Here is a 115,343-nt window from a genome sequence, read left to right on the forward strand (position 1 = left end):
GTACCACATAAATAGACAAAAATACAGATAGGATATTAACACGTAGGCATGATAAAACACTTTATTAAATAGCTGTCACATTATCGTGAATCAATAAGCGATTGGCCATTAACCAAATGAGATATCATGATTAACATTATTCTAGTTGACGACCACCATATTGTAAGACAAGGCATTAGGACCTTATTGGAAATTGAATCGGATATTACCGTTGTTGGCGAAACGGATCAACAAGAAGAGCTGCTTTTCCTCCTCGACGAGCGACAAACGGTGGATGCGATCGTTATGGATATCAATATGCCGGATACCGATGGTATAACCTTAACTAAGCATATTAAAAATCTTTATCCAGGTATTCATATCATCGTTCTCTCAATGATGGATCATGAAAAATATGTTTCCCAAGCCTTTGAGGCTGGTGCAACAGCATATTTGATCAAAAACGTAAGCCGTGATGAACTCTTGTTCGCGATTCGGTTTGCCGCCCAGGGTGAACCCTATATTTGCGCGGAAATTAGTTTTAAACTTTTGCGACAAGCTATGAAAGTAGTCCCTTCATCAGCCAGTGCAAATGCTACTGATTTACAAATAAATAACCGTGAAATGGAAGTTTTGGCCCTCACAGCTGATGGATTTACGAATCAGGAAATCGCAGAACGCTTGTTTACAAGTAAACGGACAGTAGAAGGATACCGCCAAAGTCTTATTGAAAAAACAGGTGTAAGAAATACTGCTGCATTAATAAAGTACGCTTATCAGAATGGTATCCTGAAATAATGTATATTACCGTATTTACCGAAGCTAATTTTGGGTATTTATACGTAATTGATGTTTCCTTTAATCACGACCTTTGTTGGCAGTCAGATTGCATAACTGCGACGTGAATTGCGCAGAAAAGTTTAGTGGTTAATTATCTAATTCTCAATTATGAAAACCAAGTTAGCGATTGCGGACAATAATCCTATACGTCGAGATGGTATCCGAGCTATATTACAACAGGACAATATAGATGTCAATTACACCAATAACTGTCTAGAAACCTTAAAAGAGCATCTAACGGATGTCGACGTACTGATTTGGGGTAATGATCTTAACTATTCTATCGACAAGGAATTGATAGCTAAGTTGAAAGGATCCGGTAATTTAAAGATTATAATTTTAGACAACGACCATGGTTTACAGCCTGCGATCCGAGCAATGCATGCGGGGGCGCACGCCTACATTACGCAATCGGTTCAAAAAGAAGAACTTTTATTTGCAATCCGCTATGTTTTGCAAGGTAAAAAATACGTTGATCCAAGCCTAACGGTACGACTTTTTAATAAACTAAGCGACTTTGAAGATCATATTAGTACGCTGAACACCGATCTCGCGCTATCTGACAAAGAAAAGGAGGTGCTTGATTTAATGGTATGCGGCTACGCCAATAAAGAAATTGCTTACCGTTTATTTACCACAAAACGCAACATCGAAGATTTACGTCAAAACCTCATCACAAAAACTGGGGCGAAAGACAATTTAAGTCTGATATTTTATCGTCTGCATAAAGAGTTCATACAAAATTAGATTTAGCGATTTTATCGTTGGTTTGCACTCTTTAGTACCTGCCCGGAACCGTTCGAAAGAAGTATCTGCTTTGACCGAACGGTTTCTTACAATATCAGTGTACCCTTAACAAAGTAATGGTTCTGAAAACCGGCATGTGTACTGCGATAGTGATAGATTAGGTAGAAAAAATTAATCGGACTTGATTTTAAGTCCGATTAAATATACGTAAACCATTAATAAAGTAAATTGGTCGTTCTTCTCGGAATATATTGCTGTAATATTTTACTGTAAATATTGGCATTACTACTCTTATCCATCATAAAGCCCAATTTATCCATGATCTGAATAACCTGGTCATTTATAGAATTAAGTAAAATCTTTACTTCATTGACTCCATAAAAGTATTTAGCCATCTCTAACATCTGATTGAAGGCCTCCACCATTAAACCCTTGTTTCTATATTCCGGAAGTAAGGTTCCACCCACATACATATCTTTCCTGTTCTTTCCTCCTTTGTAAATCATACAAGACCCGATAATTTTATCAGGTGCTGATTTCAAACGAATGGTATACACACACTTTGCTAGCCATAACAAGCGCTTTGTAAATTCTTCCGGCGATTCATCATTTTCGTATAAATCTTGATAGTAAGTACCATACTGCTGCGGGAAAGAATGTAAATGGCAAAACTCACGTGCCTCGCTTAGGGATAGTTTTCTTAAAACTATACCCGTTTTTTCATAGTTTTTCATTAGATAAAAAGAATATATATATGTACTGTAAATAATTTCCCGAAACATGGAAGCCCTTGATGAATAGGAGCTTTCTTGGTACCTATTAATTTTCAATATTTATGCCAAAAAGAAGGAAAAGCTAGATAAAAATCAAAAAATATATTTTTTAGGAAAATAAATTTCATAATAGGGTAAATACGTCTTCTTCAAAAATAAGATGCTAATTCTTAGTGAGAATAACGTTTTCCTTCTCCAATAATATGATAATTATCTAAAACAGCACGGTAACTTGGATAATTGTGGTCAATTTTGCTGATTGGCTTCTTTCCAACCTTTTGCAAAAATTTTTTTAAATGAGGACAGTGCTTACTATTCAAGTTTGTAGGATCAATATCATCGTCCACCGCAACAGCCGTCTCCAAATCGTAACAAACTAAATAATACATGGCTTTTGTTTTTTATTTTATAACAGTTTAAACGCTTTTTTGTTTTTAAGTAAAAATTCTAGTTATGCGAAATTTAACATACGTTGTTTATATTCTACTGTTTACTATCCTGAGCACTATTGTTTTATATTTTGGACGCAGCTTTCTCGTACCCATAGCATTGGCAGCCATTATGGCCACCTTGTTCATTGAAGTTAGCAATTGGTTGAACAACGTGGGCTGAAGCGTACCATAGCATCATCGGCCGCAGTAGACCTGATCGTGCAATTCGTTCAGACCATATATTGGAGTTTTAATAGTAAGCCGTCAAGTGAATATTAATCCACTCCTTATGATCGTAGGCTTAGTGGCAGGTGAAGCCGTGTAGGAACCGCCGGTATGATTTTGGCCATCCCTCTACTATGTGTCATGAAGATTATCTGCGGCCAAATACCAGGCTTAGAGTCTTATGGTTTTTTAATCGGAACACAAGTAAAATAAAAGAGAAAGTTTCGGATAAGCAAAAAAAGTATAAGCTAAGCCCAACCTATTCCAAACATCGTTTGCTGAAACAAGAGACTGTTAAAATATTTTCTACGATTATAAATGATATAAATTATGATGTTTTTAAGTTCGAACGCCCTACGCCTTCTTCGTTTACTAAGAAGGTGGTCAGTTGGATCCATAGGTAAGTTTGCAGAGGAAATGCAATTGGACCCTGAAAGCGTTCTCAAGGCAACCTACATACTGGAGCAAAACGGCTACATTCTTACAGTAGACATCGCTGATGATTGTCCCTATCCAAATAAAATGCTCGAGATAAATGCGCTGGGACTTAGTTTTCTGGAAGGGCTTGACGGTAGAGTGGATAACACACAAGACAAAACCTAGCGCTTTTTTAGCCTTGGGACAACGAATTTTCCGAAATCACGGATAAATTCTTCTTGATAGATGTTGACATTATGAAGAATAAGATGTTCGAAGCCAAGAGACAAGTCTTGCTCCAACCACTGTAGCTGATCCTGCCAATTACTGGATACTCTTATTTTTTGGGTATATCCTCAAAGCTAACGGATGATCCAAGCGCATCGAATTCTTCTATCGTGGCTATATCACTTAGAAGTATTGGATCTAGTAAATTATTCCTCCATTGTTCGTACGCATTTACAAGGGCCAGTTCCTCTGATGTTGCATACGACAATTGCACTTTTAAAAACATAGGTTTCCCTTCTCCGCCATTTTTCCTGAATGCAGTCACTACCTCCTTCAATTCGTTATACGGCCTGCTAATTGTAATCAAACCATCTGCCCACTTACCTACCCAACCCGCCGTCTCCACACTTACAGCAGCGCCGAAAATTGGAATGGGTTTGTTGGGTCGCGTGTTAAGTTTGGCCCTGTCTACACGCACATGACCCTCGTAGCTTACTTCCTTGCCTCCCAATAAAGCGCGAATAATGGTCGCGCATTCTCTCAAACGTTCATTTCTGAATTTTTTATCGGGCCAGTTGTCTCCTGTGATGTGTTCGTTGATATTTTCGCCGCTACCCAAAGATACCCATAACCGATCTGGAAACATATATCCAAGCGTCGCAATAGCCTGGGCAATTATAGCAGGGTGATAACGCTGCCCAGGGGCGCATACAAAACCAAAAGGAAGCCTGGTAGATTGCATGGCAGCGCCTAGCCAAGTGAAAGCATAGCCGCTGTGTTGTTGGGTTATGCTCCAAGAATGAAAATGATCAGAGCAATGTATAGCCGTAAAGCCGCACTGTTCCGCTAGTATAGCCCAACCTAATAGGTCTGTTGGGCTAAATTGTTCATGAGATGCATGATAAGCGATAGTTTGCATTTTCGTTTGTTTACGTCATACCATATTTTAGGTTGCCGGTGCTAAAAAGTCACAAACCTCTGTGCATTGTGTGAAATATCATATTTCACGTTAGTGCTTCCTATAAAAGTAGTATACGATACCGATAGCTAACAAAAAGATAATTCCAAATAAAATAGGTGCAAACATAGCGTCTTGCGTTAAATAATAAATCTATTAAATTCATTGCGTGGCAGCCGGTAATCTTTATTTAATCTACCCGAAGCGTCATGAATCATACATCGAATATATCCCTGCCCCTTTACGTTTCCTTTGGACGTTTTGCGTTCCAAAAAGACCTGTATTGGATCGCTGGACTCGTCAGTTTTAAAACTTAGTTCGTATTGATTGCAAGAACACGCTATGAGCGACATGCAATCGTATTTTTTACGTAAGATTTTTAATATAGGTTCTTTCAATCCCATGACATCCTTATTTACCACCTATATAAGCAACTATTGAACCTATAAACATACACAAGTATACTTCATGCAAAAATCCTTAGCTCAAGCAATGCGGTGCCGTTGAAGGCAATATTGGCAACATTTTATTAGTGTCCTAAAAAGTGCATAGTGCTGTACCCATTCGACGAGAAGATATAACAATAACTCAATTTTAAAGAACAAATAACTAAATGAAAAAGGGTTCTTGAGCACAAAATTGAGGGCGTAGAGAAGTGGCACTGTATATGGAATCCGATTCTTATTTAACCCTATAAATGAAAGATATGTATACCTTAGGAATTAACGCAGCTTTTCATGACTCCGCAGCTTGTTTAATCGAAAATGGACACCTAATTGCAGCCGCCGAAGATGAACGATTCACGCAAATCAAACATGGTAAACGCCCCATTCCATTTTCGACCTATGAACTACCTTATCATGCAATTGATTTTTGTCTAAAGCAAGCAGGAATCACCTTGTCTGCGGTTGATCACATCGCTTATTCGTTTGATCCCTTTTTATTGGTTAACCCTGGGGATGAGAAGAGGCCATGGGCAGATATTCCTTTTGTTAGAAATACAGAACACGATAAAGATTCCGAGCCGTGGCGAAATCTTTTTCTTTCCTCTATCATTAATGCTCCACGACAATTGGTTGATGGTTACCCACACCATCTGCAATCCTCCTTTTTAAATGCAAGGACAAACGATTGGATCTGGCATTTTACGGATCATCATCTGTCCCATGCAGCCAGTGCATTTTTTCCTTCTCCTTTTGAGGCAGCAGCCGTGCTCGTTATGGACGGTCGGGGTGAAACAGCATCAAGTTCTTATTACGTTGGAAACCAAAATGGCTTGGAGTTGATACAACAAGTACAGCTGCCCCATTCCCTAGGCCTGTTGTATGAAGATATCACAGCGCATCTCGGATTTCTACGATCATCTGACGAATATAAAGTAATGGCTTTAGCTTCATATGGTGAGCCTGTTTTTGTTGATGAATTTAGAGAGATTGTGCGCTTAACAGGAAGCGGACAATATGAAATAAGCGATCTGCGACTTTCTGAGAGATTTGGCCCACAGCGCTTAAGAAACGCTCCCTTTACCGCACACCATTTTAACATTGCACGTTCGCTTCAGTATGTTTTAGAAGAGCGTATATTGGAGTTGTTGAATTGGTTTTATGAGGTGACGCGGGAAGAAAATCTTTGTCTCGCCGGCGGTGTATTTCTCAATTGTGTTTTAAATGCCCGTATCAGGGATAAAAGTCCATTCAAGAATGTGTGGGTGCAGCCTGCTGCCGGTGATTCCGGTACAGCTTTAGGGGCTGCTATATTAAAAGATCGGGAAGAACGTAGAGAAAGTAAAAAGACTTCGATCATGCAGGACGTATATTTAGGCCCCTCTTACTCCGATAGTGACATACAACGTATTTTGGAACGAAATAAAATTCCTTATATCAAAATGCATGACATAGTGGAAGAGACCGCAACGTTACTTGCTCAAGATAAAATTATCGGATGGTTTCAGGGTGCGATGGAATATGGCCCAAGAGCCTTAGGAAGTCGTTCTATCTTGGCTTCGCCGTTAAGTCCTGAAATGCAAGCCAAATTAAATGAGGTAAAGGATCGCGAAGACTTTCGACCCGTCGCACCTGTTGTAACGGAAGAGGACGCCGAAAATTGGTTTGTGGGAGCAAAACAGTCACCGTTTATGCTGTTCATCTATGATGTGATTCCCGATAAAGCGACGCAAATACCAGCCGTAAAGCACGTCGATGGTACTGCGCGTATTCAAACGGTTAATGAAAAACAAAATCCACTTTATTACCGACTTATCAAGGCGTTCGAACGGAAAACAGGAGTGCCTGTACTCGTAAATACCTCTTTTAACACATTGGGAAAGCCAATTGTATGCACACCAAGAGATGCTATTGAATGCTTTTGGACATCCCCCTTCGATGCGCTTATCATAGGATCCTTTCTAATTCAGAAGGATTATGTCAATGTTCCTGAAAGAATGGTCTTGGACGAAAATCTTGTTAGTTTTTAGGGTGCCGTATGGATATGTTTAGGATAACTGTAGTAATTCCGACTTACCAAAGAACGATGTTATTGTCACGATGTCTAGACGCTTTGACTAAACAAACACTTAATCAGCGTTTATATGACATTATTGTGGTGGGTGATGGTTATGACAAAGAAACGGAAGAGCTGGTAGCTACGTTTAATACCGCTTTTGAAAATCGTATAACTTATCTTTATACTGAATGCAAAAAAGGACCGGCTGCAGCCCGAAACCTAGGATGGTTATACGCTGATGGACACCTGGTTGCGTTCACTGATGATGATTGTATTCCCGATGAACTTTGGCTTCAGGAAATTTTTGACGCCTATAACGGTGAGGAGAAAATCGTATATACAGGATCAGTATATGTACCAACCCCCGAGAGCCCGACAGATTTTGAAAGGAATACGGCACAATTGGAGGTTGCAGAGTTTATCACGGCTAATTGTATTTGTACGAAACAAGCGCTATACCATGTCGGAGGTTTTGACGAACGATTTAAAATGGCATGGAGAGAAGACAGCGACTTGCATTTTAAGCTTCTCCGTGCAAAAATCCCAATAATAAAACTTAACAAAGCCGTTGTTATTCATCCAGCTAGAAAGGCCAAATGGGGAATTAGCATAAAAGAACAAAAGAAAGGCATATATAATGCGTTATTGGCAAAGAAATTTCCAAGTCTCTATCAAGCCCGAATCGGCCATCCAACAAATGCTTTATATTACAGTCTTTTATTGCTATTGATTTCCATGGTTCTCTTATGGCATGTGAACCTGAAGTGGGCCTTTTTTGCCAGTCTAAGTTTTTGGTTGTTTCTTACCGCTAAATTTATTTTAATACGTCTGAGAGGAACCAGTAAATCACCCTCTCATATTGCAGAAATGGTTTTTACTTCAATACTAATACCGTACTTATCTATTTTTTGGCAGCTGTATGGTTCTATTAAATACCGAACCGTTTATAATATTAAGATCGGAAAATGAAATCAATCGCAATTTTCAGAGCCTTACAATTAGGAGATTTTTTATGTGCGATACCGGCAATACGCTCATTAAGACAAGCGTATCCGAATGCGCGTATTGCTTGGATAGGACTGCCGGGTACACAACATCTGCAACATCGTTTTGCCAATTATATTGATGAATTCATTCCCTTCCCCGGCTATCCGGGGCTGCCTGAGCAGCCCATTGAACCGAAAAAGATTTTGGCCTTTCTACAAGATATGCAGAGGCGTAAATTTGATTTGGTAATACAAATGCAGGGAAATGGCACCTATGTTAATGCACTCGTTTCATTATTTGATGCAAATAAATTGGCTGGCTTTTTCAAGGATTCACTCTTTCGACCAAACAATGAACATTTTGTTCCCTATCCTGAACACTTGCATGAGATTGAACGGCACTTATATTTGATGCATCATCTCGGCATACCTGATGCAGGTAAACAACTCGAATTTCCGCTTCTAAAAGACGATCGTCATATCTGCGAAAAATTCCATTTAACGCCGGGGAATTTCGTTTGTATACATCCTGGGTCACGTGGCGAATCTCGTAGATGGAATCCAAAGTACTTTGCGCAAATAGCCAACCGTTGTTTAGAAGCGGGTTATGATGTCGCTATTACGGGGACAAAAGAGGAAGAAACGATTGCCAACGAACTATCAGCACATATGAACCGCCCGCCATTATTTCTTGTCGGTCAAACAGATTTAGATGAGATCGCCCTTTTACTTAAACAAGCGAGGGGATTATTATCCAACTGCACAGGGGTAGCCCATATAGCCTATGCACTGCAGGTGCCTGCAGTGGTCGTTAGTATGGATGGTGAACCTCATCGGTGGGGCCCCTAACTCCTACAAGGCAGCAAATAATAGATTGTCAAAGAAAGCCAAATGTCGAAAAGGTGCTTCAACATTTCAACAATACAGTGTTGTGTAATATATAAAATCACCACATAGACAATACCGCTTGCATGATATCATTCACCGATGGTAAAGGCAAGTAGTCAGCGTAATATTTTCGATCAACATAGCGAATAACTTCATTTTTGCTTTTGATCTGTTCATCAATACTATATTCAACACGCGTGCATTACCCATCCAAGGATGGTGTTGTGGATTTGTTTGAGCATAAAGTACAACTAGAGGAGTCTCAACGGCCGTCGCTAAATGGACGGTAGCTGTATTGACAGATATGACAAGTTTGGACATTTGGAGAAGTGCTGCAAACTCATCTATACGGAAAAGGCCTCCGGTTGAAAAAGAGTTATCTTTCACACGATCTTTCAAGCGGTTTGTTATTGAACTTTCACTATCCGAGCCGGAAAACACAATCTGTGTATCTAATAGCTTTAACATTTCTTTAGCGAGCTCTTCCCATTTTTCTTCGGGAAACTGCCTTTTTTCTTCACTCACACCTGGATGTAGTACAATGAAAGGTTTCGATAGATTTATTCCCAAAGCTTCGAGTTTGATTCTTACGCTTGAAATGGCATTTTCCTTAATCGCTACTGTTATTTTTTTCTCCTTTGCTACAGCCCCAACACGCTCAACTAAGTCGAGATCACGTTCGACCTGAGGTTTAATAAGTTCGTAGGGTTCCTTCTCAGGAATCCAATCATTTAAAAGCTCATAAGGATTTTCTCGACAATATGCTAGACGTCTCGGAATTCCCGCCATCCATGCTAACATTGCTGCGGGTAACGGACTTTGACTGTAAACGGTAAAAATCACGCAAGCATCAAACGATGCCACTTTCAATTGTGAAACTAGTTTTTCCACTATATGAGTTGCATGATTGGCTTTTAACTTAACCCAGGGCAAATCGACTGCAATGGTTTCATCAACCATAGGCAACAGTGAAACGACTTCTGATGTATCTGTTGATGTTAACAATGTAATCCTACAATTAAAGCTATCTTTAAGCGCTCGGATTGCAGGAGACGACATGAGTACGTCTCCTGTATTATCTGCTCGAATCACGAGTATATTTTTACAGCCATGCCATGTAGTCATTTAAGCTTTCATTTTGGTGACTTGGTTTGGCGATGAATTTTCCTGGATACGTCTAATTATGTTGGTAGTTGACTTTCCATGCGTAAAAGGTAAGAGCACCAATTTGGCACCAACTTCATTTATAGCTTGCAATTCGGGCATTTGTTTGTTTCTATAGTCCTCTCCCTTCACCACTATATCGGGTTTCAATGCCCGTATTAAATTTGCTGGGTTATCTTCATCATTTTCATTACCAAAACTTATGATATAATCAATTGATGAGAATGCCGCTAAAACATGCATTCGATCTTTCAGTATATTAATCGGTCTGCTTTTTCCTTTTAAACGGCGCACGCTTTCATCGGAATTTACACCAACAATTAGTACATCGCCCATTTTTCTTGCTTCCTGTAGGTAGTGTGTGTGCCCGCAATGCATGATGTCAAAGCAGCCATTCGTGAAAATAATTCGCTTATTTTTTGCTTTAAGTTGATCTGTAAGGCTAGTCAATAACGACGTAGAAGTTAAAATTTTTGTCTTATTCACTATTTTATCAACAATATCTATTGCATGACAAACGGAGGTTCCCGACTTTTCAATTACACAATGTGAAGCGATGGCTGCAATTTGGGCGGCTTCTATCTTCTCGGCATTGGAAACAAGTGCCAAAGTTGCTGTAGCCAGGTAGGTGTCTCCTGCCCCACAGACATTTGGATTATAAACGGGATCGACCGGTAGATGTAAGGATTTTTGCCCTCTTTCGATCCAAACTGCACCATCCGAATCCAAGGTAAGAGCAACATATTTAGCCCTCGTTTTTTCGATGAGTTGCTTGGAAATTTGGTCTACCTGCGCAATCCTATCAGGCATAGTTTCTATATTAAGTAAATTAAGGGCCTGTTTATAATTTGGCTTCACCACAGTCGGCCTCAATGCGCTAAAAGAAAACAATCGCTTGGAATCGATCGCTATGAACCTTGGGTAACGCGTCTGTAGCTGAATCAATGCAGCGATTACGCGTGCACTGATTACGCCCTTTTCATAATCGGCAATTATTACAGCATCGCAAGCTTGATATGCATCCGCTAAGAGGTCAATCAGAAGCGATTCTGAAGATTCACTCAGGGAACAGTGATCACCTTCATCGAAACGAACAATCGTATGTTGATCTGCAAGAACACGTGTTTTCACTTCCGTTCTTCTTTTATTATCATGCACCAAATATTGTTCTTGAATTTTATGCCGCTTTAATAAAGGCTTTACAGACGATTCATAAAGGTCTTCTCCAATGACACTGCAAAGGAGCGTCGTAGCTCCTAGCGCCTGAAGATTTGCAGCTACATTTCCGGCCCCACCCAAGCATAGCATCTTTTTTTGTACATCCACTACAGGAACCGGAGCTTCAGGAGAGATCCTGCTAGTCGTTCCGTTTATGAAAACGTCTAAAATAAAATCGCCAATAACGAGTACTTTCTTCTCTTTAAACTGATGGACTAAATCTATTAATCTTTGGCTCATGATCTACTGTACTTAAATGAGTTATAATTTTATTAGCAGCTTCTAAAAAATCAGATGCAACGTAGTATGGTCTCCTATAATAACCATCAACCATCCATTCTGTCTCATTGCCGTTATCTATAAGTATGGTTTTACATCCTGCACGATTTCCTGCTTCAACATCATTCAAGATATCACCTATCATCCAAGATTGACTTAGTGAAATGTGATGGTCTTCGGCAGCCCGCTCCAGCAATCCAGGCTGGGGTTTTCTGCAGTTGCATGCATAGGAAAAACGAGAGACAATACCGTCAGGATGATGAGGACAGAAATAAAACCCTTCAAAAGGTGGTAATCCTTCTTCAATAAACAGTCGGGCCAATGCTTTTTTTACCTCAAAAATCTCATCCTCCGTGAAATAACCTTTTGCGATGCCTGACTGATTCGTTATGATGATAAAGACAAAACCGTTAGCTGCTAATTCCTTTAAACCTCTGACAACCCCTTTTTCAAAGGTAATTCTATTTGGGTCGGCGTTATAAGGAATGTCTGGTATGATCGTTCCGTCTTTATCTAAGAACACTGCCTTTCTATTAACTTGCATGATGTTGTTTTGTCAGATAATATGCGTTAGTGTTTAAAACCGCGTATCCTAAGCGTTCATCCCGGTTTTTCATTAATCGCTTAGTAGTTGCCCTTAATTCACCGGTCTCGCGGACCAATCCCTCCGACGAAAACATACGTTGTTCAATCAACGTGCAGATCGAATGGATGACATGTAATTGTATTTCTTGAATGCGTTGTGTACTATCGGAAGGGACAATGATATTAACATCTCCGAAACGATAGGCTTCTCCTCCTTTCTTCCCCAGTAAATTAATACAGATCATTCCCAGTTTCTTAGCCTTTTTTATTGCGTGCAATATGTTTTCTGAGTTACCGCTTGTGCTAATTGTAAACAAGATATCGCCCTTAGTACCAAGGGCCTCGACTTGTCTTGCGAATACTTCTTCGAAACAAAAATCGTTTGCCCATGCCGTTAATGTAGACGTATCGGCAGTAAGCGCGATGGCTGGAAGAGCTGGCCTTCGCTCAATGTCGAAACGACCTACAAGCTCTGCAGCGAAATGTTGACTCTCCGCCGCACTTCCTCCGTTGCCACATATTAGCATCTTCTTGCCCTTTGAAAAGCCTTTGCAGATAACACTACCAGCTTCCAGGATAGCAGGCGAAAGTAGAGCGGCTGAGAACTGAAATGTGGAAGCCGCTTCTTCAAAAGCATGTGCTATAAGTTGCGACTCATCTCTATAAACAATAAAATCCGGATCAATAAGCGACTCATATATCATCATGATCGCATTACTGACGTTCTGCCAGGTGAAAAGATGATTTACTCTATCGATACCCTGTAATCCCATTAAGCCACCCTCCGATTTCAAAAGCCTTTGCATCTTGTTAGCCAATTCAACAGGTTTTTTAGGCGGTACTAAATAACCGGTTACTCCATCTACAACGCTATATTTAATGCCTCCTACGTTTGAACCGATTACAGGTGTCCCACAGGCCATTGCTTCCAAAGGTGTAATTCCAAAGGGCTCGTACCACGGAGTGGAAACAAAAACATCTGCTGCACTGTAATAATATTTCAATTCTTCTCGCTTCTTTGGTCCAATAAACTCGACGTATGAGGAAACACCTTCCTCTTCTACGATTTTCTGAAGGCGCTTCAATTCAGCACTGGCCATAAATTGTTCAGCGTTTCCTTCTCCTCCTACAACCAGAAGTCTTACTTTAAAATCCCCTTTCAAGTATTTTAGCGCATGGATTACGTTATCCACTCCTTTTCTCGGAACCATGCGTCCTAATTGTAAAATAATTTTTTCATCATTCTGAAGTCCTAAAAGCATACGTGCGTACATTTTATCGATAGGATAAAATTCCGTGGGATTAAAACCACAAGGGACAACGGCTATTCGTTTCGCATTAGCGTTGTACATGCTAATTAAATCTTGTTTATCTTGTGGACATTCAGCAATAATGCAATCGGCTTCTCTCGCGATATTTTCTTCAATAGTCACTCGTTCTTGAGGAAATTTATCATCTTCCTGTAAATGTAATCGCCGAACTTTACCCAGGGCGTGGAACGTCACAACCAATGGAATACGATATCTCAATTTTAGGGATAGACCAACCCATGCCGACATCCAAAAGTTGGCGTGTATCAAAGCATAATCTATTCCTTCTGATTCAATAAAGGTGATCATGTCGTCCTTAAAGGCCTCCATGAAGTCAAATAATTGTTCTTTTGGTATGCTTTGCTGTGGCCCTGCATTGACATGGATAACTCTTACATCCGGAAACAGTCGCACTATTCGAGGTAGTCTATCGCAATCACTTCGTGTAAAAATGTCAATAGCATAGCCGTCTTTGGCGAGCTGTCTGGCGAGCTCCGTAACATACACATTCTGTCCTCCACTGTCTATTCCGCCTAACATGGCAAGGGGTGAGGCATGTTCGCTTATAAATGCAATTCTCTTCTTCATAATTATTCTGGATAATATGCTATTGAAATTCCCTGTAATCAGCATCTTTATTTTGCTTACGTAGTACAATTGATTAAAACATTGTACCGTGGCAGACGCCATGCTGCTTGACGAAGAGATAGCAATCAATACTTATAATTAAATTTTTCTAACCTTCGTTTCTTATAAAGAAACAAGACATATACCTAAAAAAAGAATAGAATTTGTTTTACGTAGGGTAAAAAAGAAAAAGCTCTGTAGTTGTTAGATTAGCAGAACATTAGAAATAAGGACGATTTTATAATGAGATCGGTATACAAAACCGGTCTGGTTTTCAAGCTGTCCTAAAAAGTAAATAAGCCTGTTTGCAAAAGCAGATATCTTCTTGACAACCAACTGCTAATGTGCTGACAGGGGTAAACAGCCCTTGGCTTAGCATAAAGGAATAATCATTGCTTAACAAAATAAAATTCCATAAAATGCTTTTTATTAAACTCATATTATCCGGATTGAGCGCAACCATACTGATGGTACTCGTACAAAAACTATACGTTACGGTTAGCCAAAGGGGAATTACGCTAACCGAATTATTTAGTTATTTACTAATTGAAACGCGTAAGGAGGAAACGAGGCCCACGGGAATGTCCAATCGTTTATACATAGGCTTTATTGTGTGTTATTTGTTGGGGGTCTTTTTCGTTGGCGTTTATTATCTGTTATGGCGCCTTGGCGTAGGAAGATCTGATGTAATAACGGCGCTTCTATTTGGAGCCGCCCATGGATTAGCGAGTATTTTGCTCGTTAGAATTACCTTAAAGAAACACTTAATCTCTCTTGGTATAAATGCTCATTTCTACCTAGGTTTATTTTTTGCACATATCATGTTTTCATTAACTGCGATCGTGACATTCAATTTAGTTACGCAAATTATGCGCGTAGGCGAAATACAACCTTAATAACGGAGGCTTGCAACGAGCAATTTTGCGTCGGGCATTTCTTCTTCGGATAACACATATATATTTCCACCGTTCTGAATAGTATGAATGATCGCTTGATTAACAAGACACTCATCACCATATTCTTTTTCGGTATGGAGCGTTACTTGATTACGATCCTTGTCAAATTTTCCCCATGCATGACTTCGTTCTTTGACAAAAAGGTTTTCTACTTGTCCGAAAAAACTGGCTGTAATGACTTTCGAAAAGTCGTCGCAGCTGGTCCCTCCTCCAAGATTGTTATAATAGTTTGCTAACGCGCTTCTGACCGGTTTCTGCAAAAAAGGGATCATCATATTTCTCGATTTTTCAAAAATGATGTGGGTGTCTACCCGCTCGTAATTACCGGCTAAATATTCAGGTACAATATTTCCATACCGACTGATCTGTCTATATTTCGCTGCCATATATGCTACCCCGGCTAATAGTAAAGGCGCTTTCTCATTTCCCAATTTTTCCTTCCATAATGTTTGATCGACCTCTTTTAAATAAGCTGCCACATATTCTTCTTCATCTGCGAGTCCAGCGTCATGCCCATGAGCACTACCTATGCCGGTTGCTGGGCTCCCTCCTGCTCTGAACAACCTCTGGCCACTTTTCTCTTCAAAATGGATGACATCATCCATACCTCTTGGTAAACCCTCAATGCTCAGTTCTTCAATAGAAAAGGCAGTCCCTCTATAAAAAGCCGTTGCGTTTTTACTAATGGCTAGTACATAGAAATGTATATCATTATTAAGTAGCGGGAAAATAGGTGTGAGATAAAAGGTGTTATTAACATAGACTTCCTCTTTTATTGATATGGGTAGTTTTTTGACCAAAAAAGAGTCTGCTGTGATGAATAGCGCCAAACCATAATCCAGTTTATACCAAAATTCCTTATCATCTAACAATTCATAGCTTGGCTTAAGCAATTGTTGTATGTCTGCTTTGTCTCCGCCTGAATCAAGAACCTGCTTTTCCACATTCTTCAATATATTCTTATATAATAACCGGTCTTGTTTTTCGTTCACTTCAAAACCGGAACGGTGGGTTGGCATGTAGATGGTGATACAGCGATCGCTTTTTACATTTGCCAACCCTAGAAATTGCTCTCTCGATATGGTGTCCATAATCATTGTCTTTTTAATGGGTTTGAATATTTAGCTAGTTAATTAAGCTTGCTGCTTAGTTTCTTCGCAATTTGAAGGTGATTTCTTATAATGGGTATGTTTTTGTTAGCAAATGATTGTATATGTACATCCTTAGCATGCGCTCCAGCTTGGTCAAATAAGGTTAACGACGTTGTATGGTCTTCGATCATTTGTTGTAAAAAAGCACTTTCAAATTCTTTCCCCGACTTACTTCTTAGGCGATTAAGCTTGTCTGTGTGTGCGTCATCTAAACTTTCTGGGATTTGCACTCGTCTCTCTGCTACAATATCCTTCATGTCTTTAGTCAACTGTTGATGTTGTGTAATCAACAGTTTAGCATAACTTTGGATGGCTGTATCCCTAGACTTCTCGCTCGCCAACTTGCCCGCTTCGATCTCTCCCATTCCAGACCTTATAACTGCATTCACAAAGGCTTTATCTTCAGACTCCAAAATTCCCGAGTCAGCTTCCATTTTGTTGGTAATAGAATCCTCCATGCTCAAAGGTCTATTTCTGTATTTGTTTCGTTCTTGTTCGTTACAGCTTAATATAAAGAATAACGAACCTATCGCAATTGCCACTTTGAACATCATAAAAACTTTTTATTATAATGAAACAATTAATATACCCATTTCATTTGCTGGTGTTAAAAGGCTTTTAAAATAAAAATGCCGGTGTTTTCGTCGTCTTGACATAATAACTAATCCACTTTTCTATACAACACATAAAACCATACCAATCATTTCGGTCGGTCCATAATTTGCATAAAACCTGTTTTCTCGCCGCGGCGCTTACCTTTTAAGGTTGACCATAGCAGTCCATTTTCTTATTTCTTGGTTATCGCCGTACTTAATTCGTTTGTATTCGAAAACTTTCAATTCCTATTCTATGTTCTTAAGAAGAATCCCACAGAATAAGGTGTTCTGTATACAGATCATAAAAAAGATTTATATGTCAACTAATAATTTTTTTGAAAAATTCTCCGATAAAATAACCGGCTGGACAGGGAGTTCTACTGCCTTCGGAATAGCCTTTGGAATTGTCATCGGTTGGGGGCTCTCCGGGCCGATTTTTAAATATTCTGACACTTGGCAGCTGGTAATTAACACAGGAACTACAATTGTTACGTTTTTGATGGTGTTTTTGATTCAAAAGTCACAAAACAAAGACTCAAAGGCAATCCAGCTAAAGTTAAATGAACTTGTTGCCGCGAATAAAAAAGCGAGTAACCGTATGGTGGACGTTGAAGATTTTACAGAGGAAGAGCTAGATATGCTCCATAAATTTTACGAAAAGCTGGCGGATAAGGCCAAACAGGAATCAGATATTCATCAATCACATTCTATAGGAGATGACAAGGAATCAATAAGTCGAAAAAAAAAGGAGCAGACGAATAGCTCATCTCAACCCGGCCATTTATCCCTGTTCTATATAAAGACAAATGGGGTTTATTAAGGCTATTATTTATTGCTTATCTTACTTTATGTTTTTATTTCAAGGTAGCTGTTTTGCTTTCGTTAAATGTGTTTCTAAACATTTTAAAAGTGTATTAAATTTTACATATTACTGGTACGATTCGGGCAATATGCCTCTTAAACAAAATCCCTGGAGTCACTCGATAGAAAGACGTAACGGCATGGATTTCGCTTGAATATACATATGGAAAATCTCGAAGCGAAAACACCACTGTTGAATGACCTAATACAGCTTAATAATGACCGAATAGCTGGATACGAAAATGCTATTCAGGAATTAGATGATAATGATACTGATTTAAAATCAGAATTTCACAATTTTATAACGCAAAGCTATCAATTCCTTACCGAATTAAAGGATGAGCTCGAGCGAACCGGTGGAAAGGCAAACGATAGGGCGACCGTTGAAGGCGAGTTTTTTCGAAGTTGGATGGATATGAAGGCTTTGTTCAGCGAAGACAAGAGACGAGCAATTCTTAAAAGTTGCATAGAAGGCGAAAATATAATTTACGAAGCCTATGATTATGCAGAAAAATTGGAAGAACTCCCTTCTGATGCGCGCTTTCTTCTTTCACAACACAAACAACAATTAAAATTGGCAAGTAATAAGGTGATGACGCTCTACGAAGCTGAAAATAGAGCGTAACTAACATGTTAAAAAAAAATAAAAAACAATTTAAAAATCAACATGTTAAATCATAACACAGTACATTTACCTTATTACTTAAGCTATGAACGCGAATATCAAATTAAGAATTCAGAATCCGCTATTAAAAACCGGCTTACAAGCCATGTTAAAGGAAGAGAAGAATTTATTGTTGTTGAGAGATGAGTCTTACGACGAACTGGCAGATGTTTGTTTGTTTGAACTGAATAATGAAGACGATATTCGGTATTTGAAAAAGATGGAATCCCTATCATTGAGGTCCCGAATGCTTGCCATCTTGTCGTCTAGCGATTTATCCCTGGTTACGCAATCGCTCGAACAACAAATAGCCGGTGTAATTATGGATAACGCTTCGGAAGAAGAGCTGTTATTCGCTATCGAATACATAATCAAGGGAAACAAATATGTAGCACCCAGTATATCCTTGCAGTTTATTCAGAAACTTGGTAGCTTGGGTTCATCAACGCTTTTTTCATCCAAAATGGAATTGCTTAATCAAAAAGAGCGAGACGTATTGGAGTTAATTATGAGCGGTCATGCCAACAGGGAAATAGCCTATCAGCTATTTACCACCAAAAGGAAGATCGAGGAAATACGAAAATCTATCATGAAAAAAATAGGTGTAGACAACAATTTAAGCTTGACGGCTTTTTATCTTAATCAAGAGCTGTATCATAAGGATCATTTAGGCACAACATAAATGTATTCACAAGACAGATTACGACATAGTAATCCGTCTCTCAATCGAGTAACAAAATCTTCCGAAATACATACGTCATTCGTTAATGATATCGTATGTATTGTCTGATATGCCGTATAAGAATCGACTCGGTTTTGTAAATACAGCGTCCCAAGAAGAAACATAAGCTGGCATCGTGATAAACAAATTTTCCTTGGCTCTGCTACAAGCGACGTAAAATAAACGTCGCTCCTCCTCTATTTCTTCTAAAGATGCCATTGATCTTACCGAAGGCAAGATACCATCAAGGGCAAACGGAACAAAAACGGTATGCCATTCCAAACCTTTAGCAGAATGTATCGTTGAAATCGTAAGAGGTTTTTCGTCACTTTCATCAAAGGGTATAGTCTTATCCTGATATCGGTTGGATGGAGGCTCTAACGTAAAATCAGCTAAAAATTTCTCTAAATCTTCGTATTTAGCTGCAATCTCTGCAAATATCTCAAGATCAATTTCTCTGGCGTCAAAATCGTCTTCCAATTGTTTTAATAGCGGTTTATAAAATTCATAGATCGGAGGAATTAAATCGACGGGTGCAGAACCTAATTGCTGCATTCGATTAAATAGATCTAAAAGTTCTTTTAAATGTTCTCCATGCTTTTTCCCTTCAAACAAATTAGTTTCAATTCGACCGTGTTGCTCATGTATTTTAACAATAATTTCTTTTGCGCGTACGTCTCCAATGCCTTCGAGCAACTTTAGAATACGATGCCAGGCCACGGCGTCCATCGGATTCATCATAATTTTTAGGAAGGACACCATGTCCTTGACATGTCTTCTTTCACCGAATTTTATTCCTCCTACTACAATGAATGGAATATTCCTCTTCATCAATTCTGCTTGTACAAAATTGGATTGCCATGACGCTCTGCTTAGTATAGCGAAATCAGAATATTCTAAATCATTTTCCTTCAGTGTCATGACGGTGTCCACAATATAAGCCGCTTCTTCGGTCGTATCGACTAACCGATTTATGCGAGGCTTTCGTCCCTTATGTAATCGAGAAAATAATTCTTTTTTAAAACCGATCCGAGCACTTTCTATCAGCTTGTTTGTAAAATCCAAAATGCGTTGTGTACTCCGATAGTTCTCCTCAATTTTTACTACCCCACAATTTTCAAAATGTTGTGGGAAACGAAGAATATTCTCGAAGTTAGCTCCACGGAATGAATAGATACTTTGTGCATCGTCACCGACAACCGTTATGTTTCCTTTTTGTGATAACAATTCCACGATCTCGCGTTGAATATTGTTTGTATCTTGATACTCATCTACTAAAATGTAAGCTACTTTCGCCTGTAGTACTTGTCTGAAATGCGTATTAGTTTTTAGTTTATCACGTAATATATCAATCAAGTCATCGTAATCCATTAAGTTCGACCGCTGCTTGTATGCAGCGAGCAAAGTATAAATTCGCTGAAAGTCTTTTACAAATCGCTCATATTCGGGAAAATATTCGGCAATAACATTCTCAATACCCAATTCATGATTCTTTGCTTTAGAGAAGATACTCTGAATCGTACTTGATTTAGGAAAATGCTTACTGCCTTTTTTTGGCGTTAAGTTTAATTCGGTTTTTAGAAGGCTGATGATATCGACCACATCCTCGCCATCAATGATGGTAAAGTTTGGTGGAAGGCCGACTAAAGCATGGTACTTTCGCAATGCATAATTAGCAAAAGAGTGAAAAGTTCCACCTAGTACATTCGTAATAGACTTGGCATGCAGCAACTTTTGTACCCGGTTAAGCATTTCATTAGCCGATTTCCTCGTAAAAGTGAGCAGCAAAATCTCGTTTGGTTCAAATCCCTTTTCAATTAGATAGCTTACTTTATAAGTAATAACACGCGTCTTACCCGTACCGGCTCCTGCAATAACCAATAAGGGCTTATCTAGGGTACATACTGCAGCTAACTGCTGTGGATTTAGCTCTTTTTTATAGTTGATTTTAAGATTGGAAAGATCATAAATACGGTAAATATCAACAAGCTTCTCATCAATATGCTTTGCAGCATCCATTAATGTCCGTAGATACGTAGGGATTTGCGTATCAAAATTCTCAACTCGTAGGGGTTTACTTAATAGGTCTTTGAGCCCTTCTTTTTTTTGCTTGGAGTAGCTTACTATGTTTGTATCAAACAGCAAACCATCCAACAAACGGTCCAAATCTACCGACTGTCCTTCCCTATCGTCCCGCTTATTTTTATCGTCATTGGTCGGATCCATATCAAAAGCTATTACTAATGAATTAAAGAATCAAAATTACACTAATTTTTTTAGCATTCCAACATATGCTTATAGATTACATAGGTTTATCCCGCTCCGTGTAGCTGTAGATACGTTTTAGGGGTTTTACCTGTTACCGATTTAAAAATTTCGTGAAATGAGGTATAATTGCTAAATCCACTTTCGTAACATATCTGCTTGATTGTACCTTTGTTTTCTACCAAAAGCTTACAGGCATAACCAATACGGACTTCCTGTAAAAACCGCGTATAAGTTTTCCCGGTGCGATTTTTAAAATATCGGCAGAAAGAACTGGGTACTAAATCAGCTATGGCAGCTACCTGATCTAATTCGATTTTATTTCTAAAATTTTTAAGGGTGTAGTTGTAAATACTATGCAAGCGATTTGTTTCATTTTCACTGTGTTTATAGGAAAAACCAACGGAGGCTAGAACACAGGGTGACTTAATGTTCGCTATATAATGTAAACAGGTTAGTAGAGACATTAACCGATTGAATCCCTCTAATTCATAAATAGCTGCCATGAGATCAACAACAATTGGATGCTCGTGTCCTTTTAGCATAATTCCTCGTTGTGCCGAATCAAACAAGTGCTTAAACAAGCGAAACTCCGGTAAACTAAGCCATGCTGCGCCTAAAAATTTTTCATGGAAGTGTATAACCGTCGAATAAGGTTGCTCATTACTTTCGTCGTATTCTGCATCGTAACGCCAATAATGAGGTAAATTTGAACCGACCAACACGATGTCGCCAGCTTTAAATCGCTGAATATGATCTCCTACGAACTGAGTGCCACTTCCCTGATGAAAGTGTATGAGTTCTAATTCGGCGTGGCAATGCCATCGATTATTGATGTTTGCTTTTAGCTCTTTACGAACCTGAAAAGAGCTCGAATGCCCTGAATGTAAAACAATTTGCTCAACTTTCATTAAACCACTGTTATATTAGTTTTCATTGCCGAAAATATGAACCGTTCTGCGCTCTCATACCAGAACTCATAAAACAACAATATTCAATATGATAATCTATAAAAATAAGGCTATTTTTCTTTATTTGAACAATATGGAATATACAAAGTTAAAATCCCGTAACAATAGGCTAATTGTTTTAAATGAAAAATCGTTAAAATGCGTCTTATTTGTATTCGAAAAACTTAAGAGAAATGAAAACAATTATATGTCAAGAACCTGGTAAATTAGAGATAGTTCAATCAACGGTTCCGCGTCTATCGGCAGGACATAGTATCATACAGATAGAGAAAGTTGGCATATGTGGCACCGACATACATGCTTTTGACGGTACTCAGCCTTACTTCGAGTATCCAAGAATACTTGGACATGAATTGGCGGGAAGAATACTTGAGACGACCCCTGATTCAAACTTAGAAAAAGGAGATTTGGTTACTGTTATGCCTTATCTTAATTGCGGAAAATGTATCGCCTGCAGAAAAGGAAAAACAAATTGCTGCGCTCAAATGCAAGTGATCGGCGTGCATATTGATGGCGGTATGCGCCGTTATATAAGTGTACCAAATCATCTGATTATTAAAGAAAACCAGCTTAACATACAACAACTGGCTCTTATTGAGCCTCTTGCGATTGGCGCACACGGTGTAGCTAGGGCTCACTTCGTAGCGGGCGATTTTGTGTTAGTCATAGGCGCGGGTCCAATTGGTCTTGGTACCATGGAAATGGCAAAGGTGCGTGGTGCAACAGTTATTGCTATGGATATCAATCCCAATCGTTTACAGTTTTGCAAAGAGGCGCTCAACATACCTTACACGATTTTAGCTACTGCAGAAGATTCCATGGATTCGCTGCGTACAATAACGAACGGAGAAATGCCAATAGCGGTATTTGATTGTACCGGGAATTTAAATGCGATCAATCGTGCATTTGAATATGTTGCTCATGGTGGCGAGTATATATTGATTGGTCTTCAAAAAGGCGATATTATATTCAATCATCCTGCCTTTCATAAACGCGAACTTACATTAATGAGCAGCCGAAACGCCACTATACAAGATTTCGAGCACGTTATAAAAAACGTGAAAGAAAAGGCTGTCAATCCGGAAAAATATATCACACATCAATTTGAAGCGGATCACATTCGTGAAGCTTTTAAAACTTGCACAAGTACTTCATCTGCTGTCATTAAAGTTTTAGTTGACTTTAGTTCCTAAATGAAAGAGCTTCAAGATAGCCTTTTTAGAGGTACTCACATAGAGAATCTTTTCTATGTTCTGGATATTCCTTATGTTTACAGAAATTTTATGCGTGATGAATATTAAGAAAACCTATCCATTTGTTATTTTACTTACTGTTTTTGTGAGTATGCAAGCTTGTAAATCGAAGAAGATGGCTGTGCAGCCAAATGCCGTCGTTGAAACAGTTAAAAAGGAAGAGCCGGTAAAAGAGAAAGAACCGGAGCCTGCGCCTGTCGAAGAAAAGGAGGAAGAACCGGTCGTTGAGAAACCCAATTATAACTTTAAAAATATTTTGTTTGAGTTCGATTCAGGGGTGCTAAAAACCGCTTCTTATAGTGTATTGGATCAAATCGTACGAGAAATGAAGAAGGACCCCTCTGTTAAGTTTACCATTAATGGGCATGCTTCTCTAGAAGGATCGGCTGAACATAACATGGCTCTATCGGTTGATCGCGCCAACGCCGTCAAACTTTATTTGGTAAATGCAGGTATAAGTCCGGATAATTTAACCGCGCAGGGCTTCGGAGCAACCAAACCGGTGGCTACTAACGAAACGGAAGAAGGTAGGTCGCAAAACAGAAGAGTGGAAATAAAGCTCTCGAAATAATCAGTTTGCCAGCCTAACTACATCAAATCACACAAAAGACAAGGCCAACTAAAAGTTGGCCTTGTCTTTTGTGTTTTCATAGGATAGTATACCTTACATAGAAGGATAGGACAGCGTATTTATCTTATTACTGCTTATCGCCAAAATCTGATTGTATTCTTCTAGTAGATTGATATATTTATCTTTCCAATAGTTTATTTTCTCACGCTCTTCACTCAGTAAAGCGGTGTTCAACAGTTTACTATTGTTGAATGCATGCTGAAACTCTTCTGATGAAAACAGCTCGGGAAATTCATTTGAAAAGTCGTGCTTCAAAGCGCAACCTATTTTGAAGATGATTTCCGGTTTGAATTTGGGTTGATTAAACCAGTTATAAATGGATCTACGGTTTACTTTCATCAGTCTGGCTAGTTCACTGATACTATAACCGTTACGTCTAATTGTTCTTTCGATAATTTCGCCATAATGCTTGTCCATAGTTTTTCTCATTAGTTGGTAGTAATTTTATTTTGCTACACAAAGAAACGAGACAATTAGCGTAACCACTAGAGGGAAAAAGCAACAAAAAATACAGGAATTTCCTGTTTTGTATATTAGCTATGTAATATAGCGATAAAATACATGTTTAAACTACAATTTTTCACAAAAAAATAACCTTATATTAATCTACATGTGGAAGCTTGGGCATATATTCCCATTCGTGAGTGTATTGTTTGTTGATTTTCCACAGATTGAGTAAAACATTTGTTTTAAGTATTTTGTTAGTCAGTTAAGTTAAATCATTTTTAAATAAACTTATATGCATTCGCGTCGGGAATTTATACATAGATTAGCAATTTCAACGGCTGGTATACCGTTTTTATCAAGCAAATTTCCTTTTTTTGACGATCGTCCACTAAGAGTAGCTATTATGGGCTTGGGTGGCTACGGTACACGTGTCGGTGAAGCAATGCAGTCTTGCAGACGAGCCAAACTTGTAGGTGTTATTAGTGGCACTCCTTCGAAAATAAAAGCTTGGCAAGAGAAATATAATATACCTGATAAAAACTGCTACAACTATGAAAATTTTGATAACATAAAAGAGAATACCGATATCGATGCAGTTTATGTTATTACGCCTAATGCGCTTCATCACGACCATGTGATAAGGGCAGCAAAAGCAGGGAAACACGTCATATGTGAGAAACCGATGGCTCTTAACGCAAAGGAAGGACAAGACATGGTAAACGCATGCCGCGAGGCTAATGTTAAGCTCTTGGTGGGTTATCGCATGCATTTTGAGCCCAAGACGTTAGAGATTGTTCGGATGAGAAAGGAAGGCGAATTTGGGAAAATTTTATTTTTTCAGGGCCTTTCCGGCTTTAAGATAGGTGATCCGAATCAATGGAGATTAGACAAAGACCTAGCGGGTGGTGGCTCTTTGATGGATATAGGGATTTACGCTATAAATGGCGCCCGTTACATGGTAGGTGAAGAACCTGTTTGGGTCACCGCGCAAGAGACAAAAACGGATCCACAGAAATTTAAAGATGGTGTGGACGAAACGATTCAATTTCAAATGGGATTTCCAAGCGGTGCAGTTGCATCGTGCTTATCAACGTACAATATGAATAATTTGGATCGTTTCTTTTTAAATGGTGAAAAAGGTTTTGCTGAGCTGCAGCCTTCAACAGGGTACGGTCCAATAGAAGGTAAAACACACATCGGACCATTAACACAACCGCACAAAACGCACCAGACAGTGCAAATGGATGAAATGGCCGGTATTATTTTGGACGGACATAAAGCGATTGTTCCTGTAGACGGAGTGGAAGGCTTAAAAGACTTACAGATTATTGATGCGATTTATGAAGCCTGTCGGAGTGGACAAAAAGTTTCATTACAAGCTTAACGACAATAACGACGTAAGAATATAATATTATTCAGACAATGAGGATTTCCTTGTTACGAAACAGATCCAGCCTTTTATCTTCGCTGGGAAGATCTGTAACAAGTACATCAACAGGGGCAAGATCACAAACTTTAAAAAAATCATGATGGTTCAGTTTTTCGTGATTACTTAATACAATAGTTTTCAACGCCGCATTCATCATACTCTGCTTTACGTCTCCGTCTTCTCGTATGCGGGCAGTTATTCCATGATTGGGATCTGCAGCACAAGCTCCCATCAAATAGGCATCAGCAACATACATCGAGACTTCCTGACAAGTTCTGGTCCCGACGTTGGTTTCTGTATCACGATTATAAACCCCGCCTAAAACAACGATTTCTATCCCTTTATTCTTTGCCAATATGGGTACCAATGCCTGATTGTTGGTTACCACGCGAAAATGTGCATTAAACGGAAACTGTGTGGCCACTGCACAAATCGTAGTTCCTCCATCCATAAATATCGTTTGACCGTTCTTAACAAATTGTTGTGCTTTGAGGGCGATGACATCTTTACCCTTCTTTAAGTAAGACGATCGATCCTGAAAAGTTAAAGGATTCCTAGATCGCAAAATTGCTCCTCCTCTTACTTTAGATAAGAGGCCATTTTTGTGAAGGATGTCAATATCTCTCCTTATCGTATCTTCTGATACTTTTAGACTCTGTGCCAATAATTCATAAGTGACCATTTCTGAGCCCTTTAGGACCGTCAAAATATGATCTAATCGTTGCTCTTTTACCATTTACAGGTTGCTATTAATACTTTTAAATACCCAATAGTGCAGGCAATTCACTCATTTTCCGGAACACCTGTACGCGTTCATCGATCCATTCGTTTTCATCATAACCATTTGCAAAGGCATAAACACGAAAACCGCCAGCCAAGCCAGCCGTTATACCGGCTAAACTGTCTTCTATAACCACACATTCAGAAGGCTTATAGCCCATTGATTTAGCAGCGTATAAAAATATACCTGGATCAGGCTTCCAGCTATCAATTTCGTAAGAGCTAAAAATTCGATGAGGTTCAAAGAAACGTATCAGGCCCGTCACCTGAAGATTCAATTCAATTTTCTCCCGGGGTCCGCTTGAAGCGACACAGCAGGGAAGTTTTATAGTTGACAATAGTTCGCTTACACCGGCTATCGGCCGTACCTCTTGTTTGAACCGTTCATACGCTTTTCTACGGAACTCAATCTCAAAATTCTCTGGAAAAGCTTTTCCCCGCCGCTCTTCCAATATCTTGATGGTTTCCAAAATTTGTCGGCCACTAAAAAGTTTGAGTGCTTCTTCCAAATCTATCACAGCCGGCTCCCCTGCCATTTCCAATAAAACGGAAATCATAATGGACTCGGTATCTACCAGGACACCATCGCAATCAAATATTATGCATTTTACATCTAGCATACGGTTTCTTCTTAAATTATTCTGAATAGTTTTTCAACAGTTTAGATCGCTCGTTTCTACGAACGCTATAACTCAAAGCTACCAGTAAAAGCATTAAGCCGATACATGCGAATGCTATTGGAAGCGAAAAGTTATAGGCGATGAACCCGAGAATTGCCGGCCCTATTAATTGCCCGGCATATCCCATTGTCGTAATAGCCGGAATCGTTACGGTTGGAGAAAGGCCATTTATTCGTCCTCCTTCGGTAAAAAATACCGGAACGATATTGGCAGCTCCCAATCCGAGAAGAACAAATCCAAATAATGTACCTGAAATCCAGGGAACGAAAACGACCAATGACAATCCAAACGCTGCCAATAAGCTTCCACCTACTACGACCCGCTTTCCGTCTAAACGCGCCACAATTCGATCACCAACTAAACGCATAATTGCCATTGCTATTGAAAAAGCAGCATAACCACTACCTGCAAATTCAGGTTCTACATACCTAATTTCCCGGAGATAAACGGCACTCCAATCCAACATAGCTCCTTCTGATAGAAAAACGATAAAGCACATGGCACCTAGAAATAGAACACTTCCTTTCATCCAAGAGAAGCCCCCCTGCCCGTCAATAACTTCCGAGGAATTGGATTTTCGTAATTTTATCTCCGAATCTGCTGAAAGCAAATTGGTGTATTGGCTGCAAACGATAAGTAACAACAAAAGTGAAATACTAATAGCGGCTACAATTGGCTCCAGACCGAATCTAATAAAGAATCCTAACCCCAAAGATCCCAATAGCCCTCCCACGCTGAATAGTCCATGAAGCGAGGACATGATAGGTTTAGTAAAGATATTTTGAACCTGTACGCCGTGCGCATTCATGGCTACATCAATGGTGCCGACAGCAGCACCAAATATAAAAAGCATGATTCCCATCAAGATAGGAGACGTCATCAAAAGCAACATCGGTAAGCTAAGGGCCATAATGAAGGTTGAATACAGAATAACCGGTCGACTCCCATATCTCGTTGTCATAACACCCGTCAAGGGCATCATTGTAATGGCCCCGGCTCCCAGAAGAAGAAGCAGTAAACCTAGGTCTGCATCATTAAGGCCTAGTCTTTCCTTAGCATAGGGAACCATAGGAGCCCAACTGGAAATTCCCAATCCACATATCAAAAAAATATATTGTGTTGCGGAACGCGCTTTAGCGGGATTAATTCCATTTATTGAAGTGTTATTCATTTTGCAATATTATGCAAAATCGCATAATATCGCAAAAACGAATAACTGAGATGTATCTCCGGATATCCTGACTTCTTAAATAGAGCCCTTGAAAGCTTAGAAACGCTATAGGTTATTGACCGGAATTGTGAGAGTAATTGGTGGTTTTTGTGAAAGCTACCCATATTCCATAAGATTCTGTTTACATTAATTTGATAATCAATAAATAATAAAAAAAATACTGATATTGTAACGAATAATGCTTACTTTTATCGCCGTTGAATCATAATCAAAAACTCCAGGCCATGTTCATCGGTGCAGTGAAATGGTTTGATAATCAAAAAGGATTCGGGATAATCGCATTACCTGAAGAAGAATCCTTATTCGTTCATATTCGCGGCTTTAGTTCGACGCCACTAGCAATCGACAGTGGAGATGTTGTCATTGGTGAAAAAAAACCAGACAAGAAAAAAGGTGGTTATATCGGTCATAATTGCCATTTAGCGACAAACAGAAAAGATTGGGATATTGCTATGCAACTTCTAGATATAGAAGCTAAAATAACACTACCCCAGACGCTTGATTTGCAGCATAAAGGATATCGGAAAAAAAAAGACGAAGAATATAACCTAATAAATTTGGCGGCAAAACAGATTTTGCAAGGCAAAACCGAGGACGAAATTTATGATGTCATCACCCAGTATTTTCAGCAATCATTGAATTCCGCACTCTTTCTTAAATATGTTAAAACGTTAGATACGGTGTTACACGAACTGTTTGATCGTGATGTTGCGGATCTCTTACTGAAGAGGATATACGTGTTTTTTGGAGAATCTTTGAACCATGAAATACTTTTCCTTGTTTGGAAAAGCGGTTGCTTTCAGTATATTGGATATGAAGCTGATGGCGACTTCGAGATTCCCGAAGAAATTTTATACCTATACGCAACAGAAATTGGTTATAAGGAATTAGAACGCATTAAAGCGTACAGCTTTGGGCCTGCTTTTTGCACTGAAATCGTTGAAGCAAACATCGAAGCCCTCGACCTAAGTAACGCGCACGAAATGGAGATTGCCAAATCTTTTGTCGACGTATTAGATGGCGATGAAAAGGAGCATTGGCAAAACTATATAACCAGTAGTATAACAAGATAAATTACGCCTTTTTAACCGCAGTCCTTTATTCACCAATATTCGTTTTATATCCTTGAAGCAAATTTACCTGCCATCGGGTGAATTTTTTTTGGATATATTTTTAACCTACGTTCGCTTATGCATGACTATTTAACCAATGCATCCCAGAGTATCTCAACAGGGTGATATGCTTTACGGCTGGTTGCATCTTTTATTTGATGTCGACAACTTGTGCCCGGCGCGGCAATTATTTCACTGGAATCTGTCGAGCGTATCGAAGGCAATAAGACCAATTCGCCTACTTGCTGCGAAACATGGTAGTGTTCCTTTTCGTAGCCGAAAGAGCCTGCCATTCCACAACAACCGGAGGGAATGACCTCTACTTCATGTCCAGTTGGAAACTTCAATATTTTTTCTGTTTGGGCAACCAAGTGAAATGCCTTCTGATAACAATGTCCATGTAATTTGATCTTTTTTTCGATTGCTTTAAATTGCTCCTTCTTTATGTTTCCACGATCTATTTCCTCTGCAATAAACTCATCGATTAGTAAAGCATGTCTTGCTATCCGCTGCGCGTCGGATACCAGATCTTTATCAACTAAATCTAAATATTCATCTCTAAAAGTGAGAATCGCCGAAGGTTCGATACCTATCAATGGGCTTTTATCAGAAACTACGTCTTTGAATGCCAAAACATTTTGATTGGCTATTTTTTTGCCTTTCGTAGGAGACCTTTCGACAAGTATGTGCGGCCACTCTCTTTATGATTAATTAATTTTACTTGGTACCCCAATGCACTCAACAGTTTAAAAGCTGTTTGTCCGATCCCCGTGTCGTTGTAATCGGTAAATTCATCGCAAAAGAGATACACCGTTTGCCCAACAGCTAGATCTTGCGGCTTTTGTCGTTGTATCCACTTTCGAAGGGTTGTGTTACCAATTTCAGGCAAGGATCGTTCCGGAGCGAAGCCAATGGCACCTTTTACTAATGACGATAAAACACGGTTCTTGATAACAGCATTATACAGACGGGGCGCATAACTCCCTATCTTTTGAGACTTGGTGAAATTTGCGATGAGCCATGTTCTAAAGGGCGTCCCATTCGCATCGTAGTAATGTTGCAAAAACTCTGCCTTCATTTTTGTTACATCAACCGCAGAAGGACATTCCGTTTTACAGGCCTTGCAACTTAGACACAGATCCATCACTTCTTTGATTTCTGCATGATCAAAGCGATTCTCTTTAGTGGAATGGGTTAAAAACTGCCGAAGCATGTTAGCACGTGCTCTTGTTGTATCTTTCTCCTCACGAGTTGCCATATAAGAGGGACACATCGTACCTCCTGTTATATGTGATTTTCTACAGTCTCCGGAACCTGAACACTTTTCGGCTAAACGAAGAATATTCTCTTGTTTTTGATAGTCAAAAATTGTATTTATGTGAATAGCAGAGGTGTCTGTTTCGTATCGTAGAAATTTGTCCATCGGCGGTGTGCGGACAATTTTATTCGCATTAAAAATAGAAGAAGCGTCGAAAATAGATTTGATTTTTTCTAAAAGCAGATAAACCTCCTCTCCTAACACCGTCTTTATAAATTCTCCCCGCAAACGACCATCGCCATGCTCTCCGCTTAGCGATCCATTGTATTTTTTTACCAAAACAGCCGTTTCGGCCAATATCGCTCTGAATTTATGCCTTCCGTCGGCTGTTTTTAGATTAATCAAAGGTTCAACGTGTAGCTCGCCGGCTCCCGCATGTGCATAATAGGACGCCTTTGTACCGTATTTGGTTAATATAGCCTGAACTTCTTCTATATAAGAAGGAAGATCTTCAGGTGAAACAGCACAATCTTCAATTAGGTTCACAGGCTGTGTGTCTCCCGGTAAATTACGGATCAGTCCTAATCCAGCTTTACGAACGTCCCAAACCAAATTGGTGCGACTACCTGTAATAAGCGGATAAGCATAGCCTATATTGTTGGACGCTAAGGCCGATTTTAATGTATTTGCTTTATTGACTACACCTTCTACATCATGGTCCCGGAACTCGACCATTAATAAAGCGGCCGGATCACCTTCAATAAAGAAACGATTATACCGGTAAGTGGGATGATCTTTCGTGAAATCAAGAATGTATTTGTCCACTAGTTCGGACGCTTCAGGGTGGTGTGCTAGGGCTGTAATATTGGCATGCAAAGATTCAATAAGCGAATGGCAATGTATACAGAGTATTCCTACCTCCTGAGGTGGTAGCGAGATAAGGTTTAATTTAGCTTCGGTAACCAGTGCTAAAGTACCTTCGGAACCAGCTATCAATTTACTAAAGTTAAAGGCTTCGTTGGGCTTTGCCAATAGATCCAAAGCATATCCTGTATTGCGTCTTGTAATTGAATGTTTAGGATAGCCCTGTCTGATGGTCGCTTGGTTTCCTTTATCACTTAACAGGGCATTAACCGCTCTGTATATTTCACCTTCCCTATCGTTTTGCTTTAGCTTACTAAAAAGACTTGGCTCATCGAGTGCTTCAAAAATAGCAGAACTACCATCATCCAATAAGACTTTCATCGCCAATAGATGGCTCCGTGTATCACCCCAAACGATTGAATGCAAACCACTCGAATTATTCCCAATCATCCCGCCGATCATGGCTCGGCTTGCAGTGGAAGTTTCCGGGCCAAACATTAGGCCGTAGTCTTTTAAGAACGCATTTAAATCATCTCTTATTACGCCTGGCTGTACTCTTACCCAACGCTCTTCCTGATTTATTTCTAAAATCTTGTTAAAGTGCTTAGATACATCGATAATAATGCCCTTCCCAACAACCTGCCCTGCTAATGAGGTTCCGGCAGTTCTCGGTATCAAGGTAATTCCCGTTTGTTTAGCAAAATCTATTAACACCCTTAAGTCGTTTTCGTTCTTTGGAACAGCTACGGCTATGGGCAACTCTTGGTATACAGAAGCATCGGTAGAATACGCGAGTCGCACGGCATGATGCTCAGGGCTGTCATTGTAATATAACTCACCTGAAAAAATAGATTGTATATTTTCAAATTGACGATTAATATGCGGGGAATCCATATACAAGTTTATAAAAAATGATGGTCTAGTTATTATAATATATCGCTACTATGATTCTTATGATCTATAATATAGGCCAAATCCAATTGAGTGTAATACCCGAGTCAACCTCATTTTTGATGTCAGGCGATTAACTTAAAATGATCTATCCAATATACGCTCATATCAGTCTTCTATTTTTTACAAAAAACACTTTCTTTTCCATTAAACACTAAAAAAATATTTTTTGCAGTTCATCGCAAGGCACCTTCATGTTGATGGATTAAATGAGGTAAACAATATAAAACACAACACTAAGAAGAATAATGTACAACAATCTCTCGATGGGCTTTGATTTTATAAATCATTTATTACATTTGTACATTCATCTGATGATATGATGAATAAAGTAGTATAATGAAAACAGTAATACAGCGAAAATCACTTGCCGACGAAGTGGCATCTAAACTTCAAAAACAAATTCTTAACGGAAATTATAAATTACATGAGAAGCTTCCGATCGAATCGGAGTTAATGAAGTCTTTTGGAGTTGGTCGTTCTACTATTAGGGAAGCCGTTAAAATCTTAGTTAATTCCGGTTTATTGCGAGTACAACAAGGTATCGGTACTTTTGTGGAAAATAATCATATTCATAAGGAGCCTATCGAACAGCGATTTAAACGGGCAGACTTTAAAGAACTGGATGAGGTTAGGCAATTGTTGGAAATGAAGATTGCGGAGAAAGCCGCAATTAACCGAACAGAACGAGATATTATTCAGATACAAACTCATCTATATGCTCGTAAAAAAGCTGCTGATGCTGATTCGCTGGAAAACTGCATTGACGCCGACGTTAACTTTCATATTTCCATTGCAGAGGCGTCACAAAATGAGATTTTAACGGACTTATATAAAATGGTTTCGATTCATTTAAAAAATTGGTTCCATAGTATATATTCGGATACTTCTGTTTTTAGGAATACACAGCAACTCCACGAGCAGCTTCTAAAAGATATAATTGCAGGCAACGCCAAAAAAGCTTGGAACACAGCAGCAAAAATAATCGGACACATTTCACAATAATCAAAAATCTCTAATTCTCCAATCTAAAAAAATGAAAACGCTTACCAATAGCACGCTTGATTCTGACGTAAGAAAAACAGTTTATTCAATCCTCTTTACCATTAGTTTCACGCATTTATTAAATGATATGATCCAGTCGGTAATCCCTGCAATCTATCCATTAATAAAGAGCAATTTCCATTTATCATTTACACAAATCGGAATGATAACTTTTACATTTCAGCTAACCGCTTCTCTATTGCAACCTTTTGTAGGCTATTACACCGATCGAACTCCACGTCCTTATTCGCTTGCAATCGGCATGGCGTTTACGCTGTTTGGCCTGATCTTATTATCAACAGCTAACGGATTCATTCCCATACTAATAGCAGTAAGTTTAATTGGAATGGGATCTTCTGTATTTCATCCTGAATCTTCCAGAGTGGCACACTTAGCGTCTGGTGGAAAAAAAGGATTGGCGCAATCTATTTTTCAACTGGGCGGTAATGCCGGCAGTGCCATTGGTCCATTGTTGGCTGCCTTAATAGTAGTTCCTTATGGACAACTTAATATTATTTGGTTTGCCTTGGCGGCTATTTTGGCTATCATAGTTCTTTTGCAAATCGGGAAATGGTATAAAGAACATCTGTATCTAAAAAGCGTCAAATCGGGTAAAACAACAATAAGCACACCTGTTTTTTCTAAGAAACGTATTCTCACAGCGCTCGGGATCCTGCTTGTCTTAATATTCTCTAAATATTTCTACATGGCTAGTATGACCAGTTATTTTACGTTCTACCTAATTGAGAAATTTCATCTTAGTGTACAACAATCTCAACTGTACTTATTTGCTTTTCTAGCATCTGTAGCAGCTGGTACAATGATTGGGGGGCCCTTGGGAGATCGCTTTGGAAGAAAGTATATTATCTGGATATCCATATTAGGGGCTGCTCCCTTTACGCTGCTTCTACCTTTTGCAAATTTATTCTGGACAGGTATTTTAGCCGTACTTATAGGGGTAATTATATCATCGGCTTTTTCGGCAATTTTAGTCTATGCTACAGACTTAGTTCCTGACAAAGTTGGTATGATTGCAGGTCTTTTTTTCGGATTTGCCTTCGGGATGGGCGGTGTAGGATCGGCTTTATTGGGGTGGTTAGCCGATCATACAAGTATCAATTATGTATTTAAAATATGTGCCTTTTTGCCGCTAATAGGAATTATAACAGGTTTTCTCCCGAATGTAGAAAGTCAACGCAAAAGGTCGTGATAACCTTTTGCGCATTTTTTTACGCTTTTCTGTGTACTTTATGTATATACAGCTATTGTTGTTAATACCTAGTTTTACCCATAACAATAAAGTATTATGGGAAACTTTGTCGCACTCAATGACTTTGCTGATCATCTTAAAAGGTTTTTTCTACAACACCCGGAAAGATTGCCGAAAGGAATAGATATAAAGAATCTGGAAGTTAAACCTTTTCAAAACGCTTGGATAGACAAGCGCCTGACGTCAGACTATGAATATGTACGTTATATGGATGTATTATTTTATGGAAATGAAAGTACGGTTGACAATCATTTTCATAGTTTTATTATTACCTACTCTTGTGATAAACATGTTATAGAAGTCACGAAAATGGAGTTTTACAACAACTTAACATCTGCCTAATATTTTTTATATCACCAACCAACCTTAAAATCCCGGTATTATATCCGGGATTTTTTGATTATCAGGTTAAAAACAGCTATTCTTCGTACATACGAATAGCGTGAATACCAATCTTCCCTAATTCATTGATGACTTCCAGATAATTTATGCCAATACCGTTTATTATTAACAGTTTATAAATGGATTCGATATCGAGCCTCCAATGATTTAGGCCTTTAATATTTTCTAACGCGCTCAGTAGTTTGTTCTTAATAAGAGGCGTTTGAATATCAGTCTTGAATATTAAAGTCTCCATAATTAAAATTTATGTTACCAAATGCTTATTTACGAGCTAGGGTTTTAGAATAAGTACAGAAGGAGTTTCAGCCAACCAGACACTTCTTGATTCAACTGCCTTCTTCCAGCTATCCAGACTAACGAGCAGCAAATCTTTCTGGCCCAATAATGCCTTATTCATCGTTCTTTCGTCTATTACTGACAGGTGATTTGATGCTACCACATCAATCGCTCTGATAGCTTCTTTAAACTCAATATTCTGTTTAATGACACCTGCAATATCCATGATATAAATCTTGACGCCGCCATTCTGTATAAGTTTCTGAATATAAATCAATAGGAAGCTATCACTCAAGGAGAATATTGGCACGATCACTTCTTTTATTTCCCTTAATTGTTTGTCAATCAATATGCCTGTCGGAATTTTCGAGTGCTTCAATATATACTTGGTTCGTTCGTCGAATACACCAAAAGAAAAAAAGTTACCTTTCGTTTTAAACGTCTCATATAACCTTTCGGGATTTACAACGGTAGAGGTGAGCCCCAATATCCGACCTAACAATGTGCCTTCAAATACAGATTTGCCAACACCAACTAAGAGTAGATCAAATTCGCCTTTGTTGGCTGTTTCTATAATATCATCATCGATATTATCTGAAGGCTTGAACAGTGAAACAACGGACTGCCCTAACTCCTTTGACTCAGATTCTATTGGCGCAAAGCTTTCTTTTTCATATTCGAATGCGTTGAATTGATTCAATTCGTTTGCAATGGAAAGATGTAATGCTGTAACACTTACCGTATCTTTTGTTTTTCTAGTTAGACTATTGGCTAGTCGTACGAGCAGACGACCTGTTAGTGGATTACCAAAGGCGATCAGAATATTGTATTTATCAACCTGTAATGCCGGAAGTGAATTCTCCTCCTGCTTATCCTTAAAAAAATAGTTAATAAATGCTAGAGAAGGGCCTGTCATAAAGGTAGTAACCAGGGCCATAAGTACCAACATAGCAAAAACTTCGGGAGAAAGCACGCCAAGATCATATCCAATATTAAGTGCTACAAGCTCCATTAATCCACGCGTATTCATTAATGCACCTATTGTCAGGCTTCCTTTCCAACTTTGCCCTACAAATCTTGCGGCTATTGCGCTTCCCGCAAACTTCCCTACTACAGCTACTAAAATGAAAACAAGGCACAACCCCCATAGCTCGGGTTCATTTAACAGTCCTATTTGCGTACGCAAACCGGTAAAAACGAAAAAAAGAGGTAGCAAGAGGACAAGGGCTAAGTCCTCTACCTTTTCAATAAAGATGTTTCTGAAATTTATATTAGCGGGCATGATTACGCCTGCCATAAAGGCTCCAAATAGGGCATGGATGCCGATCACTTCTGTGCTCCAAGAGGATAACAGTAAGATTACGAAAAAGATACCTACGATTGGCTTGCTTAAACTCTCTTTAGTGGAATAAAGATCTCCTATTCTCTTTAAAAAAGGTCTAACAAATTTTAGCATGAGTGCTACATAAGCTACAGATAATAAAATAGTGTAAAGGGCGCTAGCAAGGGAACCTGCCTTCACAATAGCAATTACAGCCGCGAGTATACACCAGGCCGTTATATCATCAGCTGCGGCACATGTAATGGCCATAGCACCTAATTTGGTTTTTGAAAGTCCACGCTCTTGCACAATCCGAGCTAATACGGGGAAAGCAGTAATGCTCATGGAGATACCAATAAACAGTGCATAAGAAATGAAATTGACACCCTCAGGTGCTGTTTCCTGATAAATGAAATAGGCCAACGCAACGCCGAGGGCGAAAGGAAAAATTATACTGGCGTGACTCACTACTACAGCTTCATGCGCTTTGTTTCTTAAAATGCCTAAATCAAGTTCCATCCCCACAACAAACATAAAAAGTATAAGACCGATCTGGCTCATAATACCTAGATTCCCCAGTGAGCTTGCGGGAAAAAGAACCGCTGAAAAATCTGGAAAATAGGCGCCTAACAATGAAGGTCCTAATACGATCCCGGCGATTATTTCACCAATTACGCTCGGCTGACCAATTTTTCTACACATATAGCCAAAGCATCTAGCAACCAGTATAATGGCGATGATCTGTAATAATAAAGTGGCTAACGGATAAGAAAAGTTATATTTTAATGAATCGATAAAGTGACTCCAGGCTGAGCCTGAAACTCCTATCTGTTCCACTTTTACATTTTTTTCAAATTCTAAGTTAGCACCTTGAATGATCAGCAAGTAGATGAACAGAGAAAAGCCCCCAATACTCACCACGTAAAATACGAAATCTTTATATCGCCTCATTATGAAAATTTTTAAAGTACTTTTACGAATTTAGAACTTAGGTATCCTTTATGAAAGCGCTGACAGTCTATTCTGTAACCAACGAGAAATAAAATGTAATAAAGTTAAGCGCCGAACATCGCAAGAAAATCTTTACGATAATGTTCATTCAAGGAGAAGACAAAAGACTTGGATCCTACTAATAGGGTAACCTGATTATGGGTAAAGGCATGTACACACCGAGTGGCAATAATTGTCTGTCGGTTGATGCGCACAAAAGCGTCTCGCGGAAGAAGCTTAACGAGTTGTTCAAATGAAATATTTTTTAACGTTACTTCCCTTCCATCGTCATAGATCACCCTCTTGTCTCTTTTATCAACTTCAGAGACCACAATAAATGCAATCATTGCAAAGTGTAATAGTATTTTCCCTTTATTGCTGTTCAACTGGACGTACTGGGGAAGCTCTTCCCGTTGGAGGAAATTATATGATTTATCAAAAGCTTTTTTAATCGATCAAACTGAATAGGTTTTATAATGTAGTCTACAGCATCCAATTCATAGGCTTCGGCGGCAAATTCTTTATAAGCGGTAGTAAATATGATGGCTTTTCCTTCCAGTTTACCGGCCAACTCCATTCCGTTCATTTGCGGCATTTCAATATCGAGGACGCATACATTAAAATCCAGCTGATCAACCTCTTCTAGCATTCGCAAAGGGTTATTAAATGCCTTGACAACTTCAACATTACTAAACCCTTCGCAAATCGATCGCAAGTACCGAAGTGCGGGCAGCTCATCATCCAATAAAATACACCTTAATTCCTTCACAGTATTTTTATTCTTAGTTCGGTAATGAAAATTCCATTATTTATCGATTCCTTACAAGAATACCCTCCTTCGCCGTAAACAGAAGAAAGCTGATCTAAATAGATCGTATTTCCTAATCCTCCCTTCGTATTTAACGGTACCGGCAAATCATTGATTTTATTAGCTACCTGCAGTACAAACCAGGAATCATTTTCAAAAGAGAAGCTGACGCTTATAAAGGCGTTGTCACTTTGAAGATCGGCATGTTTAAAAGCATTTTCTATGGGATTTATAAATGTCAGCGGTGCGATTACAGCTTGGTTGCAACGGGGATCTCCCTCGTCTATTCTATTCTTTATGCGTATATCGAACAACGGACTCGTTTTTAATCGATTTATCTCAATAAAATTGCGTGCAAACGCTATCTCTTCCTTTATCGTTACTAAACGTCCGTCGGTGTCATATAAAATATAGTCTAACACGCCTGATAGTTTATCCAAGGCATAGTAGCTTTGGTAAGCATGTGATTGGATCGCATTCAGAGCATTTCTGAATAGATGAGGATTCAGCTTATACCGAAGCTGCTCTGCATGAACGCCTGTGTATTTTTTTTCAATTTCTTCATACTTCGTCTTTAACCTCAAATTTTCCTCCTTTAATTGCTCCTGGTTTTTCCACAAAAACAATAATACAATAATGGATGCCAGTAGCAAAATGGCTAAACCTATAGTGGAAACCAAATATATTGTATCGGTTATCATGAGTTTCAAAATACACAAATAATAAAAGGCTAATATATTCTATTTCCCGAAAAAATCAGGTGAATAACTAAAAGCAATATTGCATGGAACCGCGACTGTAGATGTAAAAGTGAATTTCTTATCATTTTACATTTTACTTACAAAATTAAAAACGGACAAATTCATGTTTAATTTCCTTTAACTTGATGATTTTATTTCTATTAGAACTTTTTCAGGCTAGAATACTTGCGGGATACGGTTTGCTATCTCTTTCTTACATTGCATTTAAAAGCAATTTTGCCTAATTTTGCGGCACGTATAAAACATCATGATTTACTTCTTCAAAAACCCTCACCACACCATTTTTGCTTTACAAATAGAACGGCCAATAACAGCCAATGAAACAGCTAAACTAATATGGCTTTTTGGTGGAGCTGAATTACATACAGGCGAAAGTCTGGAAGGTTCTTTTATCGGCCCTCGAGCTACCATGATAACGCCTTGGAGTACGAATGCAGTGGAGATAACGCAAAATATGGGAATTTCCGATATTCTTCGAATAGAGGAATTTAAGGAGGTTAGCCCTGATTTTACTGACTTTGACCACATGCTATTGCAAAAATATAATGGATTAAGTCAAGACATCTTCACGGTTCGTTTAAAACCCGAACCTATATTAGAAGTAGAAGATATAGCAGCCTATAATCAAAAGGAGGGCCTTTCTTTAAGTGATGAGGAGGTTGACTACCTTAATGCGTTGGCTAAAAAACTCGGCAGAAAACTTACGGATTCTGAAGTGTTTGGTTTTTCTCAAGTTAACTCGGAACACTGTCGACATAAAATATTTAATGGTACTTTTATAATTGACGGCGTAGAACAACCGACTTCTTTATTTAAGTTGATCAGAAAAACCTCTGAGAAGAACCCAAATGATATCGTTTCTGCTTATAAGGATAACGTGGCTTTTATAAAGGGGCCTAAATTACAACAATTCGCCCCGCTACGAGCTGATCAACCTGACTATTACGCCATCAAAGAGTTCAACTCAGTCATTTCCCTTAAAGCGGAGACTCATAACTTCCCCACAACCGTTGAACCTTTCAATGGAGCAGCAACAGGCTCTGGAGGCGAAATAAGAGACCGTCTCGCAGGAGGACAGGGTTCTTTGCCGTTGGCCGGAACTGCTGTATATATGACTGCGTTCTCGCGTTTGGAGGAGAATAGACCTTGGGAAAAAGCCATGGAAGAGCGGGATTGGCTTTATCAAACGCCAATGGATATCTTAATAAAAGCATCCAATGGCGCATCTGATTTCGGAAATAAATTCGGCCAGCCTCTTATCGCGGGTTCTGTTCTTACTTTTGAACATGAGGAGGATGCTCGTAAGCTAGGTTTCGATAAAGTAATTATGCTGGCTGGGGGAGTTGGATATGGTAAAGAAGAACAATCAAAAAAAATGCAGCCTAGCCCAGGTGATAAAATTGTTGTACTAGGTGGCGAAAACTATCGTATCGGAATGGGCGGTGCAGCAGTTTCTTCAGCTGATACAGGGGCTTTTGGCTCCGGTATTGAATTAAATGCTATTCAACGATCCAACCCGGAAATGCAAAAGAGAGCTGCAAACGCAATTCGTGGCTTAGTTGAGAGCGATCATAACACCATTGTTTCTATACATGATCACGGTGCCGGTGGTCACTTAAATTGTCTTTCCGAGTTAATTGAAAGTACGGGAGGACAAATTGATCTAGATCAACTTCCTGTGGGCGATCCTACTTTGTCTGCAAAGGAAATTATCGGCAACGAATCACAGGAACGTATGGGCTTGGTTATTGCTGAAGAACATCTGCAAATGCTAAAGAAAATTGCCGACCGCGAACGTTCACCAATCTATACAGTAGGTCAGGTCACAGGCGATTACCGTTTACCATCGCTTCTTCAAGCAATGGATCCAAACCGATGGATTTAGCTTTAAACGATATGTTCGGTAGTTCGCCAAAAACAATTATGGAAGATAAAACCGTAAAAAGGGTATATCGGGATCTTTCCTACAGCGAGACTCATTTGGACCAATACCTCCATCAGTTATTACAACTCGAAGCAGTGGCCTGCAAAGATTGGTTAACAAACAAAGTAGACAGATGTGTCGGTGGACGAGTGGCTAAACAGCAATGTGCGGGTCCTCTTCAATTACCTTTAAACAACTGCGGCGTCATGGCCCTTGACTACCAAGGAAAAGACGGTGTGGCAACATCGGTGGGCCATGCTCCCCTATCTGCGCTAATCAATGCAGCGGCAGGCAGTCGTAATGCGGTAGCTGAATCATTATCCAATATAATTTGGGCACCGCTAAAGGATGGGCTACAAAGTGTTTCGTTGTCCGCAAACTGGATGTGGCCATGTAAAAATGATGGTGAAGATGCTCGTTTGTATGAAGCTGTCAAAGCTTGCTCTGATTTTGCTATTGATTTAGGTATCAACATACCGACAGGAAAGGATTCGCTTTCTATGAAGCAAAAATACTCGAATGGCGAAGTAATAGCACCTGGAACAGTTATCATATCTGCAGCTGCGCATTGCGTTGACATCACTGCCGTCGTAGAACCTGTATTGCAAAAAAATAAAGGGGCAATTTATTATATAAACCTTTCCGGAGATAAACCTAAATTGGGCGGATCATCCTTCGCTCAAATTTTAAACTGTATAGGTAACGATACACCTGACATAATTGATCCTAACGCATTTAAAGAAGGATTCAATGCCGTACAGGAACTTATAAAATCCGGAAAGATACATGCAGGGCATGACATTGGAAGTGGCGGCTTGATCACCACGCTGTTGGAGATGTGCTTTGCCGATCGTCACCTTGGAGCTCAAATTGATTTATCCGCTTTAGAAGAACAAGATAGTATCAAACTTCTGTTTGCAGAGAATGTGGGTGTAGTTTTTCAAGCGGATGAGTCTATTGAACTCGAGTTGAACAATAAAGGGGTGACCTTCCATAAGATCGGTCAGGTAAGCGATCAAGCGGTCTTAGAATTAACAAACAACGGTTCGAAATGGTCCTTTGACATAGATGAACTGCGAGATGTCTGGTTTAGAACTTCTTATCTGCTTGATCAAAAACAAAGTGGTGAGCAAAAGGCTACCGAGCGTTTCAAAAACTATAAAAACCATATACTGAAATATTCGTTTCCCAAGCATTTTGATGGTAAAAAACCACAAATTGATAATACCAAACCTAGACCAAAAGCTGCAGTGATTCGTGAAAAGGGAAGTAACTCGGAAAGAGAATTGGCTAACGCCATGTATCTAGCTGGTTTTGATGTGAAAGATGTTCATATGACCGACTTAATTTCCGGGCGGGAAAATTTGGAAGACATCCAATTTATTGGTGCTGTCGGAGGTTTCTCCAATTCAGATGTTTTGGGATCGGCAAAGGGCTGGGCGGGAGCGTTTATGTATAACGAAAAAGCCCGAGTTGCACTCGAAAACTTCTTTAAACGTCCTGATACACTGTCTGTTGGTATTTGTAATGGATGCCAACTCTTTATTGAACTTGGCCTTATTAATCCCGACCATGAATCTAAACCCAAAATGTTACATAATGACAGCCATAAACACGAGAGCGGATTTACAGCACTGACAATACAGGAAAATAATTCGGTAATGCTTTCAAGTCTGGCCGGGTCGACTTTGGGGGTATGGATTTCACATGGTGAAGGTAAATTTCAACTTCCATATAGAGAAGACCAATATCATATCGTGGCGAAATACCATTATGAGACGTATCCTGCTAATCCAAATGGCTCTGATTACAATACCGCCATGTTATGTGATAAGTCGGGCAGACATCTTGTAATGATGCCTCATATCGAGCGTTCATTATTTAAGTGGCATTGGGCTCATTATCCAAGTGATAGGAATGACGAAATTTCTCCATGGATAGAAGCGTTCGTCAATGCTAGGAAATGGATTGAACAACATTAACAAAAAGCCCGGCTCTGCAGCCGGGCTTTTTGTTAATGCATATTTACGGACTGACAAATCATGCGGAATATTTATTGCACCTAAAAAGGAGAAAACAAAAGAACGGGTTCTTAACTACACATCAACTGCACGTTTACTGCGATCGGATTGTATAAGTAAAGCCCGTCGATATCAGTACTTTTGATCCAAATCAGAACGTGTCGGATGGCCGAGCGGTTAGGCGGAGCTCCGCAAGAGATCCCAGAGTGGTTCGAATCCACTTCCGACCTCCCCTTATAATATATCCCTCGCTTCTCTCACGATGCATACTTAACGGCACACAAAGCCATACTATCAGGGTTCATTTGCTTAGGGATTATTTATTTTCGAAAATATGTGATTACTTGCAACGTTTTGGCATTTTGAGCGTCTATAAGTCAGTAAGCACATTAAACACGCATAAAAAAATTAAACCTTACTGATCAATGGAACATCAAAAGAATAAAACAATCCTTTGTCAAAAGCTAAATCGTCCTTTTAGTCTGCAACAACTAATCCTCTAGCACAATCGAAAATTTACCCAATAAAACAGGTCGTTTACCGAGATTTTGAATGCATTTACCTAATTCATCTTCAAGAACATGTATATGATAAATACTTTTGGCAAAAAGAAATTTAGCCATGAATATTCCAAACACACACAAAAAACATTATAAACCAATGCCTTTATTGAGAATCTCTGTACTAACCCTATTTTTTTTCTATTCTTTCATTATCTGCGTGCTGGCACAAGAGAAAGCAAATATTCAAGGAACCGTGAAGGACCAAACAGGTGCACCTGTTGACTTAGCGACAATCATTTTGCTCAGGGCCGCAGATTCATCTTATATTCGCTCAGTATTCAGTGACCAGAAAGGTAACTATCAGATACCTGCGGTAGACGAAGGGAAGTATATATTATCTGCATCTATGATCGGCTTCCGCAAGACTTATTTACCTATTGCGATAAGATCCGGACAAAAAACGATACAAGCAGCTTCTTTTGTTCTAATGCCAGAGACAAATGCACTAAAAGAGGTAACTGTTACGGCTAGTACCCCTTCCATCGAACGTAAGGATGGCGCCTTGGTTGTAAATGTCGCTAATACTGCACTAGCAGCAGGTAACAGTGCAATGGATATATTAGAACGATCACCTGGCGTAAGTGTTGACAAAGATGGGAATATAAGCCTCATGGGACGTCAAGGCGTAACAGTTATGATAGATGGGAAACAAACCTATCTATCTGCTGAACAATTAGCTAATATGTTAAAATCGATGGACGGCAATAACGTGCAATCCATTGAATTAAACACCAATCCTTCCGCGAAATATGATGCAGCAGGTACTGCCGGGATTATTAACATCAAATTGAAGAAAAATAATATGGAGGGTACCAATGGAACATTGAGTTTGAGCGGAGGATACGGCCGTACCCATAAGTCGAATAATTCATTGCAAATTAATCACAAAACAGGTAAAGTCAATCTTTTCGGAAATTATAGCTACGTTAACAGCAATTTTAATAACACACTGGAGTTATATAGAATTGTTGGGCAAAGCGCGTCGGCAAAAGTATTCGATCAATTTGCTGATTTCCAAAATGAACGCGCGAGCAGCAGTATAAGGGGTGGTATTGATTATAAAACATCGGAACGGAATACATTAAGCGGTTTATTCTCCGGCTTTTTCTTGCAAGGAAATGATCATTCCACCAGTAACAACCGGATTTCAGATTTAAATGCCCCTCTGGATTCTACACTTACAACGCTAAATCGCGGTCGAAACAAGTATAACAATCTGTCCTTTAACGTTAATAACACGTTTAATATCGATACCAATGGACGTAAACTTGTTGCTGAAGTAGATGTTTCTAGATTCAGTGATAAAACATCCAACTACTATGACAATTATTTTTATAGATCGAACGGTGAGAACTTACGAAGCCCGGAATTCATCTTAAACGATATGCCTTCAATCATCAATATACAGACAGCGAAGATTGATTACACTCATCCGTTAAATTCTAAAAGTAAAATCGAACTGGGAATGAAATACAGCAGCGTGAAAAGTGACAACAACATGGGCTTTTACAATCAGATAAATGGTGACTGGCAAAATAACGAAAATCGCTCGAATCATTTTATATATAAAGAACGGGTTAGCGCTGCTTATGCGATCTACAATCAAACCATTAACAAAACCGAGATTAAAGCCGGTTTACGTGCCGAACATACTTATTCTGACGGTAATTCGATAACGATGAATGTGAGAAATAAACGGAATTATCTAAGTCTCTTTCCAAACATCAGCTTAAATCAACAACTATCTGATAAGCAAAGTATAGGCCTGTCCTACAGTCGAAGAATAAATCGGCCAAATTATGGAAACCTCAATCCGTTTTTGTTCTATGTTGACCCTTACAGCTATCAACAAGGAAATCCATTTCTGAACCCGTCATATACAAATTCTTACGAATTAAGCTATACACTTCTAAAGAAATATACGTTAACAGCAGGATACCAGAAAACCAAAGATATGGTTGGAGAAATGATGTACCAAGATGATGAAACTAATATAGTGTATGTAACGAATGAGAATATCGCAAGCGAAAATGTATATTTTGCAAATTTGAATATTCCTTTAGAACTTGGTAAAGTCTGGAGTAGTAACACAAATATTAATGCCATGCATCTCGGTTATAAGGCAGATATTCCTGCCGCGCCTATAGATTTCGGCCAATTCGCCGTACAAGCGAACAGCAATCATACATTCAATGTAACGCAGAGTTTACGTTTCGAAGCTACCCTGCAGTATCGCTCTCCTCTACGGTGGAGCATTTACCAGATCGGCACGTCATGGGGATTAGATCTCGGTGTTAACAAATCATTCTGGAATAAAAAAGCGCAGGTAAAATTTGCAGTTACCGATATATTTAATACGCGACCAAACACAGTCAAAACAGACTACTCAAATTTGAATGTCCGTGTTTTCAACACGTGGGAAAGTCGCGTGGCCCGGTTGACTTTTACATTTAACTTTGGGAATCAAAAGCTGAAAATATCTGAAAGAAATTTAGATAGCTCAGAGAAAAACCGCGTAGGGAAATAAAAATATTTTCATGTGTGTTTGTGCCGCTGCCGTCGTGAGATGACAGCGGCTTTTGTCATAAATAATATGTGCTGATCAACTAATTGCCTATGATCAATCACAAACATAATGCAATAAATTACAACAATTAGTTGGGAATTGTTGTTTCCATAAGACAGGTTTTTGAAGAAAGTTATGACATATCAAAAAAAACAACCCGCTATATCAAATATGCAATACACTCGACGTTTATTGCAAAATGGTAAAATCCAACTAGACATTAACGGTCATATTGATAATGAGTACTTCGAAGCGACTGCAATTGTAAGCCAAGCCGATGCTGACAACGACAAGGGTTTAAATCAATTACTCACAAACCATCTATTGCAAGCAAGAGAAAAAACCATCATGCTGAAAAAAAATAAGGATTCTACTAAATAGTGATGTTGTGAAACTTACTTATTTTTTCTTTGGCACTTTAGCGCCTTCTTTTCTCGCTTCCGATAAGCCAATGGCTACAGCCTGTTTTTTTGAAGTGACTTTCTTTCCGCTTCCGCTCTTCAGTTTACCTTCTTTCATTTCATGCATAGTTTCTTCAACCTTCTCACTTGCCTTTTTTGAATACTTTGCCATAATATTGCTTAATTTGTGTATCTAAGAACAAAAGAAAGACTTAGATGTTTCGTATAAAATATAAAAGTTTTAGTAGTTCAAGGATATTGTTCGTTAGAGAGTTATGCGCAACAATCTAAAGATATAGTGGCGTAAATAAGAATTCCGTCCTCAGAAAACGCAATTTCGTGTAATTTTTTTTATTAGTAAATAGGATTTATTGATATTAGTAAGTCAGATCAAACCACCTAACGTTGTAAATTAGATTGTATGATACTGGTTTTTGATAGTTTAGCTGAAGCCAACAATTCTTTAATGAGAATTTTGGAAGCAAATAACCTGCCTGCCCAGGCTGCTATGTCGACGGATGAAACACTGCAACATATCTTCACATATAAATATAAACTCTTAATACTAAGAGCGGACGCTTTTGAGGGTAGCGACGCGCAAGAAGTCTTAAGAGTAATGAATAATAACCCGAATGTAAAAGACACTCCCGTTCTGTTGATTACTCCGTCATCAATCAAACAGAAAATTAAGTTCGAAACGTATACCGGATTATGGCTGGATTGTCTCTTTGGGGATTACAGTACGGATTTCTTGATTTTTAAAATTAAATCCATTCAAGACAGACAAGAATATATTGCAGGATTGTACCATGATAATCGATTCTTAAAGGATGAGCTTCAGAAAACAAAAATGACCGAAGCCGCCAAAGAAGAATTTATCAGTATTGCGGGACATGAACTTAGTACGCCAATTACTTCTATAAATGCCTACCTACAATTGGCATTACGTAACGCTAACAGTCAAAACATCGAACAAACCATACAGCTATTATCTAAGGGCCTGAACCAAATCAATAAATTGAACCGTCTTGCAAAAGACCTTCTGGACTCTTCCAGATTACAAGCGGGAAAAATGGAGTATAATTTTGCTGTGTTTAATTGTCGGGATTTTCTAAGGCAAACGATAGAAAATGTCAGACATAGTTACCCTGATAGGCAGATTAACGTCAATTGTAATACAAAAGTATGGCTGGAAGGTGATCAGGAAAGACTAGAACAGGTGCTGACTAATTATTTAACAAATGCGCTTAAATACTCGCCTACTAGTACCGAAGTCCTTGTTTATACCGAGATTATCGATAAGAAATGGCTAAAGGTATGTGTGAAAGACCGTGGACAAGGTATTCCCAGAGAGAAGCAACCATATATATTTCATAAATACTATAGAGTGAGTGATGAGAAGCATAAACACCAAGGTTTAGGAATGGGTCTGTTTATTTGCGCACAAATTATTTCTCATCATAAGGGTAAATTCGGACTGGAAAGTGAACCTGGGAAAGGTTCAATTTTTTATTTTATGTTACCTATAAAAGCTACGAAAGAGAAAACCGAAGGACTTACCACAAGCTTTCCAAAAAGAAGTGCATTTTCTTCTTCTAATTTAAATAAGTAATGAAAACACCGAAAGTCCGTATCATCCTTCCCGAATATCTCTCCTATCCAAACCTCGCGCCATAAAACGATGGTAGAACGAATACTTCATTATCACTCATTTACCATACGCGTAGGTTATGAGCCTGGACTTATTCATATTACAAACAATATTAACCTATGGCGTTTTTTGGATAGTAATGTAAGAGAGAGAACGGAATGGTTAGCCAATGCTATACAACAGGATTATGAATCTATTTATGGGAATCCTCTTAAAATAAAGCGAAAATCTTTTCTTATGGAAATCTGGGGTCATTTATATTTCGAGTATTACCTTCTAAAACTGACACATTTTTTTGGTATTAATCATCAGTCAAAAACACTACAACACCTGTTACAACGTTCGGCATCGATAGATTGCGGTGAAAGTGCACAAGATAATAACCGCTTTATATGGGATTTCTTAGCATTGTTTTTTAAATTGTTCACCTATTTCCTTCCAAATAATATATCCTCAGAAGGCCTGAAGAAATAAAGGCCTGTATCAGTGAATGCTGTAAAAAGACCCAATTTTTTTACTTACCGCTTGCAAAGAATATTTATCTATCTTATATTTGTTTCCTCATGCGAAAATAGCTCAGTTGGTAGAGCGCAACCTTGCCAAGGTTGAGGTCGCGAGTTCGAACCTCGTTTTTCGCTCCAAAGGATCATGCTTCGGTGTGATCCTTTTTATTTAATTTCCCAACTTCCACTTATTTGAGTGCCCGTAAAAGGATCATTTTTAACCTTTAGATAAACATCTATTTCCTGCTGTAACTCCTCTACGTGAGAAATAACCCCCACAATTCTATTTTCGTTTCGTAATGTTTTCAACGTATCAAACGCCACTGCCAATGATTCCCGATCTAAAGAACCAAAGCCTTCATCTAAAAAGAAAAAATTTTGCTTGGATCGATTTTGTTGTTGTACAGATTCCGCAAGAGCTAAGGCTAGCGACAATGAAGCCTGAAAAGTCTGGCCGCCGGACAAGGTCTTGGCTAATCTGGTTTTACCATCATTTAAGTAATCTCTTACCTGAAATTCATTTTTATCGGTTACCTCCAGTCGCAATTGCTGCTGTGTAAGCTTATAAAAACGCTTGTTCGCTGCCTCACATAATTGTTGTAAGTAAACCGTGGATATATAACTAACAAAGCCACTTCCTTTAAATAGGCTTTTAAGAATAGTCAGGTTATCTGCTCGATGCTGTAAACGCGCCAAATCGTCTTCTAGTTGTTGTTTTTCTTCGAGTTGCTTTAGAAGCCTATCGTAATCTGCTTTGGCAGCAGCATATTTCTCTTGTTCTTGATTGAATCGATCCCTGAGCACTTCATAAGTGCTTAATGACCTTAGAAACAGCTCCTCATTGTAAACTTTATCGCTAGCCTCCGTAGCTAGCTTGGTATATTGTTCTTTCGCATTATATAATTGTTGGAAGAATAGGTCTACACTGCTTCGGACCTCTTCTACAGCAATTGCTAGATTTAATATATTTTTAACTTCATTCAAACTGCCATACTTCGATTTACTTAAAGAACCTCGTAACTGATCAGTAATAAAGTCCAGACGTTCCTGCTCGGCAGCTAAGTTTTCATTGACTGCCTGAAATCTTGCTTCCAACGATACTTTTAGCTGTTGCTCCTCCTGTACCAAAGCTTGAAGTTGCTCGTATTGATCGACAATAGCTTTACTTTCACTATCTATATCTAAAATACTGTTTTCCAGATAGTTTTTATCATATTGATAAACTTCATCTTCAGATAAGTTGTGAAGTTGTTTCGTGAGCATATTTAAGGCCCCAACCTTTACTCGTTCTTCTGCTACTATTTTTTGTATTCCGATTTCATATTGATCTCTATCTATTTCTGCTTTTTTCAAAATGGCATCATTTTCATTAATCTCCAGTTCCAGTCGTTCCAACTCTTTTTCTGCGGTTTTGTGTTCTTCAAGTAACCGATCAATAGTGCGGGCATCGTCTCTACCGCAAGTAGATTCCCAAATAAAGGATTGGAAATGTACTTGTAATGCCTGTTCGTCTGACTCGGCCCTAAAAAGGAGTTCGTCCCGACTCTTAAGAATGGTGGCTTTTTTTCCATCTAATATTTCAAGCTGGCGTATAAGTCCCTGCACGAGATTCCGTTCGTCCTTGAGATGTACAGATTTAGCATTTAATTGTTGGAGCTGATTTTCCACATCCTCTAAGACCATAACTTGAGGGTGCTCCAATGCTCCACAAAGCGGACAAGCTTCACCTCGCTGCAAGGCCGCGACAAAATCACCTAATTTAACTTGCATCCGGGCATGCGCAATTTCATTTGAAAGCTTATCGAGCTCAAAATCAATGGTCTTTATGCGTGTGTCTAATGATTCTTTATGATTTTGGATCGGAGTAGTTACCCCAACAAGTAAGTCGTCGATGGTACTTTCAAGTTGCTTTAAAGTTCCAGTTATATCATCAAGTGCTAATTGGCTTGTTTTTTTGTTTTTTTCTAAATGCTCGCGGGAAGTAAACCAATTTTTTATCTGCGATAAGGTGTTCAAATCCAGCTTTTCATTCCGTTTCTTTTTTAGTTTTTCTCGAAGCGCTAAGGCTATTTTTTCTCGATATATCTTCTCCTGCTGCGCTTTATGGACAAATTCTTTCCCCTTGATAATTCGTCCACTTAAATGATCGATATCTTCTTTTAACTGCAATATTTGCAAAGCAGTCCGATAATCGTTACGCTTTTGATTAAGGAGCTCAAGTGATTGATATTTCAACGTGATATTGGCAAGTTCTTGCTGTTGCTCCATCAGTAATGTTTCGCAGTTTTTGAGCTTATACTGATATTCTTTCAAGCTTTCTTTTCGCTTTTCTATTCCTGTTGCCAGCTCTTCCGCTCGTTGTATATTTACCTTAAAATAACGTTCGCAGTATTCATAATCACTCAATTGCTGTTTCAACTGCTGATATTCCGATGACTTAAGATGCAACTGCTTATAGGAGTTTTCAGCAGTTTTTAAGTCCTCAAATAATCGTTTCAATATCTCCTGCTCTTTTAGGTCGCTTTCTCTCTGTTGAAGCTCGGCCTTCATTGTCGAGACTTCTGCTGCCAAGCTTTGCAATTTTTGCAAAGCGAGACCAACATAGGTTTCATTTATTCCTTCAAAAACAGATAAACGTCCTTTTAGACGTTGGATCACTTCGTTGTTCTTTCGCTCTAAAGAGGCGGTCTGTTGAAAAAAATCATATTTGTCCAGCTGAAAAATATCTTTGAGCATTTCCGTTCGGGCTTTATCTGTCAGCTGTAAGAACTCTTGAAATTTGCCTTGTGGAATAATAATGGTACGTCTAAAGTTCTCGTAACTAAGTCCCAATAAAGGTGTCGCAGTTGTTACCTCCAAAGGTTGCCACATACCATTTTCAAACTTATAAGCAGACCGATCGAAAGTATTTACTTTCTCAAATTTCTTGCCATGGCGTTTCCCTTTAACGATAAATCGATACTGCTTTTCGTCGAAGTTGCTGAACACAAAATCAATGAGCAACTCATCCGATTTCAAGTTCATCATGTTATAGTTTCTATCGTCCCGGGTGCTCAGTCGTTCGGTTTCTCCGTACAAAGCAAAAGCAATCGCCTCCAAAACCGATGATTTGCCTGAACCCACGGAACCGAAAATGCCGAATAATTGTCCCTCAATTAGTCGAGCGAAATTAATCGTTTGCTCCTTTTGATAGGAAAAAAGTCCCTTTATAGTTAATGAAATTGGAATCATTCGTCTATCTGCTCTGCTCTTACTTCTGTAAATAGTTTTAACAAGTCCTCATTTGGTTGCTGTTTGTTCCTGAAGCTAAAATACTGGATAAATAATTCTTCGACTGACTGACTTAAATCGATTGTTCTAGTCTCTTCAGCTACATTTCCTTTGGTTTTTACTTCAGGAATGATAGTAACGATGCCGTCGTGGGCCTGTAGAAGTTGCTTTCGGTCTTCTGCATTCATGAAATCTTCACTTACCATTGTCAATTCAATCCAGGCAGGACCGCAGTGGTGCAACCATTCAAGAGCCTCTGATATACTTTCGAAACGTTTTTTATATAGTGGTTTTCCTGCTTTTAGTGGCAATTGCCGGAAATCTACTGCTCTGGCTGGCTCAGCTTCTATCAGTACTACATTTTTCTGTTGACCCGCTTCAGCAAAGCTATAACTTAATAAACTACTGCTATACACAATAGGCATGCGAGCTTTATCTATTTCCTGATATCGATGTAAATGCCCTAATGCCACATATTGTAAACTCTCCGGTATATTTTCGCTATAGACAGCCTGCGCACCACCAATGTGCAGTATAGGTTTTTCATCGATGGGTTCTTCGGGGGGGACTTCTCCCCTCTTCATAACGAAGAGGTGTGCCATTAATATATTTACGCCAAATTTGTCGCAATACTTTGTTGCCAGCTGCTCCCAATGGGCTTCCAAAATACTTCTCAATTCTTTCTCCTCATTATCCACACCCAAAAATGTTCTCAATCGATATTCGTTAGCGTAAGGCATTAACAGCAAACGAAGCGGATAATCGTATTTCGGAACCTTTATCTCGAGGAAGCCAGGTTCACTCTTAGTAATACAAAAGCCACCACACAATTCACCTACAGCGATTGTGGCCTGTGGATAACCGACGAACACAATCCCGCATTCACGAGCCAATACATCGGGGGCATCTATTCTATCGGGCGAATCATGATTACCAGCGATGGCGATAACAACTCGTTCACCATTCTTTGCCAATCTTTTCAAACTTCTATATAAAAGTTCCACGGCTTCAGCGGCCGGGTTAAAAGCGTCAAATAAGTCTCCGGCGACTAACACAACATCTATTTCCTCTTCATCTGCTAGGGCAATTAGCTCATCCAATACAGCGCGCTGCTCCTCTAGCCTTGAATACTTGTCTAATCTCTTACCTAAATGCCAATCGGCAGTATGGAGTATTTTCATAAGTCCATTATAGTTAATATAAGCAAAAAACGGAAATTTTTTTTAAAAGCTTTAAAAATAACGTCCACACTAGGCTATCTAATTGTATAATCCCCACAAATTGGCTAAGTTTGAAGCCAAACACCATATTAATGACAGTTTTAACTTTTACACTCATCTTGTTATTTGGGGCGTGCTGTGCTGGATTTATTGGATCGCTTACCGGACTTGGTGGAGGTGTGGTAATTATCCCGCTGTTGACAGTAGTATTGGGTGTTGATATACATTATGCTATTGGCGCTGCTCTTGTCTCGGTCATTGCCACATCTTCCGGATCAGCTGCAGCTTATGTAAGAGAAGGGATCACGAATATGCGCTTAGGAATGTTTCTAGAAATAGCGACAACGGCAGGCGCTGTGGGAGGAGCCTTGCTGGCCTCCATTGCACCAACCAGCTTAATCGCTATTCTATTTGGTTGTACCCTTATATTTTCAGCGTTAAATTCTTTGCGTAAAAAGGAAGAACACAATGTGAAATCCTCAAGCTCCTTGGCTTTAGCATTAAAGTTACCTTCAAGTTATCCCAGCACTTCCGGGATTATCTCCTATGGAACCAAAAACGTAATAGGCGGTTTTAGCATGATGGGTTTGGCGGGTATGCTTTCGGGATTACTTGGAATAGGATCCGGTGCCTTTAAAGTAATCGCTATGGATAATATTATGCGTATTCCTTTCAAGGTGTCAACAACCACTAGTAACTTTATGATGGGAGTCACTGCTACCGCCAGTGCTGTTATTTATTTGCAGAAAGGATATATCGAACCGGATATTTGCATGCCGGTGGTAATAGGTGTTTTATTGGGTGCTATGACGGGTGCTAAAGTCCTACTGAGGGCCAACCCAAAAAAATTAAGAATGTTTTTTGCCGTTATCATCATTATTTTGGCACTCAACATGATTTATAACGGCGCCGCCGGAAATATATAATATGATGAGAGGAAGCTCTAATTCAATAACGAATGCAAAATGAGAAAGTAAAAGATAGAGATATCCAGCTGGTTATAGGAAATCTATTGCGATACGGCGTTTGGACGGCGCTTGGTGTTGCCGCTTTGGGTGGATTGATTTATCTGTTCAATCATGAGCGTGAAACAATTCACTACGGTACCTTTATAGAGAAAGACATAGATATCTTAACATTATCTAAGCAAACACTTATTGGGGTGGCACATGGAAGAGGCGATGATGTAATCCTGCTGGGAATATTACTCTTGTTTTTAACACCAATTCTGCGTATAATATTTTCGTTAGTGGCTTTCTTGTTAGAGAAAGACTATCTTTATGTAGGAATTACACTACTTGTTATCGCAATAATCTGTTTTAGTATTTTTTTTGGTTTTGCCCATTAGCATCGTTCCGATTTAGGAATACCTAATGCAAGGGAACCACCTAAAGCAGGATTAACTATTTATCGTTAGTATAATTATTATAATAAAACGATTACGTATGACCGTATTTATCGACCGCATGATCCCGCAAATCGGCCTAGATCTTTTAAATGAGGCTGGCATAACTTATGAACAACACGTTGACAGAAGAGAACTTAGCACACAAGAGCTGATTGATCGCTGCAGTAAACACAACGCGTTGCTAACTGCCGGTTGGGGGCCGCTCAATAGTGAATTTATTGCAGCATGCAAGCATTTGAAAATCATCTCACTCCATTCTGTTGGCTATGACCGCGTTGATATTAAGGCGGCCACAAAATGGGGTATTCCTGTCGGCAATACGCCGGATGTATTAAGCGAAGCCACCGCTGACACCGCTTTTCTTTTAATGCTTGCTGTATCGCGGAAAGCACTGTACCTTCATAAAAAAATTATTAAAGGAGAATGGGGGTTTAGCCAACCAATAGATGATCTTGGTTTTTCCCTTCAGGGTAAAACGTTAGGCATATTTGGCTTAGGTAATATTGGTTGCGAACTAGCAAAAAAAGCAAAGGCGGCTTTTAATATGCCTATTATTTACCACAACCGTTCGCACAATAAAGAAGCCGAAAGAAACCTGGGGGCAAAACGTGTATCCTTCGACGACTTAGTAAGTCAAAGTGACGTTTTAGTTGCTTTCTCTTCTCTAACACCGGAGACGAAAAATAAGTTTAATAGAGACGTTTTCCGTAAAATGAAGCCGTCTGCCATTTTTATAAATCCTTCGCGAGGTGGCGTACACAATGAACCCGATCTCATCGAAGCCTTGCAGCAAGGTATAATATGGGGAGCCGGACTAGATGTAACTAATCCTGAGCCGATGCAAGCAGACAACCCGCTTCTCAATATGCCTAATGTAGCTGTTTTCCCTCATATAGGATCAAATACTGTAGAAGCGCGAAATGGGATGGCCAGTATTGCGGCTAAAAACGTTATCGCCGCGTTCCAGGGACGACCTTTATTACATATAGTCAACCCGGAAGTTTACGAACAGCACTGACGATCCGAAATTGAAGGTTACGAATTATTAATAAAAGGGTAACATAATATAGAACAGCCCGTAATAACGGGCTGTTAGAATTTCTTAATACAAGCTTAAGCAGAAGTTATACACACTAGATCTTCTTCACATTTACAGCCTGCTGGCCTTTTCTTCCATCGGCTACCTCAAACTCCACTCGATCATTATCTTTGATTGCATCTATTCCGCCCTTTACGTCTTTAAAGTGAACAAAAATGTCGGTCCCGTCTTCTTGAATAATAAATCCAAATCCCTTTTGCGCGTTGAACCATTTTACTTTTCCGGTTTTCATTAATAAAAAATTTGTTGTTGTACGATTGTTGTGGCCCTATATAGAAATACTGATGTATCATAATTTAGGAAACACAGGGTTAATTCTCAGTAATTTTGCTTAAAAAAATAGTCCACATTACTACCGGCGATGGTGAGAACCCGAACAGATTTATTTAAACTATACCAAACCTACTATAAAATTTTCAATTTTTCAATGATCAAGCAAAAAAATTGAACGGTATATGATAAGTTGTTTCATTGATATCATCGTTACTCACTGATTTGTTAAAAGTTCAGCTAATAGCTCATTAAGTTATTAGCTGATTACTCTTACTTATTCGGCTGTGGAGTTGTGCGCAAATAAGGTTTGATCTCCTTATAGCCTTTCGGAAATTTTGATGGAATATCCTCTGTTTTTATAGCCGGAACTACAATAACATCCTCTCCATCCTTCCAATCAGCAGGTGTTGCAACACTATAATTCTCGGTAAGTTGTAATGAATCAATCACACGCAAAATTTCCTGGAAATTTCTGCCTGTAGACGCAGGATAGGTAATCGTAAGCCGTACTTTTTTATTTGGATCGATGATATAAACCGAGCGCACAGTCGCAGTGGCAGATGCATTGGGATGAATCATTCCATAAGCTTCTGCTATTTTCCTGTCTTTGTCCGCAATAATCGGAAAGTTTACCTCCACATGCTGGGTTTCATTAATATCTTTTACCCATCCATGGTGATCCTCGACGCTGTCCACACTAAGTGCCAAGACTTTCACGTTACGCTTGTCAAACTCATGCTTCAGGGATGCTGTTTTTCCCAATTCAGTTGTGCATACCGGTGTATAATCAGATGGGTGAGAGTAAAGTACTACCCAACTGTCTCCAACGTAATCATAAAAATTAATATTTCCTTCTGTTGTGACCGCATCAAAGTTTGGTGCAACATCTCCTAGTTGTAAACTCATTATTTTTCCTCCTTTAAAGTTAATACAAAGTATATCAAATTAATCGACTTTTTTCGACAATAACAAACGCCGCCATCACAAATTTTACTTATAGCTGATTCGATCTACACCTATTACATTGACATTACATAAATCCGGGGAAATGGTTTTCATAGTAGCTCCTACTTGCTTTTTTGACATCTGTGTTATGTTAATTACGTCGCACATAGCTATGTTTGCAGAAAATTACAGGCCATGCAGTTAGCTTATATACAACAATTAGAAGAAGCGATCGCTCAACAGAAGGAGGAGATCATTTACCACCCGCTTTATAGGAGTATTACAAGTATTGATGATCTGAAAGTTTTTATGGAACATCACATTTTTGCCGTGTGGGATTTTATGTCCTTGTTAAAAGCGTTACAAAGAAGTTTAACTTGCGTTCAAATACCTTGGTATCCTATTGGCGACGCAAACACACGTTATTTAATCAACGAAATTGTCACCGGTGAAGAATCTGATATTGACCATCTGGGAAATCGAAAGAGCCATTACGAAATGTATTTGGAAGCAATGGAGCAGTGTGGAGCTGACACGACTTCAATAACCAAATTGACGCAGGCACTTAAAGAAGGTAATTCAATGCAAATTGCTCTACGTATAGCAGATGCACCGGAGGCGGCAGTAGATTTTGTTAGCGACACTTTCGATATAATAAGCCATGCAACCCCGGCAATTCAATCAGCTGTATTTACCTTTAGTAGAGAAGACTTGATTCCTGATATGTTTATTTCCATCATAAAAGATTTGGACAGCGAATTTCCGGAAAGTATTTCCATTTTTAAATACTATTTGGAAAGACATATTGAAGTAGATGGAGATCATCATGGCAATCTTGCACTCGAGATGACGAGCACCCTGTGCGGTGACGACCCCTCTGTTTGGCAAGATGCGATACAAGCGGTAAAAAGATCCTTACAATCTCGCATTAAGCTCTGGGATTGTGCTTTAATGAAAATGAAGTGCCAAAAAGATCAATCATCCAAAGAAATTTCTAATCCATCATAAGCAAGGTGGATTCCTGGAGGCAATTCTTTGGAAACTTCCTCATGCAAGCCCAAACGATGGCTGATATGGGTCAAATAGGTGTGGTCAGCCCCTATTCTGCTCGCAAAGTTTATAGCTTCTTCTAAAGTAAAATGAGAAATATGCGCCTCTCGTTGCAACGCGTTTACTACTAAAGTTTTTGTACCTTTTATTTTGTTCACGGAACTTTCCGAAACGGATTTCACATCGGTAAGGTAAGTGAAATCACCAAAGCGATAACCTTTTATCGGTAGTTTAAAATGCATAATATCAATAGGTTGAACACCTATATTTCCCACGAAAAAGGATTGATCGGTTACATCTCTTAAATTAATCTTAGGTATACCTGGATATTTGTGCTCAGCGAAGATATAATAGAATTCCCGTTTAAGTGCTTCTTGAACCAAATAATCGCCAAAAACATCAATTGCTGTCCCCTGAAAATAGTTAAAGGCACGGATATCGTCCAAACCTGCTATATGATCTTTATGTGCATGCGTGTAAAGTACGGCTTCTAAATGATTTACTTTCGCACGGAGCATTTGAAAACGAAAATCAGGGCCGGTATCGATCACAATGTTTTTGCCTTTCTCCGTGAGCAAAATAGAAGAACGAAGACGTTTATCACGATAATCAGAAGAGGTACAGACGTTACAACTGCATGCAATTACAGGCACGCCCTGTGATGTTCCTGTACCTAAAAACTTAATCGTCAAAGTGTTAATTTAGTTTGTTTAATATTAAATAATAGTTGTTTTTGTTTATCATCAGCTGGGATATATCGGGTTCCAGTTCACGCAAAAGCTCAATTAACGAATTTATCTTTACCTCTACATTCGAAAAGCGATTAACAACTATTATCTTACTATTCTGTAAAAGGCAGGAACCTGTCTTAAAGTTTCCTTTTTCATAGCGAACTTTATAGCCCATGCCCTTAAAAAGAGCCTCTAACTTATCCAAACTATGTTGCGTAAACGGTAACACTTTTTCTATGTATAAAAATCATTGACCCGATCGCAGAACTTATCGCAAATCTACAACCTCCATCCCCGGATAATCTGCTTTGTCAAATATAAAAGTTTTGGGGCTAACTTTAACATTGGGTATGAAATTTTGGATGGTGTAGCTATAAAGGCTTCCACTTTTATCAAAAACTGTAACATCGTAAATCTGATTTACTGATTTGTTTAACCGTAATCGCACTTTGAAATAAGACTTGCTATTGTCCGTCGGGGTCAAATCAATCACCCACAAGGCCTTGCCTGCTACTTGCTCGCTTTTTGCGGCAGGATATTTAAATCCCTGATTATAGAACGAAAAAATATTTGCCGGGGTAATTGATCCCGATTGTGTTTCTTCTACATCGTTAATCTGAACTTCCTGCTCTTCTTTCAGTACATGCCATTGCTGTTTACCATCCGAGATCATTACCTGATCGTCAAGAACGATACGGTATTTATTGGTTCGAGGTTCTACAGTTAACTCCCCTTTTTCATTTACCGTCGTCTGTTTTTGTTGGTTAAGTGCCTTTAAGCTAAATTGAATTTTAGCCGTTCTATACGATTGGTATTTTTTACTTATGTCGTTTAGCAGCTTCTTTGTTGCAGGATCATTTTGACCTAAAGCCATTAAACTGCAAGCAAGCAAAATAATCACAGAAATAAATTTCTTCATATTATAAACTTCTGTAGCCACCGTTTTCCCCAGCGATTGGTAGGGGCTCAATAGCTAGGTTATATGGGATAGACGTTTTTATCTGCAAAACGTTTAATTGCGTATTCGATTTCCATCAATCCTTTTTAGCTAAACTTTCCAAAAATTGTTCCAATGAGTATTCATCCGGGTATAGCACTTCCCTGGCCTTGCTACCTTCAAAAGGACCTACAATGCCTGCTGCTTCAAGTTGATCGATAATGCGCCCTGCACGGTTATACCCTAATTTGAGTTTTCGCTGAATCAAGGACGTAGAACCCTGCTGATGCAAAACAATTAATCGCGCAGCTTCTTCAAATAATGCATCGCGGTCGTTTACCAAATCGATATCACTTAAACCACTGCCCTCTCCATTTTCATCCACGTACTCGGGCAACAGAAAAGCTGAAGGATAGCCTCTTTGTGCCCCGATGAATTCTGAAATCTCTTCTACTTCGGGGGTGTCCACAAAAGCACATTGTATCCGGATCAAATCACTTCCTGTCGCGAGCAACATATCACCTCGTCCAATAAGTTGATCCGCACCTCCGGTATCTAAAATCGTGCGTGAGTCCACCTTAGAAAGAACTCGGAAAGCTAAACGAGCCGGAAAGTTTGCTTTAATAGTACCGGTAATAATATTAACGGAAGGGCGTTGCGTTGCAATTACTAAATGTATTCCCACGGCCCGTGCCAATTGCGCAAGTCGCGCGATAGGTGTCTCCACTTCCTTTCCGGCTGTCATCATCAGATCTGCAAATTCATCGACAATCAGAACAATGAAAGGCATAAAGCGATGTCCCTCTTCAGGATTAAGCCTTCTGTTAACAAATTTGTTGTTATATTCTCTCAGATTTCGCACTTGCGCATTCTTCAACAAATCGTAACGTTGATCCATTTCAATGCAAAGTGAATTGAGGGTATTGATAACTTTTTTCGTATCGGTTATGATGGCTTCCTCTTCTCCTGGAAGTTTAGCTAAAAAATGTCGCTCAATAGTTTTAAAAAGCGATAGTTCAACCTTCTTCGGGTCTACCATCACAAATTTCAATTCTGCCGGATGCTTTTTATATAGTAAAGAAGTAATAATGGCATTAATGCCCACTGATTTACCCTGGCCCGTTGCCCCTGCAACTAGTAAGTGTGGCATTTTGGCTAGGTCAGCTATATATACTTCATTCGAAATAGTTTTGCCTAAAGCAATCGGTAAGTCCATTTCAGTATGCTGAAACTTTTCGGTAGCGATAACTGCTTTCATAGCAACCATCTCCGGCTTTTTATTTGGAACTTCAATACCAATAGTCCCTTTACCCGGCATCGGTGCAATAATACGTATTCCAAGGGCTGCTAAACTAAGTGCGATATCATCTTCTAAATTCTTGATTTTTGAAATACGCACACCTGGCTTAGGAATAATTTCATATAAGGTAACCGTAGGACCAATAGTTGCCTTGATCTTGTCGATTTCAATATTATAATTGCTAAGTGTTTCAACAATTTTATCTTTATTTGCTTCCAGTTCTTCATTATTCACCACGATCTTTCCCGAACCATAATCTTTTAACAAGTCTAAATGAGGGTGTTGATAGCCTGATAAATCTAATTTTGGATCATATTGACCAAATTGCTCTACAAGCGTATCAGCGGTGGTCAACGGCTTTTCCTCCTTCACGCGCTCTACCAGTAAGTCAGGACTTTCTTTAACCTCGTTGAGTGGCATATTTCGCTCGGATTCCGGTTCATTTGCAATGAGCGGTTCCAATTCAAATGAAGGATTATTTGAACTTGCGTCTGAGTCCAATTCAACCTTTCTAGGTTTAACTTCTAAGTTCTGCGATAAACGAGTTTCATTTTCTTTCTCGCCACCAATATGATCGCTCCGGTCATTCTTTATTTGATTGCGCTGAAAGGCGGGTGTTGTGTATTCATCCTCCTGAACGTCATCATCCTCTTCTTCCTCCACGTTGGATATAAGATCGTTGACATCATCATTTAACACTATTTTTTTCTTTTTCTCCGGCAGTTTAAAATCGAGATTAAATGCAATAATCAAAGCGGTTAAGCCTATAAATAACAAAAAGGCTCCAACACCTGCCGTGCCAACCTGTGCTTCTAGTATCTTATTGGTCCAAAAGCCGAACTCTCCTTCTAAATAATGTGGATATTCTAAGATGAAGCTATGAAAATAAGCAATCGTTACCGATATGAACAACAAAAGAAAAAAACCGTAGCCAAAAAGCTTATCTAAAGCAATGAGTCTTACTTTAAATAGAAGCCTATACCCCATTACAAAAAAGGCTATTACAAACAAAAAGGATGCGATACCGAACCACTCGTACATAAATTGATTCGCCAATAATGCACCCAACTTGCCAAGCCAGTTTTCAACAACTACCTCTTTAAATCCCAAGGTTTCCAGCTCTTCCCTGGTCTTAAATAGTGTGTTCCACCCTCCATTAGCCGCAGATATATAACTTTGGTCATTTTGCCAAGTAAATAGATAAGAGGTAAATGCAATGAAAAAATAAAGAGACAGCACCAAAAAAAATAGGCCGGCAATTTTCACAGCTTTACTATTCTGGAAATTTATTCGCCCCGAAAATCGGGTACCAAACGTCGATTGTTCATCGCGTGATCTTTTAGGGGTACCGTTATTTCGTATCTTCCCTTCTCCCTTTACTGTATTAGACCTAAACTGATTTCCTTTTAAAGACATTAATTTCTACAATTCTTTGGTACAAACTTATGGATTTTTTTGGACGAAGGCTTCGCCCTAAATAAATTTTATAAATACTGTAGCGCTCGCACTCCCCAACCCGTTAAAGGTATCAGAAGATAAGCCATCAACAGGCTATCTACATACGTTTATTAATTCACATGAACATACATACTTTATTGTTAAATAACAAGAAGAGATTGATCTATGCGTTTCTAGGCCTTTGTTTTTTGTTGCCAATGAGCGCATGTCTTAAAGATGACGATAACGGACAAGATGGAACCATACCCGCAGCACTTGTATCGTTTATACATACATCACCGGATGCTGGTGATTTAATCGTAGGAATAAACGGGTATAGAGTTAATACACAACAATTTAAATATTTGGATAGAACGGTTTACCAATTGGTGTATCCAGGGGGTAACCAATTTCAGGTAAATACGTCAGCGGACAATAAAAAATTGGATGTAAAAAATTGGAGTTTAGAGGGTGGGGTATGCTATTCCATTTTTGCGGTAGATCGCCTTGATTCATTGGAACTGTTAGGTATGCGGGATTTTTATGCAAGCGATGTCCCTGCCAGCGGCATGGCAAGAATTCGTTTTATTAATCTTTGCCCTGACTCCGTGAAATTTGACTTGAAGACAAGTGCGGTGGATACACTTTTAGCGTCCGATAAAAAGTTTAAGCAAAATAGTGCTTTTGGTAATATTAAAGCGGACGACAACACAGCCTACACACTGGAGGTAATTAACCATGATACGCATGTATCAATCGCGAACGCTACTTTTACACCAAAACAAGGACAATATTATACTATACTGGCTACTGGCTTTATAGACACTGAAGAGGAGGCGAAAAAGCTTAAGGTCTCCATCTTCAAGCACGATTAGGTTGATTGATGTCCATCATATCCCAATCGATGGACAGCCGCCCGCTCCCCTTGGGCGGCTTTTTTTCACAACACTTCATTCACTCTTACTTCGGGTGGGAAATAGTTAAGAGGTAAATAAGATAATGATCTTTTTAAAACAAGTTAATGTTAAAACAGGTTTGAGGTTCTATATTACAATTAATGTAGTCAGTTAATAAAAAAGGTTATAAGCTTGCATATATCAATAATTAAGTCTACCTTTGCACCTTCTTTAGACAATAAAGTCTAACGTTTTTTGAATTTCATGAACCCATTTAGTCAATTGGGAATCCGTCATGATGTTGTTAATGCCATATCGGCGCTAGGTTTTGAAAAACCTACACCAATCCAGGAGCAGGCCATTCCGGCCCTTCTTACAGGCAGCAGCGATTTTGTCGGATTAGCCCAAACAGGAACCGGTAAAACCGCAGCATTTGGCCTGCCGTTATTAGAATTATTAGACTTCTCACAAAACACGCCTCAAGCATTAGTGCTTTGTCCTACGCGTGAACTGTGTTTACAGATTACTAATGATTTAAAAAATTTTTCTAAAAATCTAGACAATGTACACGTTGTAGCTGTGTATGGTGGCGCTAATATTAGCGATCAGCTGCGCCAGATTAGACGTGGTGTACAAATTGTGGTTGCGACACCTGGCCGTATGCTCGATATTATCGGCAGAAAGGCCATAGATTTTTCGGGAGTACGGTATGTAGTTTTGGATGAAGCGGATGAAATGCTCAATATGGGCTTTCAAGAGGACATTAACGATATCCTTTCAACTACTCCCGATGAAAAGAAAACGTGGTTATTTTCAGCCACTATGCCGGCAGAAGTACGTCGGATCGCAAAAAATTACATGACCGATCCGTTTGAACTTACCGTAGGAACAAAGAATACAGGTAACGCAAATATCGATCATGAATACTACATCGTGAGACCGCGCGATAAATACGCGGCTTTTAAACGCATTGTAGATTTTAATCCTGAAATTTTCGGTATTGTTTTTTGCCGCACGAAAATTGAAACGCAAGAAATTGCGGAAGCCTTGATAAAGGATGGTTATAATGCCGATTCTCTACATGGTGATCTTTCGCAACAACAACGCGACAAAGTAATGAAACGTTACCGCGAACGTAGCTTGCAACTGCTCATCGCAACTGATGTTGCTGCGCGTGGTATCGATGTTAATAATGTAACACACGTTATTAACTTCTCTTTACCGGACGAGATCGAGAATTATACGCACAGAAGTGGTCGTACTGCTCGTGCAGGTAAAACGGGAGTTTCTATTTCGTTGGTTACCTCTAAAGAACTAGGGAAAATAAGACAGATTGAACGTGTAATCGGCAAGCAATTCGTAAAAGCAGAGATTCCTAATGGTTTTGATGTATGCGAGAAACAATTGTTTGCACTTGTTCATAAAGTAAAAGCCGTTGAAGTGAATGATGACCAAATCGGTCAATACCTTCCACGTATCATGGACGAGTTTAGTGATTTTTCTAAAGAAGATGTCATTAAGCACTTTGCTAGCTTGGAGTTCAATCGCTTCTTGGATTATTACGAGAATGCACCTGATCTGAATGTATCTGCGGCAACTGACTCCCGATCAGAAAAGGGAGGAAAAGCAGATCGTTTTGGCCGTACAGGCTACAAATCTGACTTTACTCGCTTATTTATTAATCTTGGTTCGGTGGATGATTTTACCAGAGGAGATATGTTGGGATACATCTGTAACAATGCACAGATAAGCGGTAAAAGCATCGGTAAGATAGACCTAAAAGGTGTGTATACTTTCTTTGAAGTAGAAAATGATGTAGTTGACAAAATCATGAGCGGATTTCAGCGAGCGGATTTCAACGGACGTTCCGTACGTGTTGAATTAGCCGGCGACCGAGACGCAGGCCCTTCTAGAAGTGGAAGCAGTCGGAGTGGGCGCTCTTCAAGAAGTAGTGGACGTGGAGGACGCGATCGTGAAAGAGATAGTGGTAATGGCGGAGGTTTTCGTGATTTTTCGGGAAAACGTCGCGAGAGAAAAGGTGAACGAAAAAATGGTAACCCTTAAGCCCCTATTTAGTAGGGGCTTTTTTATACCAATTGTTTCTTATTTTTAAGTTAATATCCAACGGCCTTATCGTCTCCTCTTGAATCGGCGCCTCCCATCAATGAGCCATCCGAACCTACCAAAATTGCATCCACCCTACCAATGCTACCTCTAGGCGTAAACTTATATCCTTTCTGCTCCAAACGAGTTCGGACAGCGTCTGTTATCGCGTTCTCTTCTACAAATACCTCATCCGGCATCCATTGATGATGAAAACGGGGTGCATCAACAGCCTGCTGCATTGTTTTATCGAATTCTATGACGTTTAAGATCGTTTGAAATACCGACGTTATAATAGTTGATCCGCCAGGTGTACCAAGAACCATAAAAAGCTTGTTATCTTTGGTTAAGATTGTCGGACTCATTGCACTTAACATTCGCTTTCCCGGTTCTATTGCATTTGCCTTTCCACCAAGAAGTCCATATAAATTGGGCACACCTGGTTTAATTGAGAAATCATCCATTTCATCATTTAATAAAAACCCTCCTTTTTGCACCACCACCTGTGAGCCATAGGCATTATTCAGGGTAGTCGTTATGGATACCGCGTTCCCTTCTTTGTCAACAATTGAAAAGTGCGTCGTTTGTTCACTCTCATGATGTTGAGGGCTTCCTGCTTTGATGGCGCTGCTAGGGGTAGCCCGATTAAAATTCATGTCTCGCATTCTTCCAAGCTGATAATTGGAATCCAACAGCCCCTTAATTGGTACTGGGTAAAAATCGATGTCTCCTAAATGTTCCGCGCGGTCCGCATAAACCCTCCGCTCAGCTTCCACCATCACTTGAATTGTCGAATCTTGTTGGAAGCCCCACCTGCTCAACGGATAGGGTTCAACTGATTTGAGCAAGGACACTAAAGCAATACCGCCACTAGATGAAGGCGGCATCGACACAACTTGGTAACCTTTATAATTTCCTATAATCGGTTCGCGCCATTTAGCTTGATAGCGTTTTAAATCCTCATAACTAATAATTCCGTTACCGCGCTTCATTTCCTCCAAAATCAAAAAAGCCGTCCGACCCTCGTAAAAACCAGAACGACCTTTCTCCTTAATTGCGGTAAGTGTCCGGGCTAAATCCTTTTGCACTAAAAGATCGCCTCCTTTCCATTCGCTTTTTTTATTAATAAGCGCCGTTCCCATTGGATTGAACCGCTGAAAAGCTTCCTTTCTTGCATTCAGCTCCTCCGCTTGCATAGCTGTAAGGGGGAAACCTTTTCTCGCTAAATCTATTGCTGGCTGAAGCAAATCCTTCCAAGCCAATTTAGCATATTTTTCGTGGGCTTTAACCATTCCATCCACGGTTCCCGGAACCCCTACTGATAACTGTCCATCTAAACTTAAACGCTCGATTGGATTGCCTTCGGGGTCTAAATACATATCTCGTGTCGCTTTGCCGGGAGCTGTTTCCCTAAAATCCAAAGCGGCAAATTCGTTTTTGGCAGAACGATACACCATAAACCCGCCTCCACCGATATTCCCGGCATTGGGGTAAACGACAGCTAGGGCAAATTGTACTGCAATGGCAGCATCAACCGCGTTTCCACCTTTCTTCAGTATATTCAAACCAACTTCTGAAGCTATCGGGTGAGCAGAAACTACCATACCATTCCTATATCCTGAAACTGCATCCTGTGCAACGACAATATGATGGGTTGGAAGTAAAAAGCACAGCAACAAACAACTGAATCTGCCGATTGATCGTAAATAGGTGTTCATAATAAGTCTTATATGATTGGTTAATAATTAGGTTAATTGTTCAGATAAAAGTCTCATTTCGATATGAGGTGAATGTTTTTCATACAAAATGGCATATACGGCTCTACAAATGGGCATATCTACCTGATATGTTTTATTAATTTGGTGAATACATTTTGATGCATAATATCCTTCTGCCACCATGTTCATCTCCAGTTGAGCAGATCTAACAGTATAGCCCTTTCCAATCATATTCCCAAAAGTTCTGTTTCGGCTGAATTGTGAGTATGCCGTTACAAGCAAGTCACCCAAATAAGCGGATTCATTGATATCTCGGTTAATCGGATGTACTTTTGCCAAAAAGCGAGCCATCTCACGAATAGCGTTGGAAATAAGAACCGCTTGGAAATTATCACCGTACCCCACGCCATGACATATGCCACTGGCAACGGCATAAATATTTTTCAAAACAGCTCCATACTCGGTTCCATATATATCATCGGATTGAATCGTCTTAATATAACGCGTATTGAGCATAGACGAAAAAACAGAAGCCGTATGTGGAGACGCAGAGGCAATAGTTAGATAAGAAAGCTTTTCCAAGGAGACTTCCTCCGCATGACAGGGTCCGCTAATGACAGCAATGCGATCCAAGGGAACGTCGAATCGACTCTGTAAATAGTCGCCAATTATCTGATTTTCTTCCGGAACAATGCCTTTGATCGCGCTTATAATATATTTACCTTGCAATAGCTCTGCTGAAACTGTCGAAAGTGCATCCTTCAGGAACGCTGCAGGTATACTTAAGATCAAGAGATCGCAAGATTTGATAACAGCAGACAATTTGGTTGTTATCTGGTCCGAAGGGATTTTAATTTCTACAGCACTAAGGTAATTTGGATTATGATGGTATTCTCTAATGTAGGATGCAGCGTCCTTGTTTCGCATCCACCAGAAAATGTCTTTTTCCACTTCGTTATCGCTTAACATCTTAATGATGGCTGTCGCCCAGCTACCCCCTCCTATTACGGCTACTTTCTTTTTTCTTTCCATGCGTGTACCAACTCTGCTAAAGTAGGCCAAATTAAGGATTTTTTTACATTACTACTACATGGATTCTTTTTTAGAACTATTACGCCATGTAAACCAAAAGTCTAGGATCGCTCCCAGACTTTGGTTTACTGTAATAACAAGTGTTATACTTGCCCAACAAGATAGTAAGACAAATAGACGAGCAACTGTCAATACCCGGGGTTATTTTCCGTTATACCCTGATTGTAGTTTAATTCAGCTAATGGAATCGGCCATAAATAATGTTTATCAGCAATGGCCACACCTTTATTCTTTTGAAGTATCTCTGCTGCTTTACCTGTGCGTTTCAAATCAAACCAACGCTTTCCCTCAAACTGAAATTCATAGGCCCTTTCTTGTAGGATGGAGTCTATCAACGTTTCAGGAGAAAATGACCCAATTTGATAATCGATGTCAGAAGCTGTATTTATTTCTCTTCCATAAGCACGTCTTTTAACTTGATTTAATGCATCCAGCGCCTCGGCTGTGACGCCATTCACCCGTGCCTCTGCTTCAGCAAATAACAGTAATACTTCAGCATAACGATATACGGGAAAATCATTAATTGCCCCGTATTCATTTGCAGCTGCGGGGTCAATGAACTTTTTTTGAAGAACGGTTCCTTCTCCTAGACCGATATTCATTGGATACCACAATTGTTTACGTAAATCCAAGTCACTCCATTCCTTATAAAAATTATTATTAACATTGGAATATTGGGCATAAGCACCTTTTCCACCCCCTTTCATGAAATACCCTGTTTCCGGATGGTTGATAATAAATGGATAATAATTTCCCTGACCTTCTCGTGTATATTTGAAATGAAAAACTTCTTCATCTGTTACGCCTACTCCTGCTCCAAAAATACGTTCGAAGTCATCAACTTGTTGTATAGGAACAAGGGAGAAAAGGCCGGATTGCACAAGCTCCAATGCTTTATCTCTTGCCTCCTGATATTTATTGTTGGTTAATAGGTAATCACTTAGCACCGTCTTTGCCATCCATTTAGTAGGCCTTCCCGGCTGTGCAGCATTATCTTCAGGGAGGTAACTTTCTGCAAACCGTAAATCAGCATCAATCAAAGCATAAACTTCCTCAACCGAGCTTCTTGGCACATCCTTTTCTTCCATATTACTTTCAATACGTAACGGTACGCCTCCCCAATTACGAACTAAATGAAAATAGCACCAGGCACGCATGAACTTTGCTTCTGCAACATACCTGTTCTTTTCTTCATCATTCATTGCATTACCTTCCGGTACGTGTCTAATGACAAGATTGGCATTTCGGATGGCCAGATAAAATGAATTCCAAAAATCGCCTACTCGATTGGTATTCGTAGCATCTAAGCCACTAAAATCATTAAACTGCGCCCAACTTCCTCTTCCGTAGGCATAATCGCTATGGCACTCCAAGGTAGCATTATAAGAAGCGATGCCCTGCGCTCCTAAACGAATCGGGGGAAAAATCGCATTGACGGCTGCCTCGGCCTCGGCAGCTGTATTATAAAAGGTTTCTTCCAAGATCGACCGTGGTTCCTGATCCAATTCTTTGCTGCAACTCGATAGCGTAAAAAATACGACTATTAGCCATATCCCCAGGCTGTGATGCTTCATCGTATATATTAATTGAGCTTTGTGTATCATATTCTTAAAGTCTTTTTTGTTAGAAACCAGCTTTCACACCGAATGTATGGGTTTTAGCGATCGGATAACTTGGGTAATCAGAACCACTGGAAGGCATCTCCGGGTCATACCATGAATAATTGGTTAATGTGAGCAGATTTTGCCCACTCACGTAAACCTGTAAACGCTTAAGCCACCCGAGATTAAACTTCTCTACAGGTAAATTATAAGCTAGCTGGATATTCCTTAATCGTAAGAAGGAACCGTCTTCAATCCATCTATCAGACACGCGTGCATTAACGGTATTGCTGATTACCGGATACTTTGCGTTTGGATTCTCGGGAGTCCAATGATTATTCAGCACATCACGCACCATATTCAGTCCGGAAACATAATCCACAGTGCTGCCAATTGAGCTGGCGTTGAAAATGTCATTACCGGTCATCCCTTGTATAAAAAAGGTAAAATCAAAGTTTTTATAAGACATGGAGGAGTTCAACCCATAAATAAAATCCGGATTCGGGTTGCCTATTACCGTTCGGTCTGCGTTACTGATCGACCCGTTACCATTTAAATCTTTATACTTTATCTGGCCTTCTTCATCATACCCGTCTTCTAGATAACCGAAAAACAAGCCCCTTTGTAAACCCTCGCGTAAAATGGTTCTGGAATCACTTACCACATTCATCTTCAGTTCATCGCCAAATATATCGGCTCCTGCATATAATTTTAAGACTTTGCTTCTGTTAAATGCAATATTAGCAGTAACGTCCCATTTAAAATCACCCTTGAAAATGTTAGCATTCAGGCCTAATTCAACACCGCTATTACGTATCTGTCCCACATTCTGAAAGGTTGTTGCGTATCCCATTGAGGTGGGCAGTGGAACAGCATTTAATAAATCTTTTGTGGTTTTGCGGTAGTAATCTGCCGTAAAAACAAGCCGATTATCTAAAACACCAAAATCAAGTCCCGCATCGATCTGCTCAGTCGTTTCCCATTTTAAATCCCTATTTGGAAGATCAGTCTCAGGCGCAAACGCTAAGTGCAAATCTTGTCCGAAAACAGTATATCCGCCAGCTAATGGATTAAACGTCGGATAAAAATCTTCAATCTGTGTACCTGTTTTACCCCAGCTTACTCGCAATTTAAGGTCAGATATCCAATTGTGATCTTTCATAAAATCCTCCTGCGAGACTCGCCATGCAAAAGCGCCGGACGGGAAATAACCCCAGCGACTGTCCGTACGGTACCGAGACGACCCGTCGGCACGAAAGCTTACCGTAAAAAGATACTTATCATCCAATGTGTAGTTTACTCTTGCCAAATAAGACAGCAAAGTTGATTTATTATAACCTGATGCAGGCACTAAAGGCACCAAAGCGCCGCCTAAATTATCCCATCCGCTTACATTACTAATGAATCCCTGGCCGCTTCCCATCACGTAGCTATTTATAAAATCCTGATAAGTTACACCAGCTAGCGCGGAGAAATTGTGTCGCTCATTCCAAATCTTATTATAATTTGCGGTTAGTTCAACCAATCTACTTTGTTCATTATTAGCCGTAATTTTTGCTTCACCCGTTGAGCCCTGATACCGGTTTGTGCGATACATATTTTCGCGATCATCTCGGTTCTCAATACCGGTCAAGAGTTTAATATTGATGTCTGATATAGGTTTGTAAGTAACGGCTGCATTTGCAAGCACTAAATTTGCTTCCGTTTTGTTTGTTTCTTCGTTTATCCAATTCAATGGATTTATAATATCCGGTGCTGCGATATTGAAGGCGTTTGAGAGCAATCTGTACCCCCCATTATCGTCGTATGGCGTTAATGCAGGAGGTGCCCCTAAAATTGATGATATCAATGAATTACCCCTTGCTCCACCATTACTGTCTTTTCTTCCCGTGATTAATCTACTTAACGTAGCATTAGCATCAACTGTTAGCTTGTCACTAATCTGATGTTGAATACTTCCGCGTAAAGAATATCGATCATAATCGCTTCCTTTGATAATTCCGTCTTGTGCAAGCACACTACCACCGACTGAAAATTGCGTACGTTCATTTCCACCGCCAATATTGAGTGAGGTGCTTTTTATCGGTGCTGAACGGAAAATAAAATCTTGCCAATCGAACGATGGTAAATTATTAATTTGTTCTTGTGTAAAATAAGGGGTAACTCCATCATTTGCAGCACGTAGGTTATAAAACGTGGCGTATTCAGGTCCGGTCATCAAATCCAGTTTTTTTCGGATTTGCTGTATGCCGTAATTAGCTTCAAAATCTACCTGTGTTGCACTTCCGGTACCTTCAACTCCGCCTTGTTTTGTTGTGATAATTACTACACCGTTGGCCCCCCGCGAACCATATATTGCTGTCGCGGATGCATCTTTCAGTATTTCCATACTTTCTATGTCGGCGTTATTTAGGATAGTCGGATTACTCCCCGATAAGGGAAAACCATCCACGACGTATAAGGGCTCGTTGCTTCCTAAGATGGAATTGGCCCCCCTAATACGTACGGACATAGCAGGCCCGGGTGCGCCGGAACCCTGATAAACTTGCACGCCAGGTGCCCGGCCTGATAACGATTGCAATGCATTACTTGTTGGAAAAGCATTGATTTCAGTAGCTTTTACTTGCGCCACGGAACCGGTCAAATCTCGTTTTTTTACCGAACCATAACCAATAACAACTACCTCTTCCAACGCTTCCTGCTCTGCTCTAAGGACAACATCAACTTCTTTTCTCTTTCCAATGCGTTCTTCCTTACTTCCGTAACCGGTGTAAGAAAACACAAGTATCGTATTACCGCCAACAGTGGCTTTGTAGCGGCCGTTCGGATCGGTTGTGGTGCCGGTGTTGGGTTTTCCCTTTACCATTACCGAAACGCCCGGAAGTGCATTTCCTTGTTCATCCCTCACAATTCCGGTTATCGTGTCTTGTGTTTTTGTGTTGGTCGTATCGCCGGGAATGGTCGGAGTTGGAATCTCTTGTGCTTGAGACAGCTTTATAAATAACACATCGGCAACTAACAAAAAAGCAATCAGTATACTGATGTATTTAAACGATTGCATTAAATAAAATAAGAGTCTAACCACCATAACAGAAGGCTTAATAAATAACGATTAATAATGCAGGGTATGTAACAATTGTCTGTCCACTCTAAGGAGTCGTAGCATATTACTAACGGCTCATCAGCCTTTCTTTTATAGCAATGAGGGTTAAAAACGCTATTTATGAAAAGCTGAAGCGTCAAATACACAATTTGATTATTTAATCAGAAATTTGCAATTGAAGACAGCCAATATTGCTTACATAATTATGGCATGTGGAATGAGAAGGATACTTTGTAGAGAAAGAGAAACAACTAGTTCACTTTATTGAACTAGTTGTTTCTTTTTGAAAACGTTATTTTTGAGCTTGTACTACTTCCATTTTTTCAGCAAAATGGGCGCAATAGTCGCGTAAATCTCCTATTACGGCTTCCGCTAAAGGATCGCTGCCCGCAGCTCTCAAAAATGAGTCGCCCATAGTATGCAAGGTTTCATAAAAGAAACGTTTCATTTCATCAAGAGGCATGTCCTTTGTCCACAAATCAATACGTAGCGCATTTTTGTAATGATGGTCCCAAAGTGCTAGAAACATTGCCTTGGTTGGTAATGCTTCTTTGTTTTCTCCTTCTGTCGACTCCCAGGTTATATTTTCAGGAATATTAGCGTCATCTAATTCAATTGTTAATTTTATTTCTGCTTTTCTCACTTTATATTATTTTAGTTTATTCATTATCTATTAATAGCTCTACATCAAAAAGAGCCTTGATTTTCTATTAGCCATATCACCAAGATGGTAAAAACAACAAAGCCCATTTCAACAAGCCAAATACGTCTGATTCGTTGAAAAAAAAGACGAAAGAACTGGTCCGCAATGATCAGTATAACAATTAATAGTATGCCAAGCGCAATTCTCTTCCAAGCCAATTGATCAACAATTACACTCCACACCCCCGAAACAGCGAGCAAGGCACATACAATATTGAGCGGAGTCAAACGGAGATTCTTCATCTTTTACGTTTCATATTGCCTTTTGTTACCCTTTTACTTGCCGTTTTGCTTTTACCGGCTTTATTCACCTTTTTGTTCGCCGCTTTCTTTTCGTGGAACGCCCCTTTGAATTCGGGATTCTCTTTCCGCTTTTGCATATCAATTTCCCTAGCCTGAGCTTGTTTTTCCTCAAAAGGAGTCTTTTCTATAAGCACCTCGGCGGGTAGTTCAGATACAGGAATTTGCTGGCGAATAAGTTTTTCAATCTTCGCAATATAGTACGCTTCCGCTGGCGTACACATACTAATGGCAATGCCCGATTTCGTTGCTCGGCCTGTACGACCAATGCGATGTACATAGTCCTCTATAACAATTGGGATATCAAAATTAATAACGTGGCTTACATCGCTTACATCCAACCCTCTGGCAGCTACATCTGTCGCAACAAGTATTCTTACAGATCCCTCTTTGAAGGCGTTGATAGAGTTGATTCGCGTATTTTGTCCCTTATTGGCATGAATCACCCGCACTTCGTCTTCGCCATATTTTCTAGATAAAAAATGATATATATTGTCAGCGATCGTTTTCGTTTTACTGAAGATGATGAGCCGGTGAAAATCTTCATCATTTTTTAGTAAATATTGCAAGAGATTAATTTTCGTTTTTGTATTCGGCACAAAGTATAATTGCTGGCTTACCGTGTTTGCCGGCGTAGCTTGTGGCGACACCTCTACTATAGTTGGAAAAGCCAAGAAATCACCGGCAATTTTATGAACTAGCTCACTCATTGTTGCAGAAAAGAGCAAATTTTGTCTTTTTCTAGGAACAACTTCAAGAATCCTATGGATTTTTCCGATAAATCCCATATCCATCATTTTGTCCGCTTCATCCATCACGAGCAACTTGATTTGCTTCGTATTAATGTGCTCAGCTAGGTATAGATCCAAAAACCTTCCCGGAGTAGCCACAAGAATATCCACCCCTTTCTCAAGTGCTTCTATTTGCTGCTTAGGCCCTAGTCCACCGTAAAGAACTACGGTACGCAAATCCGTATACTTAGCGAACAATTGTATATTCTCTTCAATTTGCATTGCTAATTCCCTTGTCGGCGATAAGATCAATGCTCTCGGGTCTGATCCCTGGGCATATTTGAGCTTCATAATTATGGGCAATACGTAAGCGGCCGTCTTTCCTGTACCCGTTTGAGCAATACCCATCACGTCCTGCCCGGCAAGTATTGGAGTAATCGCCTTTTGTTGAATAGCCGTAGGCTCTTTATATTCCGCGTCAGCTATTGCGTTCAGTATTTGCCTGTTAAACTTAAAGTCCTCAAATGATTTGTGCATAGCCTGCAAAGATAGAGAATTGATTGGATTGGATAAAATTGTTTATGAAGCCAATTTTGCCTAAGTTTGACTTATCATACTGAACAAAATACTATGTCATCCATTTTAATCAAGGCCGCTACCATTGTAAACGAAGGAACTACTCAGATCGCTGATTTATATATAAACCATGGTATAATAGAAATGATTTCGTCAGAGATTAACCACCCGGCCGATCACATAATTCGTGCGGAGGGTCTACATCTTTTTCCGGGCCTAATCGACGATCAAGTCCATTTTCGAGAACCTGGTTTGACACACAAAGCAGATATATGGCATGAAAGCAGGGCCGCCGTTGCCGGTGGTACTACCAGCTTTATGGAAATGCCCAACACGGTTCCAAATACGTTGACTCAGGGGTTGTTAGCAGACAAATATAGAATAGCATCAAAAAACTCGTTGGCAAATTATTCCTTTTTTATGGGAGCTGCTAATGACAATTTGGAGGAAGTATTAAAAACCAATCCCAAAGATGTCTGTGGTATCAAAGTCTTTATGGGATCATCAACCGGAAATATGCTTGTTGATAACCAAAAGACCTTAGAGGCTATCTTTAGAAATGCACCTATCCTTATTGCAACACATTGCGAAGATGAAGCTACAATACGGCAAAATTTAACAAATTTCAAGAATCAGTATGGCGATAAACTTACGCCGGATATGCATCCTTTGATACGATCTGCCGAAGCTTGTTATTTATCATCTTCAAGCGCAGTAGCACTTGCGGAGAAGTTTGGTACTCGATTACATATTTTACATATTTCGACCGCAAGGGAAACGCACCTGTTTAGAAACGATATACCGCTTAAAGAAAAAAGAATAACGGCAGAAGCATGCATTCATCATTTGTGGTTTAACGATCAGGACTATAAAACGAAGGGCAATTTCATCAAATGGAACCCTGCGGTAAAAACGAAGGAAGACCAAAGAGAAATTCTACGAGCGGTGTTGGACGGAAGATTAGACGTAATAGCTACCGATCATGCGCCACATACGCTGGAAGAAAAATCCAAGCCGTATATCGACGCGCCATCAGGAGGACCTTTAGTACAGCATGCACTCCAAGCCCTCCTTGACTTATACCATGAAGGAAAGCTAACGCTAACAGATATTGCTTGGAAAACCGCTCATAATACGGCAATTTGTTTCCAGGTTGAAAATAGAGGTTTTATTCGTGAAGGTTATTTCGCAGATCTTGTATTAGTTGATCTGAACAAACCATATACTGTAAGTTCATCCAACATCCTATCAAAATGTGGCTGGTCGCCGTTTGATGGATATACATTTAAATCCTCGATTACACATACGATTGTCTCCGGAAATCTGGCTTTTGAAAATGAAAAAATTGTGAGCAACGAACCGGGGAAACGCCTATTATTTGAAAGAGATTAGCTAATTCAGGTAAATTCAATCACAACCATTAGGCAATGGATAGACGAACTCTTTTGCGTTTCATGGGAACTGGCATAGCATATGTCACATCGGCGAATTTGAACCTGCCTACGGTGCAGGCTGCCAAGAAAAACATGCCTAAGATCGCCCCGATTTATCCTGAAAAATTAAAACCGGGCGATACTATTGGTATCATTTCTCCCTCGTCGGCTATTGATGGAAACTTGCCATTTATGCTAGCACAAGAGACATTCGAAGCCCTGGGATTTAAAGTTAAATGGGGTAAACATACCCATGATCGCTTCGGCCATCTTGCAGGGAATGATAAACAAAAATTGGATGACTTGCATGATATGTTCGAAGATACGCGGGTTAAAGCTATAGTTTGCATGCGTGGAGGTTCAGGCGCTGCGAGGTTGTTAGATAAAATAGATTACAATCTAATAAGACACCATCCTAAAATATTTTTGGGATATAGTGACATTACAGCTTTACACGCTGCTATACACAGTCAAACAGGTTTGATAACTTTTCATGGCCCGGTAGGATCGAGTTCCTGGCCGACCCTAGTCGTGGAGCAATTCCGAGATATTTTCTTTAACGGCATCCCCCCACTCTACCGCAATCCATTGAACAAAGGTGACGATCTTATTCCAAGGCAAAACCGTATCCAAACAATTGTCCCCGGTATTGCCAAAGGCAAATTATTAGGTGGAAATCTTACCGTTTTGACCAGTATTGCCGGTTCAAAATATTATCCAGATTTTGATAATAGCATTTTATTTTTGGAAGATGTATCAGAAGAACCATATCGAGTTGAACGCATGTTTTGTCAGCTGAAGCTAAACGGTACACTCGATAAAATCAGAGGTTTTATTTTTGGAAAATGCACAGATTGCTCGCCTAGTGGTGGTTATGGCTCATTGACACTCGATCAAATTTTAGAAGATTATATTAAACCACTTCGTATACCCGCTTATCAGGGTGCACTAATTGGTCATATTCGCGAGCAGTTTATTCTTCCTGTCGGCGCAGAAGTTACGATGAACGCAAATGAAGGCACATTTCTTGTTGAAGGGAAGATGGTTTCTTAAAATGAATTAGGTCTGTGGTTATTTCTCACAATCCCGTGCAATATGAAGTTAATTAAAATCGTATTCTTTGCTTTACTTACAATAAGCGCCTGTCAGCGCGAAAAATCCAGCTTTAACAACAAAAAAAACTATAGTCCCGATACCGCTATGTTAGCAACTGCTTTTGAAACTTTTAAAGAAAAAGATCTTACGCATCGTCGATTTAAACACGCAGATATAGAGCCTTTGATATTAAAACGAGGAGAGAGTAAGCTTTTTGAAATAAGTAAGTTAGGCCAATCCGTACAAAAAAGAACGCTTTATCAGCTGAAATATGGCTCAGGAAATAAACGAGTGATGCTATGGTCACAAATGCACGGTAACGAAAGTACCGCTACCATGGCGCTATTTGATCTCTTTAATTTTTTGGAGGGTAGAAATGACCAATTTGATTCCGTTCGAAATCTGCTAAACAAAGAAACAACATTGTACTTTCTACCCATGATCAATCCCGATGGTGCTCAAATTTTTAACCGCAGAAATGCGTTGGACATCGATTTAAATCGAGATGCCCGCGAAACCGCGAGCCCGGAGGCTCGCATACTAAAACATGCTGCCGAAGTTAACAAACCGGCATTCGGCTTTAATTTGCATGATCAACATATTTATTACAACGTTCCGGGCACGCCAAATCCAGCGACAATATCGTTCTTGGCACCAGCTTATAATCATGAAAAAGACATTAATGATGTAAGGGGCCGAGCGATGCAACTTATTGTGGGAATGAATAAAATCTTACAGCAATACATCCCCAATGGTGTGGCTAAATACGATGACACACATGAACCCCGCGGTTTCGGCGACAATTTTCAGAAATGGGGAGCCAGCACGGTGCTCATCGAATCGGGAGGTTATAAGAATGATCCCGAAAAGCAATATATCCGAAAGCTAAACTTTTTGATTATTTTAAACGCCTTGATTGAGATCGCACAAGAAAGTTATACCCAGTATGAACAAAAGGCTTATCAAGATATTCCTGAAAATGCGACTAAACTATGTGATCTATTAATAAGGAATATCCAAGCTGAACGAGACTCGGTAACCTATCCGATTGATCTAGCGATTAAAAGAGACGAATTGAATGCACCGGACAGTGCATTTTATATACGAGGTAGAATTGACGATGTAGGTGACCTGAAAGATAGTTATGGCTATGAGGAGTTGGATGCGAAAGGGCTTAGTTTTATGAAAGGGAAATTGTATCCGACAGCAATAAATCATCTCAACGAACTCACAAAGGAAAAGGTTATCGGATTATTGCGAGCAGGTTACATTGCTGTTCAAGTTAAAAACGTAGCGAATAATAAACACTATAAATGGCCGCTTCTTTTAACCGGTAACGGAACAATTTATGGCAACAGTCCAACGCTAGGAAGTCAGGCGAATTTTTTTCTTGCTAAAGAGGATGAACCTAAGTATGCCATTGTAAATGGTTATTTGGTTGACTTGTCGAAAGAGCTGGATGAAAACTTTAAAAATTATATTCAATAATGAGGAAACAGACTGGAAGAAACGAGGTGTCAATCGAACTATTTCACCTTCTTTATGCCCTCTATTTCCCGGTTTGCTAAATAGCGACGCGCTGCTACTACCGTTCGACTTTCAAAATCATCATAATTGGAGGCTCCGGGCACCATACTGTTGATCCTCACCTTGCCTGCGGCGTGGATGAAGCTGCCATTGCCTATATATAATGCCACATGGGTTACCTTGGCATTTGAGCTTCTATGCTTTCCTCCAGCAAAAAATAGGAGATCGCCTGGTTTTAAATTGTTAAGTGCTTTGGATAAATCAAGTTTATCATTCGTTAAAATATTAATGGGCTCTCCTACTAAGACTTGTTGTGAAGCGTCTCTCGGAATGATAAAACCATTCATTAAATAGGCTGTCTTTGTAAATCCACTGCAATCAACTCCTTTTATCGATGTTCCTCCCCATAGATAAGGCACACCAATCATTGTTTTTGCAATTCCCAGAACTGCATCTGCTGATGGGTTAAGCCCGTGTCTCCAATCTTCATAATCCAGCGCTATTGCTTTATCGATATAACCACGTCTGCCGTCGGGAAAAATGACTTTAAAAAAATCCTCGAACTCACCCTCTTTTACCAATATATTTCCCATCACTATATCAGAAACTCGTAAAGACCTTTTATCCAGATCACTGTAGACATGCCCGTAGTCGCCTACAACTATTACTTTTTCCTTTCTATTCCAATCATCTATTTCAGGTTTTGTTTTTAACGAAATAGCCGCTTCATCTAGCCAGCTAATATAACTATCGATCGTTCGCACTAGATAGTACCCCTCCTTCTTTCTCAATACATCAACAGGCCAACCGAGCAGTGCTTGACTGGCCATTTCCGCAGCGTTTTTGGGGAACGTACGCATATTACCTACAGAAACATTTATTACACCGAAAGTAGTATCTTCCAGCGCCGCGTCCGGCAAAGTATTAATGAACAAAGGCTGGTTTATATTGGCAGTTTGGTATTGTTCACGAAAATAGGCGGCTGCTACATTGCTGCTCGTTTCAAGTACACATCTTCCTAAAGAATCGGTATAAGCTTCAAAAACAACTGTCCTTTTATCCAATGCATATTTACTGCGTGTGAGCTCTATTAAGTGTACAATTCTTTCTTCTAGGGGCAAATTCTGCTGTGCATTTAACCGCGAACAAAGCCCTAAAGCGAATAGAACAAGAATTGTGATCCTTTTCATATAATTCAGATGGAGGTATTGGGTACTAAATTAACGTATATGTCAAGAAGAGCAAATTATCTTTGCATAATTTTTATATAAAAATGCAAAATAACGCATTTTGCGCAACGATTTCTTTTGCATGTCACTTACTTGCCGTTTTTCTAAAGAGTTTTTTTTATGTTTGCATCGATATAAATAAACTAGAATGATCAATCGAAGAAAGTTCATTCGTCAAGGCATTATCGGAACTGTTGCCTTGGGAATTAAGAACGAAACATATGGACATCCACTCTCGTTTTCCGCAAAATCTTCCAAGCCTATTGTCATCTCCACCTGGGATTTTGGGATTGCAGCCAATCAAGCTGCATGGCAAATATTAAAAGAAGGAGGACGTGCATTAGATGCCGTCGAAGCTGGTGTAAAAGTGCCGGAAGCCGATCTTAAAAATGTTACCGTTGGCAAAGGCGGTTATCCTGATCGCGATGGACACGTGACATTAGACGCATGCATTATGGATGAGAATGGCAATTGCGGGGCCGTGTTAGCTATGGAGCATATTACACACGCCATTTCAGTCGCCAGGTTGGTAATGGAAAAGACTCCACATGTAATGCTTGCAGGTGATGGTGCGCTTCAATTTGCATTGGAAAACGGTTTTAAGAAGGAAAACCTTTTGACAAAAGAATCAGAGAAAGCTTGGAAAGAATGGTTAAAAAAAGCTGAGTACAAGCCGATTATGAATATTGAAAATCAGCATTTTTCGCCAAATAAATTACCAGGTAATCAATATAATCACGACACAATTGGTATGCTAGCTTTGGATAACCGTGGCAACCTTAGCGGTGCCTGCACCACAAGTGGAATGGCTTTTAAAATGCATGGCCGGGTGGGTGACAGTCCCATTATTGGCGCCGGCTTGTATGTAGATAACGAAATAGGTGCTGCTACTTCTACGGGCGTGGGTGAAGAAGTGGTCAGAACCGTTGGAAGCTTTCTGGTTGTTGAATTAATGCGCCAAGGTTATTCACCGGAAGATGCCTGCAAGGAAGCCGTTCAGCGCATTGTAAAGAAAAAACCCGCGAAAGCGAAGGAAATCCAAGTTGGCTTCTTAGCCATGAATAAGCAAGGTGAATATGGCGCCTATGCCCTACAACAAGGATTTTCGTTTGCCGTGTGTAATGAAGAACAACAAGACTTACTTATTAAAGGGAAAAGTATATACTAAATAACGTTTTCGTGTTATGAGTTTTGAAGCCTAGCTTCTTCCGCCAACAACTGATGACTAATAACCAACAACTACATATGACACTCGAAATATGTGCAAACTCACTTGCATCCGCTTTGTCCGCGCAACTTGGCGGTGCCCAACGCATCGAGCTTTGTGAGAATTTAAATGAAGGCGGAACAACACCTTCCTATGGAACCATAAAAAGCGTTCGCAAGCTGCTTAAAATAAAGGTATATGTACTGGTTAGACCACGTGCAGGAGACTTCTTTTATTCTGATGATGAATTTACCGTCATGAAAGAAGATATCGCTATATGCAAACAGCTTGGCTGCGATGGTATAGTGATTGGTCTACTAGATCAAGATGGGAATGTAGACATCGAGCGAACGAAAGAATTGGTTAAACTAGCCTCTCCAATGGGTGTTACCTTCCATCGCGCCTTCGACTGCAGCAATGATGGTTTAAAAGCGCTAGAAGATATTATAGAATGTGGCTGCGAACGTATATTGACATCGGGTATGGAAAATACTGCGACAGAAGGAACTGCATTCTTAAAGACCTTAGTTGAAAAGGCAGGTGATAGAATCGTCATTATGCCTGGTTCGGGCATTAATGAACAAAACATTACAGAATTAAAAAAATCGACCAATGCTAAAGAATTCCATACATCAGCAAAAGAACCTATTCCAAGTAAAATGATCTATCACAACATGGCAATAACCAATATGGGCGATACGATCGAGGTAAGTAATGAGCATAAAATTAGGAAGATAGTAGCGATGTTAAATAGCTAAAACGTTAAGTAGGCATATAGTTGATTTAACTATTTACCTACTTAACTACTTAACAATTTTACAATTTGCCAATTTCCTGAACCAAGTCGATCAGTTTATTGGAATATCCCCATTCATTATCGTACCAGGAAACGACTTTTACAAAATTATCGTTCAAAGCAATACCTGCTTTTGCATCGAAAATAGAGGTTCTTGCATCCCCTTTAAAGTCTTCTGAAACAACGTCATCTTCAGTGTATCCTAGAATACCTTTTAATTCGCCTTCTGATGCGTCTTTGAAAGCTTGCTTAATTTCTTCGTATGTAGCTGGTTTCTCTAAACGAGCTGTTAAATCCACTACCGATACATCAGGAACAGGAACGCGGAAAGACATACCCGTTAATTTACCTTTGATTGAAGGGATAACCAAGCCTACCGCCTTAGCAGCACCTGTTGAAGAAGGGATGATATTCTGATAAGCACCACGTCCTCCTCTCCAGTCTTTTACGGAAGGGCCATCCACCGTTTTTTGGGTAGCTGTTACAGCATGTACGGTGCTCATCAAACCTTCAACGATTCCCCATTTGTCGTGCAACACTTTTACAAGCGGAGCCAAACAATTGGTAGTACAAGACGCGTTTGAAACGATATGTTGATCAGGTCTTAGTTCTTTATGATTTACACCCATGACAAATGTAGGCGTGTCGTCTTTAGCGGGAGCTGACATTACCACTTTCTTAGCACCGGCATCAATATGTTTTTGAGCAGTTTCTTGCGTTAGGAACAAACCTGTTGATTCAACAATTACCTCGGCGCCTACATCTCCCCATTTCAAATTTGCAGGATCTTTTTCGGCTGTTACACGAATAGTTTTTCCATTAACGATTAAATTTCCATCTTTTGCCTCTACCGTTCCATCAAAACGACCATGTGTAGAATCGTATTTTAACATATAGGCCATGTATTCCGGATCAACTAAATCGTTGATACCAACAACTTCTATACCTTCACGGTTTATAGCAGCCCTAAATGCAAGACGTCCTATACGTCCAAATCCATTAATTCCAATTTTCATTTTAACTAATTTTTATTTAAATAATAATTTAAAAGATTCTGAATCGGCTCTTTGATAACCACTCCCACTTCCATGCCATGATTATTAGCTACTTGCCTTAACCAGGGCTCATAACCGGCAGCCACACTTCCGGTAAAATTTATTTTCGGATAATGATACCGCTCTTTCAACGGAACAAAATACGTTTCAAACAATAAATTGAAACCCTCCATCACCATATTATGAACGAATTCATGACTTTTTTGTTCTGCAACAAAGTCGGCAAAGGAGCTTAGAAATAATGCAGCATTTGGATTCCTGTAAACTTTATCCATAATTTGCTTCCGATCAAGAGGATAATAGCTGGTGAACTTATTCTCGAGATCAATGGGTAAAGTTTCGGATAAATAATTTCGCAGAAGATATCTGCCCATCCAATTTGCCGAACCCTCGTCTGCCAAAATATAGCCTAGCCCGTAGTTAGTCTCGTAAATTCTTTTGCCATCATAATAGGCAGCATTGGAGCCACTGCCTAATATCCCTACAAGCGCCTGCTCATTGCCTCCCGTAGCGAGGGCAGCTGCCAGCATATCGTGCTCAACAAGCACTTTGCTATAGCGGAAAAATTCCTTAAAGGCATTGTAAACCGTCTCCTTACGCTCATCAGAAGAGGCACCTGCACCGAAGAAATAAATCTTCTTTATTTTTTCAGCGTAGTTTATCAGACTGTTGTTCTTGTTCAAAACCTGGCTTATGTACCGCTCATCATTATGATAAGGATTAATACCCATAGTTTTAAACCCGGCAACAACCTTACCCTTATCGGCTAATCGCCAATCAGCAAATCTCGAACCACTGTACACTACGGCAATCATCTTAATTGACTAAATCGCTAAAACATTCATCATTTCGATCATATCATCGGCTAATTTAAATTCCTTGCTTCGGAGCGCAACCTCCAAAGGGGTTGTCACAATATCATTTCCCCGCAAACCAACCATTATCCTTGTCTCACCTCTTAATAGCCTTTTAACGGCTGCAAAGCCCAGCCGGCTGGCCAATACACGGTCAAAGCTGCTCGGAGAGCCGCCCCTTTGCAAATGGCCTAATATGGTAACTTTGGTATCATAAAAATCGAACTTTTCCTGAACCCTTTTAGCTACATTATATGCCCCTCCATTTTTATCACCTTCAGCAACAATTACAATGGTAGAAGTTTTCTTGTCTTTCGCAGCATTTTCCAATTTTTGAATAAGCTCGTCAATACCTGTTTCCTTCTCAGGTAACAAAATGGCCTCAGCACCTCCTGCAATACCGCAGTTTAAGGCAATGCAGCCCGAATCGCGTCCCATTACCTCAATAAAAAACAAACGATCATGAGAAGCCGCTGTATCACGGATCTTATCTATTGCATCAATCACCGTGTTGTTAGCTGTATCATATCCCAAGGTAAAGTCGGATCCGTATAAATCATTGTCTATAGTACCTGGTACGCCAACAACCGGAATATCATACTCCCTGGAGAACACTTCGGCCCCGGTAAAAGTTCCATCTCCTCCAATAGCTACCAAAGCATCAATTCCCTGTGCTCTTATATTATCATAGGCCTTTTTACGTCCTTCAGGTGTTCTAAAGTCCAAGCAACGTGCTGTTTTTAAAATAGTACCTCCCAGTTGAAGAATATTACTGACCGAACGACTATTCATATCGATGATATTCCCATCGATCATTCCTTGATATCCATGCAATATACCACTTACTTTTTTGCCTTCATAAATGGCGGTACGAACTACCGCCCGAATACATGCGTTCATCCCTGGAGCATCTCCCCCTGAAGTAAATACGCCTATACGTTTGATTGAATTGTCCACTGTAAATAATCTATATAGGTTTCACTTGAATTTAACTTTCATTATGAATTGAAGAAACACATCCGCATTGCTCATTAAAATATAGCGTTAGCGTGCGTATTAGGTTGCTTCACTTCACATCAAAGCACGAATATAAGGTGTATTTCTTACACTATTGCTATTTATTTGTATTTTTTTTTACTTTTTCGCATCAGCTTTTATTCTTTCGTTACGAACATTCTAAAAATACTAAAAACGTAGCGGAAGTGGATAAGTTTTTTGCTTTTATAGTTTTCTTCCATAATTTTGAGTTTATTTGCCTAAAGTACCTAACGTTTTGAAATTAGCAATCAATTGCTCAATTTTATGGGCGTCTATGGAACTGAGAATTGGATATTTAATTGAACCTTAAAAAACAGAATTTTGCAATCAAACTTACCACATCTACAATCTATATTTACGGCTGACTGTGTTATTTTTGGTTTTAACGAAGGTGAGCTGAAAGTCCTTTTAATTGAAAGAAATGAATATCCTTTCAAAGATTGGTGGGGACTTCCGGGTTTTTTTGTTGAACACAATGAAACGATCGATGATGCAGTTAAACGTATTTTACTGGAACACACGGGGTTAAAGGGAATATATATGGAACAGCTCTATACCTTCGGTGACCTAAAAAGACACCCTCAAGGAAGAATCATAACGGTGGCATACTATGCTATGTTGCGATTGGAAGCTGTCAACCTCAATCTGAAGCCGTCCACCAACTACGTGAGAAAAGCGCAGTGGCACCCCCTTAACAACCTGCCTGAACTTGCTTTCGACCACCGAAATATAATAGAAAAAAGCATAGAAAAAATACGGCGTAAAGTCAGTCACAGTCCGATAGCTTTTGAACTGCTTCCTGAAAAATTCACGCTTACCCAATTGCAACAACTGTATGAAGCTATTTGGGACAAAAAACTAGATAAAAGAAATTTCAGAAAGAAGATGCTTAAATACAATGTCTTAAAAGAATTGGATGAAAAGCAAAAAGGGGTTTCCTATCGTGCCGCCAAACTGTACAAATTTGATAAGCGAAAATACAATAAGATCTTTAAAAATGAGTTGAACTTTTCTTAAAAAAGTAAAGGGTCTTTAGAAACCCTTTACTTTTTATAGACTATGCCAAGTTTAACTAAGCATTAATTTTCTCTTGATGAAACTTCACCAGGTCATCGATCGGTGACCGAACAATTCTGCCAAACTCCATACCAAACTCATGTGCCGTCTCCTCCAAGACATTCCGGAAGTTATAAGCTACGGAGCCGATACAGTTAAATGAATATTTTTGATAGTCAGGATAATGAACAACTAAATTCTTAAAGAAATCTTCAAAAGAGCTCTTTACCAATCCTCGTGAATATTCGATATTGATCATGATATCGTAAACGAACTTACTAAAGCTCGCGCAGAATCGATTCGCCAGTGGCTTGGTGTAAACAGCGTCCATTACATCATCCGGCGTAAGCTTAAATGTTTCCCAAAAAACTTCTCTTACATCACTTGGCATGTAGCCGCGTACATAATCTGTTAAAAGTTTTTTTCCAATATAGCATCCGCTGCCCTCATCACCCAATATATAGGCTGCAGAATCAATATTCTGAACGATGTCTTTTCCATCATAAATACAGGTATTGGTTCCTGTTCCTAAAATGGCAGCAAATCCAGCTTTGTCTTTTAACAAAGCCCTGGCAGCTGCTAACAAATCGTGTCCTACAAATACTTCCGATCGACTAAATACTTGTTTGATAGCCATTGCAACAATAGCCGCTTTTTCTTCGTTGTGAACCCCCGCACCGTAATAGTTGACCTCTCTTACTTCACTGAACGGCAAATCTTTTGGAAGCCCCTTTTTCAAAGAACTTACAATGTAATCGCTCGATACAAAATAAGGATTATACCCTTCAGTGTTAAAATAGATTTTTTTACCGGAGTCATTGATCAGGCACCAATTCGTTTTGGTTGAACCGCCATCTGCAATAATGATCATGTTATTGGTTTTAGTTAATATTGATTTATATCATTTTCTAATTTAAAAAATTTCTCTCAAGCAAGCGTTCAAAAACAAAATACGCTGCAAAACCTGAAAATCGTGGCACAAAATACACCTTTCAGGATATTATTACAAGTAAATACAGAAAAATTAATACACAATTTTATTATACCGTTTATACAATTGGTATAAAAACAGCATTAATAACACTGAAAAACTTGTTTTTGTATCTCCATATTTATGGTAATATATAGTGTACTTTTTACAATTAGCTACTTCATGACACCGAATTGTTTTAGGATATCAAATGGAAATGTACCTTTGTTAAAAAAACCGGAAACATGTTTACAGGCATTATCGAAACATTGGGAATTGTAAAAAATATAAAACGAGAGGACACAAACTTGCATCTAACGATAGCTTCCGATATTTCAGATGATTTAAAGATAGATCAAAGTGTATCTCATAACGGGGTGTGCCTTACGGTGGTGGCTCTTAGTCCTGGCCGTCACACCGTGACCGCTATTCAGGAAACGTTAACAAAAAGCAATTTTGATGAAGTAAAAGAAGGTGACAAATTAAATTTGGAGCGGTGTACATTAGTTGGAAGTCGTTTAGACGGACATATCGTTCAAGGGCATGTAGACCAAACCGCCACTTGTATCCAAATTAAGGATGAGCTTGGGAGCTGGATATATACCTTTCAATATGATCCTTCTGTCGGAAATATCACAGTAGAAAAGGGCTCCATAGCGGTAAATGGAATAAGCTTAACCGTAGTGGATTCAAAAGAAGATAGGTTTTCGGTAGCAATCATACCCTATACGTTTGAGCATACATCTATGCATATGGTAAAAGTCGGTGATCGGGTTAACCTGGAATTTGATATTATTGGAAAATACGTAACGCGTTTAGTGTCGTTAGGGAGAATAACAGCGTCTGAATGAATAGCCTATGATAGGTGCCTTTTAGGTACTTAATCTTGTGCATTACCTTTAATCTTTAATACCGAAATAGCGGCAAACAACATAAAAAAACCTGCCAATATAAGTGCATAAACGGCCTTTCCATTAAACACATACTTTATGATATAACCGATACAAAGGCCGTTTATAATCTGTGGAAAAGTGATAAAGATGTTAAAAATACCCATATATACACCCATTTTATTAGCTGGTAAATTTGCAGAAAGAATGGCATAAGGCATAGCCAAAATGCTCGCCCACGCAATACCGATACCCAGCATGGGCAGGGTCAAAAGGTACGGATCGCGGATAAAAAAAATAGACAACAAAGCGAATCCTCCCAACGAAAGTGATATGGCATGGGTAGCGCTCTGTCCGAAATATTTAGCTATTCTTGGTAAAACTAATGCATAAAGGGCTGAAACTGCATTGTAAATACCGAATAACACACCAACCCAATTGCCGGCATTTGCAAAATCGATTGAGGACGAATCTCCTACTTTAACACTATAAACATGTTCTGCTATTGCAGGTGTACTAAAAACCCACATAGAGAATAATGCAAACCAAGAGAAAAATTGTACAAGGCCCAATTGTTTCATTGCTTTTGGCATCTGTTTTAAATCGTTCAGAATAGCCGTTAAACCTCTTATGTCTTTCTGATTGATAGTAGTTCTATTCTCGGATTTTTCGAAGGCATTCAGTTCTGCCGGTGTATACTCCTTTGTCGTCACCACCGTCCACATTACGCTCATCACCAGGATGAAAGCGCCTATATAGAACGAAAAGACTACATTGTCGGGAAGATGCCCTTCCGTTGCTAATTTAGAGACACCCAAGAACTCTGCTAACACATAGGGTAACCAGGAACCAACAACTGCGCCGACTCCAATAAGAAAACTTTGCACAGAAAAGCCTTTACTCCTTTGCTCATTGGGTAAATTATCGGCGACCAACGCCCTGAATGGTTCCATCGTCACATTAATGGAAGCATCCATTATCATTAACATACCCGCTCCTATTATCAACGGAGGTAAAATTGTTGTTAAAACCGCGGCGTTTGGCATCAATAATAGGGCAATAGCCGTTAATAACGCCCCGGTTAGAAAATAAGGACGCCTCCTGCCGAGCCTGCCCCACGTCCGATCGCTGTAATGCCCTACGAGTGGTTGCACAATCATACCGGTTAAAGGCGCGGCTAACCAGAATAAAGACAAATGTTCGACATCAGCACCAAAGGTTTGCAATATTCTGGAAGCGTTTCCGTTCTGAAGCGCAAAACCTATTTGGATTCCTAAGAAGCCTAAGCTCATATTAAATATTTGCAAAGTGCTGAGACGTGGTTTAGTTAGTTGATTCATGCTAGGGTAACGCAAACTAGGCAGTTTGGCTCTGTTTAAAGACCGATTGCTTTAGTATTAAACAAACACTTAGTTATTAACAACGGCAGTTGATTTTCGGGGAATAATAGTCGAAGGAAGAAGAATAACCTGCTTTTCCGTTACGGACTCCTTATTGCATAAAGCCTCAAATAAAATTTCTGCGGCGCGTTTGCCCATCTCGAAAGCTGGTTGCTTAATAGTACTTAAAGGAGGGTTCAGCATATCGGCAATTTCCAAGCAAGAAAAGCAAACCAGTTTAAAATCTGAAGGAATCTCCAATTTTACATCTGCGCAATATCGCAAAGTAGTCATTGCTAACCGCTCAACAGAGGCGAAAGCACCATCGGGTTTCATTTTCTCAAAAGATCGTTTAATAGATTTATATATTTCTTCCTTATCGTTTGTGCATTCAATAATCAACTCGTCCTCACATGGTAAACCGGCACTCTTTAGCGCGTCTAAATAACCCTGCATCCTGATCTTCCCGATAGATACATTCTTATTTACCACTAGGTAAGCAATCCGCTTACATCCGTTCATGATTAAATGGAGTGTTGCTTCATAGCTGCTCTCATAGTCGTTTCCCGTTACACAAGTAGCTTCTACGTCTTCATAGCAGCGGTCAAAAAAAACTAATGGAATCCCCCTTTCTTTCAACATATTTAAGTGAACATGTTTTAACCCCTCTCCTGACGCTGACATAACCACCCCCTCTACCCTTCCATTGCATAACGATCGGATAAATGTGGCCTCCTGTTTTACATCATCTTCTGTAACATAAATCAATGTATGGTAGCCATTACGTCTCGCTTGTTGCTCAATACCTTTGATCGCTTGCGAGAAAAAGTTATTATCAAATTCCGGAATGATGATGGCGATTGTTTTACTCTTTGATTCGCGCAGATTACTAGCATAAAGGTTAGGTGAATAACCTAATTCATCGGCCATGCGTAAAATACGCTCTTTAGTAAGCGGATTGATATCGCTATTATTTCGAAAGGCTCGGGAAACAGTCGAGGTAGATAAACCCAAAGCGGCTGCTAATTTTTTGATGTTTATTTGGCTCATTATTTATAATTCTATTAACAAACTTAGATAAAGCTGATCGTTATTCCAAGCTTACAAAGCATTGTAAACCAACTGCTTTGCTAATCTATCTTCTTATAATATGTTACTTGAACAAACAAATTAATTTTATTTCTTGTTAGTGATTAGGAAAACAAGAGCTTGAGATATGGATAAACTAAAAAAGTTTGAATTGATGGAAAAGATTGTCCGTCAATTAGAAGATTTGCGAAATAGCCAACAGGCTATTCTTGAAAAAATAAGTAACATTGAAGTAGAGAACATTGAAGTAGATGATAAAAGTCTTGAACAGATTCTTCCCGAAATCCATCAGCGCACAGCAGATAACCTGGATGCAGTCACAAGTTTAATGGAAGACTTCACTTCAAAAACCAGTGATTTTGGTGAAAAAAACAATGTGGCTCGACTAAGGGAACAGCAAGAAATCAACAATACTAAATAATATTCAAGCCGGGCAGCTACTGCCCGGCTTGAATACTAATATCCTGGATTTTGTGTATAATTTGGGTTTCCCAATTGGTTCAAAGGAATCGGGAACAACAGATTTTTCGCGTCTGATGCCGGTTTTTCTTGCCAGGCTTCCAGAAATCTGCCAAAACGGATGAGATCAGTTCTCCGATGTCCTTCCCAAAAGAATTCCCGGCCTAATTCATCCAATAATAGCTGTTCGTTCAATTCGGTAAAACTGCTGGCACCGCGCTTTGTCCGTACTTGATTGACTAAGTTAAGGGCTTCGCCGGTTTGTCCCAACCGTAATAACGCCTCGGCCTTCATTAATAAAACATCCGAATAACGGTAGAATACCCAATCATTATTTAACAAGCTCGTAGAACCGTTCGCATAGTCAATTGGATACTTAATAACACGTATACCAGCTACTTCCAAATGATTCTGATCTCTTTCTATAATGCTAACTTCTGGAGTAAAGGCTAAAGGGTTTCCTCGTCTATCGGTTAAGTTTTCACCATTTTGATTTACTTGCTGTCCCACCAAAAAGCCAACTCTTACACCACTCACATTAGTTACACCGGGATATTCACCGCCTCTCCGGACGTCACTTTCTTCAAATTTATTATAGAAGTCCGATAAAGTAGAGAAACCATTATTTCCCGGGGGATTTTGATTATAGTGTAATGTAGCTACCCACATATTCGTCATACCGGTAGCAGAACTTTCTCCACCGATATTTTCACCTGTAAAGATATTTTCGGTTGTCGATTGCCCATTATTTGGCGCGAAATTTAAATAATAATTATCAATTAAGGCGTATTCTCCACTATTGATAATCTCATCCGCCAACCGAACGACTTCCTGCATATCTTCATTGGCAAAAGTCGGCGCTTGACGATTCAAAAAGGCTCCCTTATTTAAATAAATTTTCATCAACAGAATTTTAGCTGCATCTTGTGAAGCACGATCAATTCTGTCCGTAGGTAAATCGTCTAACACTTCTGTCACTTCAGAAATCAGGTAGTCAATTTCTTCTTGCGCAGTTCTGACCCTCGGATTTTGCGTAACATTTTCTCCGGGGTCACGGTAAGGTACCTGTCCCCAACCATCTAAAATGGAAAATTCGGCAAAAGCCCGGAGAAATCGAGCTTGGGCTTCTTGCGAGGGAGTAGGATTATACTGCAAAATATCCGTTGCCGCATAGCTAACTCCTAGTACATCTTTAAACACACTGTGAACGCGTGTATGATCTGATTGCCATCGATGCAAATGAAGCGCTCGCCAAGCACCGTTATCGTCCCAGTCGCCGCCTCTCGTAGGAACTATAGCTTCATCGGTAGGAAATTCCTGTAGCGCCCACCAACCATACGGACCATAGTACGGATTGCGCATAGCAATATAGGCCGCATTTAACAACGCTGGTACATCATCGCTGCCAACGCCACCGGAACCTACTTGCCCATGAAGATCTTCTTCCAGTTTTGTACATCCTGTAAATGCAACTAATGCAAGTAAAAGGACCTTTATATATTTATTTCTCATGATTCTTCCGCTAAAATTTATAATGAAAAGTTGACGCCTAAATTAAATGTTCTGGCTGTTGGATAGGTCACATTATCTATGCCCGCCGAAGGCACGCTGTTTACCGATTTATTGACATTCACCTCAGGATCAAATCCTTTATATTTAGTGATCACAAATAAATTTTGCCCGTTAACAAAAATGCCTAAATTTTTAATGGAGTTACCAACATCTCCTACCCGGTAACTTAATGTAGCGTTGGCAAGTTTTAAATAGCTTCCATTTTCAATATAACGTGATGAGGCTGCAATTGGATTGGCTGGCGACTCTAATATGCTTGAATTTACTAGTTCCGAAGCAATGTTTCTAGACCCTAAATTAGATATAGGTAATACAGCATTAGCGGTATTATTATAAATATCTTGTCCGAGGGCTCCATTAAAGTTTGCAGAGAAAGAGAATTTTTTATAATCTAACGCTGTACTAATACCTAATAACACTTTTGGATTTGGATTTCCCACACGATAAAACACAAAACCGTCGTCTGTATATTGTGAAAACCCTTCTTGATCCAATCCTAAATATTCCCTTGTCACGAAGGCAAAAAGCGGATAATTATTTTGAATTACTTGCACCGTTACATCACTGAGCCCTTGTCCGCTTAAGCTACCGGTTCTAATGATTTCATTTTCTCCTAAATTGCGTACCTTATTGCTTACAAACGTTGCATTCGCCCCTAAATCCCATCGAAAATTATCATTTTCAACGATTACACCATTTAGGTTCAGTTCGATCCCTTTGTTAATTACTTCTCCCGGCAAATTTATCCAAGTAATAGATGCATCCGGTGATGCAGGATATTGTGGTGTTTGCGGAAAAAGTAAATCCGTTGTTTTCTTATTAAAATAATCCACCGTACCACTCAAGCGGCCGTTAAATAAACCAAAATCCAGCCCCACATTCATCTGTTCATCCGATTGCCAACGTAAGTCTGGATTCTCGTTATTATTTATAGGTCTGGTTTGGCCACCACCTCCATATCCGATTGAATATCTACGTTGTGATGAACCCGACGGAAACTCTTGATTACCTGTTTTACCCCAACCGGCACGTAACTTCAATTGATTCAACCAAGCAACATCCGCCATAAAGTCTTCATTTTTCAGGTTCCAAGCACCCGCGAATGAAGGAAAGGTTCCATAACGGTTATTTTCTCCAAATCGAGTAGAACCGTCAATACGAACCGTAGCAGTCAATAGATAACGATCTTTAAAATTAAAGGTAGCCCTTCCGAAATAAGATTGTAGTTGCGTAGTAGGATCGTTAAAAGAGTTCAAATTTCTATTTCCAGGTGCAGTGGCTTGCATAACATCGGTATAATCTACAGGAATATCGCCGAAACCACGTGCATTCATGTCGGTGCCCCGATTGATGAAATCCATGTATTCATAACCTATCACCGCGTTTAGATTAAGGTCGGAGGCAATTTCTCTATTAAATGAGAGTGTATGAGTCAATTGTTTAGTTATGAGCTCATTATTAGCAACACTAGCATATCCCCCAGGGAAATTATTGGCGGGCTCCGCCTGAATACTTGGAAGATTAATAAAACTCCGCGTGGATGATCGACGTTCTCCCCGGTTATAGTTAATACTCAACAACATCCGATACTCCAACCAATCGTTAAACTTATAATAAGGTGACAAGCTTGCCAATATGGTAGATACATTAGAACGATCGTTATAAGCTTCAGACATGGCTAGCGGATTAACAATATTACCACGTTCTACCAGCAAACTGCCATCCGGGTTCCGCAATGGCCGAGTTGGGTTCCAGGCTAAAGCGTGTGTTAGTAAACTACCTGACGCTCCTGCGTCTGTTGCCAGGGGTGCTATATTTTCGTTGGTCTGGCTGGCTATTAAACTCACATCCAATCCCAATTTTTTACTTTTAAGCATTTTGAAATTTCCATTAAACGAACCGCTGTATCTTTTAAATCCGGTTTTTTCGATAATACCCTGCTGATCCTGATATCCAAAAGATGCTCTGTACTTATTATCAGCGTTCCCTCCGCTTAATGAAAGGCTGTGATTTTGATTGTAAGCGGTTCGCAATATCGCATCCAAAGCATCGACATTATCGCCAAAATCACCCGTTGTTAGTCCATATTTGTTTAAAGCGTCTCGATATTGGTTGCCGTCAAGAATGTCGATTCTTCTCATAATATTACTTATCCCACCGGAAGAGTTGACATCTACCTTCAGGCCGCCCTCCTGACCACGTTTTGTTGTGATTAAAACGACACCGTAAGCAGCTCTTGAACCATAGATTGCCGTTGCGGACGCGTCTTTTAAGATTTCCATCGAGGCAATGTCCGCCGGATTAATAAAACTCAAGGGATTTCCTGCCGGGCTCGTACCTATCCCGCCACTTTGACTCGGTCTGGCTGAACGCCCGTCCAAAGCAACGCCATCCACTACGTACAGTGTTGCCCGGTACCTGTAACAGCCGAATTACCACGAATACGTACGGTAGTAGCGCCCCCTGGTTGTCCGCTATTATTGATCATCTGCACACCGGACACCTTACCCTGAATTAATTGATCGGCTGCAACTAATGGGCCTTTGTTGAAATCCTTGGCGCCAACGGAAGCAACAGCTCCCGTTAAATCACTTCTGCGTTGGGTACCATACCCTACCACCACCACTTCATCCAAACCCTGCGCATCGGGTTGCATGGTAAAGGTCACCGTAACTGCCTGGCCTAAAACCGTGACAGATTTTTCTTGCGGCATATAGCCGACAAACGAGGCAACTAATGTGTACCTTCCATTCGGAATATTAGCCATGTTAAAATTCCCGTCGACATTCGTTCCTACGGATTTGTTTAATTCTTTTAGTTGTATAGAAGCACTTGGTAAAGGTTGGTTGTTTTCGTCTAAAACTTTTCCCGCTATACTGCCACTTTGTGCCATAGAAACGAGAGAGCTTAGCATAAAAATGAAATACGCCAGAAAACTGACAACATGATTCTTTTTCATTCGATTGGTTTTAATGGTTATAATGAAGCTTGTTGGGCCAATTTATTTGGCCATTTACATACATACATCGCTAGATAAGCTTAAGGAACGGGCGTTGGATAAAAATTCATAATTTACTTTAATTTTATTGGTGATACCTTTTGTTAAGATTGGCAATTGTCAACGTCTTTCATGACAACACACAATCTGTTTATATTGGCCTCAGGAAACACTACACGTAATGAAAACGTTCCCGATGAGTGCGGTAAAATTAAAGTTATTCTTAAGAATTACAAAAGTAATTTGCAAAATATACACGTTAGTTTGGGTATCGCACACTCCAGATCACCTCCTTTTCTTTTAAAAAACGTTGCAGGAAATGACGTTTTTAGTTACTTTTATGTCGTGACCTATTACAACCGTTCATTATATTCTATAGACTTATGAAGTTAAAAGCAGCCTTAGCTATTTTTCTATGTATCGGTTTAGCGTTCGTATTAAATAAAAAAATCGGGGATATCCCTCCTCTAGGAAAGTTTTTAAGTCCATTTGATGGCTTTTGGAAAAATGCAGAGCCCCTTTCGCAAACAGAAAATCAAAGCTTTTTTGTAAAAGGGATAAAAGACACCATCGAAATTTTTTATGACGACCAACGCATCCCCCACATTTCTGCCAGAAACGATTATGATCTCTATTTTGCGCAGGGCTACATTACTGCGAAAGACCGACTTTGGCAAATGGACTTTCAAACGCGATATGCAAGTGGTAGACTTGCGGAAGTAGTAGGTGCAAAAGCAGTTCCGTTAGATCGGTATCAACGAAGAATGGGTATGATGTTGGGTGCTGAGCGAATGCTAGCTGAAAGTATGAAAGATCCTATTAGTAAACTTATCCTTGAAGCCTATGCCGATGGTGTAAACGCTTATATCGCCGATCTCTCTCCTGCTGATTACCCTTTGGAATTCAAACTGTTAGATTATGCACCTGAACCTTGGCAACCTATAAATTCAGCCTTATTGCTGAAATTAATGTCTGCTACACTCGCCGGTAGTACCGATGAACTTCATATGACGAACATCCTGAAGACACATGGAAAAGAAATAACAGACAACTTATTTCCAAACTATCCTTTTAGAGAAGATCCGATTATCCCACAGGGAACGCCTTGGCCATTTAAGGCGGTACACGGAACAAACATTGCAAATAAAATTCAGACACCTGTAGAACAACCCAAAGAGTCACTCTCTTTAATGAAGTTTATTGATCAAAATAATTTACTGGCAGGAAACAAGGAAGAGGGTTTAGGCAGCAATAATTGGGCAATATCTTCGCAAAAAAGCAGCACGGGCTATCCAATACTGGCAAATGACCCACATCTTAGCCTTACACTTCCAAGCATTTGGTATCAGGTACAGCTTCAAAGTTCCACCAGCAACACTTGCGGTGTTTCTATCCCAGGTGCCCCTTGTGTAATTATCGGCTTTAATCAGCACATTGCCTGGGGTGTGACTAATGTCGGATCAGACGTATTAGATTGGTACCAAATTACCTTTAAAGATAAAAAAAAAGACTTCTATTTAGTTGATGATGAATGGAAGAAAACTACGAAAAGAATAGAAAAAATCAACGTAAGATCAGGTGCTACTGTATTCGATACGGTATACTACACCCATCACGGTCCTATTAGCGTCACCGAAGAACCGCTGAATAGCGAAAGCAACTTAGCAAACAACATACCAACGGGTGCAGCTTTGAAATGGGTTGCCCATTTGCCCTCCAATGATTTGCGAACCTTTTATGAGTTGAATCGAGCCAAGAACTATGGTGACTACAGAAAAGCACTGGTATTTTTTACTGCGCCTGCTCAGAACTTTATTTTCGCTGACAATCAGGATAACATTGCTATTACACCAAACGGCTATTTTCCATTAAAATCATTTGAACATGGAAAATTTATACTCGATGGAAAATACAGCAAGAACGATTGGTCGGACAGAATTCCTGCCGAGCAGAACCCAAGCGTTAAAAATCCATCACGCGGTTTTGTCAGTTCGGCAAATCAATCCCCGGTTGATCAAAGTTATCCTTATTATTTGAATTGGGAGTATGCACCCTATGATCGCGGGCATCGAATAAATGAACGACTAGCAAAACTGGAACACGCAACGGCTGATTCACTTCGATTACTTCAGCTCGATAACAGAAGCATATTGGCGGACGATATCCTGGATACCTTGGTGTCTGTTACTGAAGGGGTGCAGGAATTAAATGACATTGATCGAAAAGCACTTGCCTTATTGCGAAATTGGGATCATTGTTATGAAGCAACTTCTATTGCTGCAACCATTTTTGAACAATGGTATAAAGAAATTGAAAATGCATTATGGAGCAAATGGTTTGATAAAAAATCGGCGAAAATGCGTTATCCCAATCGCGATCGTACCGTCGAGCTCTTACTCAATGAACCTAATTCAATATGGTATGGAAAGGAAAAGACGGGCACCCTAAGCCCTCGAGCTACCCTGTTCGCCAAATCACTTCACGACGCCCTACAGAACCTGGAAGAAAAATATGGTGCGCTCGATGAAACTTGGGCGTGGGGAACGGTCAATGAACGACGTGTTCTTCACTTGGCGAGTATAAAAGGATTGGCATCTTTTAAGTTTCCCGTCAATGGTTCGGGGCGTACAATAAATGCAATCAAGGAAAAGAGCGGCCCTTCCTGGAGAATGGTGGTCGAACTTGGTCATAGGCCGAAGGCTTATGGCATATTACCGGGTGGCTCGTCAGGAAATCCGGGTAGCATTTATTATGACAATCAGTTGAAAGCCTGGCTTCAGGGAGAGCTCAAAGAACTACTATTCCTGACAGGTGAAAAAAATGAGCTGCAAAACAGAATTGTAAGTAAAATTACGCTTACCAACTAAATCTGCTTCTGTCTTTCGTAAGTGAATAGGCAAACTTCATGCTTTTTAAAATACTATTATAATGAAAATGTTTATCGTACTCTGTGTAATCATCTTTACGGCTCAATTAGTATTGCCTTGGTGGATCATTATACCAATTTCCGTCATTGTATCCTATCTTTTCAACGAAAAGCCATGGAAAGCTTTCATCATTTGCTTTGCTGCAATCTATTGTGTTTGGGCTTTGTACAGCCTTTATCTAAGTTATTTAAACGGACACATACTAGCTAACCGTGTCGGCCTGTTGCTGGGCTTACCTGAAAGCTCTTTCAATTGGATCTGGATGACGCTGATCAGTGGTATACCCGGTGGCCTTGTAGCGGGTTTTGCCGGCTTGTCGGGACAATACATTAGAAAAGCATTTTAATATTTTCACGTATCTTTGTTTTCAGTAAATATGGTAAACATCGATAAAAGGGCAATTTTTCAAATACGCTCATCGGAACAATTTGAGCAAGTTGCATTGCAAATTTTTAAGAAGCAAGCATTGGAGAATGCGGTGTATAAGGAATACCTGGACTATCTCAACTGTAATCCTAACAATATTTCTCATACAGAAGAAATTCCATTTCTGCCTATTGAATTTTTTAAAACAAAAGAAGTCATACTGAATAATCAAATCAGTCAAGTTATTTTTTCAAGTTCGGGAACTACCGGTATGCAACCAAGCAGGCATTTGGTTAGCGACTTGAGCTTGTACGAAGAGAGTTTCAGAAGAGCTTTCAGGCTTTTTTATGGCGATATAAAAAACATGGCCCTATTGGCCCTTCTTCCTTCTTATTTGGAACGCGAAGGATCTTCACTTATTTATATGGTAGATGATCTGATTAAGGATTCCAATCCACAATATAGCGGTTATTTCCTTTATGACCATCGGGCTTTATATGAACGATTGAAGGAGCTTCAAAACCTGAAAATTCCAACCATGCTAATCGGCGTCACCTATGCTTTGCTTGATTTTGTCGAAAACTATAACATTTCTTTTAAAGAGTTGATCGTTATGGAAACCGGTGGAATGAAAGGTAAGCGGAAGGAAATGATCCGAGATGAATTGCATAATATATTGTGCACCGGTTTCGGCGTCACCGCCATACATTCCGAATATGGAATGACTGAGCTTTTGTCTCAAGCCTATTCTGAGGCAAAGGGCGTTTTTGCCTGTCCTCCTTGGATGAAAGTATTAATAAGAGATGTAAATGATCCACTTACCAAATTGCCGAAGGGATTAACGGGAGGCGTCAATATAATTGACTTGGCTAATCTTAATAGTTGCTCTTTTATTGCCACACAAGATCTCGGTCGCGTTTCAAGTAATAATCATTTTGAAATATTGGGCCGCTTCGATCAAAGTGATATCCGAGGTTGTAATCTATTGGTCCAGTAGCCACTCGCTCATAGCTATTATTGTTACCGGCTGCTGAGCTACAACCGGTAACCGACATTCAAAAAGGGGCTTACTGTGCAATAAGTAAAAAATAGTTCTTTTTACCTTTTTGTGCAATTATATATTTGTTATTAATCAAGTTTGAAAGGTCAATCGTTTGATCAACCGATCCAACTTTTTCCCTATTAATGGATACGCCCCCACCTTGTATCATTTTCCGAGCTTCACCTTTTGAAGGGAAAACAGATGCGTAGGTAGAGAGGAGATCGACAACATTGATTCCGTTTTTCAACTCCTCTTTTCTAATTACAGACTGTGGCACACCATCGAAGACGTCCAATACATCTGCGTCGTCCATGCCACTTAGAAAGTCCAAAGAACCGCTTCCAAATAAAAACTCAGAAGTCTTTACGGCCATTTGGTAAGCAGATACCGAATGTGTTCTTATCGTAATATCCTCGGCTAGCGCCTTTTGAACAATTCGTAAATGTGGAGCAGCATCATGTTCAGCGATAATCGAATCGATTTCGGCCTTATCTTTAAGGGAAAAAATTTTGATCCAATTTTTTGCGTCTTCGTCACTTGCATTAAGCCAGAATTGATAATATTTATAGGGCGACGTTTTTTTAGGATCCAACCACACGGCACCACTTTCAGTTTTTCCAAATTTTGTGCCGTCTGTCTTCTTTATCAACTGAGTTGTTAAACCAAAGGCACTTCCTCCTTCCTGCCTTCTAATAAACTCCGAACCGGTTACGATATTACCCCATTGATCCGATCCGCCCATTTGAATCATACAACCTTTATGTTTCCATAGATAGTAAAAATCATAGCCTTGGATAAGCTGGTAAGAAAACTCCGTAAATGATAAGCCATTTTCACCTTCTAATCGCTTTTTTACTGAATCTTTTGCCATCATATAATTGACAGTGATAAGCTTTCCGACATCACGTATGAAATCTAAAAACTTAAAATCTTTGAACCAATCATAGTTATTGACCATTATGGCTCCATTGCCTTTTCCACTTCGGTTGTCAAAATCTAAGAATTTTCTCAACTGCTTTTCCAAGCATGAAACATTATGGCGAAGCGTTTCCTCGTCCAACAAGTTCCTTTCCGCTGATTTGAATGATGGATCTCCGATCATCCCGGTGGCTCCTCCCACCAAAGCGATCGGTCTATGTCCCGCTCGCTGAAAATGAATGAGAGTCATTATTTGCGTTAAATGACCTACATGCAACGAATCGCCTGTTGGATCAAAGCCGATATAACCGGAAGTTACTCCTTTTTCTAATTGTTCTTCTGTTCCGGGCATAATGTCCTGTAGCATGCCCCTCCAACGCAGCTCGTCAACAAAATTCATCTCTGTGTCTATTTATTTAACTATCTATTTTTCCCATGAAATGTGCAAACTTAGCATTATTTTTTCATCGATGTAATTTTTTCTCCATTTAATACCTGGAGTTCTTTACTCGAAAGCTCCTATTTGAAAACTGGCATAAAAAATGTATATTCACAGGAAGTTTGCACATAACAGAATTGGACAAAGATGAGGACTTTAAACTGAGTACCATGAATTTCCTATCTCATTTTTATTTTGAACGAAAAGTAAATGACCCTCATCGCGCACTTGGATCTGTGCTGCCTGATCTTTTACGAAATATGGATAGAGATATCCGTGTTTTTCCCGAGAAGAATGTTGCATTGTTTATCGATGATCAGCGTATTTCTCGGATATTGAAAGGCTGGTGCCGCCACTTGGCTACAGACCGGTTCTTCCACAACAATGTGTTTTTTTTGGAAAAAACGAGACAATTGAAAGCGCATTTGTCACCTGTTGTTGCAAATACACCCATCCGCGCTTCGTTTCTTTCACACATTGCGCTCGAGCTCCTCCTTGATCGCTTACTTCTCAAGGATAGTTGGCTACATGAAAACGACTTCTACGGGCAACTCCAAGATGTAGATCGTCAAAGCTTATCCCGTTTTTTGGAACTTGCCGGCTTACAAGATACCACACTATTCCTTACATTTTTTAATGCTTTTATCAATGATCGATATTTAGGAACCTATCGTGAGATGGCCAAAGTTACCTACGCTCTAGACCAAGTTTGTAAAAAATTTTGGCCGCAAGGCTTAAATGAAGATAAAAAACTTCAGCTGACTGATGCCTTAAATGTATATGAAAGAGAATTAGCATACAATTATAAAGTGATCTTTAACGAAATTGCCGATTATTTAAGCAAATACTACAATTAGGCTCACCTAAGAATGGATGCAGCTTTATTTGGTGTCCATAACAACGGAATAAAATATTTTTTTTATGTTTGGGCCTTAATTTTAATTGCTGTTTAACAACCAAACATCGTATGGCTCATAAACTCTTCCGCAAAAAAACCGTTGAGCAAATCCAAAAAGACACGTATCATCAAGGAAGCGGAGGATTAGCAAAAGTCCTAGGCGTAAAAGATCTAGTTTCGCTCGGTATAGCGGCTATTGTTGGGGCGGGTATCTTTAGTACAATAGGATTAGCAAGCTATAACGGTGGTCCGGCAGTTTCGCTTTTATTCGTTTTTACAGCGATAGCATGTGTATTTACGGCGCTTTCTTATGCGCAATTTGCAAGCACCGTCCCCGTTTCCGGAAGTGCCTATACTTATGCCTATGTTGCATTCGGTGAAATATTCGCATGGATAATCGGATGGGCACTTATTTTGGAATATGCAGTGTCCAACATGGTGGTTGCCATCTCGTGGTCTGAATACTTTGTAAGCATGCTAAAGGGCTTCGGCATCCGACTTCCACTGTGGCTTACAACTTCTTCCGAAGGCGCCTATGAAGCTTTCCATAAACTACAACAAGCGGGCTCCGAAGCTCTCAGTTCTTCTGAAAAAATTGCAGCAGCGGCCTATGAACAAGCTCCCCACTTAGGTAATATTGCCCTTGTTTGCAACCTTCCGGCTGGCCTTATTACGATTTTGGTGACGTGGCTGGTCTATATTGGCATTAAAGAATCAAGAACTGCAAGCAACATCATGGTCATTCTTAAAGTCAGCGTGGTGCTTTTTGTTATTATCGGGGGTGCTTTTTATGTTAAACCGGCAAACTGGAGTCCTTTCGCACCTAATGGAATTCAAGGAATTTTAAGTGGTGTTGCAGCTGTGTTCTTTGCGTTCATCGGTTTTGACTCCATTTCAACTACAGCGGAGGAATGTAAGAATCCACAACGTGACCTCCCACGTGCTATGATCTACTGCCTTTTAATCTGTACCGTTTTATATGTATTAATAACGCTTGTGCTAACAGGGATGGTGAACTATAAAGAATTGAACGTGAATGATCCCTTAGCCTTTGTATTTCAATCAACAGGATTAGATTTTATGGCAGGAGTCATCTCCATTAGTTCTGTTATAGCTATTACCAGTGCCCTATTGGTTTTTCAATTGGGTCAACCACGCATTTGGATGACGATGAGCCGAGATGGTCTATTATGGAAAAAATTTGCCAGTATTCATCCCAAGTATAAAACACCTGGCTTTGCCACCATTATTGCCGGTATCGTGGTTACGATTCCTGCGCTATTCTTTAGAATGGATTTCTTTGTAGACTTAACCAGTGTAGGTACTTTCTTTGCCTTTATATTGGTTTGTGGTGGTGTTTTATATTTAGATCATCAAGGAATCTCAAAACAATCAAAGTTCCGGGTTCCTTACGTCAACGGCAAATATATAGTCGGTTTAGCCCTCTTAATAACAGTGCTAGGTCTGTTCATTTATGGTAAAGCAACGATAAAAGAATGGGTTGATCTCTCTGCCGTGGAATTAATCGAACATAAATCGCTCACAATAATCTTCTGGCTTACTTGGGTCATACTTACTGTTCTCAGCTACAAATACAACTTCTCGACACTCCCGGTAGCCGGTATTTTGGTAAATCTTTACCTCATGACTGAACTTGGCGCAAGCAACTGGATTATATTTATTGGTTGGCTCGTTATAGGTCTTATCATCTACTTCATTTACGGCTATAGAAAGTCAAAATTGAATGTTAGCCATAGAGCTTTAGGCGATAAGCTCTAAGCTTTAGTTACCCTGTCGGTATGTAAGTACAACTGTCACAACCACCTAACCCACCACCATTACATTGGCTAACCGACCTTTGGGAGTTCATGAGTGCCGAAAAAGCTAACACTTACGAATAACTGGCTAATTGGCTAATTAACCGAACCTACTGCTTCCAATAACTTCGTTTGATATTAATTTCTTTTGTACCCGAAATGACAAGTGGTACACGTTCAATGGTCACGAAGCTGGAATCTAAGCCGAAACCTCTTTCTTCTGATAAACTGAAATGCCTCAGCAGATTATAGGCATCCATTACGATACGTTCCATAAACCCTAGATTATTAGACCTTGAAACCACTTTTTCGAGGACCACAAATCGAAAGTCACCCACCATATTATATTTCTTCAAGGTTTTATACCTACTTGTAATCTCTACCTCCTGGTTTTTCACTAACTCTTCTACTACCTTTCGGAACAACAGGCTAATACGTTGTTCGACTCTAAATCCTAAACGAAAATCTATTCGTATCAACTTGCCCTTAACTAGGTGATCCACTTTATATTCATTTGTATAGGGTTCATCGGTCACATCAACATGAACCAGCCAGTATACATCGGCGCGTTTTGGTTTCTTCTGAAGAATAGAATAAACAATCTTCGACTCTATTTCCGATCTAAAATTGGCGCTAGTCAGGTATACGAGTTGAGAAGCATAGCGAGGCACTGTTTCATCTTCTGTCAATTCACTTAATATAGGATAATAATCCTCTATATCAACATAGCGTACAAAATTATTCTTTATCTTTCGAGCCCACCACCAACAAAGCATAACAGCAAAAAGCACACTCGCCAAAAGCAGCGTCAGCCATCCACCATGAGCAATTTTGGCGCCGTTTGCCGCTAAAAAAGCCAGTTCTATCCCCATGTAAATGATGAAAAAAAGCGCAATCAAATACCGTGGTGTATGCTTTTTGAAAAGATACGCTACCATTAAGACAGTTGTTGCTAGAAAGGTGGTATTGATGGCTAATCCATAGGCCGCTTCCATATTGCGCGACTCTTTGAATATTAAAATTACGACCATACAGCCAATCCATAAAAGTAAATTTACAGATGGCACGTACAACTGGCCTTTTTGATTACTTGGGTAGTTAATTTTCACTTTCGGCCAGATATTAAGTCGCACCGCCTCAGCAATCAGGGTAAACGATCCCGATATCATAGCTTGCGATGCGATAATAGCTGCTATCGTTGCAATGGTAATGCCAATCGTCAAAAACCACTCCGGCATCAAGAGGTAGAAAGGATTCTGATCGTTTAGATAGGCACCTTGATGCTGTGCCAACCAAATGCCTTGACCAAAATAATTCATTAATAGGCAGGTTTTTACGTAAATCCAGCTTATTCTAACATTCGCGCGCCCACAATGGCCCAAATCTGAATAAAGTGCTTCAGCACCTGTAGTACACAAGAATACCGCTCCTAAAATCAACCATGCATTCGGATAATTAATTAGAAGTTTAATGGCATAATACGGGTTGATAGCTGCAATAATTTCGGGCATATCAACCAAGTAACGTAAGCCTAAAACCCCCATCATCGTAAACCAAACAAACATCAGCGGACCAAACACTCTTCCTACCACCGATGTTCCAAATCGTTGAATAACAAATAAAACAGAAATGATGCCGATCACAATGGGAACAGTGGGCAAATCTTTGTTATAGATTTTCAACCCTTCAATTGCGGAAGATACGGTGATTGGTGGCGTAATCATCCCGTCAGCAAGCATAGCGGCAGCTCCAACCATGGCCGGAAATATTAACCACTTAGCTCTCCGTTTGACTAGCGAGAATAGAGACAGAATCCCACCCTCTCCCTTATTATCGGCCTTTAACGTGATGATAACGTATTTTATGGTAGTTTGTAAAGTCAAAGTCCAAAAAATACAGGATAATCCCCCATAAATCAACTCAGATGTGATAACATCGTCACCTATAATGGCTTTGAATACATATAAAGGAGAGGTTCCTATGTCGCCATATATCACCCCCAAACTAACCAATAAACCCGCAGCGCTTAACTTGTGTAAATCTTTTGATTTTTCCACTGATTAATTTTTCTAATTTACGAGGCAAATGTAGCTAATATATTGATATTTGAAAGCATGTCTCATTTCCAATCAATTCAAAAACAGAGCAAACGAAAAAAGTTGTTAAAAATTGTTAAAAACTATCTTTTTTTGCTTTGTTCTAAAAATTGAAATATATTTATTATATTTTTGTAGTCAAGCTAACTGGTGAAGTGTTTCCCTTTGTGACGATCCACTTCTCTTTTTTTGCAATAACTATTTGAAGCGACACCTATGGCATATAAATACTTTTCTATTCTATATCTTTTTATTTTAAGTGTATTCTTTACGCTAGCAAAAATAGACACGCATGCGGCGGCTTCTCTCAGTCTAGAAATGGATTCCGCATCGAGAAAGCAGCAAACACCCATGCAGAAGAGTCGAATTTCCGACCACAAAGCCTATAAGGTCAGCGATCTGCACTTTGGATTCAAACCTTTTTCTCCCTTAATGGGGGCACAAAAGATGGAGGGGACGGAAAATGAAAAGCTGCTCAGTAATGTGAAGGTTTTTCCAAACCAAATTTCAGATCAACTGAGTTTGTCCTTTAAACTAAACAAAGATAGTAATGTGTCCATCAAAGTGATGGATGCGTTGGGAAATGAAGTAACTACTTTGCTTTCACAACGTCTGTCTGCGGGAGAACAAAGCAACACTTTTAACTTGGGTAGTAAGCTTAACCAGGGATTTTACTTTATCCGTGTTGTTGCCGGTACAGAAACTATTGTTAAGCGAATTGAAGTGCTCTAGATAAAAACTAATTACTTTTCTGATTCGAAACCATCCGCTCCAATTGGAAACGGATGGTTTTTTTATTTAAATTAACAATCAAAAAATTCGTTGCAATTTTTTTTTGTAGTAGGTTTGGGGGTATATTTACAGAAACCTGCCTGCGGTAAGCAGGCAAGCTTCATTGCCACTTTAAAACAAATTATTAAATGAAACCTGCTGGCCGTAGGCAGGCAAGCTTCATTGCCACTTTAAAACAAATTATTAAATGAAAATTATAGCAATCGGTAGAAACTATGTAGCCCATGCCCACGAATTAAACAATCCTGTACCGGAAAAGCCTGTAATTTTTTTGAAACCGGATACAGCAATACTTAAAGACAATAAAGATTTTTATCTACCTGATTTTTCAAAGGAAGTCCATCACGAAATTGAGATAGTGATCCGAATTTGCAAAGAGGGAAAGCATGTTCAGCGAAAATTTGCTGATACCTATTATGATTCCATCGGTTTGGGAATCGATTTTACAGCACGCGATCTTCAAGCAGAACATAAACAAAAAGGTCTACCCTGGGAACTGGCAAAAGCCTTTGATCAATCGGCGCCCGTTAGTACTTTGATTCCAAAAAACACTTTTGCAGATATCTATAACATTAATTTTTGTTTAAAGAAAAACGGAGAAGAAGTTCAGATAGGGAATACAAACAATTTGATCTTTTCTTTTGAGAGCATTATATCCTTTGTAAGCGAATACATTACACTCCGTAAGGGCGATCTAATCTTTACAGGAACACCTGCCGGCGTAGGCCCTGTGGCTATCGGCGATCATTTGGAAGGTTATATTGAAGACCAAAAGCTACTTGATTTCAATATAAAGTAAATTGCGGATGAAACTTCTCTATATTACCGCGCTATTTCTCCATTTCATGCTTCCGGTAGAAGCTCAAGATTCGCGCGTTCAACAAAAACAATACCCGCAGAACTATTTTCGTCCTCCGCTAGACCTAGCGCCACAGGCAGCCGGAAGCTTTGGTGAATTGAGGTCAAACCATTTTCATTCTGGAACAGATTATAGGACGAATCAGCGAGAGGGTTATCCGGTTTACGCCGTAGCTGATGGCTTTATTTCTCGTGCCCGCGTCCAAATAGGCGGTGGCGGAAATGCGCTTTATATAGATCATCCAAATGGTTATACCAGCGTTTATATGCATCTACAACAATTCAATGCAAAAATCGCCACGCTTGTAAAAGATAAGCAATACAGTGAAAAAAGATTTGATGTAGATTTTCCGTTGACAGCCACAATGATTCCGGTGAAGAAGGGAGACGTCATCGCATTCTCCGGGAATACCGGTGGGTCCGCTGGACCCCATTTGCATTTTGAACTTAGAGATACTAAGACCGAGCATACCATTAACGCTCAACTTTTTGGACTGACAATTCCCGACAGGGTCCCTCCTACTATTAGCGCTTTAACGGTATATCGATTTGGAAGCGATACATACGACGAAAACACAGAAAGAGAACACTTTCAGGTTTCGGGGACCGGTGGTGAATATAAAATTACCCCGACAAAAACGATCATCATCAACGGACCAACTGCTTTTGGAATTGTAGCTTCCGACCTCAATTCTGCATCAGCCAATCGAAACGGCGTATACTCCATTGAACTTTTCTTGGATGGAAAGAACATTTATACAGCGGCCTGGGAGAGCTTTTCTTTTGACAATAGTCGAGCCATTAATGCACATATTGATTATGCGTCTTATATATTACATAAAAGAAGAATACAAAAGAGCTTCGTGGAACAAGGGAACAAACTAGAAATTTACCACAATCTTCATAATCGGGGTATCATCCATATTAAAGATCAACAGAGTCATCGGCTTCTTTATAAAGTAAAAGATATAATGGGCAATGTGAGTACTTTATCATTCGAAGTCAGAAACGATCCTCAGTATACGATAGCAAAAAAGAATCACGAAGGAACGACTTTCTTTTATTATGGGCAAGATAACCAATTTGAAAATGACGCGATAAAGATTAACCTGCCTAAAGGCAGCCTATACAGCGATTTATATTTTAGATACGATCAAGGTACGCGTCCAAAAGGTGCTTATTCACATCTACAGCACATCCATAACCGCATGGTTCCGGTGCATCAGGGATATAGCTTGGCAATTAATGCGCAGGACGTGCCCCGCAACTTGCAATCCAAAGCTCTTATTGTAAATGCGCAAGGCGATTCGCAAGGAGGCATTTATAAAGATGGTTTTGTTATGACGACTGCAAGAACCCTGGGAAGTTTTTACATCACCGTTGATACCGTCGCTCCCATTATCCGTTCGCTTAATCTCTCTGCAAACAAAAATATGAGTGCCTACAGTCGGATTAACTTCAAAATATCCGATAATTTATCAGGAATTCAGTCATTTGAGGGCTACATAGATGATCAATGGATATTAATGGAATATGATCCCAAAAGTGCATCTCTCCGACATACCTTTGACGACAACCTCCCTAAAGGAAGGCATCGGTTCAAATTGCGTGTAAAAGACTGGAAAGACAACGAAAAAGTATTTGAGGCGGATTTTGTGAAATAAGCTGTCAGCCATTGGCTATTAGTCATTAGCTAACGGCTAAAATCTAATAACTAAAAAAATGAAAGAACTAAAAGAAGGTGATAAAGCACCGGCGATTAACGCCAAAAATCAAAAAGGTGAAACCGTAGAACTGAAAGACTATTTAGGTAAAAAAGTGATTTTATACTTTTACCCGAAAGATAATACACCGGGCTGCACCACCGAAGCCTGTAACTTTAGAGATAATTATCAGTCTCTCCTTCAAGATGGATATGAGGTATTAGGAGTGAGTATTGACAGTGAACAATCGCATCAAAAGTTTATCAGCAAGTATGAACTCCCTTTCAACTTATTGGCTGATGAGGATAAAAAGATAGTTGAGGACTACGGTGTTTGGGTGGAGAAAAATATGTATGGTAGAAAATACATGGGAACAGCCAGAACTACCTTTGTGATCAATGAAAAGGGAATCATTGAACATATCATCAGAAAGGTCGATAATAAAAATGCTTCCCGCCAGATACGGGATTTGGTAAAATAGACCATTTATTTAAAAGACCAACCAATATAAGTGTCAAATTAACAACTATTAATTAACGGCTAATAACTAAAAATATTTATCTTAGCATCTTAATATCGTTTAACACAAATTATAATGAGTGCAGACATAGCAAAACTTGAAAACATAGCAAAGCAAGTACGTCGAGATATCGTACGCATGGTACATGGTTGCCAGTCCGGCCATCCGGGAGGATCACTGGGATGTGCAGACTTTTTCGTAGCCCTCTATTTCCATCAAATGGAACACAATCCTACGTTCAACTTGGATGGTATTGGAGAAGACATTTTCTTTTTGTCCAATGGACATATATCTCCCGTATTTTACAGCACCTTGGCACGTGCCGGATACTTCGACAAAAGTGAACTAGCAACTTTTAGAAAGATTGATTCCAGGCTGCAAGGGCATCCAACAACACATGAACATTTGCCGGGTGTGCGTGTTGCTTCTGGCTCTCTTGGTCAAGGACTTTCCGTGGCAATCGGAGCTTCCCGTGCGAAAAAACTAAATGCGGATGATAAACTGGTTTATGTTTTAATGGGCGATGGTGAATTGCAAGAAGGCCAAGTATGGGAAGCTGCCATGTATGCACCACATAATAAAGTGGATAACCTTATCGCAACGATTGATTTAAACGGTCAACAAATCGATGGCCCAACCGAACGTGTACTTTCTTTAGGTAATTTAAAAGCCAAATGGGAGGCTTTCGGATGGGATGTTTTGGAGGCAAAAGGTAACGATATGGCGCAGCTCATCGAAACCTTAACGGAAGCGAAAAGCCGTACAGGAAAAGGAAAACCGGTTATGATTCTTATGCATACCGAAATGGGATATGGCGTTGATTTTATGATGGGATCACATAAATGGCATGGTGTAGCACCCAATGATGAACAGCTAGCTACAGCACTAGCACAGCTTGAAGAAACTTTAGGAGATTATTAATTGACCTGACTTGGTCATACACTATTCAATATTACGAAATGAAGAAATATACATATACGGACAAGAAAGACACGCGTTCGGGCTTTGGAGCTGGTTTACATGAAGTAGGCAAAAAAAACAGCAATGTCGTTGCACTGTGTGCCGATTTAGTTGGATCATTAAAAATGGATGCATTCATCAAAGATTTTCCGGAAAGATTCTTCCAGATAGGAATTGCTGAAGCTAATATGATGGGAATTGCTTCCGGTTTAACCATTGGCGGAAAAATCCCCTACACCGGAACCTTCGCAAACTTCTCCACGGGAAGAGTTTATGATCAAATCCGCCAGTCTATCGCTTACTCCGGAAAAAATGTTAAAATATGTGCCTCACATGCCGGTCTAACATTAGGCGAAGATGGCGCTACCCATCAGATATTGGAAGATATCGGTTTAATGAAAATGTTGCCCGGTATGACGGTGATTAATCCTTGCGATTATAACCAGACAAAAGCCGCAACGATCGCGATCGCCGACTACGATGGTCCTGTTTATCTTCGTTTCGGCCGCCCTGTCGTACCAATCTTTACCGACCCGGATCAAAAATTTGAAATCGGCAAAGCTTGGATGGTAAACGAGGGTTCCGATGTTACGATTATTGCAACCGGTCACTTAGTTTGGGAAGCTATTCAAGCAGGAGAACAGCTTGCTGCATTGGGAATAGACGCTGAAATTATAAATATTCATACCATTAAACCTTTGGACGAAGAAGCAATCTTAAAGTCTGTGGCTAAAACCGGCTGTGTGGTGACAGCAGAAGAGCACAACCGTCTTGGCGGCTTAGGTGATAGCGTATCCCAAGTGTTGGTTAAAAACCATCCAGCTCCCCAAGAATATGTTGCTGTTAACGACAGCTTCGGAGAAAGTGGCACACCTGCACAATTAATGGAGAAATACGGACTAAATGCTGCGAGTATTGTTAGCGCCGCTCAGAAAGTTATCAAAAGAAAATAAATGGTTTAGGTTAGCAACGGAAGGTAACAGGTTTCCTTCCGTTGTTATCAACCATCAAGCTCTCTAATGGAAGATTCAATAATAATTGAAAAATTCTCTAACGAAAGAACTCGAAATGAGGCTTTTAATTTATTGCTAAAAAAATACCAGCAGCGGATTTACTGGCATGTCCGTAGGCTGGTAGTAGATCACGATGACGCGGATGATTTGGTGCAGGATATTTTTGTAAAAGTTTGGAAAAATCTGGAGAACTTTAGAGCCGATGCGCAGCTATACACATGGCTTTATCGTATCGCAACCAATGAGTGTATTACATTTTTAAATAAAAAGAAGCAGTATCAAAGTATATCCTTAGATGATGATTCTGCTTCCTATTTGTCGGACACCCTCACTACCTCAAGTTACTTCAACGGAAACCAAGCTCAACTAAAATTACAGCAAGCTTTATTAACCTTACCGGAGAAACAGCGACTGGTTTTTAATATGAAATATTTCGATGATCTAAAATATGACGAAATTTCTGAAATCCTGGGAACAAGTGTTGGTGCGCTAAAAGCATCCTATCATTTAGCCGTAAAAAAAATTGAACAATTTTTTAGTGATAACGATTAAACCTTTTAGCGTAATCTATATCTAAGAGTTACTATGAGCACTATGGACAATGAACGTAATTATCAAGATGATTTAGCTGGCATACAAGGGCTGCTGCCTAATCCAAAGGATACGCCATTTATTGTGCCTAAGGATTACTTTGATCGATTGGAAGCTAACATCATGCAACGTGTCTCCATCATTTCCGATATGGAGAAAAGCTTCACTGTACCAAACGGGTATTTTGAATCACTTAGTGACCATATCATTGCCAAAATAGAAAAGGAAGACAACCTGACACTGGCAAATTCTACGTTTGAAGATACTGAATATCACCCTTTCATCGAAAAACTAAGGGAAAAAGTTACGAGCTCGGGTTTTGTCACACCGCAAAATTATTTTGATCAATTAGATAAAAAAATCAATCAAGCGATAGTTTCCACAGCTAAAAGCGCAAAGACAAGGGAGATTGCATTTCCATTAAGAAGGAAAAATCGGAATCTAACCTGGATCGGCTATGCGGCAGCGGCTTGCATAGCAATCGGCTTAGGTGTTTACGGTTTCTTTCAGTATCAATCCAACAATTTTGAACGTACTTTGAAAAGCATTCCCGATAATGAAATTGTGAACTATCTGGAGTATTATAGTGAACCGGGAGACGCTGCTTTTCTTGAAGCTCAATTTGATGGTGTCATTCAAATGGATAAACCCAAATTTTCAGAAGAAGATATAGAAGCCTATTTGGATTACAGTATCTAACTTGAAATGAAGAAATTACTTTTTACATATATACTGTTGGTTGCTTCTATCTTCACGCTGAAGGCTCAAGATAGAGATCAACAGAATCGATTTAAGCAGATTGAAGCTGCCAAGATAGCCTACATAACCAAAGAACTTTCCTTAAGTCCGGCTGATGCTGAACGTTTTTTCCCTTTATATAATCAATACCAGCGGGAAATGAGGGCACTGATTCATCAACGGCGAACTAAAACCGGAAAAAAGAGAAGTGAATTAGACTATGACTCGGAGGTCTTAGCTTTGAAGATGCGTTATCGTGACGCTTTTATTCCTATAATAAATGCACAACGAACCGCTAAATTTTTTGAAGCGGAGCGAGAATTTAGGGAGCAACTATTGCAGGAGTTGAAAGACCGACGAAACGAGTAAAAGATCTTTATCGCCCGCCCGTACCTCTATACTATTTTAAATCTGTACCTTCGACGCACAGAGTGAATTGAAAGGATTTCTATGTTAAGTAATCGCCAACTTTTTTTATTGAATACCGCACAAACGTCTACAAGCCCACGGTTAATAGAAATTGAAAAAGCAGAAGGGCTTTACCTTTATGGGCCCGACGGCCAAAAGTATATGGATCTAGTATCAGGCTTCGCTGTTAGTAATATCGGACATCGGCATCCTCGAGTTTTAACGGCTATTCGCGATCAACTGGAAAAATATCTCCACGTTACCGTATATGGCGAATTTATTCAAGCACCTCAGGTGGCCTTGGCTACTAAGTTGTTAGAGCAACTCCCTTCTACCCTGAACAACATCTATTTCGTAAATTCGGGCACCGAAGCAACTGAAGGAGCGATGAAAATAGCTAAAAAATACACCGGACGCTCCGCGTTTATTGCTGCGAAGAAGGCCTATCATGGAAGTACGCAAGGTGCTCTCAGCTTAATGGGAGATGAAAAATATAAAATACCATATGAGCCCTTGCTTCCTAATATAACTTATATCAACTATAACGAACTCAACGATCTCTCAAAAATCACCACAGATACCGCTGGCGTAGTGCTTGAGGCCGTACAGGGAGAGGCGGGCATCCGTGTGCCGGATATA

At 39.6% G+C, this 115,343-nt stretch carries 103 protein-coding genes and 1 tRNA gene (2 of these 104 only partly in view); 55 read left to right on the plus strand and 49 right to left on the minus strand.

From position 1 onward, the window contains the following. From QT327_RS14580 to QT327_RS14590, 3 genes are all read left to right on the plus strand, one after another. Positions 1-15, plus strand: the end of a protein-coding gene (locus tag QT327_RS14580) for a metallophosphoesterase family protein (RefSeq protein ID WP_130855893.1). 735 nt of this gene lie to the left of the window's left edge; the window shows 15 of its 750 coding nt (coding positions 736-750); its start codon lies beyond the left edge, outside the window; it ends in the stop codon at positions 13-15. A 111-nt stretch (positions 16-126) separates the two neighbouring features. Further along, positions 127-777, plus strand: a complete 651-nt coding sequence (locus tag QT327_RS14585; RefSeq protein WP_130855892.1) for a response regulator transcription factor — start codon at positions 127-129, stop codon at positions 775-777. Positions 778-927: 150 nt separating this feature from the next. After that, positions 928-1,566: a response regulator transcription factor gene (locus QT327_RS14590; protein WP_013667069.1), complete on the plus strand. Its 639-nt coding sequence runs from the start codon at positions 928-930 to the stop codon at positions 1,564-1,566. 215 nt (positions 1,567-1,781) lie between these two features. Here the strand turns inward: QT327_RS14590 and QT327_RS14595 are convergent, their stop codons facing one another. After that, positions 1,782-2,300: a GNAT family N-acetyltransferase gene (locus QT327_RS14595; RefSeq protein ID WP_013667070.1), complete on the minus strand. Its 519-nt coding sequence runs from the start codon at positions 2,298-2,300 to the stop codon at positions 1,782-1,784. A 209-nt stretch (positions 2,301-2,509) separates the two neighbouring features. Next, positions 2,510-2,728, minus strand: a complete 219-nt coding sequence (locus QT327_RS14600; protein WP_013667072.1) for a hypothetical protein — start codon at positions 2,726-2,728, stop codon at positions 2,510-2,512. A gap of 64 nt (positions 2,729-2,792) precedes the next feature. Between QT327_RS14600 and QT327_RS14605 the strand changes: the two genes are divergently transcribed. Together QT327_RS14605 and QT327_RS14610 are read left to right on the plus strand one after the other, a co-directional pair. Continuing rightward, positions 2,793-2,951: a hypothetical protein gene (locus tag QT327_RS14605; protein ID WP_165446957.1), complete on the plus strand. Its 159-nt coding sequence runs from the start codon at positions 2,793-2,795 to the stop codon at positions 2,949-2,951. A 374-nt stretch (positions 2,952-3,325) separates the two neighbouring features. Then, on the plus strand, positions 3,326-3,598 hold the full coding sequence (locus QT327_RS14610; RefSeq protein WP_130855890.1) for a hypothetical protein: 273 nt from the start codon (positions 3,326-3,328) through the stop codon (positions 3,596-3,598). A 151-nt stretch (positions 3,599-3,749) separates the two neighbouring features. Here the strand turns inward: QT327_RS14610 and QT327_RS14615 are convergent, their stop codons facing one another. Continuing rightward, entirely contained in the window at positions 3,750-4,559 is an 810-nt protein-coding gene (locus QT327_RS14615; protein WP_289553173.1) for an LLM class flavin-dependent oxidoreductase, read from the minus strand. A gap of 736 nt (positions 4,560-5,295) precedes the next feature. Here QT327_RS14615 and QT327_RS14620 point away from each other — a divergent pair. From QT327_RS14620 to QT327_RS14630, 3 genes are read left to right on the plus strand one after another with little or no spacing between them, the layout of a single operon-like run. Next, on the plus strand, positions 5,296-7,071 hold the full coding sequence (locus QT327_RS14620) for a carbamoyltransferase family protein (protein WP_242627179.1): 1,776 nt from the start codon (positions 5,296-5,298) through the stop codon (positions 7,069-7,071). A gap of 14 nt (positions 7,072-7,085) precedes the next feature. After that, positions 7,086-8,069, plus strand: a complete 984-nt coding sequence (locus QT327_RS14625) for a glycosyltransferase family 2 protein (protein ID WP_256377662.1) — start codon at positions 7,086-7,088, stop codon at positions 8,067-8,069. After that, positions 8,066-8,935 carry a glycosyltransferase family 9 protein gene (locus QT327_RS14630; RefSeq protein WP_289553176.1) on the plus strand — a complete coding sequence of 290 codons (870 nt, stop codon included), beginning with the start codon at positions 8,066-8,068 and terminating at the stop codon, positions 8,933-8,935. The genes QT327_RS14625 and QT327_RS14630 overlap by 4 nt, the downstream gene beginning before the upstream one ends. Positions 8,936-9,067: 132 nt before the next feature. Here the strand turns inward: QT327_RS14630 and QT327_RS14635 are convergent, their stop codons facing one another. The 4 genes from QT327_RS14635 to QT327_RS14650 are packed head-to-tail and all read right to left on the minus strand — an operon-like array spanning position 9,068 to position 14,118. Then, positions 9,068-10,099, minus strand: a complete 1,032-nt coding sequence (locus QT327_RS14635; protein ID WP_289553177.1) for a glycosyltransferase family 9 protein — start codon at positions 10,097-10,099, stop codon at positions 9,068-9,070. After that, complete coding sequence (rfaE2, locus tag QT327_RS14640; protein ID WP_130855884.1) at positions 10,100-11,596, minus strand: D-glycero-beta-D-manno-heptose 1-phosphate adenylyltransferase; 1,497 nt, start codon at positions 11,594-11,596, stop codon at positions 10,100-10,102. It abuts the gene before it with no gap. Next, positions 11,559-12,179 (minus strand): D-glycero-alpha-D-manno-heptose-1,7-bisphosphate 7-phosphatase, encoded by a 621-nt coding sequence (locus tag QT327_RS14645; protein ID WP_130855883.1) that lies wholly within the window; start codon positions 12,177-12,179, stop codon positions 11,559-11,561. The genes rfaE2 and QT327_RS14645 overlap by 38 nt, the downstream gene beginning before the upstream one ends. Then, on the minus strand, positions 12,169-14,118 hold the full coding sequence (locus QT327_RS14650) for a glycosyltransferase (RefSeq protein WP_246860294.1): 1,950 nt from the start codon (positions 14,116-14,118) through the stop codon (positions 12,169-12,171). The genes QT327_RS14645 and QT327_RS14650 overlap by 11 nt, the downstream gene beginning before the upstream one ends. Before the next feature lie 458 nt (positions 14,119-14,576). On the opposite strand from QT327_RS14650, the gene QT327_RS14655 reads away from it, so the two are divergent. Beyond that, positions 14,577-15,053, plus strand: a complete 477-nt coding sequence (locus QT327_RS14655; protein WP_130855881.1) for a hypothetical protein — start codon at positions 14,577-14,579, stop codon at positions 15,051-15,053. Here the strand turns inward: QT327_RS14655 and QT327_RS14660 are convergent. Together QT327_RS14660 and QT327_RS14665 are read right to left on the minus strand one after the other, a co-directional pair. Further along, positions 15,050-16,204 carry a baeRF7 domain-containing protein gene (locus QT327_RS14660; protein WP_130855880.1) on the minus strand — a complete coding sequence of 385 codons (1,155 nt, stop codon included), beginning with the start codon at positions 16,202-16,204 and terminating at the stop codon, positions 15,050-15,052. The two genes, QT327_RS14655 and QT327_RS14660, sit on opposite strands and share 4 nt — an antisense overlap. A gap of 38 nt (positions 16,205-16,242) precedes the next feature. Continuing rightward, a complete protein-coding gene (locus tag QT327_RS14665; RefSeq protein WP_130855879.1) occupies positions 16,243-16,818 on the minus strand; it encodes a DUF4142 domain-containing protein in 576 nt (191 codons plus the stop codon). A gap of 358 nt (positions 16,819-17,176) precedes the next feature. Between QT327_RS14665 and QT327_RS14670 the strand changes: the two genes are divergently transcribed. From QT327_RS14670 to QT327_RS14680, 3 genes are all read left to right on the plus strand, one after another. Beyond that, on the plus strand, positions 17,177-17,680 hold the full coding sequence (locus QT327_RS14670) for a low affinity iron permease family protein (RefSeq protein ID WP_289553179.1): 504 nt from the start codon (positions 17,177-17,179) through the stop codon (positions 17,678-17,680). 204 nt (positions 17,681-17,884) lie between these two features. Continuing rightward, on the plus strand, positions 17,885-18,346 hold the full coding sequence (locus QT327_RS14675; protein ID WP_130855877.1) for a ferritin-like domain-containing protein: 462 nt from the start codon (positions 17,885-17,887) through the stop codon (positions 18,344-18,346). Positions 18,347-18,431: 85 nt separating this feature from the next. Then, a complete protein-coding gene (locus QT327_RS14680; protein ID WP_041387569.1) occupies positions 18,432-19,067 on the plus strand; it encodes a LuxR C-terminal-related transcriptional regulator in 636 nt (211 codons plus the stop codon). A 75-nt stretch (positions 19,068-19,142) separates the two neighbouring features. Here the strand turns inward: QT327_RS14680 and QT327_RS14685 are convergent, their stop codons facing one another. Together QT327_RS14685 and QT327_RS14690 are read right to left on the minus strand one after the other, a co-directional pair. Continuing rightward, positions 19,143-21,332, minus strand: coding sequence for an ATP-dependent helicase (locus QT327_RS14685; protein ID WP_130855876.1), 2,190 nt, complete (start codon positions 21,330-21,332; stop codon positions 19,143-19,145). Positions 21,333-21,418: 86 nt separating this feature from the next. Continuing rightward, complete coding sequence (locus QT327_RS14690; protein WP_130855875.1) at positions 21,419-22,282, minus strand: AraC family transcriptional regulator; 864 nt, start codon at positions 22,280-22,282, stop codon at positions 21,419-21,421. 233 nt (positions 22,283-22,515) lie between these two features. Here QT327_RS14690 and QT327_RS14695 point away from each other — a divergent pair, with 233 nt between their 5' ends. Then, complete coding sequence (locus QT327_RS14695) at positions 22,516-23,535, plus strand: zinc-binding alcohol dehydrogenase family protein (RefSeq protein ID WP_165446956.1); 1,020 nt, start codon at positions 22,516-22,518, stop codon at positions 23,533-23,535. Positions 23,536-23,632: 97 nt separating this feature from the next. Continuing rightward, positions 23,633-24,166, plus strand: coding sequence for an OmpA family protein (locus tag QT327_RS14700; protein WP_130855873.1), 534 nt, complete (start codon positions 23,633-23,635; stop codon positions 24,164-24,166). A 93-nt stretch (positions 24,167-24,259) separates the two neighbouring features. On the opposite strand, the gene QT327_RS14705 is transcribed toward QT327_RS14700, so the two are convergent. Beyond that, on the minus strand, positions 24,260-24,643 hold the full coding sequence (locus QT327_RS14705) for a helix-turn-helix domain-containing protein (RefSeq protein ID WP_013667096.1): 384 nt from the start codon (positions 24,641-24,643) through the stop codon (positions 24,260-24,262). 322 nt (positions 24,644-24,965) lie between these two features. Between QT327_RS14705 and QT327_RS14710 the strand changes: the two genes are divergently transcribed. Beyond that, a complete protein-coding gene (locus QT327_RS14710) occupies positions 24,966-26,057 on the plus strand; it encodes a Gfo/Idh/MocA family protein (protein ID WP_130855872.1) in 1,092 nt (363 codons plus the stop codon). 31 nt (positions 26,058-26,088) lie between these two features. Here the strand turns inward: QT327_RS14710 and QT327_RS14715 are convergent, their stop codons facing one another. From QT327_RS14715 to QT327_RS14725, 3 genes are read right to left on the minus strand one after another with little or no spacing between them, the layout of a single operon-like run. After that, complete coding sequence (locus QT327_RS14715) at positions 26,089-26,838, minus strand: DeoR/GlpR family DNA-binding transcription regulator (RefSeq protein ID WP_130855871.1); 750 nt, start codon at positions 26,836-26,838, stop codon at positions 26,089-26,091. A gap of 22 nt (positions 26,839-26,860) precedes the next feature. Then, complete coding sequence (locus QT327_RS14720; RefSeq protein WP_013667099.1) at positions 26,861-27,502, minus strand: HAD family hydrolase; 642 nt, start codon at positions 27,500-27,502, stop codon at positions 26,861-26,863. A gap of 16 nt (positions 27,503-27,518) precedes the next feature. After that, the gene (locus QT327_RS14725) at positions 27,519-28,733 is read right to left on the minus strand and encodes an MFS transporter (protein ID WP_130855870.1); all 1,215 of its coding nucleotides are present in this window, start codon (positions 28,731-28,733) and stop codon (positions 27,519-27,521) included. A 284-nt stretch (positions 28,734-29,017) separates the two neighbouring features. On the opposite strand from QT327_RS14725, the gene QT327_RS14730 reads away from it, so the two are divergent. Next, positions 29,018-29,866: a cold-shock protein gene (locus QT327_RS14730; protein ID WP_130855869.1), complete on the plus strand. Its 849-nt coding sequence runs from the start codon at positions 29,018-29,020 to the stop codon at positions 29,864-29,866. A 125-nt stretch (positions 29,867-29,991) separates the two neighbouring features. Here the strand turns inward: QT327_RS14730 and QT327_RS14735 are convergent, their stop codons facing one another. Both QT327_RS14735 and QT327_RS14740 read right to left on the minus strand, forming a co-directional pair. Continuing rightward, complete coding sequence (locus tag QT327_RS14735; RefSeq protein WP_289553184.1) at positions 29,992-30,537, minus strand: (Fe-S)-binding protein; 546 nt, start codon at positions 30,535-30,537, stop codon at positions 29,992-29,994. Between the two features lie 14 nt (positions 30,538-30,551). Then, positions 30,552-32,921 carry an FAD-binding and (Fe-S)-binding domain-containing protein gene (locus QT327_RS14740; RefSeq protein ID WP_289553185.1) on the minus strand — a complete coding sequence of 790 codons (2,370 nt, stop codon included), beginning with the start codon at positions 32,919-32,921 and terminating at the stop codon, positions 30,552-30,554. 396 nt (positions 32,922-33,317) lie between these two features. Between QT327_RS14740 and QT327_RS14745 the strand changes: the two genes are divergently transcribed. The 3 genes from QT327_RS14745 (at position 33,318) to QT327_RS14755 (ending at position 35,634) form a co-directional block, all read left to right on the plus strand. Continuing rightward, complete coding sequence (locus tag QT327_RS14745) at positions 33,318-33,983, plus strand: FadR/GntR family transcriptional regulator (RefSeq protein ID WP_013667103.1); 666 nt, start codon at positions 33,318-33,320, stop codon at positions 33,981-33,983. Between the two features lie 31 nt (positions 33,984-34,014). After that, positions 34,015-35,232 (plus strand): MFS transporter, encoded by a 1,218-nt coding sequence (locus QT327_RS14750; RefSeq protein ID WP_130855866.1) that lies wholly within the window; start codon positions 34,015-34,017, stop codon positions 35,230-35,232. A 96-nt stretch (positions 35,233-35,328) separates the two neighbouring features. Next, the gene (locus QT327_RS14755; RefSeq protein WP_013667105.1) at positions 35,329-35,634 is read left to right on the plus strand and encodes a hypothetical protein; all 306 of its coding nucleotides are present in this window, start codon (positions 35,329-35,331) and stop codon (positions 35,632-35,634) included. Between the two features lie 76 nt (positions 35,635-35,710). On the opposite strand, the gene QT327_RS14760 is transcribed toward QT327_RS14755, so the two are convergent. From QT327_RS14760 to QT327_RS14780, 5 genes are all read right to left on the minus strand, one after another. Then, positions 35,711-35,929: a hypothetical protein gene (locus tag QT327_RS14760; RefSeq protein WP_013667106.1), complete on the minus strand. Its 219-nt coding sequence runs from the start codon at positions 35,927-35,929 to the stop codon at positions 35,711-35,713. 36 nt (positions 35,930-35,965) lie between these two features. Beyond that, positions 35,966-38,242 (minus strand): cation:proton antiporter domain-containing protein, encoded by a 2,277-nt coding sequence (locus QT327_RS14765; protein ID WP_130855865.1) that lies wholly within the window; start codon positions 38,240-38,242, stop codon positions 35,966-35,968. 104 nt (positions 38,243-38,346) lie between these two features. Then, entirely contained in the window at positions 38,347-38,667 is a 321-nt protein-coding gene (locus QT327_RS14770) for a LytTR family transcriptional regulator DNA-binding domain-containing protein (RefSeq protein WP_289553187.1), read from the minus strand. Beyond that, the gene (locus QT327_RS14775; RefSeq protein WP_289553188.1) at positions 38,664-39,050 is read right to left on the minus strand and encodes a LytR/AlgR family response regulator transcription factor; all 387 of its coding nucleotides are present in this window, start codon (positions 39,048-39,050) and stop codon (positions 38,664-38,666) included. The genes QT327_RS14770 and QT327_RS14775 overlap by 4 nt, the downstream gene beginning before the upstream one ends. Then, the gene (locus QT327_RS14780; RefSeq protein ID WP_130855863.1) at positions 39,047-39,790 is read right to left on the minus strand and encodes a histidine kinase; all 744 of its coding nucleotides are present in this window, start codon (positions 39,788-39,790) and stop codon (positions 39,047-39,049) included. The genes QT327_RS14775 and QT327_RS14780 overlap by 4 nt, the downstream gene beginning before the upstream one ends. A gap of 307 nt (positions 39,791-40,097) precedes the next feature. On the opposite strand from QT327_RS14780, the gene QT327_RS28525 reads away from it, so the two are divergent. The 4 genes from QT327_RS28525 to QT327_RS14795 all read left to right on the plus strand — a co-directional run bounded on the left by QT327_RS28525 (position 40,098) and on the right by QT327_RS14795 (position 47,305). Further along, a complete protein-coding gene (locus tag QT327_RS28525) occupies positions 40,098-41,735 on the plus strand; it encodes an AIR synthase-related protein (RefSeq protein WP_502910535.1) in 1,638 nt (545 codons plus the stop codon). Next, the gene (purL, locus tag QT327_RS28530) at positions 41,726-43,756 is read left to right on the plus strand and encodes a phosphoribosylformylglycinamidine synthase (protein ID WP_502910536.1); all 2,031 of its coding nucleotides are present in this window, start codon (positions 41,726-41,728) and stop codon (positions 43,754-43,756) included. Before QT327_RS28525 ends, purL begins: the two co-directional genes overlap by 10 nt. Before the next feature lie 660 nt (positions 43,757-44,416). Further along, positions 44,417-46,885 carry a TonB-dependent receptor gene (locus QT327_RS14790; protein WP_130855861.1) on the plus strand — a complete coding sequence of 823 codons (2,469 nt, stop codon included), beginning with the start codon at positions 44,417-44,419 and terminating at the stop codon, positions 46,883-46,885. Positions 46,886-47,047: 162 nt separating this feature from the next. Then, complete coding sequence (locus QT327_RS14795; RefSeq protein WP_130855860.1) at positions 47,048-47,305, plus strand: hypothetical protein; 258 nt, start codon at positions 47,048-47,050, stop codon at positions 47,303-47,305. Between the two features lie 18 nt (positions 47,306-47,323). Here the strand turns inward: QT327_RS14795 and QT327_RS14800 are convergent, their stop codons facing one another. Continuing rightward, complete coding sequence (locus QT327_RS14800; RefSeq protein ID WP_013667113.1) at positions 47,324-47,497, minus strand: DUF6496 domain-containing protein; 174 nt, start codon at positions 47,495-47,497, stop codon at positions 47,324-47,326. Between the two features lie 249 nt (positions 47,498-47,746). Between QT327_RS14800 and QT327_RS14805 the strand changes: the two genes are divergently transcribed. The 3 genes from QT327_RS14805 (at position 47,747) to QT327_RS14815 (ending at position 49,617) form a co-directional block, all read left to right on the plus strand. Continuing rightward, entirely contained in the window at positions 47,747-48,937 is a 1,191-nt protein-coding gene (locus tag QT327_RS14805; RefSeq protein ID WP_130855859.1) for a sensor histidine kinase, read from the plus strand. A 69-nt stretch (positions 48,938-49,006) separates the two neighbouring features. After that, the gene (locus QT327_RS14810; protein WP_130855858.1) at positions 49,007-49,450 is read left to right on the plus strand and encodes a hypothetical protein; all 444 of its coding nucleotides are present in this window, start codon (positions 49,007-49,009) and stop codon (positions 49,448-49,450) included. A gap of 91 nt (positions 49,451-49,541) precedes the next feature. Then, positions 49,542-49,617, plus strand: a tRNA-Gly gene (locus QT327_RS14815). 27 nt (positions 49,618-49,644) lie between these two features. Here QT327_RS14815 and QT327_RS14820 read toward each other — a convergent pair. Beyond that, a complete protein-coding gene (locus QT327_RS14820; protein ID WP_130855857.1) occupies positions 49,645-52,710 on the minus strand; it encodes an SbcC/MukB-like Walker B domain-containing protein in 3,066 nt (1,021 codons plus the stop codon). Beyond that, on the minus strand, positions 52,707-53,930 hold the full coding sequence (locus tag QT327_RS14825) for a metallophosphoesterase family protein (RefSeq protein ID WP_289553191.1): 1,224 nt from the start codon (positions 53,928-53,930) through the stop codon (positions 52,707-52,709). The genes QT327_RS14820 and QT327_RS14825 overlap by 4 nt, the downstream gene beginning before the upstream one ends. 131 nt (positions 53,931-54,061) lie before the next feature. Between QT327_RS14825 and QT327_RS14830 the strand changes: the two genes are divergently transcribed. The 3 genes from QT327_RS14830 to QT327_RS14840 all read left to right on the plus strand — a co-directional run bounded on the left by QT327_RS14830 (position 54,062) and on the right by QT327_RS14840 (position 56,395). Continuing rightward, on the plus strand, positions 54,062-54,895 hold the full coding sequence (locus tag QT327_RS14830) for a sulfite exporter TauE/SafE family protein (protein ID WP_130855855.1): 834 nt from the start codon (positions 54,062-54,064) through the stop codon (positions 54,893-54,895). A gap of 32 nt (positions 54,896-54,927) precedes the next feature. Further along, positions 54,928-55,317 (plus strand): DUF1634 domain-containing protein, encoded by a 390-nt coding sequence (locus QT327_RS14835; protein ID WP_013667119.1) that lies wholly within the window; start codon positions 54,928-54,930, stop codon positions 55,315-55,317. Positions 55,318-55,414: 97 nt separating this feature from the next. Further along, the gene (locus QT327_RS14840; protein WP_013667120.1) at positions 55,415-56,395 is read left to right on the plus strand and encodes a 2-hydroxyacid dehydrogenase; all 981 of its coding nucleotides are present in this window, start codon (positions 55,415-55,417) and stop codon (positions 56,393-56,395) included. Positions 56,396-56,510: 115 nt separating this feature from the next. Here the strand turns inward: QT327_RS14840 and QT327_RS14845 are convergent, their stop codons facing one another. Further along, positions 56,511-56,708, minus strand: a complete 198-nt coding sequence (locus QT327_RS14845; protein ID WP_013667121.1) for a cold-shock protein — start codon at positions 56,706-56,708, stop codon at positions 56,511-56,513. 311 nt (positions 56,709-57,019) lie between these two features. Next, positions 57,020-57,655 (minus strand): peroxiredoxin, encoded by a 636-nt coding sequence (locus QT327_RS14850; protein WP_013667122.1) that lies wholly within the window; start codon positions 57,653-57,655, stop codon positions 57,020-57,022. Positions 57,656-57,889: 234 nt separating this feature from the next. Here QT327_RS14850 and QT327_RS14855 point away from each other — a divergent pair, with 234 nt between their 5' ends. Next, positions 57,890-58,702 (plus strand): DUF3050 domain-containing protein, encoded by an 813-nt coding sequence (locus QT327_RS14855; protein WP_130855854.1) that lies wholly within the window; start codon positions 57,890-57,892, stop codon positions 58,700-58,702. Here QT327_RS14855 and QT327_RS14860 read toward each other — a convergent pair. From QT327_RS14860 to QT327_RS14870, 3 genes are all read right to left on the minus strand, one after another. After that, positions 58,669-59,436: an MBL fold metallo-hydrolase gene (locus QT327_RS14860; protein WP_130855853.1), complete on the minus strand. Its 768-nt coding sequence runs from the start codon at positions 59,434-59,436 to the stop codon at positions 58,669-58,671. The genes QT327_RS14855 and QT327_RS14860 overlap by 34 nt on opposite strands. 307 nt (positions 59,437-59,743) lie before the next feature. Continuing rightward, entirely contained in the window at positions 59,744-60,394 is a 651-nt protein-coding gene (gene lolA1, locus QT327_RS14865; protein ID WP_130855852.1) for an outer membrane lipoprotein periplasmic chaperone LolA1, read from the minus strand. A 115-nt stretch (positions 60,395-60,509) separates the two neighbouring features. Continuing rightward, on the minus strand, positions 60,510-63,128 hold the full coding sequence (locus QT327_RS14870; RefSeq protein ID WP_130855851.1) for an FtsK/SpoIIIE family DNA translocase: 2,619 nt from the start codon (positions 63,126-63,128) through the stop codon (positions 60,510-60,512). A gap of 161 nt (positions 63,129-63,289) precedes the next feature. On the opposite strand from QT327_RS14870, the gene QT327_RS14875 reads away from it, so the two are divergent. Together QT327_RS14875 and QT327_RS14880 are read left to right on the plus strand one after the other, a co-directional pair. Beyond that, positions 63,290-64,024 (plus strand): DUF4397 domain-containing protein, encoded by a 735-nt coding sequence (locus QT327_RS14875; protein ID WP_130855850.1) that lies wholly within the window; start codon positions 63,290-63,292, stop codon positions 64,022-64,024. Between the two features lie 285 nt (positions 64,025-64,309). After that, positions 64,310-66,109 carry a DEAD/DEAH box helicase gene (locus QT327_RS14880; protein ID WP_289553196.1) on the plus strand — a complete coding sequence of 600 codons (1,800 nt, stop codon included), beginning with the start codon at positions 64,310-64,312 and terminating at the stop codon, positions 66,107-66,109. Positions 66,110-66,159: 50 nt separating this feature from the next. Here QT327_RS14880 and ggt read toward each other — a convergent pair whose 3' ends face one another. The 7 genes from ggt to QT327_RS14915 form a co-directional block, all read right to left on the minus strand. Then, the gene (gene ggt / locus QT327_RS14885; protein ID WP_289553197.1) at positions 66,160-67,866 is read right to left on the minus strand and encodes a gamma-glutamyltransferase; all 1,707 of its coding nucleotides are present in this window, start codon (positions 67,864-67,866) and stop codon (positions 66,160-66,162) included. 27 nt (positions 67,867-67,893) lie between these two features. Next, positions 67,894-68,898, minus strand: coding sequence for an NAD(P)H-dependent glycerol-3-phosphate dehydrogenase (locus tag QT327_RS14890; protein ID WP_289553198.1), 1,005 nt, complete (start codon positions 68,896-68,898; stop codon positions 67,894-67,896). Positions 68,899-69,086: 188 nt separating this feature from the next. After that, a complete protein-coding gene (locus QT327_RS14895; RefSeq protein ID WP_289553199.1) occupies positions 69,087-70,532 on the minus strand; it encodes a RagB/SusD family nutrient uptake outer membrane protein in 1,446 nt (481 codons plus the stop codon). A gap of 49 nt (positions 70,533-70,581) precedes the next feature. Continuing rightward, positions 70,582-73,647 (minus strand): SusC/RagA family TonB-linked outer membrane protein, encoded by a 3,066-nt coding sequence (locus tag QT327_RS14900; protein ID WP_289553200.1) that lies wholly within the window; start codon positions 73,645-73,647, stop codon positions 70,582-70,584. Positions 73,648-73,954: 307 nt separating this feature from the next. Beyond that, positions 73,955-74,305 carry a gliding motility protein GldC gene (gldC, locus tag QT327_RS14905; RefSeq protein ID WP_013667134.1) on the minus strand — a complete coding sequence of 117 codons (351 nt, stop codon included), beginning with the start codon at positions 74,303-74,305 and terminating at the stop codon, positions 73,955-73,957. Positions 74,306-74,349: 44 nt separating this feature from the next. Beyond that, complete coding sequence (locus QT327_RS14910) at positions 74,350-74,607, minus strand: hypothetical protein (protein WP_130855845.1); 258 nt, start codon at positions 74,605-74,607, stop codon at positions 74,350-74,352. Next, positions 74,604-75,932: a DEAD/DEAH box helicase gene (locus QT327_RS14915; protein WP_289553202.1), complete on the minus strand. Its 1,329-nt coding sequence runs from the start codon at positions 75,930-75,932 to the stop codon at positions 74,604-74,606. Before QT327_RS14915 ends, QT327_RS14910 begins: the two co-directional genes overlap by 4 nt. A 93-nt stretch (positions 75,933-76,025) precedes the next feature. Here QT327_RS14915 and QT327_RS14920 point away from each other — a divergent pair, with 93 nt between their 5' ends. From QT327_RS14920 to QT327_RS14930, 3 genes are read left to right on the plus strand one after another with little or no spacing between them, the layout of a single operon-like run. Next, the gene (locus QT327_RS14920) at positions 76,026-77,363 is read left to right on the plus strand and encodes a dihydroorotase (protein ID WP_289553203.1); all 1,338 of its coding nucleotides are present in this window, start codon (positions 76,026-76,028) and stop codon (positions 77,361-77,363) included. A gap of 35 nt (positions 77,364-77,398) precedes the next feature. Then, on the plus strand, positions 77,399-78,457 hold the full coding sequence (locus QT327_RS14925; protein ID WP_289553204.1) for a S66 peptidase family protein: 1,059 nt from the start codon (positions 77,399-77,401) through the stop codon (positions 78,455-78,457). A 42-nt stretch (positions 78,458-78,499) separates the two neighbouring features. After that, positions 78,500-79,987, plus strand: coding sequence for a M14 family zinc carboxypeptidase (locus QT327_RS14930; RefSeq protein WP_289553206.1), 1,488 nt, complete (start codon positions 78,500-78,502; stop codon positions 79,985-79,987). Positions 79,988-80,025: 38 nt separating this feature from the next. Here QT327_RS14930 and QT327_RS14935 read toward each other — a convergent pair whose 3' ends face one another. Then, a complete protein-coding gene (locus QT327_RS14935) occupies positions 80,026-81,216 on the minus strand; it encodes a C40 family peptidase (RefSeq protein ID WP_289553207.1) in 1,191 nt (396 codons plus the stop codon). 187 nt (positions 81,217-81,403) lie between these two features. On the opposite strand from QT327_RS14935, the gene QT327_RS14940 reads away from it, so the two are divergent. Together QT327_RS14940 and QT327_RS14945 are read left to right on the plus strand one after the other, a co-directional pair. Then, entirely contained in the window at positions 81,404-82,423 is a 1,020-nt protein-coding gene (locus tag QT327_RS14940) for a glycosylasparaginase (protein ID WP_013667141.1), read from the plus strand. A gap of 77 nt (positions 82,424-82,500) precedes the next feature. After that, entirely contained in the window at positions 82,501-83,220 is a 720-nt protein-coding gene (locus tag QT327_RS14945; protein ID WP_130855839.1) for a copper homeostasis protein CutC, read from the plus strand. Between the two features lie 58 nt (positions 83,221-83,278). On the opposite strand, the gene gap is transcribed toward QT327_RS14945, so the two are convergent. Genes gap through pfkA form a run of 3 tightly spaced genes read right to left on the minus strand, consistent with a single transcriptional unit; the run spans position 83,279 to position 86,124 of the window. Further along, complete coding sequence (gene gap / locus QT327_RS14950; RefSeq protein WP_013667143.1) at positions 83,279-84,274, minus strand: type I glyceraldehyde-3-phosphate dehydrogenase; 996 nt, start codon at positions 84,272-84,274, stop codon at positions 83,279-83,281. 5 nt (positions 84,275-84,279) lie between these two features. Next, positions 84,280-85,128 (minus strand): hypothetical protein, encoded by an 849-nt coding sequence (locus tag QT327_RS14955; RefSeq protein WP_130855838.1) that lies wholly within the window; start codon positions 85,126-85,128, stop codon positions 84,280-84,282. 9 nt (positions 85,129-85,137) lie between these two features. Further along, positions 85,138-86,124: a 6-phosphofructokinase gene (gene pfkA, locus QT327_RS14960; protein WP_130855837.1), complete on the minus strand. Its 987-nt coding sequence runs from the start codon at positions 86,122-86,124 to the stop codon at positions 85,138-85,140. Between the two features lie 402 nt (positions 86,125-86,526). On the opposite strand from pfkA, the gene QT327_RS14965 reads away from it, so the two are divergent. Further along, positions 86,527-87,222, plus strand: a complete 696-nt coding sequence (locus QT327_RS14965; RefSeq protein ID WP_013667146.1) for an NUDIX hydrolase — start codon at positions 86,527-86,529, stop codon at positions 87,220-87,222. Positions 87,223-87,277: 55 nt separating this feature from the next. Here QT327_RS14965 and QT327_RS14970 read toward each other — a convergent pair whose 3' ends face one another. Further along, on the minus strand, positions 87,278-88,132 hold the full coding sequence (locus tag QT327_RS14970) for an N-acetylglucosamine kinase (RefSeq protein WP_013667147.1): 855 nt from the start codon (positions 88,130-88,132) through the stop codon (positions 87,278-87,280). Between the two features lie 344 nt (positions 88,133-88,476). Between QT327_RS14970 and QT327_RS14975 the strand changes: the two genes are divergently transcribed. Next, the gene (locus QT327_RS14975) at positions 88,477-89,082 is read left to right on the plus strand and encodes a riboflavin synthase (protein WP_013667148.1); all 606 of its coding nucleotides are present in this window, start codon (positions 88,477-88,479) and stop codon (positions 89,080-89,082) included. Positions 89,083-89,111: 29 nt separating this feature from the next. On the opposite strand, the gene QT327_RS14980 is transcribed toward QT327_RS14975, so the two are convergent. After that, positions 89,112-90,413: an MFS transporter gene (locus QT327_RS14980; RefSeq protein ID WP_242627175.1), complete on the minus strand. Its 1,302-nt coding sequence runs from the start codon at positions 90,411-90,413 to the stop codon at positions 89,112-89,114. 117 nt (positions 90,414-90,530) lie between these two features. Continuing rightward, on the minus strand, positions 90,531-91,550 hold the full coding sequence (locus tag QT327_RS14985) for a LacI family DNA-binding transcriptional regulator (protein WP_130855834.1): 1,020 nt from the start codon (positions 91,548-91,550) through the stop codon (positions 90,531-90,533). A gap of 166 nt (positions 91,551-91,716) precedes the next feature. Here QT327_RS14985 and QT327_RS14990 point away from each other — a divergent pair, with 166 nt between their 5' ends. Further along, on the plus strand, positions 91,717-92,010 hold the full coding sequence (locus tag QT327_RS14990; RefSeq protein WP_013667151.1) for a hypothetical protein: 294 nt from the start codon (positions 91,717-91,719) through the stop codon (positions 92,008-92,010). A gap of 35 nt (positions 92,011-92,045) precedes the next feature. On the opposite strand, the gene QT327_RS14995 is transcribed toward QT327_RS14990, so the two are convergent. From QT327_RS14995 to QT327_RS15005, 3 genes are read right to left on the minus strand one after another with little or no spacing between them, the layout of a single operon-like run. Continuing rightward, entirely contained in the window at positions 92,046-93,560 is a 1,515-nt protein-coding gene (locus tag QT327_RS14995; RefSeq protein WP_130855833.1) for a RagB/SusD family nutrient uptake outer membrane protein, read from the minus strand. Between the two features lie 17 nt (positions 93,561-93,577). Further along, positions 93,578-96,016: a SusC/RagA family TonB-linked outer membrane protein gene (locus tag QT327_RS15000; protein WP_289553211.1), complete on the minus strand. Its 2,439-nt coding sequence runs from the start codon at positions 96,014-96,016 to the stop codon at positions 93,578-93,580. Further along, entirely contained in the window at positions 96,016-96,579 is a 564-nt protein-coding gene (locus QT327_RS15005) for a carboxypeptidase-like regulatory domain-containing protein (RefSeq protein ID WP_289553213.1), read from the minus strand. Before QT327_RS15005 ends, QT327_RS15000 begins: the two co-directional genes overlap by 1 nt. 422 nt (positions 96,580-97,001) lie before the next feature. Here QT327_RS15005 and QT327_RS15010 point away from each other — a divergent pair, with 422 nt between their 5' ends. The 3 genes from QT327_RS15010 to QT327_RS15020 all read left to right on the plus strand — a co-directional run bounded on the left by QT327_RS15010 (position 97,002) and on the right by QT327_RS15020 (position 100,908). Then, a complete protein-coding gene (locus QT327_RS15010) occupies positions 97,002-99,485 on the plus strand; it encodes a penicillin acylase family protein (RefSeq protein ID WP_289553215.1) in 2,484 nt (827 codons plus the stop codon). A gap of 61 nt (positions 99,486-99,546) precedes the next feature. Further along, positions 99,547-99,891, plus strand: a complete 345-nt coding sequence (locus QT327_RS15015; protein ID WP_130855831.1) for a hypothetical protein — start codon at positions 99,547-99,549, stop codon at positions 99,889-99,891. A gap of 30 nt (positions 99,892-99,921) precedes the next feature. Beyond that, the gene (locus QT327_RS15020) at positions 99,922-100,908 is read left to right on the plus strand and encodes a LuxE/PaaK family acyltransferase (RefSeq protein WP_130855830.1); all 987 of its coding nucleotides are present in this window, start codon (positions 99,922-99,924) and stop codon (positions 100,906-100,908) included. Positions 100,909-100,978: 70 nt separating this feature from the next. Here the strand turns inward: QT327_RS15020 and tyrS are convergent, their stop codons facing one another. Continuing rightward, entirely contained in the window at positions 100,979-102,271 is a 1,293-nt protein-coding gene (gene tyrS, locus QT327_RS15025; protein ID WP_130855829.1) for a tyrosine--tRNA ligase, read from the minus strand. A 209-nt stretch (positions 102,272-102,480) separates the two neighbouring features. On the opposite strand from tyrS, the gene QT327_RS15030 reads away from it, so the two are divergent. Together QT327_RS15030 and QT327_RS15035 are read left to right on the plus strand one after the other, a co-directional pair. Further along, the gene (locus tag QT327_RS15030) at positions 102,481-103,167 is read left to right on the plus strand and encodes a hypothetical protein (RefSeq protein WP_013667159.1); all 687 of its coding nucleotides are present in this window, start codon (positions 102,481-102,483) and stop codon (positions 103,165-103,167) included. A gap of 110 nt (positions 103,168-103,277) precedes the next feature. Next, positions 103,278-104,987, plus strand: a complete 1,710-nt coding sequence (locus tag QT327_RS15035; RefSeq protein WP_289553218.1) for an amino acid permease — start codon at positions 103,278-103,280, stop codon at positions 104,985-104,987. A gap of 148 nt (positions 104,988-105,135) precedes the next feature. Here QT327_RS15035 and QT327_RS15040 read toward each other — a convergent pair whose 3' ends face one another. Next, positions 105,136-107,082: a KUP/HAK/KT family potassium transporter gene (locus QT327_RS15040; protein WP_130855827.1), complete on the minus strand. Its 1,947-nt coding sequence runs from the start codon at positions 107,080-107,082 to the stop codon at positions 105,136-105,138. A gap of 255 nt (positions 107,083-107,337) precedes the next feature. On the opposite strand from QT327_RS15040, the gene QT327_RS15045 reads away from it, so the two are divergent. The 10 genes from QT327_RS15045 to QT327_RS15090 form a co-directional block, all read left to right on the plus strand. Beyond that, positions 107,338-107,853: a T9SS type A sorting domain-containing protein gene (locus QT327_RS15045; protein WP_289553219.1), complete on the plus strand. Its 516-nt coding sequence runs from the start codon at positions 107,338-107,340 to the stop codon at positions 107,851-107,853. A 247-nt stretch (positions 107,854-108,100) separates the two neighbouring features. Further along, positions 108,101-108,712: a fumarylacetoacetate hydrolase family protein gene (locus tag QT327_RS15050; protein WP_130855825.1), complete on the plus strand. Its 612-nt coding sequence runs from the start codon at positions 108,101-108,103 to the stop codon at positions 108,710-108,712. A 7-nt stretch (positions 108,713-108,719) separates the two neighbouring features. Next, positions 108,720-110,435: a M23 family metallopeptidase gene (locus tag QT327_RS15055; protein ID WP_289553221.1), complete on the plus strand. Its 1,716-nt coding sequence runs from the start codon at positions 108,720-108,722 to the stop codon at positions 110,433-110,435. 58 nt (positions 110,436-110,493) lie between these two features. Beyond that, positions 110,494-110,955, plus strand: a complete 462-nt coding sequence (gene bcp / locus QT327_RS15060) for a thioredoxin-dependent thiol peroxidase (protein ID WP_289553222.1) — start codon at positions 110,494-110,496, stop codon at positions 110,953-110,955. A 114-nt stretch (positions 110,956-111,069) separates the two neighbouring features. Next, positions 111,070-111,915 (plus strand): transketolase, encoded by an 846-nt coding sequence (locus QT327_RS15065; protein WP_013667166.1) that lies wholly within the window; start codon positions 111,070-111,072, stop codon positions 111,913-111,915. A gap of 38 nt (positions 111,916-111,953) precedes the next feature. Then, positions 111,954-112,907: a transketolase family protein gene (locus tag QT327_RS15070; RefSeq protein WP_013667167.1), complete on the plus strand. Its 954-nt coding sequence runs from the start codon at positions 111,954-111,956 to the stop codon at positions 112,905-112,907. 66 nt (positions 112,908-112,973) lie between these two features. Further along, positions 112,974-113,519, plus strand: coding sequence for an RNA polymerase sigma factor (locus tag QT327_RS15075; RefSeq protein WP_013667168.1), 546 nt, complete (start codon positions 112,974-112,976; stop codon positions 113,517-113,519). A gap of 33 nt (positions 113,520-113,552) precedes the next feature. Next, the gene (locus tag QT327_RS15080) at positions 113,553-114,257 is read left to right on the plus strand and encodes a hypothetical protein (RefSeq protein ID WP_289553224.1); all 705 of its coding nucleotides are present in this window, start codon (positions 113,553-113,555) and stop codon (positions 114,255-114,257) included. Between the two features lie 6 nt (positions 114,258-114,263). Continuing rightward, positions 114,264-114,665: a hypothetical protein gene (locus QT327_RS15085; protein WP_013667170.1), complete on the plus strand. Its 402-nt coding sequence runs from the start codon at positions 114,264-114,266 to the stop codon at positions 114,663-114,665. Positions 114,666-114,746: 81 nt separating this feature from the next. Continuing rightward, positions 114,747-115,343, plus strand: partial view of an aspartate aminotransferase family protein gene (locus tag QT327_RS15090; protein WP_130855819.1) — the 5' portion only. It continues 588 nt past the right edge of the window; 597 of the gene's 1,185 nt are visible here — the first part of the coding sequence; the start codon lies at positions 114,747-114,749; its stop codon lies beyond the right edge, outside the window.

This window comes from Olivibacter sp. 47 (assembly GCF_030372825.1).
GTDB lineage: Bacteria > Bacteroidota > Bacteroidia > Sphingobacteriales > Sphingobacteriaceae > Olivibacter > Olivibacter oleidegradans.

Bases quoted from the DNA above. Each gene is read 5' to 3' on its own strand.
- QT327_RS14820 (WP_130855857.1), bottom strand. From the start codon at position 52,710: ATGATTCCAATTTCATTAACTATAAAGGGACTTTTTTCCTATCAAAAG.
- QT327_RS14835 (WP_013667119.1), top strand. From the start codon at position 54,928: ATGCAAAATGAGAAAGTAAAAGATAGAGATATCCAGCTGGTTATAGGA.
- QT327_RS15050 (WP_130855825.1), top strand. From the start codon at position 108,101: ATGAAAATTATAGCAATCGGTAGAAACTATGTAGCCCATGCCCACGAA.
- QT327_RS14805 (WP_130855859.1), top strand. From the start codon at position 47,747: ATGATACTGGTTTTTGATAGTTTAGCTGAAGCCAACAATTCTTTAATG.
- QT327_RS14600 (WP_013667072.1), bottom strand. From the start codon at position 2,728: ATGTATTATTTAGTTTGTTACGATTTGGAGACGGCTGTTGCGGTGGAC.
- QT327_RS14990 (WP_013667151.1), top strand. From the start codon at position 91,717: ATGGATAAACTAAAAAAGTTTGAATTGATGGAAAAGATTGTCCGTCAA.
- QT327_RS14995 (WP_130855833.1), bottom strand. From the start codon at position 93,560: ATGAGAAATAAATATATAAAGGTCCTTTTACTTGCATTAGTTGCATTT.
- QT327_RS14655 (WP_130855881.1), top strand. From the start codon at position 14,577: ATGCTTTTTATTAAACTCATATTATCCGGATTGAGCGCAACCATACTG.
- QT327_RS15045 (WP_289553219.1), top strand. From the start codon at position 107,338: ATGGCATATAAATACTTTTCTATTCTATATCTTTTTATTTTAAGTGTA.
- QT327_RS14665 (WP_130855879.1), bottom strand. From the start codon at position 16,818: ATGATGTTCAAAGTGGCAATTGCGATAGGTTCGTTATTCTTTATATTA.
- QT327_RS14825 (WP_289553191.1), bottom strand. From the start codon at position 53,930: ATGAAAATACTCCATACTGCCGATTGGCATTTAGGTAAGAGATTAGAC.
- ggt (WP_289553197.1), bottom strand. From the start codon at position 67,866: ATGAACACCTATTTACGATCAATCGGCAGATTCAGTTGTTTGTTGCTG.
- QT327_RS15075 (WP_013667168.1), top strand. From the start codon at position 112,974: ATGGAAGATTCAATAATAATTGAAAAATTCTCTAACGAAAGAACTCGA.
- QT327_RS14730 (WP_130855869.1), top strand. From the start codon at position 29,018: ATGTTCATCGGTGCAGTGAAATGGTTTGATAATCAAAAAGGATTCGGG.
- QT327_RS14910 (WP_130855845.1), bottom strand. From the start codon at position 74,607: ATGAAGAATCTCCGTTTGACTCCGCTCAATATTGTATGTGCCTTGCTC.
- QT327_RS14925 (WP_289553204.1), top strand. From the start codon at position 77,399: ATGGATAGACGAACTCTTTTGCGTTTCATGGGAACTGGCATAGCATAT.
- QT327_RS14720 (WP_013667099.1), bottom strand. From the start codon at position 27,502: ATGCTAGATGTAAAATGCATAATATTTGATTGCGATGGTGTCCTGGTA.
- QT327_RS15070 (WP_013667167.1), top strand. From the start codon at position 111,954: ATGAAGAAATATACATATACGGACAAGAAAGACACGCGTTCGGGCTTT.
- QT327_RS14590 (WP_013667069.1), top strand. From the start codon at position 928: ATGAAAACCAAGTTAGCGATTGCGGACAATAATCCTATACGTCGAGAT.
- QT327_RS14935 (WP_289553207.1), bottom strand. From the start codon at position 81,216: ATGAAAAGGATCACAATTCTTGTTCTATTCGCTTTAGGGCTTTGTTCG.
- QT327_RS15010 (WP_289553215.1), top strand. From the start codon at position 97,002: ATGAAGTTAAAAGCAGCCTTAGCTATTTTTCTATGTATCGGTTTAGCG.
- purL (WP_502910536.1), top strand. From the start codon at position 41,726: ATGGATTTAGCTTTAAACGATATGTTCGGTAGTTCGCCAAAAACAATT.
- QT327_RS14875 (WP_130855850.1), top strand. From the start codon at position 63,290: ATGAACATACATACTTTATTGTTAAATAACAAGAAGAGATTGATCTAT.
- QT327_RS14880 (WP_289553196.1), top strand. From the start codon at position 64,310: ATGAACCCATTTAGTCAATTGGGAATCCGTCATGATGTTGTTAATGCC.
- QT327_RS14900 (WP_289553200.1), bottom strand. From the start codon at position 73,647: ATGGTGGTTAGACTCTTATTTTATTTAATGCAATCGTTTAAATACATC.
- bcp (WP_289553222.1), top strand. From the start codon at position 110,494: ATGAAAGAACTAAAAGAAGGTGATAAAGCACCGGCGATTAACGCCAAA.
- QT327_RS14895 (WP_289553199.1), bottom strand. From the start codon at position 70,532: ATGAAGCATCACAGCCTGGGGATATGGCTAATAGTCGTATTTTTTACG.
- QT327_RS14840 (WP_013667120.1), top strand. From the start codon at position 55,415: ATGACCGTATTTATCGACCGCATGATCCCGCAAATCGGCCTAGATCTT.
- QT327_RS14740 (WP_289553185.1), bottom strand. From the start codon at position 32,921: ATGGATTCCCCGCATATTAATCGTCAATTTGAAAATATACAATCTATT.
- QT327_RS15020 (WP_130855830.1), top strand. From the start codon at position 99,922: ATGGTAAACATCGATAAAAGGGCAATTTTTCAAATACGCTCATCGGAA.
- QT327_RS14710 (WP_130855872.1), top strand. From the start codon at position 24,966: ATGCATTCGCGTCGGGAATTTATACATAGATTAGCAATTTCAACGGCT.
- QT327_RS14845 (WP_013667121.1), bottom strand. From the start codon at position 56,708: ATGAAAACCGGAAAAGTAAAATGGTTCAACGCGCAAAAGGGATTTGGA.
- QT327_RS14620 (WP_242627179.1), top strand. From the start codon at position 5,296: ATGAAAGATATGTATACCTTAGGAATTAACGCAGCTTTTCATGACTCC.
- QT327_RS14970 (WP_013667147.1), bottom strand. From the start codon at position 88,132: ATGATCATTATTGCAGATGGCGGTTCAACCAAAACGAATTGGTGCCTG.
- QT327_RS14630 (WP_289553176.1), top strand. From the start codon at position 8,066: ATGAAATCAATCGCAATTTTCAGAGCCTTACAATTAGGAGATTTTTTA.
- QT327_RS14810 (WP_130855858.1), top strand. From the start codon at position 49,007: ATGGTAGAACGAATACTTCATTATCACTCATTTACCATACGCGTAGGT.
- QT327_RS14985 (WP_130855834.1), bottom strand. From the start codon at position 91,550: ATGAGCCAAATAAACATCAAAAAATTAGCAGCCGCTTTGGGTTTATCT.
- QT327_RS14675 (WP_130855877.1), top strand. From the start codon at position 17,885: ATGGAAAATCTCGAAGCGAAAACACCACTGTTGAATGACCTAATACAG.
- QT327_RS14750 (WP_130855866.1), top strand. From the start codon at position 34,015: ATGAAAACGCTTACCAATAGCACGCTTGATTCTGACGTAAGAAAAACA.
- rfaE2 (WP_130855884.1), bottom strand. From the start codon at position 11,596: ATGAGCCAAAGATTAATAGATTTAGTCCATCAGTTTAAAGAGAAGAAA.
- QT327_RS15065 (WP_013667166.1), top strand. From the start codon at position 111,070: ATGAGTGCAGACATAGCAAAACTTGAAAACATAGCAAAGCAAGTACGT.
- lolA1 (WP_130855852.1), bottom strand. From the start codon at position 60,394: ATGAAGAAATTTATTTCTGTGATTATTTTGCTTGCTTGCAGTTTAATG.
- QT327_RS14975 (WP_013667148.1), top strand. From the start codon at position 88,477: ATGTTTACAGGCATTATCGAAACATTGGGAATTGTAAAAAATATAAAA.
- QT327_RS28525 (WP_502910535.1), top strand. From the start codon at position 40,098: ATGATTTACTTCTTCAAAAACCCTCACCACACCATTTTTGCTTTACAA.
- QT327_RS14625 (WP_256377662.1), top strand. From the start codon at position 7,086: ATGTTTAGGATAACTGTAGTAATTCCGACTTACCAAAGAACGATGTTA.
- QT327_RS14780 (WP_130855863.1), bottom strand. From the start codon at position 39,790: ATGATAACCGATACAATATATTTGGTTTCCACTATAGGTTTAGCCATT.
- QT327_RS14945 (WP_130855839.1), top strand. From the start codon at position 82,501: ATGACACTCGAAATATGTGCAAACTCACTTGCATCCGCTTTGTCCGCG.
- QT327_RS14705 (WP_013667096.1), bottom strand. From the start codon at position 24,643: ATGGACAAGCATTATGGCGAAATTATCGAAAGAACAATTAGACGTAAC.
- QT327_RS14790 (WP_130855861.1), top strand. From the start codon at position 44,417: ATGAATATTCCAAACACACACAAAAAACATTATAAACCAATGCCTTTA.
- QT327_RS15055 (WP_289553221.1), top strand. From the start codon at position 108,720: ATGAAACTTCTCTATATTACCGCGCTATTTCTCCATTTCATGCTTCCG.
- QT327_RS14635 (WP_289553177.1), bottom strand. From the start codon at position 10,099: ATGACTACATGGCATGGCTGTAAAAATATACTCGTGATTCGAGCAGAT.
- QT327_RS14800 (WP_013667113.1), bottom strand. From the start codon at position 47,497: ATGGCAAAGTATTCAAAAAAGGCAAGTGAGAAGGTTGAAGAAACTATG.
- QT327_RS14585 (WP_130855892.1), top strand. From the start codon at position 127: ATGATTAACATTATTCTAGTTGACGACCACCATATTGTAAGACAAGGC.
- QT327_RS14890 (WP_289553198.1), bottom strand. From the start codon at position 68,898: ATGGAAAGAAAAAAGAAAGTAGCCGTAATAGGAGGGGGTAGCTGGGCG.
- QT327_RS15035 (WP_289553218.1), top strand. From the start codon at position 103,278: ATGGCTCATAAACTCTTCCGCAAAAAAACCGTTGAGCAAATCCAAAAA.
- QT327_RS15080 (WP_289553224.1), top strand. From the start codon at position 113,553: ATGAGCACTATGGACAATGAACGTAATTATCAAGATGATTTAGCTGGC.
- QT327_RS14690 (WP_130855875.1), bottom strand. From the start codon at position 22,282: ATGAAAGTTGAGCAAATTGTTTTACATTCAGGGCATTCGAGCTCTTTT.
- QT327_RS14830 (WP_130855855.1), top strand. From the start codon at position 54,062: ATGACAGTTTTAACTTTTACACTCATCTTGTTATTTGGGGCGTGCTGT.
- QT327_RS14645 (WP_130855883.1), bottom strand. From the start codon at position 12,179: ATGCAAGTTAATAGAAAGGCAGTGTTCTTAGATAAAGACGGAACGATC.
- QT327_RS14610 (WP_130855890.1), top strand. From the start codon at position 3,326: ATGATGTTTTTAAGTTCGAACGCCCTACGCCTTCTTCGTTTACTAAGA.
- QT327_RS14940 (WP_013667141.1), top strand. From the start codon at position 81,404: ATGATCAATCGAAGAAAGTTCATTCGTCAAGGCATTATCGGAACTGTT.
- QT327_RS14955 (WP_130855838.1), bottom strand. From the start codon at position 85,128: ATGATTGCCGTAGTGTACAGTGGTTCGAGATTTGCTGATTGGCGATTA.
- QT327_RS14755 (WP_013667105.1), top strand. From the start codon at position 35,329: ATGGGAAACTTTGTCGCACTCAATGACTTTGCTGATCATCTTAAAAGG.
- QT327_RS14660 (WP_130855880.1), bottom strand. From the start codon at position 16,204: ATGGACACCATATCGAGAGAGCAATTTCTAGGGTTGGCAAATGTAAAA.
- QT327_RS15005 (WP_289553213.1), bottom strand. From the start codon at position 96,579: ATGAAAAAGAATCATGTTGTCAGTTTTCTGGCGTATTTCATTTTTATG.
- QT327_RS14870 (WP_130855851.1), bottom strand. From the start codon at position 63,128: ATGTCTTTAAAAGGAAATCAGTTTAGGTCTAATACAGTAAAGGGAGAA.
- QT327_RS14980 (WP_242627175.1), bottom strand. From the start codon at position 90,413: ATGAGCTTAGGCTTCTTAGGAATCCAAATAGGTTTTGCGCTTCAGAAC.
- QT327_RS14695 (WP_165446956.1), top strand. From the start codon at position 22,516: ATGAAAACAATTATATGTCAAGAACCTGGTAAATTAGAGATAGTTCAA.
- QT327_RS14700 (WP_130855873.1), top strand. From the start codon at position 23,633: ATGAATATTAAGAAAACCTATCCATTTGTTATTTTACTTACTGTTTTT.
- QT327_RS14650 (WP_246860294.1), bottom strand. From the start codon at position 14,118: ATGAAGAAGAGAATTGCATTTATAAGCGAACATGCCTCACCCCTTGCC.
- QT327_RS15030 (WP_013667159.1), top strand. From the start codon at position 102,481: ATGAATTTCCTATCTCATTTTTATTTTGAACGAAAAGTAAATGACCCT.
- QT327_RS15085 (WP_013667170.1), top strand. From the start codon at position 114,264: ATGAAGAAATTACTTTTTACATATATACTGTTGGTTGCTTCTATCTTC.
- tyrS (WP_130855829.1), bottom strand. From the start codon at position 102,271: ATGAATTTTGTTGACGAGCTGCGTTGGAGGGGCATGCTACAGGACATT.
- gap (WP_013667143.1), bottom strand. From the start codon at position 84,274: ATGAAAATTGGAATTAATGGATTTGGACGTATAGGACGTCTTGCATTT.
- QT327_RS14615 (WP_289553173.1), bottom strand. From the start codon at position 4,559: ATGCAAACTATCGCTTATCATGCATCTCATGAACAATTTAGCCCAACA.
- QT327_RS14930 (WP_289553206.1), top strand. From the start codon at position 78,500: ATGAAGTTAATTAAAATCGTATTCTTTGCTTTACTTACAATAAGCGCC.
- QT327_RS15015 (WP_130855831.1), top strand. From the start codon at position 99,547: ATGAAAATGTTTATCGTACTCTGTGTAATCATCTTTACGGCTCAATTA.
- QT327_RS14605 (WP_165446957.1), top strand. From the start codon at position 2,793: ATGCGAAATTTAACATACGTTGTTTATATTCTACTGTTTACTATCCTG.
- QT327_RS14920 (WP_289553203.1), top strand. From the start codon at position 76,026: ATGTCATCCATTTTAATCAAGGCCGCTACCATTGTAAACGAAGGAACT.
- QT327_RS14745 (WP_013667103.1), top strand. From the start codon at position 33,318: ATGAAAACAGTAATACAGCGAAAATCACTTGCCGACGAAGTGGCATCT.
- QT327_RS14685 (WP_130855876.1), bottom strand. From the start codon at position 21,332: ATGGATCCGACCAATGACGATAAAAATAAGCGGGACGATAGGGAAGGA.
- QT327_RS14765 (WP_130855865.1), bottom strand. From the start codon at position 38,242: ATGAGGCGATATAAAGATTTCGTATTTTACGTGGTGAGTATTGGGGGC.
- QT327_RS14725 (WP_130855870.1), bottom strand. From the start codon at position 28,733: ATGAATAACACTTCAATAAATGGAATTAATCCCGCTAAAGCGCGTTCC.
- QT327_RS14680 (WP_041387569.1), top strand. From the start codon at position 18,432: ATGAACGCGAATATCAAATTAAGAATTCAGAATCCGCTATTAAAAACC.
- QT327_RS14855 (WP_130855854.1), top strand. From the start codon at position 57,890: ATGCAGTTAGCTTATATACAACAATTAGAAGAAGCGATCGCTCAACAG.
- QT327_RS14915 (WP_289553202.1), bottom strand. From the start codon at position 75,932: ATGCACAAATCATTTGAGGACTTTAAGTTTAACAGGCAAATACTGAAC.
- QT327_RS14595 (WP_013667070.1), bottom strand. From the start codon at position 2,300: ATGAAAAACTATGAAAAAACGGGTATAGTTTTAAGAAAACTATCCCTA.
- QT327_RS14715 (WP_130855871.1), bottom strand. From the start codon at position 26,838: ATGGTAAAAGAGCAACGATTAGATCATATTTTGACGGTCCTAAAGGGC.
- QT327_RS14850 (WP_013667122.1), bottom strand. From the start codon at position 57,655: ATGAGTTTACAACTAGGAGATGTTGCACCAAACTTTGATGCGGTCACA.
- QT327_RS14760 (WP_013667106.1), bottom strand. From the start codon at position 35,929: ATGGAGACTTTAATATTCAAGACTGATATTCAAACGCCTCTTATTAAG.
- QT327_RS14670 (WP_289553179.1), top strand. From the start codon at position 17,177: ATGTCAACTAATAATTTTTTTGAAAAATTCTCCGATAAAATAACCGGC.